The organism is Streptomyces sp. NPDC005566, assembly GCF_040605575.1.
Classification (GTDB): domain Bacteria; phylum Actinomycetota; class Actinomycetes; order Streptomycetales; family Streptomycetaceae; genus Streptomyces.
The window spans coordinates 282,234-375,753 of record NZ_JBEXDB010000007.1; the positions used below are offsets into that span (position 1 = coordinate 282,234).

85 protein-coding genes, 2 pseudogenes and 1 riboswitch (1 of these 88 running past the window's edge) are annotated in these 93,520 nt (G+C 70.2%); of the genes and pseudogenes, 42 read left to right on the top strand and 45 right to left on the bottom strand.

Features of this window, described 5'->3' with window-relative positions; all coding sequences use genetic code 11:
* The 3 genes from ABZS61_RS13885 to ABZS61_RS13895 form a co-directional block, all read left to right on the top strand.
* Positions 1 to 959: the 3' portion of a hypothetical protein gene (locus ABZS61_RS13885; protein ID WP_356419162.1), read on the top strand. The gene continues 34 nt to the left of window position 1, outside the view; only the last 959 of its 993 coding nucleotides appear in the window; its start codon lies off the left edge, out of view; it ends in the stop codon at positions 957 to 959.
* Between the two features lie 81 nt (positions 960 to 1,040).
* On the top strand, positions 1,041 to 1,679 hold the full coding sequence (gene def, locus ABZS61_RS13890) for a peptide deformylase (protein WP_356419165.1): 639 nt from the start codon (positions 1,041 to 1,043) through the stop codon (positions 1,677 to 1,679).
* Between the two features lie 169 nt (positions 1,680 to 1,848).
* Positions 1,849 to 2,586, top strand: a complete 738-nt coding sequence (locus ABZS61_RS13895; RefSeq protein ID WP_356419168.1) for a D-Ala-D-Ala carboxypeptidase family metallohydrolase — start codon at positions 1,849 to 1,851, stop codon at positions 2,584 to 2,586.
* A 72-nt stretch (positions 2,587 to 2,658) separates the two neighbouring features.
* Here the strand turns inward: ABZS61_RS13895 and ABZS61_RS13900 are convergent, their stop codons facing one another.
* Positions 2,659 to 3,633 carry a helix-turn-helix domain-containing protein gene (locus ABZS61_RS13900; RefSeq protein ID WP_356419171.1) on the bottom strand — a complete coding sequence of 325 codons (975 nt, stop codon included), beginning with the start codon at positions 3,631 to 3,633 and terminating at the stop codon, positions 2,659 to 2,661.
* A gap of 81 nt (positions 3,634 to 3,714) precedes the next feature.
* On the opposite strand from ABZS61_RS13900, the gene ABZS61_RS13905 reads away from it, so the two are divergent.
* A complete protein-coding gene (locus tag ABZS61_RS13905) occupies positions 3,715 to 3,927 on the top strand; it encodes a hypothetical protein (protein WP_356419174.1) in 213 nt (70 codons plus the stop codon).
* Positions 3,928 to 3,943: 16 nt separating this feature from the next.
* Here the strand turns inward: ABZS61_RS13905 and ABZS61_RS13910 are convergent, their stop codons facing one another.
* The 6 genes from ABZS61_RS13910 to ABZS61_RS13935 all read right to left on the bottom strand — a co-directional run bounded on the left by ABZS61_RS13910 (position 3,944) and on the right by ABZS61_RS13935 (position 11,268).
* Positions 3,944 to 4,960 (bottom strand): ribonucleotide-diphosphate reductase subunit beta, encoded by a 1,017-nt coding sequence (locus ABZS61_RS13910; protein WP_356419178.1) that lies wholly within the window; start codon positions 4,958 to 4,960, stop codon positions 3,944 to 3,946.
* Complete coding sequence (locus ABZS61_RS13915; RefSeq protein ID WP_356419181.1) at positions 4,960 to 7,365, bottom strand: ribonucleoside-diphosphate reductase subunit alpha; 2,406 nt, start codon at positions 7,363 to 7,365, stop codon at positions 4,960 to 4,962. The genes ABZS61_RS13910 and ABZS61_RS13915 overlap by 1 nt, the downstream gene beginning before the upstream one ends.
* A gap of 137 nt (positions 7,366 to 7,502) precedes the next feature.
* Positions 7,503 to 7,634, bottom strand: a riboswitch (cobalamin riboswitch).
* 45 nt (positions 7,635 to 7,679) lie between these two features.
* Positions 7,680 to 8,180 (bottom strand): GNAT family N-acetyltransferase, encoded by a 501-nt coding sequence (locus ABZS61_RS13920; protein WP_356419184.1) that lies wholly within the window; start codon positions 8,178 to 8,180, stop codon positions 7,680 to 7,682.
* A gap of 184 nt (positions 8,181 to 8,364) precedes the next feature.
* Positions 8,365 to 10,071, bottom strand: coding sequence for a monocarboxylate uptake permease MctP (gene mctP / locus ABZS61_RS13925; RefSeq protein ID WP_356419187.1), 1,707 nt, complete (start codon positions 10,069 to 10,071; stop codon positions 8,365 to 8,367).
* Entirely contained in the window at positions 10,068 to 10,322 is a 255-nt protein-coding gene (locus ABZS61_RS13930; RefSeq protein WP_356419190.1) for a DUF3311 domain-containing protein, read from the bottom strand. The genes mctP and ABZS61_RS13930 overlap by 4 nt, the downstream gene beginning before the upstream one ends.
* 181 nt (positions 10,323 to 10,503) lie before the next feature.
* Positions 10,504 to 11,268, bottom strand: a complete 765-nt coding sequence (locus ABZS61_RS13935; protein WP_356419418.1) for a GntR family transcriptional regulator — start codon at positions 11,266 to 11,268, stop codon at positions 10,504 to 10,506.
* Positions 11,269 to 11,553: 285 nt separating this feature from the next.
* On the opposite strand from ABZS61_RS13935, the gene ABZS61_RS13940 reads away from it, so the two are divergent.
* The 4 genes from ABZS61_RS13940 to ABZS61_RS13955 all read left to right on the top strand — a co-directional run bounded on the left by ABZS61_RS13940 (position 11,554) and on the right by ABZS61_RS13955 (position 16,397).
* The gene (locus tag ABZS61_RS13940; protein WP_356419192.1) at positions 11,554 to 12,852 is read left to right on the top strand and encodes a sugar ABC transporter substrate-binding protein; all 1,299 of its coding nucleotides are present in this window, start codon (positions 11,554 to 11,556) and stop codon (positions 12,850 to 12,852) included.
* A 127-nt stretch (positions 12,853 to 12,979) separates the two neighbouring features.
* Complete coding sequence (locus ABZS61_RS13945; protein ID WP_356419195.1) at positions 12,980 to 13,996, top strand: sugar ABC transporter permease; 1,017 nt, start codon at positions 12,980 to 12,982, stop codon at positions 13,994 to 13,996.
* Positions 13,993 to 14,865 (top strand): carbohydrate ABC transporter permease, encoded by an 873-nt coding sequence (locus tag ABZS61_RS13950; protein WP_356419198.1) that lies wholly within the window; start codon positions 13,993 to 13,995, stop codon positions 14,863 to 14,865. The genes ABZS61_RS13945 and ABZS61_RS13950 overlap by 4 nt, the downstream gene beginning before the upstream one ends.
* Before the next feature lie 8 nt (positions 14,866 to 14,873).
* Entirely contained in the window at positions 14,874 to 16,397 is a 1,524-nt protein-coding gene (locus tag ABZS61_RS13955) for a glycoside hydrolase family 3 protein (protein ID WP_356419201.1), read from the top strand.
* Positions 16,398 to 16,505: 108 nt separating this feature from the next.
* Here the strand turns inward: ABZS61_RS13955 and nagB are convergent, their stop codons facing one another.
* Positions 16,506 to 17,291: a glucosamine-6-phosphate deaminase gene (nagB, locus tag ABZS61_RS13960; RefSeq protein ID WP_356419203.1), complete on the bottom strand. Its 786-nt coding sequence runs from the start codon at positions 17,289 to 17,291 to the stop codon at positions 16,506 to 16,508.
* 184 nt (positions 17,292 to 17,475) lie between these two features.
* Here nagB and ABZS61_RS13965 point away from each other — a divergent pair, with 184 nt between their 5' ends.
* Positions 17,476 to 18,525 (top strand): SIS domain-containing protein, encoded by a 1,050-nt coding sequence (locus ABZS61_RS13965; protein ID WP_356419206.1) that lies wholly within the window; start codon positions 17,476 to 17,478, stop codon positions 18,523 to 18,525.
* Between the two features lie 416 nt (positions 18,526 to 18,941).
* Positions 18,942 to 20,408, top strand: a complete 1,467-nt coding sequence (locus tag ABZS61_RS13970; protein WP_356419421.1) for a PAS domain-containing sensor histidine kinase — start codon at positions 18,942 to 18,944, stop codon at positions 20,406 to 20,408.
* A gap of 173 nt (positions 20,409 to 20,581) precedes the next feature.
* Here ABZS61_RS13970 and ABZS61_RS13975 read toward each other — a convergent pair whose 3' ends face one another.
* The gene (locus ABZS61_RS13975; RefSeq protein WP_003953983.1) at positions 20,582 to 20,839 is read right to left on the bottom strand and encodes a WhiB family transcriptional regulator; all 258 of its coding nucleotides are present in this window, start codon (positions 20,837 to 20,839) and stop codon (positions 20,582 to 20,584) included.
* 320 nt (positions 20,840 to 21,159) lie between these two features.
* Positions 21,160 to 22,128 carry a diacylglycerol kinase family protein gene (locus tag ABZS61_RS13980; RefSeq protein WP_356419209.1) on the bottom strand — a complete coding sequence of 323 codons (969 nt, stop codon included), beginning with the start codon at positions 22,126 to 22,128 and terminating at the stop codon, positions 21,160 to 21,162.
* A 194-nt stretch (positions 22,129 to 22,322) separates the two neighbouring features.
* On the opposite strand from ABZS61_RS13980, the gene ABZS61_RS13985 reads away from it, so the two are divergent.
* Positions 22,323 to 22,772: a hypothetical protein gene (locus ABZS61_RS13985; RefSeq protein WP_329207528.1), complete on the top strand. Its 450-nt coding sequence runs from the start codon at positions 22,323 to 22,325 to the stop codon at positions 22,770 to 22,772.
* Positions 22,773 to 22,851: 79 nt separating this feature from the next.
* On the opposite strand, the gene ABZS61_RS13990 is transcribed toward ABZS61_RS13985, so the two are convergent.
* From ABZS61_RS13990 to ABZS61_RS14000, 3 genes are all read right to left on the bottom strand, one after another.
* Entirely contained in the window at positions 22,852 to 23,778 is a 927-nt protein-coding gene (locus tag ABZS61_RS13990; protein WP_356419424.1) for an RNA polymerase sigma factor SigF, read from the bottom strand.
* A 23-nt stretch (positions 23,779 to 23,801) separates the two neighbouring features.
* A complete protein-coding gene (locus ABZS61_RS13995) occupies positions 23,802 to 24,215 on the bottom strand; it encodes an anti-sigma regulatory factor (RefSeq protein ID WP_003966375.1) in 414 nt (137 codons plus the stop codon).
* 231 nt (positions 24,216 to 24,446) lie between these two features.
* A complete protein-coding gene (locus tag ABZS61_RS14000; RefSeq protein WP_356419213.1) occupies positions 24,447 to 24,707 on the bottom strand; it encodes a UBP-type zinc finger domain-containing protein in 261 nt (86 codons plus the stop codon).
* A 35-nt stretch (positions 24,708 to 24,742) separates the two neighbouring features.
* On the opposite strand from ABZS61_RS14000, the gene ABZS61_RS14005 reads away from it, so the two are divergent.
* The gene (locus tag ABZS61_RS14005) at positions 24,743 to 26,344 is read left to right on the top strand and encodes a Na+/H+ antiporter (protein WP_356419216.1); all 1,602 of its coding nucleotides are present in this window, start codon (positions 24,743 to 24,745) and stop codon (positions 26,342 to 26,344) included.
* A gap of 39 nt (positions 26,345 to 26,383) precedes the next feature.
* Here ABZS61_RS14005 and ABZS61_RS14010 read toward each other — a convergent pair whose 3' ends face one another.
* The 4 genes from ABZS61_RS14010 to ABZS61_RS14025 all read right to left on the bottom strand — a co-directional run bounded on the left by ABZS61_RS14010 (position 26,384) and on the right by ABZS61_RS14025 (position 29,817).
* Positions 26,384 to 27,280: a pyridoxal-phosphate dependent enzyme gene (locus ABZS61_RS14010; protein WP_356419219.1), complete on the bottom strand. Its 897-nt coding sequence runs from the start codon at positions 27,278 to 27,280 to the stop codon at positions 26,384 to 26,386.
* A gap of 44 nt (positions 27,281 to 27,324) precedes the next feature.
* Positions 27,325 to 27,915 carry an N-acetylmuramoyl-L-alanine amidase gene (locus ABZS61_RS14015; protein WP_356419222.1) on the bottom strand — a complete coding sequence of 197 codons (591 nt, stop codon included), beginning with the start codon at positions 27,913 to 27,915 and terminating at the stop codon, positions 27,325 to 27,327.
* A 138-nt stretch (positions 27,916 to 28,053) separates the two neighbouring features.
* Positions 28,054 to 29,250, bottom strand: a complete 1,197-nt coding sequence (locus ABZS61_RS14020) for a globin domain-containing protein (RefSeq protein WP_356419225.1) — start codon at positions 29,248 to 29,250, stop codon at positions 28,054 to 28,056.
* Between the two features lie 114 nt (positions 29,251 to 29,364).
* Positions 29,365 to 29,817, bottom strand: coding sequence for an Rrf2 family transcriptional regulator (locus ABZS61_RS14025; RefSeq protein WP_356419228.1), 453 nt, complete (start codon positions 29,815 to 29,817; stop codon positions 29,365 to 29,367).
* Positions 29,818 to 29,994: 177 nt separating this feature from the next.
* Between ABZS61_RS14025 and ABZS61_RS14030 the strand changes: the two genes are divergently transcribed.
* From ABZS61_RS14030 to ABZS61_RS14045, 4 genes are all read left to right on the top strand, one after another.
* Complete coding sequence (locus ABZS61_RS14030) at positions 29,995 to 31,401, top strand: family 2B encapsulin nanocompartment shell protein (RefSeq protein ID WP_356419231.1); 1,407 nt, start codon at positions 29,995 to 29,997, stop codon at positions 31,399 to 31,401.
* 95 nt (positions 31,402 to 31,496) lie between these two features.
* On the top strand, positions 31,497 to 32,540 hold the full coding sequence (locus ABZS61_RS14035) for a family 2 encapsulin nanocompartment cargo protein polyprenyl transferase (RefSeq protein WP_356419234.1): 1,044 nt from the start codon (positions 31,497 to 31,499) through the stop codon (positions 32,538 to 32,540).
* Positions 32,541 to 32,634: 94 nt separating this feature from the next.
* On the top strand, positions 32,635 to 33,231 hold the full coding sequence (locus ABZS61_RS14040; protein WP_356419237.1) for a GNAT family N-acetyltransferase: 597 nt from the start codon (positions 32,635 to 32,637) through the stop codon (positions 33,229 to 33,231).
* A gap of 78 nt (positions 33,232 to 33,309) precedes the next feature.
* Positions 33,310 to 33,978 (top strand): DUF6304 family protein, encoded by a 669-nt coding sequence (locus ABZS61_RS14045; protein ID WP_356419239.1) that lies wholly within the window; start codon positions 33,310 to 33,312, stop codon positions 33,976 to 33,978.
* Between the two features lie 68 nt (positions 33,979 to 34,046).
* Here the strand turns inward: ABZS61_RS14045 and snpA are convergent, their stop codons facing one another.
* Positions 34,047 to 34,727 carry a snapalysin gene (snpA, locus tag ABZS61_RS14050; protein ID WP_356419242.1) on the bottom strand — a complete coding sequence of 227 codons (681 nt, stop codon included), beginning with the start codon at positions 34,725 to 34,727 and terminating at the stop codon, positions 34,047 to 34,049.
* A gap of 256 nt (positions 34,728 to 34,983) precedes the next feature.
* Here snpA and ABZS61_RS14055 point away from each other — a divergent pair, with 256 nt between their 5' ends.
* The 4 genes and pseudogenes from ABZS61_RS14055 to ABZS61_RS14070 all read left to right on the top strand — a co-directional run bounded on the left by ABZS61_RS14055 (position 34,984) and on the right by ABZS61_RS14070 (position 38,257).
* Entirely contained in the window at positions 34,984 to 35,937 is a 954-nt protein-coding gene (locus ABZS61_RS14055; RefSeq protein ID WP_356419244.1) for a LysR family transcriptional regulator, read from the top strand.
* Positions 35,938 to 36,012: 75 nt separating this feature from the next.
* Positions 36,013 to 37,017: an NAD-dependent epimerase/dehydratase family protein gene (locus tag ABZS61_RS14060; RefSeq protein ID WP_356419247.1), complete on the top strand. Its 1,005-nt coding sequence runs from the start codon at positions 36,013 to 36,015 to the stop codon at positions 37,015 to 37,017.
* A gap of 9 nt (positions 37,018 to 37,026) precedes the next feature.
* A pseudogene (locus tag ABZS61_RS14065) lies at positions 37,027 to 37,379 on the top strand (DUF952 domain-containing protein).
* Positions 37,376 to 38,257: an NAD(P)H-binding protein gene (locus ABZS61_RS14070; protein WP_356419250.1), complete on the top strand. Its 882-nt coding sequence runs from the start codon at positions 37,376 to 37,378 to the stop codon at positions 38,255 to 38,257. Before ABZS61_RS14065 ends, ABZS61_RS14070 begins: the two are co-directional and overlap by 4 nt.
* A gap of 315 nt (positions 38,258 to 38,572) precedes the next feature.
* Here ABZS61_RS14070 and sodN read toward each other — a convergent pair whose 3' ends face one another.
* Positions 38,573 to 38,968, bottom strand: a complete 396-nt coding sequence (sodN, locus tag ABZS61_RS14075; protein WP_356419252.1) for a superoxide dismutase, Ni — start codon at positions 38,966 to 38,968, stop codon at positions 38,573 to 38,575.
* Between the two features lie 177 nt (positions 38,969 to 39,145).
* Here sodN and sodX point away from each other — a divergent pair, with 177 nt between their 5' ends.
* On the top strand, positions 39,146 to 39,583 hold the full coding sequence (gene sodX / locus ABZS61_RS14080; RefSeq protein ID WP_356419255.1) for a nickel-type superoxide dismutase maturation protease: 438 nt from the start codon (positions 39,146 to 39,148) through the stop codon (positions 39,581 to 39,583).
* On the opposite strand, the gene ABZS61_RS14085 is transcribed toward sodX, so the two are convergent.
* Positions 39,487 to 40,116 (bottom strand): CGNR zinc finger domain-containing protein, encoded by a 630-nt coding sequence (locus ABZS61_RS14085; protein ID WP_356419258.1) that lies wholly within the window; start codon positions 40,114 to 40,116, stop codon positions 39,487 to 39,489. The two genes, sodX and ABZS61_RS14085, sit on opposite strands and share 97 nt — an antisense overlap.
* 88 nt (positions 40,117 to 40,204) lie before the next feature.
* Here ABZS61_RS14085 and ABZS61_RS14090 point away from each other — a divergent pair, with 88 nt between their 5' ends.
* Complete coding sequence (locus ABZS61_RS14090) at positions 40,205 to 40,966, top strand: class I SAM-dependent methyltransferase (protein WP_356419261.1); 762 nt, start codon at positions 40,205 to 40,207, stop codon at positions 40,964 to 40,966.
* Between the two features lie 82 nt (positions 40,967 to 41,048).
* Here ABZS61_RS14090 and ABZS61_RS14095 read toward each other — a convergent pair whose 3' ends face one another.
* The 3 genes from ABZS61_RS14095 to ABZS61_RS14105 are packed head-to-tail and all read right to left on the bottom strand — an operon-like array spanning position 41,049 to position 43,736.
* Positions 41,049 to 41,810: an amino acid ABC transporter ATP-binding protein gene (locus ABZS61_RS14095; RefSeq protein WP_356419264.1), complete on the bottom strand. Its 762-nt coding sequence runs from the start codon at positions 41,808 to 41,810 to the stop codon at positions 41,049 to 41,051.
* Positions 41,807 to 42,748: an amino acid ABC transporter permease gene (locus tag ABZS61_RS14100; RefSeq protein WP_356419267.1), complete on the bottom strand. Its 942-nt coding sequence runs from the start codon at positions 42,746 to 42,748 to the stop codon at positions 41,807 to 41,809. Before ABZS61_RS14100 ends, ABZS61_RS14095 begins: the two co-directional genes overlap by 4 nt.
* Positions 42,749 to 42,776: 28 nt before the next feature.
* Positions 42,777 to 43,736: an ABC transporter substrate-binding protein gene (locus ABZS61_RS14105; protein ID WP_356419270.1), complete on the bottom strand. Its 960-nt coding sequence runs from the start codon at positions 43,734 to 43,736 to the stop codon at positions 42,777 to 42,779.
* A 524-nt stretch (positions 43,737 to 44,260) separates the two neighbouring features.
* On the opposite strand from ABZS61_RS14105, the gene ABZS61_RS14110 reads away from it, so the two are divergent.
* From ABZS61_RS14110 to ABZS61_RS14130, 5 genes and pseudogenes are all read left to right on the top strand, one after another.
* Positions 44,261 to 45,496 carry an NADP-dependent malic enzyme gene (locus ABZS61_RS14110; RefSeq protein WP_356419273.1) on the top strand — a complete coding sequence of 412 codons (1,236 nt, stop codon included), beginning with the start codon at positions 44,261 to 44,263 and terminating at the stop codon, positions 45,494 to 45,496.
* A 155-nt stretch (positions 45,497 to 45,651) separates the two neighbouring features.
* The gene (locus ABZS61_RS14115; RefSeq protein ID WP_356419276.1) at positions 45,652 to 46,617 is read left to right on the top strand and encodes a zinc-binding dehydrogenase; all 966 of its coding nucleotides are present in this window, start codon (positions 45,652 to 45,654) and stop codon (positions 46,615 to 46,617) included.
* Positions 46,614 to 47,164, top strand: a pseudogene (locus ABZS61_RS14120) (GNAT family protein). The gene ABZS61_RS14115 and the pseudogene ABZS61_RS14120 overlap by 4 nt, the downstream one beginning before the upstream one ends.
* A gap of 31 nt (positions 47,165 to 47,195) precedes the next feature.
* The gene (locus ABZS61_RS14125; protein WP_356419279.1) at positions 47,196 to 47,405 is read left to right on the top strand and encodes a helix-turn-helix domain-containing protein; all 210 of its coding nucleotides are present in this window, start codon (positions 47,196 to 47,198) and stop codon (positions 47,403 to 47,405) included.
* Positions 47,405 to 47,980, top strand: coding sequence for a Clp protease N-terminal domain-containing protein (locus ABZS61_RS14130; RefSeq protein WP_356419282.1), 576 nt, complete (start codon positions 47,405 to 47,407; stop codon positions 47,978 to 47,980). The genes ABZS61_RS14125 and ABZS61_RS14130 overlap by 1 nt, the downstream gene beginning before the upstream one ends.
* Before the next feature lie 151 nt (positions 47,981 to 48,131).
* On the opposite strand, the gene ABZS61_RS14135 is transcribed toward ABZS61_RS14130, so the two are convergent.
* Both ABZS61_RS14135 and ABZS61_RS14140 read right to left on the bottom strand, forming a co-directional pair.
* Positions 48,132 to 49,109, bottom strand: coding sequence for a helix-turn-helix transcriptional regulator (locus tag ABZS61_RS14135; RefSeq protein ID WP_356419285.1), 978 nt, complete (start codon positions 49,107 to 49,109; stop codon positions 48,132 to 48,134).
* Position 49,110: 1 nt separating this feature from the next.
* On the bottom strand, positions 49,111 to 49,968 hold the full coding sequence (locus tag ABZS61_RS14140; protein WP_356419288.1) for a DUF4097 family beta strand repeat-containing protein: 858 nt from the start codon (positions 49,966 to 49,968) through the stop codon (positions 49,111 to 49,113).
* Between the two features lie 155 nt (positions 49,969 to 50,123).
* On the opposite strand from ABZS61_RS14140, the gene ABZS61_RS14145 reads away from it, so the two are divergent.
* Entirely contained in the window at positions 50,124 to 50,957 is an 834-nt protein-coding gene (locus ABZS61_RS14145) for a hypothetical protein (RefSeq protein ID WP_356419291.1), read from the top strand.
* On the opposite strand, the gene ABZS61_RS14150 is transcribed toward ABZS61_RS14145, so the two are convergent.
* The 5 genes from ABZS61_RS14150 to ABZS61_RS14170 form a co-directional block, all read right to left on the bottom strand.
* Entirely contained in the window at positions 50,958 to 51,140 is a 183-nt protein-coding gene (locus tag ABZS61_RS14150) for a DUF6104 family protein (protein WP_003961784.1), read from the bottom strand.
* Positions 51,141 to 51,230: 90 nt separating this feature from the next.
* A complete protein-coding gene (locus ABZS61_RS14155) occupies positions 51,231 to 55,043 on the bottom strand; it encodes a multifunctional oxoglutarate decarboxylase/oxoglutarate dehydrogenase thiamine pyrophosphate-binding subunit/dihydrolipoyllysine-residue succinyltransferase subunit (protein WP_356419294.1) in 3,813 nt (1,270 codons plus the stop codon).
* A gap of 259 nt (positions 55,044 to 55,302) precedes the next feature.
* Positions 55,303 to 56,379: a HAMP domain-containing sensor histidine kinase gene (locus ABZS61_RS14160; protein WP_356419297.1), complete on the bottom strand. Its 1,077-nt coding sequence runs from the start codon at positions 56,377 to 56,379 to the stop codon at positions 55,303 to 55,305.
* Entirely contained in the window at positions 56,376 to 57,113 is a 738-nt protein-coding gene (locus tag ABZS61_RS14165) for a response regulator transcription factor (protein WP_014154105.1), read from the bottom strand. The genes ABZS61_RS14160 and ABZS61_RS14165 overlap by 4 nt, the downstream gene beginning before the upstream one ends.
* Before the next feature lie 231 nt (positions 57,114 to 57,344).
* The gene (locus tag ABZS61_RS14170) at positions 57,345 to 58,028 is read right to left on the bottom strand and encodes a spermidine synthase (protein ID WP_356419299.1); all 684 of its coding nucleotides are present in this window, start codon (positions 58,026 to 58,028) and stop codon (positions 57,345 to 57,347) included.
* Positions 58,029 to 58,353: 325 nt separating this feature from the next.
* Here ABZS61_RS14170 and lon point away from each other — a divergent pair, with 325 nt between their 5' ends.
* Positions 58,354 to 60,780 carry an endopeptidase La gene (gene lon / locus ABZS61_RS14175; protein ID WP_356419302.1) on the top strand — a complete coding sequence of 809 codons (2,427 nt, stop codon included), beginning with the start codon at positions 58,354 to 58,356 and terminating at the stop codon, positions 60,778 to 60,780.
* A gap of 120 nt (positions 60,781 to 60,900) precedes the next feature.
* Here the strand turns inward: lon and ABZS61_RS14180 are convergent, their stop codons facing one another.
* Positions 60,901 to 61,653: a polysaccharide deacetylase family protein gene (locus ABZS61_RS14180; protein ID WP_356419427.1), complete on the bottom strand. Its 753-nt coding sequence runs from the start codon at positions 61,651 to 61,653 to the stop codon at positions 60,901 to 60,903.
* Positions 61,654 to 61,840: 187 nt separating this feature from the next.
* The gene (locus ABZS61_RS14185) at positions 61,841 to 62,674 is read right to left on the bottom strand and encodes a lysozyme (protein WP_356419305.1); all 834 of its coding nucleotides are present in this window, start codon (positions 62,672 to 62,674) and stop codon (positions 61,841 to 61,843) included.
* A gap of 254 nt (positions 62,675 to 62,928) precedes the next feature.
* On the opposite strand from ABZS61_RS14185, the gene ABZS61_RS14190 reads away from it, so the two are divergent.
* On the top strand, positions 62,929 to 63,411 hold the full coding sequence (locus tag ABZS61_RS14190) for a MarR family transcriptional regulator (protein WP_356419308.1): 483 nt from the start codon (positions 62,929 to 62,931) through the stop codon (positions 63,409 to 63,411).
* 65 nt (positions 63,412 to 63,476) lie between these two features.
* Here ABZS61_RS14190 and ABZS61_RS14195 read toward each other — a convergent pair whose 3' ends face one another.
* The gene (locus tag ABZS61_RS14195) at positions 63,477 to 64,262 is read right to left on the bottom strand and encodes a hypothetical protein (RefSeq protein ID WP_356419311.1); all 786 of its coding nucleotides are present in this window, start codon (positions 64,260 to 64,262) and stop codon (positions 63,477 to 63,479) included.
* Between the two features lie 363 nt (positions 64,263 to 64,625).
* On the opposite strand from ABZS61_RS14195, the gene ABZS61_RS14200 reads away from it, so the two are divergent.
* The 5 genes from ABZS61_RS14200 to ABZS61_RS14220 are packed head-to-tail and all read left to right on the top strand — an operon-like array spanning position 64,626 to position 70,393.
* Positions 64,626 to 67,595 (top strand): nitrate- and nitrite sensing domain-containing protein, encoded by a 2,970-nt coding sequence (locus tag ABZS61_RS14200; protein ID WP_356419429.1) that lies wholly within the window; start codon positions 64,626 to 64,628, stop codon positions 67,593 to 67,595.
* Positions 67,592 to 68,071 (top strand): roadblock/LC7 domain-containing protein, encoded by a 480-nt coding sequence (locus ABZS61_RS14205; protein ID WP_356419313.1) that lies wholly within the window; start codon positions 67,592 to 67,594, stop codon positions 68,069 to 68,071. The genes ABZS61_RS14200 and ABZS61_RS14205 overlap by 4 nt, the downstream gene beginning before the upstream one ends.
* A complete protein-coding gene (locus ABZS61_RS14210; protein ID WP_356419316.1) occupies positions 68,068 to 68,481 on the top strand; it encodes a DUF742 domain-containing protein in 414 nt (137 codons plus the stop codon). Before ABZS61_RS14205 ends, ABZS61_RS14210 begins: the two co-directional genes overlap by 4 nt.
* The gene (locus ABZS61_RS14215) at positions 68,462 to 69,112 is read left to right on the top strand and encodes an ATP/GTP-binding protein (RefSeq protein ID WP_356419319.1); all 651 of its coding nucleotides are present in this window, start codon (positions 68,462 to 68,464) and stop codon (positions 69,110 to 69,112) included. The genes ABZS61_RS14210 and ABZS61_RS14215 overlap by 20 nt, the downstream gene beginning before the upstream one ends.
* A gap of 39 nt (positions 69,113 to 69,151) precedes the next feature.
* Complete coding sequence (locus ABZS61_RS14220) at positions 69,152 to 70,393, top strand: styrene monooxygenase/indole monooxygenase family protein (protein WP_356419322.1); 1,242 nt, start codon at positions 69,152 to 69,154, stop codon at positions 70,391 to 70,393.
* A 62-nt stretch (positions 70,394 to 70,455) separates the two neighbouring features.
* On the opposite strand, the gene ABZS61_RS14225 is transcribed toward ABZS61_RS14220, so the two are convergent.
* The 5 genes from ABZS61_RS14225 to ABZS61_RS14245 form a co-directional block, all read right to left on the bottom strand.
* The gene (locus ABZS61_RS14225; RefSeq protein WP_356419324.1) at positions 70,456 to 71,649 is read right to left on the bottom strand and encodes an NlpC/P60 family protein; all 1,194 of its coding nucleotides are present in this window, start codon (positions 71,647 to 71,649) and stop codon (positions 70,456 to 70,458) included.
* Between the two features lie 153 nt (positions 71,650 to 71,802).
* Positions 71,803 to 74,676 carry a PQQ-binding-like beta-propeller repeat protein gene (locus tag ABZS61_RS14230; RefSeq protein WP_356419327.1) on the bottom strand — a complete coding sequence of 958 codons (2,874 nt, stop codon included), beginning with the start codon at positions 74,674 to 74,676 and terminating at the stop codon, positions 71,803 to 71,805.
* Positions 74,677 to 74,748: 72 nt separating this feature from the next.
* Positions 74,749 to 75,024 (bottom strand): hypothetical protein, encoded by a 276-nt coding sequence (locus tag ABZS61_RS14235; protein ID WP_356419330.1) that lies wholly within the window; start codon positions 75,022 to 75,024, stop codon positions 74,749 to 74,751.
* A 94-nt stretch (positions 75,025 to 75,118) separates the two neighbouring features.
* Positions 75,119 to 75,898, bottom strand: coding sequence for a TetR/AcrR family transcriptional regulator (locus tag ABZS61_RS14240; protein WP_356419333.1), 780 nt, complete (start codon positions 75,896 to 75,898; stop codon positions 75,119 to 75,121).
* A gap of 202 nt (positions 75,899 to 76,100) precedes the next feature.
* Entirely contained in the window at positions 76,101 to 77,036 is a 936-nt protein-coding gene (locus ABZS61_RS14245) for a diiron oxygenase (RefSeq protein WP_356419336.1), read from the bottom strand.
* A gap of 177 nt (positions 77,037 to 77,213) precedes the next feature.
* Between ABZS61_RS14245 and ABZS61_RS14250 the strand changes: the two genes are divergently transcribed.
* On the top strand, positions 77,214 to 78,326 hold the full coding sequence (locus tag ABZS61_RS14250) for a ferritin-like domain-containing protein (RefSeq protein ID WP_356419339.1): 1,113 nt from the start codon (positions 77,214 to 77,216) through the stop codon (positions 78,324 to 78,326).
* Positions 78,327 to 78,419: 93 nt separating this feature from the next.
* Positions 78,420 to 79,340: a hypothetical protein gene (locus ABZS61_RS14255; protein WP_356419342.1), complete on the top strand. Its 921-nt coding sequence runs from the start codon at positions 78,420 to 78,422 to the stop codon at positions 79,338 to 79,340.
* Here ABZS61_RS14255 and ABZS61_RS14260 read toward each other — a convergent pair.
* From ABZS61_RS14260 to ligD, 6 genes are all read right to left on the bottom strand, one after another.
* Positions 79,333 to 80,406, bottom strand: coding sequence for an amidase (locus ABZS61_RS14260; RefSeq protein WP_356419344.1), 1,074 nt, complete (start codon positions 80,404 to 80,406; stop codon positions 79,333 to 79,335). The two genes, ABZS61_RS14255 and ABZS61_RS14260, sit on opposite strands and share 8 nt — an antisense overlap.
* Before the next feature lie 4 nt (positions 80,407 to 80,410).
* The gene (locus ABZS61_RS14265) at positions 80,411 to 81,874 is read right to left on the bottom strand and encodes a penicillin-binding protein 2 (RefSeq protein WP_356419347.1); all 1,464 of its coding nucleotides are present in this window, start codon (positions 81,872 to 81,874) and stop codon (positions 80,411 to 80,413) included.
* Complete coding sequence (locus ABZS61_RS14270; RefSeq protein ID WP_356419350.1) at positions 81,871 to 83,250, bottom strand: FtsW/RodA/SpoVE family cell cycle protein; 1,380 nt, start codon at positions 83,248 to 83,250, stop codon at positions 81,871 to 81,873. Before ABZS61_RS14270 ends, ABZS61_RS14265 begins: the two co-directional genes overlap by 4 nt.
* Before the next feature lie 62 nt (positions 83,251 to 83,312).
* A complete protein-coding gene (locus ABZS61_RS14275) occupies positions 83,313 to 83,630 on the bottom strand; it encodes a zinc-ribbon domain-containing protein (protein ID WP_356419353.1) in 318 nt (105 codons plus the stop codon).
* The gene (locus tag ABZS61_RS14280) at positions 83,627 to 85,747 is read right to left on the bottom strand and encodes a PBS lyase (RefSeq protein WP_356419356.1); all 2,121 of its coding nucleotides are present in this window, start codon (positions 85,745 to 85,747) and stop codon (positions 83,627 to 83,629) included. The genes ABZS61_RS14275 and ABZS61_RS14280 overlap by 4 nt, the downstream gene beginning before the upstream one ends.
* 183 nt (positions 85,748 to 85,930) lie before the next feature.
* A complete protein-coding gene (gene ligD / locus ABZS61_RS14285) occupies positions 85,931 to 86,824 on the bottom strand; it encodes a non-homologous end-joining DNA ligase (protein ID WP_356419358.1) in 894 nt (297 codons plus the stop codon).
* 59 nt (positions 86,825 to 86,883) lie between these two features.
* Between ligD and ABZS61_RS14290 the strand changes: the two genes are divergently transcribed.
* A complete protein-coding gene (locus ABZS61_RS14290) occupies positions 86,884 to 87,978 on the top strand; it encodes a Ku protein (protein WP_356419361.1) in 1,095 nt (364 codons plus the stop codon).
* A 90-nt stretch (positions 87,979 to 88,068) separates the two neighbouring features.
* On the opposite strand, the gene ABZS61_RS14295 is transcribed toward ABZS61_RS14290, so the two are convergent.
* A complete protein-coding gene (locus ABZS61_RS14295; RefSeq protein WP_356419364.1) occupies positions 88,069 to 88,860 on the bottom strand; it encodes an SGNH/GDSL hydrolase family protein in 792 nt (263 codons plus the stop codon).
* 294 nt (positions 88,861 to 89,154) lie between these two features.
* Between ABZS61_RS14295 and glyA the strand changes: the two genes are divergently transcribed.
* The 4 genes from glyA (at position 89,155) to ABZS61_RS14315 (ending at position 93,404) form a co-directional block, all read left to right on the top strand.
* On the top strand, positions 89,155 to 90,435 hold the full coding sequence (glyA, locus tag ABZS61_RS14300) for a serine hydroxymethyltransferase (RefSeq protein ID WP_356419367.1): 1,281 nt from the start codon (positions 89,155 to 89,157) through the stop codon (positions 90,433 to 90,435).
* A 151-nt stretch (positions 90,436 to 90,586) separates the two neighbouring features.
* A complete protein-coding gene (locus tag ABZS61_RS14305) occupies positions 90,587 to 91,816 on the top strand; it encodes an NERD domain-containing protein (RefSeq protein WP_356419370.1) in 1,230 nt (409 codons plus the stop codon).
* Positions 91,817 to 91,868: 52 nt separating this feature from the next.
* Positions 91,869 to 92,828 (top strand): D-2-hydroxyacid dehydrogenase family protein, encoded by a 960-nt coding sequence (locus ABZS61_RS14310; RefSeq protein ID WP_356419372.1) that lies wholly within the window; start codon positions 91,869 to 91,871, stop codon positions 92,826 to 92,828.
* A 117-nt stretch (positions 92,829 to 92,945) separates the two neighbouring features.
* A complete protein-coding gene (locus ABZS61_RS14315) occupies positions 92,946 to 93,404 on the top strand; it encodes a nuclear transport factor 2 family protein (RefSeq protein WP_329207431.1) in 459 nt (152 codons plus the stop codon).
* Positions 93,405 to 93,520: the final 116 nt, after the last annotated feature.

Here is a 93,520-nt window from a genome sequence, read left to right on the forward strand (position 1 = left end):
CCGCCTCTTGGCGGCAGGCCACGGACCGCGCGTTCACGCTGATCGGCGACGGCCGGTACGAGGACGCGGGGGCGCTGCTGACGCGCGCGGCGGATCTGGAGCCCTGGCTCTCGGAGTCCTGGTTCAATCTGGCGCTGCTGCACAAGTTCCGCCACGACTGGGAACAGGCCAGAGCGGCGGGCCTGCGTGCCGTCGCCCTGCTCGACAGGGAGTCCGGTGCCCCCGACTGGTGGAACGTCGGGATCGCGGCCACCGCGCTGCAGGACTGGCCCCTGGCACGCCGGGCCTGGCAGGCGTACGGCCTGAAGGTGCCGGGCAGCGGCCAGTACAACGCGGCGGCCAACACCGAGCCGACGGGCATGGAGCTGGGCAGCGCGGCGGTACGGCTTTCGCCCGAGGGCGAGGCCGAGGTCGTCTGGGGCCGCAGGCTCGATCCCGCGCGGATGGAAGTGCTGTCGATCCCGCTGCCGTCCTCGGGCCGGCGCTGGGGCGAGGTCGTCCTGCACGACGGGGTCCCGCACGGCGAGCGGATCACGGCGGCAGGCCCGTCCTACCCCGTGTTCGACGAGATCGAGCTGTGGGCGCCCTCTCCCGTACCCACCTGGGTGGTGCTCCTGGAAGCCGCCGAGGAGGCCGACCGCGACGCGCTGGAGCAGCTCGCGTCCGATGCCGGGTTCGCGGCGGAGGACTGGTCGTCCTCCGTTCGGCTCCTGTGCCGGGCCTGTTCGGAGAGCCCGATGGAGAGCGACGAGGGCGACGGGGAGCACCTGGACCCGCACGACCACAGCGAACCGGGCCACCCGGGCCCACTGGGTCACCGTACGGCGGGCGACCTCTGGGTTCCGGAGCGTGAGTGCGGGATAGCGGCGCCGGCCGGGCTCGTGCGCGGGCTGCTGGACAGCTGGGTCGCGGACAGTCCGGACAGCCGTGAGTGGCGCGATCTGGAAGAAGTCTGCTGACCGGTGCCCGTAGGCTGTACGGGCACCGATTCCGGTGCGGTTCTCACTGGTTTCAGGTTTGCAGGAAGGCGTACGGCGGACATGTCGCAGCAGGAGACGGACGAGCAGGTCGGCGTGGACGACGAGGGATTCCTCGTGGACACCGAGGACTGTGAGGCGCGCGAGGCGGCGTACCGCGAGCGCGGCACCTCCCGTCCGATCACGGTCGTGGGCAATCCGGTGCTCCACAAGGAGTGCAGAGACGTCACGGAGTTCGGCGACGAGCTCGCACAGCTGATCGACGACATGTTCGCCAGCCAGCGGACGGCCGAGGGCGTGGGCCTGGCCGCCAACCAGATCGGTGTGGACCTCAAGGTCTTCGTCTACGACTGCCCGGACGACGACGGCGTGCGGCACGTCGGTGCGATCTGCAACCCGGTGCTCGAGGAGCTGGCGCCGGAGGAGCGCATCCTCGACGACTCCAACGAGGGCTGCCTCTCGGTCCCGACGGCGTACGCCGCACTGGCCCGCCCGGACTACGCGGTGGTGCGCGGCCAGGATGCCCAGGGCAACGCGGTGAAGGTGCGGGGCAGCGGGTACTTCGCACGCTGCCTCCAGCACGAGACGGACCACCTGTACGGGTACCTGTACATCGACCGGCTCTCGAAGCGGGACCGCAAGGACGCGCTTCGACAGATGGAAGAGGGCACGCCGCGCTACGAGGTCGTCGCGAACGGCTGAGCCGTCCCCCGGGTCGTGGCCCTGCTGCCGGTGAGCCGGCGGCAGGGCCTTCTTCTTTGCCCGGCAGCTGGTGTTCAACTGTCAACCAGTGTTTCTCCAGGGGTAGTTGACGCGCGTCGACTCGTCCGACAGGCTCACCCCTACACCTCACCGTGGTTGGGAGAACCCCATGATCAGACGTACCGCACATCTACTGCTCGGACTTGTCATGACCATGGCCTTCGCTGTGGGCGGGGCCATCGTCACCGCAGGCCCCGCGCAGGCCGACGGCTGTTACACGTGGACCCGCACACTGTCGTCCGGAGCCTCCGGAGCCGACGTCACCCAGCTCCAGATCCGGGTGTCCGGCTACCCGGGATACAACTCCGTACTCGCCATCGACGGCTCGTACGGCCCCGCGACCACGGCCGCCGTCAAGCGCTTCCAGTCGGCCTACGGCCTCGCCGCGGACGGCATCGCGGGACCGGCCACGCAGTCCAAGCTCTACGCGCTCCAGGACGACGACTGCACCCCGATCCACTTCACCTACCCCGAGCTCAACAAGTGCAACAGCACCTGGGCCGGCGGGGCGGTGGCCGCCGGCACCGCCAAGGCCAACGCGCTGAGCTCCATGTGGAAGCTGGAGGCACTGCGGCACGCACTCGGTGACCAGTCCATCCGTGTCACCAGCGGCTTCCGGTCGACCTCCTGCAACTCCGCGGTCGGCGGGGCGACGAACAGCCGTCATCTGTACGGTGACGCGGTCGACCTCGGCTCCGGACCGCACTCGCTGTGCACCATCGCCCAGCAGGCCCGCAACCACGGGTTCAACGGGATCCTCGGCCCGGGCTACGCCGGGCACAGCGACCACATCCACGTGAACCAGGGGCCGAGCCACTTCTGGTCGGCCTCCCAGTGCGGCATCTGATCGCACACGCACCGCTGCCGTGCCCCGTCCGGGAACGAGTCATCTCCCGGGCGGGGCACCGCCGTTCGCGGCTCAGGCCGCGTCGATCACGGCCGCGGGACCCCGGAAGGTGCGGCGGTAGGCGTTCGGCGTCGTTCCCAGCGAGCGCACGAACTGATGACGCAGCGCCGCAGCGTTCCCGAAGCCGGTCCGCCCGGCGATCGTGTCCATGGTCTCGTCCGAAGTCTCCAGTAGGTGCTGCGCCAGCAGCACGCGCTGCCGCAGCAGCCAGCGGTACGGGGTGGTGCCCGTCTCCTGCTGGAAGCGGCGCGCGAACGTGCGGGGCGACATGTGCGACTGCGCGGCCAGCTGCTCGACGGTCATCTCCTGGTCGAGGTGGGCCTCCATCCAGGCGAGCGTGTCCCCGACCGTGTCGCACCGGGTGCGGGGCAGCGGGCGCTTGATGTACTGGGCCTGGCCGCCGTCCCGGTGCGGCGGCACCACCATGCGGCGGGCGATGGCGTTGGCGACGGCCGGCCCGTGCGCCTGGCGGACCAGGTGCAGACAGGCGTCGATCCCCGCCGCCGTGCCCGCCGACGAGATGACCGGGCCCTCGTCCACATAGAGAACGTCCGGCTCCACGATCGCCTTCGGGAAGCGACGGGCCAGTTCCGCCGCATGGCGCCAGTGGGTGGTGCAGCGGCGGCCGTCCAGCAGTCCGGCCGCACCGAGGACGTACGCGCCGGAGCAGACGCTCAGCACCCGCGCTCCCCGCTCGACGGCCCGGCGCAGGGCGTCCAGGACCTCCTCGGGGTACTCCCGCTCCATGAAGTGGCTGCCCGCCGGCACGGCGATGAGGTCGGCCTCCTCCAGCCGGTCCAGCCCGTACGGCGTGCTGATGGTGAACCCGGCGTGCGTCCGCAGGACCGGGCCCTCGGCGGAGACGACCGCGAAGTCGTGGACCGGCAGCCCCTCGTCGGAGCGGTCGAGTCCGAACACCTCGCACAGCACGCCGAGTTCGAACGGGTGGACCTCGTCGAGCAGCAGAGCGGCGACATTCTTCAGCATGCCGACAGTGTGGCAGTAATTCGATGCTCTATGACAGTCCTGCCACTGACCGAATCCGCTCTCACGGACGACAGTGGAGCCATGAACACATTCCTGAGCTACCTGGCCACAGCCGCACTCCTCGCCTTCGTCCTGCTGCCCGCGCTCGCCGGGCTCGCACGGGAGCGCCGGATCGACCGCGAGCTGCGGGACGCGCAACGGCGGCGGACCGCGCAGCCCCCGGAAACGGCAGGCGCCGCGCAGCCGGTCACGGCCACGCGGCGCCCGTTCGCCGGAAGTCCGGCGACGACCTGAGGTCTTGCGTCGGACCCTAGAAGTCGTCGTCGAAGCCGACCGAGCCCTCCACCGCCACCTGGTACGCGGAGGGCCGGCGCTCGAAGAAGTTCGTCAGCTCCTGGACGCCCTGCAGTTCCATGAACGAGAAGGGGTTCTCGGAGCCGTAGAGCGGCGGGAAACCGAGCCGGGTGAGCCGCTGGTCGGCGACACACTCCAGGTACTGGCGCATCGACTCCGTGTTCATGCCGGGCAGGCCCTCGCCGCACAGGTCGCGGCCGAACTGCAGCTCCGCCTCGACGGCCTCCTTCAGCATGTCGGTGACCTGCTGCCGGAGGGCGTCGTCGAAGAGCTCCGGCTCCTCCTTGCGGACGGTGTCCACGACCTCGAAGGCGAAGTTCATGTGCATCGTCTCGTCACGGAACACCCAGTTGGTGCCCGTGGCCAGGCCGTGCAGCAGGCCGCGTGAGCGGAACCAGTAGACGTACGCGAACGCGCCGTAGAAGAACAGCCCCTCGATGCACGCCGCGAAGCAGATCAGATTCAGCAGGAAGCGGCGGCGGTCGGCCTGCGTCTCCAGGCGGTCGAGCTTCTCGACCTCGTTGATCCACTTGAAGCAGAACTGGGCCTTCTCGCGGATGGAGGGGATCTCCTCGACCGCGTCGAACGCTGCGGCACGGTCCTCCGGATCGGGCAGATACGTGTCGAGCAGCGTCAGATAGAACTGGACGTGCACCGCCTCCTCGAACAGCTGACGCGACAGGTACAGCCGCGCCTCCGGGGAGTTGATGTGCTTGTACAGCGTCAGCACCAGGTTGTTGGAGACGATCGAGTCACCGGTCGCGAAGAACGCGACGAGCCGGCCGATCATGTGCTGCTCGCCGGGGGAGAGCTTGGCCAGATCGGAGACGTCGGAGTGGAGGTCGACCTCCTCCACCGTCCAGGTGTTCTTGATCGCGTCCCGGTAGCGCTCGTAGAAGTCCGGGTAGCGCATGGGGCGCAGAGTCAGCTCGAAGCCCGGGTCGAGCAGGTTCTTGGTGGTGTCGGAGCTCATTACTGGCAGGCCTCGCAGGACTCGGGGTTTTCGAGCGAGCAGGCGATGGCGTCCGCGTCGGGCGCCGAAGCCTGCTGTACGGGAATGGGCGCGGCGGCAGCAGCGGTCCCGGACGCCGCACGGGCGATCCGGGTCGCCGGACGCGAGCGCAGGTAGTACGTCGTCTTCAGCCCCTGCTTCCAGGCGTACGCGTACATCGAGGAGAGCTTGCCGATCGTCGGCGTCTCCAGGAACAGGTTCAGCGACTGGCTCTGGTCGAGGAACGGCGTACGGGCCGCCGCCATGTCGATCAGACCGCGCTGCGGGATCTCCCACGCCGTGCGGTACAGCGCACGCACCTCCTCGGGAATCCAGGCGAAGCCCTGCACCGAGCCGCTCGCCTCGCGCAGTGCCTCCCGGGTCCGCGCGTCCCACACGCCGAGCTTCTTCAGCTCGTCCACCAGGTAGGCGTTGACCTGGAGGAACTCCCCGCTGAGCGTCTCGCGCTTGAAGAGGTTGGAGACCTGCGGCTCGATGCACTCGTACACACCGGCGATCGAGGCGATCGTCGCCGTCGGCGCGATGGCGAGCAGCAGCGAGTTGCGCATCCCGGTCTTCGCGATCCGGCCACGCAGTGCGTCCCAGCGCTCGGGCCAGTTCAGCTCGGTGTCGTAGTGGTCGGGGTGCAGTACACCGCGGGCGGCGCGCGTCTCGGACCAGGCGGGCAGCGGGCCCGAGCGCTCCGCGAGGTCGCACGACGCCTCGTAGGCGGCCAGCATGATCCGCTCGGAGATCCTCGTGGAGAGCGCGCGGGCCTCGGGGGAGTCGAAGGGCAGCCGCAGCTGGAAGAAGACGTCCTGCAGGCCCATCGCGCCCAGGCCCACCGGGCGCCAGCGGGCGTTGGAGCGCCCGGCCTGCTCGGTCGGGTAGAAGTTGATGTCCACCACGCGGTCGAGGAAGGTCACGGCGGTACGGACCGTGGCGTCCAGCCGCTCCCAGTCCATCTCCCCGCCGACGACGAACGCGCCGAGGTTGACCGAACCCAGATTGCAGACGGCCGTCTCGCCGTCGTCGGTGACCTCGAGGATCTCCGTGCACAGGTTCGACGAGTGCACGACTCTCCCCGGCTCGGCGGTCTGGTTCGCGGTCCGGTTGGAGGCGTCCTTGAACGTCATCCAGCCCTGACCGGTCTGTGCGAGCGTCCGCATCATCCGCCCGTACAGCTCACGGGCGGGCATCGTCCTGCGGGCCAGGCCCTTGGCCTCCGCCGCACGGTACGCGGCATCGAACTCGTCGCCCCACAGGTCGACCAGCTCGGGGGTGTCGGCAGGGGAGAACAGCGACCACTCGGTGTCCGCGTCGACGCGGCGCATGAACTCGTCGGGGATCCAGTGCGCCAGATTCAGGTTGTGCGTGCGGCGCTGGTCCTCACCCGTGTTGTCCCGCAGCTCCAGGAACTCCTCGATGTCCGCGTGCCAGGTCTCCAGGTAGACGGCGGCGGCGCCCTTGCGGCGGCCCCCCTGGTTGACCGCGGCGACGGAGGCGTCGAGCGTCTTCAGGAACGGAACGATGCCGTTGGAGTGCCCGTTGGTGCCACGGATCAGCGAACCCCGGGCGCGGATCCGGGAGTACGAGAGACCGATGCCCCCGGCGTGCTTGGACAGCCGTGCCACCTGGTGGTAGCGGTCGTAGATCGAGTCGAGCTCGTCCAGCGGGGAGTCCAGCAGATAGCAGGAGGACATCTGCGGGTGCCGGGTACCGGAGTTGAACAGGGTGGGCGAGGAGGGAAGGTAGTCGAGCCGGCTCATCAGCCCGTACAGCGAGGCGACTTCGTCCAGGGCGCGCTCGGAGGTGTCCTCGGCGAGGCCCGCGGCCACCCGGAGCATGAAGTGCTGCGGGGTCTCGATGACCTGGCGGGTGAGCGGATGGCGCAGCAGGTAGCGGCTGAACAGCGTCCGGAGCCCGAAGTAGCCGAAGCGGTCGTCGGCGCCGTCGGTGAGCGCCTGCCCGGCCAGCGCGTCGAGGGCGTCCGCGTGCAGCGTGACGAACTCCGCCGTACGGTCGGCGATCAGGCCCTCGCGGTGGCCGACGGCAACCGAGGCGGAGAACGACACGGCGCCCTGGCCGGCGGCCTCGTCCGCGATGGTGCGGGTGAGGAGCCGTGCGGCGAGCCGGGAGTAGGCGGGGTCCTCGGAGATCAGGCCCGCGGCGGCCTCGGTGGCCAGCGAGCGCAGCTCGGCCTCGTCCGACCGGGCGTTGCGGCCGCGCAGCGCGGCGGCGGCGACCCGTCCCGGGTCGGTGTCGGGCAGATCGACGGTGAGGTCGGTCAGGGTCCGCAGCAGTGCGGTCCCGGGCCCGTCGGGCGTGGCGTGCGCGGACTCGGCTGAATCGACCGCTGAAACCGGATCGGCTGGCGCGATGGTCACTGGGGCTATCCCTCGCTCGGCTCGGGGCCGGCGGGAGCGGGGGCAGCCGGGCAGGACGATGCCCGGGAGAGGGGCAGCACTGCGCACGGCGTCCACCGGCCCTCCGCGAGGCCCGGACGTCGGGCGTCCGGTTCGGTCGAGCCGGACGCGCTGTCGGCAGGTCTTCGGACTTCCCGGTGCGCAGAAGCACACCGATCACACCGTTGCGGGACAGTTCCGGATTCGCACCGGATTCCCCTGCGGAGACAGCGAGCATGAGCATACATGTGGGGGCCGTCGGACATGGCAGCCCCCACATGTTGTGTCGCGCTCGGTCAGAGCTCCAGGCGGAATGTCAGGAGCGAGATGTGTTCGACGGGCTTCCAGTCCCGTTCCGGAGTGCGTACGAAGCCCAGCCGCCGGTAGATCCGATGGGCGCCGTGCATGGCCTGCTGCGTCGACAGGACGAGACCGGAGACGCCCTCCGTGGCCCGTGCCCGGTCGATGCAGGCCCGTACGAGCGCCTCGCCCGCCCCGCGTCCACGGGCCTCGCCGGAAACGGCCAGCATCCGGAACTCGGCCTCGTCCACCCCGGCGATGTCCGCCCACGGGCTGCCGGGTGCCGCGTAGGTCACACCGCCGAGCAGCGTGCCGTCACCGCCCACCGCGACGAGTACCTCCGCCTCGGCGGCCCGGCGGCCGACCGCGCGCAGTTCCGCCAGATAGGGGTCGTCGGCGCCGAAGTCCAGCAGCTCGTCGGCGAGATACGCCTCGGCGGTGATGCCGGCCAGTGCCTCGTGCTCCTGGAGGCCGACGGGCCTGATCGAGATGTCCATGGCGGGAGTCTGCATCAGGCGGAAGTGAGGGTCGAACTCCTTTACGGAGATCTGGACTCCTTCACGGCAGAACGGACTCCCCGTACGGCGAGCCGGACACCCCTCCGGCGGCCCCGAACGGAGCGGGCCGCCGCGCCCCTGGGGATGCGGCGGCCCGTTGAGGAACCGGCTTCGGAGGGTGCGGTCAGTGACCGCTGCCCGGGGCACCCACGGTGGGACCGTCGCCCGCCGTGGGATCGCCGCCCTGGGCGCCCACGGTGGCGCTGCCCGGGGCACCCACGGTGGCCGGCGGCAGCGCCGTCTTGACACCCGGGTCGCCCGCGTCCGCGGTGTAGTCGGACGGGGAGGTCTCGTCGATCCCGGCCGGTGCCTTCAGCGCGTTCAGGACGAAGGTCAGTACGACCACCACGACGACGTTCAGCACGAACGCCGTCAGACCGATGTAGCCGATCTCGCCGATGCCGGGGATCTCCTTGGAGGACCCGCCGAAGTGCTTCTGGGTCGGGCTCGCGACGCCGTACGCGGCGGCCGTGCCGTAGACCATTCCGACCGCCCAGCCCGCCAGCAGGGCCCAGCGGTGGAACCACCGGGTGAAGAGGCCGCCCACCAGGGCGGGCATCGTCTGGAGGATCCAGATCCCGCCGAGCAGCTGGAAGTTGATCGCGACCGTCTTGTCCATCGTGAGGACGAAGGCGAGCGCGCCGACCTTGACCAGGAGCGAGACCAGCTTGGAGACCTTGGTCTCCTGGGCCGGGGTCGCGTCGGGCTTGATGAAGTCCTTGTAGATATTGCGGGTGAAGAGGTTCGCCGCGGCGATCGACATGATCGCTGCGGGTACCAGTGCGCCGATCCCGATCGCGGCGAAGGCCACACCGGCGAACCAGTCGGGGAACATGTTCTCGAACAGCTGCGGAATGGCCAGCTGACCGTTGTCCACCTTCACTCCGGCGGCGATCGCCATGAAGCCGAGCAGGGCCAGCAGGCCGAGCATCAGCGAATACAACGGCAGGATCGTGGTGTTGCGCCGGATCACGTCACGGCTGCGGCTGGAGAGCGTCGCCGTGATCGAGTGCGGGTACATGAAGAGCGCCAGCGCCGAGCCCAGGGCCAGCGTGGCATAACCCCATTGGCCCATGTCGCCGGGCACGAGAGCACCGCGTGGCTTGCCCGTCGCCTCGTTCGTCTGCGCGAAGGCCTCGCCCGCCTTGGCGAAGATGTCGTCGAATCCGCCGAGTTTGATGGGGATGTAGATGATGGCCACCGCGATGACCAGATAGATCAGGCCGTCCTTGACGAACGCGATCAGCGCGGGCGCGCGCAGCCCCGAGGAGTAGGTGTACGCGGCGAGTACGGCGAACGCGATCAGCAGCGGCAGGTCCTTGATGAACCAGTGGGTGGTCTCGCCGCCGCCGACGCCCATGACGTCCAGCACGGCCTGGATGCCGACGAGCTGGAGGGCGATGTACGGCATCGTGGCGAGGATGCCGGTGACGGCGACCGCCAGCGACAGCCCCTTCGAGCCGAAGCGTCCGCGGACGAAGTCCGAGGTGGTGACGTAGCCGTGCTTGTGGGAGACCGACCAGAGCCGCGGCAGGAAGGTGAAGATCAGCGGGTAGACGAGGATCGTGTACGGGACGGCGAAGAAGCCGGCCGCGCCCGCCGCGTAGATCGCTGCGGGGACCGCGACGAAGGTGTACGCCGTGTAGAGGTCGCCGCCGAGCAGGAACCAGGTGACCCAGGTGCCGAACGACCGTCCGCCCAGGCCCCATTCGTCGAGGCTTGCCTCGTTCTCGGCCTTGCGCCAGCGCGAGGCCATGAATCCGATGACCGTGACGGCCAGGAAGAAGAAGATGAATACGGCGAGTGCGACGCCGTTCACGCCGTCCTTCATGCTGACGCACCTCCCTTGCGGGAGCGCTGGTCACGCTGCCACAGCTTGTACGCGACCATCGTGAGAGCGGTCGAGACGAACACCCAGAGCATCTGGTACCAGTAGAAGAACGGGATGCCGATAAAGGTCGGATCGACCTTCGCGTACGAACTCACCCAGAGCATCGCCACGAAGGGCGCGATAAGACAGAGGGCGATAATCACCCTTGTGGGTGTAACTGTTGGTCGTTTCGCGTCTGTATTTTCCGGCATATGGCGACTCCGTCCCCTCGCTGATCACCTGTTGTAATGCGCACGAAATCTAGGCGAGGGTTCCGGCAACCGTCACCCCCCGTCCGCATTGCGGTCCTGCAACGGTCCGGCGTCGCCCGAAATGACTGATCCCCCTGCGTCTGCAGGGGGATCAGTCATATTTCCGCATTCCGGACTGCTCTCAGTCGGTGGGCCGCTTCAGGCGGGCAACGAACTTGTAGCGGTCGCCGCGGTACACCGAGCGGACCCACTCCACCGGCTCGCCGTGTCCGTCGATCGAATGCCGGGACAGCATGAGCATCGGCAGGCCGACGTCCGTACCGAGCAGCCCTGCCTCGCGCGGGGTGGCGAGAGAGGTCTCGATGGTCTCCTCGGCCTCGGCGAGCCGGACGTCGTACACCTCCGCCAGCGCGGTGTAGAGAGAGGTGTACTTCACCAGTGAACGGCGCAGCGCGGGAAAGCGTTTGGCCGAAAGGTGGGTGGTCTCGATGGCCATGGGTTCACCGCTCGCGAGACGGAGCCGTTCGATGCGCAGCACCCGTCCGCCCGCCGTGATGTCGAGCAGCCCGGCGAGCGTGTCGTCCGCTGTGACGTAACCGATGTCCAGCAGTTGGGACGTGGGCTCCAGGCCCTGGGCGCGCATGTCCTCGGTGTACGAGGTGAGCTGCAGCGCCTGGGACACCTTCGGCTTCGCGACGAACGTGCCCTTCCCTTGGATGCGCTCCAGTCGGCCCTCGACGACCAGTTCCTGGAGGGCCTGGCGCACGGTGGTGCGCGAGGTGTCGAACTCGGCCGCCAGGGTCCGCTCGGGCGGCACCGGCGTGCCGGGTGGCAAGGTGTCGGTCATGTCGAGGAGGTGGCGCTTGAGCCGGTAATACTTCGGGACGCGCGCCGTTCGCGTACCCGCGCCGGTCTCGCTCGTACTGCTGGCCCCGTCGGCACCCATGGCCCGCCTTCCCGACTGCTGCGTTGCTGCCGTCACCGGCTCCTCCGTCTGTCGCGGCTCACATGGTGGCACGGTCCGGTCACGGGTCGTCGCCCTCCCTTAGATGTCGGTCCTATAACGGACGCGAGTGCACTTCTTATACACCCTTGACACCCCTAAAGGTCTAGGCCAAGCTCCCGGTACTGGTCTAAACCATTAAAGACCAGGTCCCAGACCCACAGGCAGTACTGGTCGTACATTCCGCGGTGGGCGGGGGGTTGCTGGTATCCCTGAGGAGGGTGTGGCATGAAGCGCAAGCTCATAGCGGCAGTAGGCGTCGCAGCGATGATGACCGGTATCGCGGCGTGTGGTGGGGACAGTGGTGACAACGCTTCGAAGGACCCCAAGGACCGTACCGAGAACCTGACGGTCTGGCTCATGGTTGACGCGCAGAGCACCTGGCCGGAGCTGGTCAAGGATGTCAACGCGCAGTTCAAGGCGAAGTATCCCAAGGTCAAGGTCAACGTCCAGTACCAGCAGTGGGCCGACAAGGCCAAGAAGCTCGACACCGCCCTCGGTGGCGACAAGTTCCCGGATGTCGTCGAGCTCGGCAACACCGAGACGATGCAGTACATCCTGAACGGCGCACTGGCCGAGATCGACCCCAAGAAATACGACAACTCGGACACCTGGATCAAGGGTCTGAAGGACACCTGCACCTTTGAGGGCAAGCAGTTCTGCGTGCCTTACTACGCCGGCGCCCGTGTCGCCATCTACAACAAGGACATGCTCAAGAAGGGCACCGGCAGCGACGTGCTGCCGCAGACCGAGGACGAGCTGCTCGCGGCCCTGGACAAGGTCCAGGCCGAGTACGGCAAGAAGGACAAGCGCTTCTCGTCCCTCTACCTGCCGGGCCGTTACTGGTACGCGGCCGCCTCCTACGTCGCGGCGTACGGCGGCTCCATCGCCGAGTACGACGAGGGTGCGAAGGAGTGGAAGGGCAACCTTTCCTCCGCCGAGTCCCAGAAGGGCATCGAGCACTTCATCAACCTGGTCAAGAAGTACAACAAGGCCGACCAGACGAAGGACGAGCAGGACCACGCCAACGTCATGGCCAACGAGAAGGCGGCCCTGCTGTACGGCAACGGCTGGGAGGCCGGGTCCGTCGTCGACGGTGCGAACAACGGCAACCCGAAGCTCAAGGACAAGATCGGAACGGCCGGCATGCCCGGCCCGAACGGCAAGGCGCTCCCGTCCTTCATCGGTGGTTCCGACCTCGCGGTGACCGCCAAGTCGAAGGTCACCGACCTGGGCCAGGAGTGGATCTCCCTCTTCACCAGTGAGAAGTCCCAGGAGGTGCTCGCCTCCAAGAACATCCTCCCGAACAACGAGAAGCAGCTCGAGCCGCTGAAGGCCAAGCCGGAGACCGCCGCCGTCGCCAACGCGGTGCCGGACGCCTGGTTCACGCCGATCGCGCCGGGCTGGACCTCGATCGAGAAGGAGGAGGTCCTGGAGAACATGCTCCTGGAGATCCTCAAGGGAGCCTCGGTCGCCGACGCCGCCAAGAAGGCCGACGGCAAGATCAACGAGCTGATCAACAAGTAGTCCCTGAGCCTTCGGCTCTCCAGGCGGGGGCCCGCGACACCGGGTCCCCGCCCCCTTTCTTTCGTAGGTAGAGAACGCCGTGATTTCCGGGTGCGCACCCCCGGAATCCCGATGGAAGGTCAGCCACGTGACTGCTGCCGACACCCAGGCCGCCGGTCCACCGGTATCCGTACCGAGTGCTCCGGAGGAGATCGGGACCTCACCCTCCAAGCAGGATGCTGCCGGGCCGCGCCCGAAGAAGCGGCGCAAGAAGGGCGAGCTCCTCCCGTACTTCCTGATCCTGCCGGCGATCCTGGCGATCGCCGCCGTCTACGTCTACCCCCTGATCAAGACCGTGATCATGTCCTTCCAGGACCTGGGGCGCGCGGCTCTGTGGGGCAACGGCGAGACGCCGTGGGTCGGCTTCGAGCAGTTCACCAACATCCTCGGCGACCCCGAGTTCTGGTCGGTCACCGGCCGGACCGTCGTCTTCATGACCATCTGTGTGGTCCTGACGATGGGCATCGGTCTGCTGATCGCCCTGATGATGCTGCGCGTGTCCACCTGGGTGCGGCTCGTCCTGACGGTGGCACTGATCGCCGCCTGGTCCATGCCGCTGATGGTCGCCGCGTCCGTCTTCCGCTGGCTCGCCGACTCCGACTACGGCCTCATCAACACGCTGCTCGCCGACCTCACCGGCGACGAGGACAGATGGCTCGGCCACAACTGGTTCCTCGATCCCTGGCAGGGCTTCGGCATCATCACGCTGCTGGTCGTCTGGGGCGCCATCCCGTTCGTCGTCATCACGATGTACGCGGCCCTCACCCAGGTCCCCAAGGAACTGGAGGAGGCGGCAGCCCTCGACGGAGCCTCCGCGTTCGGTGTCTACCGGTTCGTGACCTGGCCGGTCATCAGGCCGGTCTTCACGATGGTCGCCACCCTGTCGGTCATCTGGGACTTCAACGTCTTCGGCCAGATCTGGCTGCTGCGCGGCAACAAGCCGGAGCCGGACTACGAGACCCTCGGCCTCTACTCCTTCTCCAAGGCGTTCGAGTCCACATCCTTCAGCCAGGGCAGTGCGATCGCTCTGATCACCGTCCTGATGCTCTCCGGTGTCGCCGTGTACTACCTGCGCCAGCTGATCAAGACGGGAGAGGTCGAATGAGCACCTCCGCACCCTCGAACGCTCCTGCCCAGGTCCTGCGGCCCGACCGCAAGAGGAACCGCCTCGGCTACAACATCCTGGCGCTGGTCACGGCCGGCCTCATGGCCTTCCCGGTCTACTGGCTGATCGTCAGCTCCCTGCGCCCCAACCACGAGATCCGGTCGTACGACCAGACGCTGTGGCCCTCGTCCCTCACCTTCGACAACTTCGCGCGCGCGGTGAAGCAGGACAACTTCGCCACGGCGATCCAGTCGAGCCTGATCGTCTCGGTCACCGCTGTGCTCGGCGGCATGATCATCGCGACCCTCGCGGCGCTCGCCATCGGACGCTTCCGCTTCTTCGGGCGGAAGGCGCTGATGATGATCATGATTCTGGTCCAGATGCTGCCGCCGACCGCGATGCTGATCCCGATCTACCTCCAGCTCAACGCGCTGGGCGGCATCGACGAGTACTGGGGACTCATCGTCGTCTACCTGGTGTCCACGCTGCCCTTCGCGACCATCATGATCCGCGGCTTCGTGATCAACATCCCGGTGGAGCTCGAGGAGTCGGCGATGGTCGACGGCTGTACCCGGATGGGGGCCTTCCGCCGGGTCATCTTCCCGCTGCTGGCCCCGGGGCTCGCGGCCGCGTCCATCTTCGCTCTGGTCAACGCGTGGAACGAGTACCTCTTCGCGTACATCCTGATCAACGACAACTCCAAGTACACGCTCAACGTGTGGCTGATGACCTTCACCACCGAACGGGGCACGGACTACGGCGCGCTGATGGCGGCCTCCACGCTCATCTCCATCCCGGTCGTCATCTTCTTCATGATCATTCAGGGGAAGATGGCCACGGGGCTCACGTCCGGCGCAGTGAAGGGATGACGCGCGCGATGACCACCCTCGTATCCACCACGGACACCGTCACGCGCGACGCCCTCGCCGTGCTGCAGCCCGGGTTCACCGGCACCACCGCCCCCGACTGGCTGCGGCGCAGGGTCGGCGAAGGCCTGGCCTCGGTCGGCCTGTTCGGCCGGAACATCGAATCGCCCGAACAGCTCGCCGCGCTCACCGCGCAGCTGCGGGCGGAGCGGGACGACGTCCTCGTCGCGATCGACGAGGAGGGCGGCGACGTCACCCGCCTCGAGGTCCGCACCGGATCGTCCTTCCCGGGCAACAACGCCCTCGGCTCCGTCGACGACGTGGACCTGACCCGGGCGGTGGCCCGGGAGCTCGGCCGCCGGCTGGCCGAGTGCGGTGTCAACCTCAACTGGGCGCCGTCCGCGGACGTCAACTCCAATCCCGGCAATCCGGTCATCGGCGTCCGGTCCTTCGGCGCCGACACCGCCCTGGTCGCCCGGCACACCGCGGCGTACGTCGAGGGCCTCCAGGCCGCCGGCGTGGCCGCCTGCACCAAGCACTTCCCCGGACACGGCGACACGGCGGTCGACTCGCACCACGCGATGCCCCGTATCGACGTGGATCTGGACACGTTGCACGCCCGTGAGCTGGTGCCTTTCAGGGCGGCCATCGCAGCGGGTTCCAAATCAGTGATGAGTGCACATATCCTGCTTCCCGCGCTCGACCCGAACCGCCCGGCGACACTGAGCCCCCAGATCCTCACCGGTCTGCTGCGCCAGGAGCTGGGCTACGACGGGCTGATCGTCACCGACGGCATGGAGATGGACGCCATCGCCGGTACGTACGGCATCGAGCGCGGCTCCGTCCTCGCCATCGCCGCCGGCGCCGACGCCATCTGTGTCGGAGGCGGGCTGGCGGACGAGGAGACCGTGCTGCGGCTGCGCGACGCCCTGGTGGCGGCGGTACGGAGCGGTGAACTCCCCGAGGAGCGGCTGGCCGACGCCGCCGCACGGGTACGGGCCCTCGCGTCCTGGACGCAGCGGGCCAGGGGGGCTGCCTCGGAGCCGGGCGCGGACATGCAGGAGGGGACCGCGCCCGGAGCCGACAGCGGCATCGGGCTCGTCGCGGCCCGCCGCGCCGTGAAGGTCACCGGCAGCGCCGGCCCGCTGACCGGGCCCGCGTACGTTGCCGCGTTCACCCCCGTCGCCAACATCGCGGTCGGCGACGAGACCCCGTGGGGCGTTGCGGAAGAGCTGGCCCGGCTGGTGCCCGGCACCGGGACGGACACGTACGACGGTACGGAAGCGTCCACGGACCAGGTGCTCAAGGCGGCCGGGGAGCGGCGCATCGTGGCGGTCGTCCGTGACGCGCACCGCCATGCCTGGATGGGGGAGGCCCTCGACGCCCTGGTGGCGGCGCGTCCCGACACCATCGTGGTCGAGATGGGCCTGCCGAAGGCGCCGCCGAGGGGGGCACTGCACATCGCCACCCACGGGGCGGCGCGGGTGTGCGGGGTCGCGGCGGCCGAGGCGATCACGGGCGTCGGGGACGTGTGAGGCGGGCCCGGCCGACGGGCGGACGTCCGTCGGCCGAGGACACCGCATGTCGCGACGGGAGAGGGCCGGACACCCAGTGGGTGTCCGGCCCTCTCCCGTCGGGGTGTCTCAGATCCCCTGCCACGTGGGCTTCGCCGCATACGTGGCCCTGAAGTAGTCGGCGAGCTTCAGCTTCGACGCCGCCGCCTCGTCGACGACCACCGTGGCGTGCGGATGCAGCTGCAGCGCGGACGCGGGCACGATCGAGGCGACCGGCCCCTCCACGGTCTGGGCCACCGCGTCGGCCTTGCCCTCGCCCGTGGCCAGGAGGATGGGGTGGCGGGACTCCAGGATCGTGCCGATGCCCTGGGTGATGACGTGGCGCGGCACCTGTTCGATGTCGTTGTCGAAGAAGCGTGCGTTGTCGACGCGGGTCTGCTCGGTCAGGGTCTTGATCCGGGTACGGGAGGCGAGCGAGGAGCACGGCTCGTTGAAGCCGATGTGTCCGTCGGTGCCGATGCCGAGCAGCTGGAGGTCGACTCCGCCCGCCTCGGCGAGCGCCTTGTCGTATGCCTCGCAGGCGGCCTGGACGTCCTCGGCGGAGCCGTCCGGGCCCATGAAGGACGCCTCGGACAGGCCGAGCGGTTCGACGACCTCGCGCAGCACCACGGAACGGTAGGACTCGGGGTGGCCTACAGGCAGCCCGACGTACTCGTCGAGCTGGCAGATGCGGGCGCGCGAGGCGTCCACCGCGCCGGAGCGGACCCTGGCCGCCAGGGCCTGGTAAACGGGCAGCGGGGTCGAGCCGGTGGCAACGCCGAGCAGGGCGTCGGGCTTGCGGCTCAGCAGGGCGCCGATGGCCCCCGCGATGAGTTCGCCGCCTGCCGTGGCGTCCGGGACGATGACAACTTCCACGCTGTGCCTGCCGATCTGGAGAGTGGCGTCATGTGGTATAGACCAATCGAAGTCCAATCTAGCAGAAGCGGGTAGTCCGGAGGTGAACTGTCCGCGCACGGAGTGCCCTGCGTCGCCCCGCTGGCGGAGGTCCGGTTTGTCGTGTTCGACTCGTGCGAGCCAGCACCGACCGGGAGGTACCGCCATGTCCGATCGTCCGGGTGTGATCATGTCCGCAGAGATGGCCGAGCAGCCCGAGGTGCTCCGGCGCATCCTGCGTCGGGGGGCCGGTCCGATCGGCGACGTGGCAGCCGAGATCGCGGCGAGGAAGCCGCGCTTCGTCCTGCTCACCGCGCGAGGCACCTCCGACAACGCGGCGCTCTACGCGAAGTACCTCCTGGAGATCCGGCTCGGCCTGCCGTGCGGGCTGGCCTCGATGTCCACCACGACGGCGTACGGCGCGAAGCCGGATCTGACGGACGTCCTGGTGATCACCATCAGCCAGTCGGGGGGCTCGCCGGACCTGGTCGCCTCCACGAGGGCCGCGAGGGAGGCCGGTGCGGTCACCCTCGCGGTCACGAACAATCCTGACTCGGGGCTGGCCGCTGTCTCCGAGCACCACATCGACGTCCTGGCGGGCCCGGAGCGGGCCCTGCCCGCCACGAAGACCTATACCGCCTCCCTGCTGGCGCTGTACCTCTTCGTGGAGGCCCTGGGTGGTGGCGACGGTGCTGCCGCGGCAGGGGTGCTGCCGGACCTGGCCGACGGGATCCTGGGCCGCAGGGCCGAGGTGGCGGCACTGGCCTCGCGCTACCGCTTCGCCGAGCGCATGGTCATCACCTCGCGCGGTTACGGCTATCCCACGGCCAAGGAGGCCGCCCTCAAGCTGATGGAGACCAGCTACATCCCCGCGCTGTCCTACTCGGGCGCGGATCTGCTGCACGGTCCGCTGGCCATGGTCGACAACATCTCCCCGGTGATCGCCGTGGTCACGGACGGCCGGGGCGGAAAGGCCCTGCAGCCCGTCCTGGACCGGCTCCGTGGCCGCGGCGCCGACCTCTTCGTCGTCGGCCCCCAGGCGCAGGTGGATGCGGCGTCCGCGGGCTTCGCGCTGCCGACGGCGGGGGTGGCGGAGGAACTGCAGCCGGTTCTGGAGATCCTGCCGCTGCAGATGCTGGCGTACGAGGTGACCATCGCCCGGGGGCAGGATCCGGACGCGCCGCGCGCCCTCGCCAAGGTCACCGAGACGAGCTGACGTCCGGGGGCGGCTCCCGGACGGATCCGGGTCCGGTGGGCCGGGCCCCGGAGACACCCGCGGGCCGCGGCGCCGGGACGGGACCCTCAGCCCGTCCGGCACCGCAGCCCGGAGCTACCTGGCCGGCGGTGTGCGGTGCCTCCGGCCATGGGAGACACCGGCGCAGTCAGGGCAGAGAGCGCCGGGTGCCTCGATCCGCTCTCCTGTGCGGGGAGAGCGGAGGTCTGTCTCGTACATGATGCTCTTGTTTCATCATGTACATACCTGGTGCATTGTGGACTAGACCAATAGTCCGTGTCCATCCGTGGGCGCGGACACATTTCCGTGCGCGGCCCCACTGCACAGTGTCACGCATCGGCGGGCGGATCGGTTCGGAACCTGTCGGTATCCACAGGTACGCTCGCCCTGTGCCCTCCATGAACGACCTTGTCCGCCAGCACACAGCCCTGAGTGACACCGACCTCGAGTGGCTCCATCTGCTGGTCTCGGAGTGGCAACTGCTCTCCGATCTGTCCTTCGCCGACCTCGTCCTGTGGGTGCCCACCCGCGACGGGACCCGCTATGTGTCCGTGGCACAGATGCGGCCCAACACCGGCCCCACCTCCTACCAGGACGACATGGTCGGCCATCTGGTGCCGCGGGGCCGTCGTCCCCTGCTGGACGCGGCCCTGGACGAGGGGCGGATCGTGCGTGAGGGCGACCCCGAATGGCGCGAGGAGGTTCCCGTGCGGGTCGAGTCGATCCCCGTACGCCGTGAGGGCCGGGTCCTCGGGGTCATCGCCCGCAATACGAACCTCCTCACCGTGCGTACGCCGTCCCGACTGGAACTCACCTACCTCCAGTCCGCCTCCGACCTGGCCCAGATGATCGCCGCAGGGTCCTTCCCGTTCCCGGGGCAGCAGGTCGACATGGACGCCTCGCCGCGCGTCGGCGACGGGCTGATCAGGCTCGACGCCGACGGCGTCGTCCAGTACGCCAGCCCCAACGGCCTCTCCGCCTACCACCGTCTCGGTCTCGCCTCCGATCTCGTCGGTCACCACCTCGGTGCGACGACGGCCGAGCTCGCGCCCTCGCGCGGCCCGGTCGACGAGGCCCTGGTCAAGGTGGCGAGCGGGTACGCGCCCAGGGAGTTCGAGGTCGAGGGCGAAGGCGGCGTGATCCAGCTACGAGCGATTCCGCTCAAGCCCAAGGGTGTCCGCATCGGTTCGCTGGTCCTGCTCCGTGACGTCACGGAACTGCGGCGTCGTGAGCGGGAGTTGATCACCAAGGACGCCACCATCCGGGAGATCCACCACCGGGTGAAGAACAACCTCCAGACGGTGGCCGCCCTGTTGCGTCTCCAGGCCCGCCGCATGGACTCCGCGCAGGGCCGCGAGGCACTCAACGAGGCGGTACGGCGCGTCGGTTCGATCGCCATCGTGCATGAGACGCTGTCCCAGAATCTGGACGAGCGGGTCGAGTTCGACGAGATCGCCGACCGGGTCATCGCGATGGTCTCCGAGATCTCGCCCGGCAAGGTCACCTGCCGCCGCACCGGCCGCTTCGGCGTTCTCGATGCGGAAGTAGCCACTCCGCTCTCGATGGTGCTCACCGAGGTGCTGCAGAACGCACTGGAGCACGCCTTCACCCCGGCCGAATCCGGCACGGTGGAGGTGTCCGCGGTACGGGGCGGCTCCCCCTCGGAAGGGCGGCTGCTGATCACGGTGACGGACGACGGGTGCGGCCTGCCCGAGGGATTCGACCCCCAGCGGGCCGGCAATCTGGGGCTTCAGATCGTGCGGACGCTGGTGGAGGGCGAGTTGGGCGGCACCTTCGGCATGGTCCCGGCGCCCGGGCGCGGCACGCAGGTCATCCTCGACATCCCGGTCACCAACGACAAATAGAGCGGCACCGCACAGAGCAGTGGGCCCGGACCGTGGTAACGGTCCGGGCCCACTGCGTGGTGCTCACGGTGCGATGCGCTTCGGGGGTACTGCGCGCTGCGACTCGAAGGCGGGGCTGTGCGTACGCTCTGTACGCGCCGCCTGGCTGAGGCTCGTCGTGCGGGGGGCGTCGGTCAGGCGCTGGCGTTACGCGCCCGGTTGCGAGCGGCGCGGCGCTTCATTGCGCGGCGCTCGTCCTCGCTGAGGCCACCCCAGACGCCGGAGTCCTGGCCGGACTCGAGCGCCCACTGCAGGCACTGCTCCATGACGGGGCAGCGACGGCAGACGGCCTTGGCTTCCTCGATCTGCAGCAGCGCAGGACCGGTGTTGCCGATGGGGAAGAACAGCTCCGGGTCTTCCTCACGACAAACGGCGTTGTGACGCCAGTCCATGGCTGCTACCTCTCCTTGGTATTACATGCGGATGCTTGTGAATGTGAACGCTTTCACGAATCCCCCCGCAGACGAAGGTCCGACTCCCAGATGAACTGGTTGTGGTCCTGTTGTGGTGAGGAGGGGTTCTGGCTCTCAGTGGAGGCCGATGTTGCGGGCCGTCCCGATCGCCATGTAGAGATTCGCAAACCTCGGCGGCGGATACAACCCCTTCTGGAAAGTTTTTTTTGATTCCTCGGTGTCGACTAGGTCACAGCCGTACTTCTAAGGGGTGGGGGCCAGCCCAAACGTTCGAGTTAAAGGACTTTGAGCCCTTCCACTCACACAATCACACGCAGTGCACGGCGTACGCCTGTGAACGTCACGCTCGTACGCAGTCCCAGGTGGTCACCGTCCATCTGGAAGGGCAGTGGAGCCTTTGAATGCAAGGTGAAGTCTGTGAGGTCATGGAGGGAGACTGCGTGCTTACCGTGCGGACCCTTCTCGGGGCTCGACGTGAGCAGCTGGGTGGCGTACCTCGCCACTGCGGGTGTGGTGAGGCGCTTCAGGCCGAGGATGTCCAGGCCGGTGTCGAAGGATGCCTTCGGGGAGGCGTACATCGGACGATTCCCCAGGTAGGTCCAGGGTGCGGTGTTGCAGATTATGGACAGCGCCAGCTCCGTGACCGGGTCCCGGCCGGGTACGTCCAGGGTGATCAGGCCCTTGCGCCGGTGCGGCTCCTCAAGGAACTGCCGGATCACCTGGCGCACGTACAGGGGGTGGGTCGAACGCTTGCCGCGCTCGCGCTTCTGTTCGACCCGGCCGAGGACGCCCGCGTCGAATCCGAGTCCGGCACAGAAAGTGAACCAGCGCTCCGGAACGGCTTCGTCCGCCGTACCCGGGGTGCCGGCCGCCAGACCGAGGCCCACCGTGCGCTCGCTGCGGTCGGCGAGGGCGTCCAAAATGGCGCCGGTCGCTTCCACGGCGTCGTTCGGAATGCCCAGGGCGCGTGCGAACACGTTGGTGGAACCGCCCGGAACCACGGCGAGGCTCGGCAGGCTGTCCACATCGGGCCCCTTGTGCAGCAGGCCGTTCACCACTTCGTTGACCGTGCCGTCGCCGCCGAGGGCGACCACGAGGTCGATGTCGTCGGAGTCGGCTGCCCGTCTTCCCAGGTCACGGGCGTGGCCGCGGTACTCCGTGGTCACGGCCTCGAGTTTCATCTCGCTCGCGAGGGCGTGGATGAGGACATCACGGGTCCGCGCACTGGTAGTGGTGGCAGCTGGGTTGACCACGAGGAGTGCGCGCATGCCCGCCAGAGTACCTACCGCGCGGTACCGGCCTGAAGTCCTGATCCGCTCGGTCCGCCGACCGTCACGGAAAGTAATGGCACCCCGGGAGCGGGGTCGGCTCCCGTCCGGCTCGACCGCGCCCCGAGGTCCGGCTTCCCTCCGTCTCCACCCCGGCTTCGCGTTCGGCGTCCCGGGATGCCAACCTGAATGACGTGAGTACTCAGCAGAATGCACCCTCCCCGTCGCCCTCGGCCGGCCCGGAGAGGCAGGGCCGGATCGCCGTCGTGGCCGCACTCAGCGCCCTGGAAGGGGCGGCGCTCGCCATCGGCGGGATCTACATGCTGGTCATGGGGCTGCTCGGGCGGCCCGAGAGCCCCCAGCAGGCCGAGATGGGCGGACTCACGCTGCTGGCGCTCGGGCTGATTCCGCTGTTCGCCGCCCGCGGGCTGCTGCTGCGGCGCAGCTGGAGCCGTGGCCCCGCGCTCATCACCCAGCTCATGGCGCTGCCGGTCGCCTGGACGCTGCTGCGTGCGCAGGGCGCCCTGATCCCGGCCGGGATCGTTCTTGCCGCCGTCGCCGTGACGGCGCTCGTGCTGCTGCTCAACCCGGCGACCACCCGGGCGCTGGGCATCCGGGGGCCGCGGGCGACCCCCGAGGCCTGAGCCTCCGGACGCCCACGCGTCCGAGCCCCGTACGACCCCGGGTCTCCGTTGCCCCCGGACCCGCTCCTGCCTACCCGGCCTACTCCTCGACGAGCAGCCGCTCGCGCAGCTGTGCGAGCGTGCGCGCCAGCAGTCGGGAGACGTGCATCTGGGAGATGCCGACCTCCTGGGCGATCTGCGACTGGGTCATGTTGCCGAAGAAGCGGAGCAGAAGAATCCGCTTCTCCCGCGGCGGGAGGTCCTCGAGCAGCGGCTTGAGCGACTCCCGGTACTCGACGCCCTCCAGCGCCTCGTCCTCGGAGCCGAGCGTGTCCGCGACCGCGGGGGACTCGTCGTCCGTGTCCGGGACGTCCAGCGAGAGCGTGCTGTAGGCATTGGCCGATTCCAGGCCCTCCAGGACCTCCTCCTCGGAGATGCCCAGCCGCTCCGCGAGCTCGTGCACCGTCGGGGAGCGGCCGTGCTGCTGGGAGAGCTCCGCGGTTGCCGTGGTCAGCGACAGCCGGAGTTCCTGGAGGCGGCGGGGCACCCGCACCGCCCAGCCCTTGTCCCGGAAGTGGCGCTTGATCTCGCCGACGACCGTAGGAGTCGCGTACGTCGAGAACTCGACCCCGCGGTCCGGGTCGAACCGGTCCACGGACTTGATCAGTCCGATCGTCGCGACCTGGGTCAGGTCGTCCAACGGCTCGCCCCGGTTGCGGAATCTGCGGGCCAGGTGCTCGACGAGCGGGAGGTGCATGCGCACCAGCCGGTTGCGCAGCTCCGCCTTCTCCGGCGAGCCGTCGGCAAGCTCGCGCAGCTCGATGAAGAGTGCCCGCGCCCCGCTGCGGTCGTGTGGATCGTGGTGCCTGTGCTCGCTCATCTGGCCCGCCCGCTCTGCCTGCGACTGCTTCACCGCGACCGTGCGGCCTTGGGTCCCGTCCGCACCGTCCACCGGGTGCGGCAGGGCCTGTTGCTCCGGGACGGCTGCTGGGCGCGCCGCCCCGGGTCGGATCGTCTCGTCCCGCACAGGACCGTCCCCGTTCCCGTTGCTCACGCCGGCCCGGGTCCCGCGCCGCGCTGTTTGTAGAGGCTGATGCTGACCGTGCGGTCGTCGGCGACCGTGGAGTCGACCTTGCCGGCCAGTGCGGAGAGCACCGTCCAGGCGAAGGTGTCGCGCTCGGGAGCGCGGCCGTCCGTGGTCGGCGCCGACACGGTCACCTCGAGGGAGTCGTCGACGAGGCGGAAGACGCAGCTGAGGACGGAACCCGGCACGGCCTGCTGGAGCAGGATCGCGCAGGCCTCGTCGACCGCGATGCGAAGATCCTCGATCTCGTCGAGAGTGAAGTCCAAACGCGCTGCGAGACCGGCCGTGGCCGTACGCAGCACCGACAGGTAGGCACCCGCAGCGGGCAGCCGGACCTCTACGAAGTCCTGATTCCCGGGCTCGCCTGCGATCTGGGACACCCTCACCTCCAAGGTGGCACAAACTCATTCGAGGCTCCGGGACGAGTGCCCGGAGCCATGCGGTCTTCGTCGGTTCTGTGGTTCGGCGACGCTATCGCGATCCATGATGCCGTGTCGCCGAGACCCCATCCCCTGACCGTCACTCATGGTAAGCCCATGAGTACGCACAGTGGCTAGAGGTCTGCGGCGGTCAATTGCGAAGAACCGGCGCCGGTTTGACGTACCCAGACGTCAGACGATCGAACCGTCCTCGAAGCACCAGCGCCAGTTGTCGCCGCATTCGTAACTTCGCATGACCGGATGACCTGTCTCCTGGAAGTGCGCCGTAGCGTGCTTCAGTGGCGACGAGTCGCAGCAGCCGACGTGGCCGCAGGTGAGGCAGAGCCGCAACTGAACGGGATGGCTGCCCGCGGCCAGACACTCGAGGCAGGTTTCGCTGAGCGGGGCGGGCTCGGGGCGCGGCACTTCGAGAACATGCAGGCACTCACTCATGATGGCCACGTTACGACGGATGCGAGGACGGTGAGATGGACGCGTTGCCGCTGGTGGCACTCGTAGCGGCCAGCGCGGCGGTCGCGGGGGCCGCGCGGCGTACCCCGGTGCCGGCCCCGCTGCTGTTGGTGGCCGTGGGGCTGCTGGCGGCATATCTGCCGGGCGTACCGGATTACACGCTGGACGCGCACGTCGTGCTGCCGCTTCTGCTGCCCCCGCTGCTGTACACGGCCGCGGTCGACAGCTCGTACCTCGATCTGCGGGCCAACCTGCGGCCGGTCGCGCTGCTCTCCGTGGGGTACGTGCTCTTCGCCACCCTCGCGGTGGGCTGGCTGGCGTACCTGGTCGTGCCCGACCTGCCGCTGACCGCCGCGCTCGTGCTCGGAGCGGTGGTCGCCCCGCCGGACGCCGTCACGGCCGCCGCGATCGCGCGCCGGGTCGGGCTGCCCGCCCGGGTCACGACCATCCTCCAGGGCGAGTCCCTGGTGAACGACGCCACCGCGATCACCGCCTTCAGGGTGGCCCTCGCCGCCGCGGTCGGGGAGGGCGTGAGCTGGGCCGAGGGAATCGGCGAGTTCCTGCTGGCGGCGGTCGGCGGAGTCGCTGTCGGCCTGGTCCTGATGGTGCCGCTGCACTGGCTGCGCACGCACCTCAAGGAGGCGCTGCTGCAGAACACCCTGTCCCTGCTGATTCCCTTCGTGGCGTACGCGGCCGCTGAGCGGGTGCACGCCTCCGGGGTGCTGGCCGTGGTCGTCGTCGCGCTCTACCTGGGGCACCGCTCCTGGCAGGTCGACTTCGCGACACGGCTCCAGGAGGCGGCGGTCTGGAAGATGGTCGCGTTCATCCTGGAGTCCGCGGTCTTCGCACTCATCGGGCTGCAGCTGCCCTTCGTGCTGCGAGAACTCGGCACCTACAGCGTCATCGAGGCCCTCTGGTACGCGGCCGCCGTCTTCATCGCAGTGGTCGTGGTGCGCTTCGTCTGGGTCTACCCGGCGATCTATCTGCCCCTGTGGCTCTCCCGGCGCATCAGAGAGCGCGAACCCGACCTGCCGTGGACCTCGCCGCTGATCGTGAGCTGGGCGGGGATGCGGGGCGTCGTCTCGCTCGCCATCGCGTTCTCCATCCCGCTGGTCACGCACGACGGGGAGGACTTCCCGGCTCGCAACCTGGTGCTCTTCCTGACCTTCACGACCGTCATCGCGACCCTGGTCATCCAGGGTCTCACCCTGCCGCTCCTCGTGCGTGTGCTGAAACTGCCGGGACGTGACGTGCGGACCGAGACACTGGCCGAGGCGCAGGCGCAGAGCGAGGCTTCGACGGCTGCGGAGACGCGTCTGGAGGAGTTGCTGTCCGATCCGCGCAACTCGCTGCCGGAACCGCTCACCGAACGTCTGCGGACCGTCATGGAACGGCGCCGCAACGCGGTGTGGGAGCGGCTGGGCGCGGCCAATCCGGTCACCGGGGAGTCGGCGGACGAGACCTACCGGCGGCTCGCACGGGAGATGATCGGAGCCGAGCGCGAGGTGTTCGTCCAGCTCAGGGACGAGCGGCGGATCGACGACGAGATGCTGCGCGCCCTGCTGCGCCGGCTCGACCTCGAAGAGGCAGCGGCCTACCGGGAGTCGGACGGAACCTGAGGGCCCGAGCCCTGGGGGCCTGTCGGTCCAGGTGCTCAGTCAGTCCGGCCGCCCGGTGATCACGGCGGTCACCGTGGATCCCGGGGCGAAGGCGCCCTCTTCGGCCAGTGCGGTCAGGGCGTACAGCAGTTTGGCCACGTAGAGCCGCTCGACCGGCAGACCGTGGCGGTCCTCGAAGTCGTCGGCGAACGCGTGCAGCCCCGGGGTCGTACGTGCGTAGCCGCCGAAGTGGAAGCGCTCGTCCAGGGACCACTGGCCGGTCCGTGCGCCGAAGGCCTCGTGCTGCAGGTTCAGCACCACGTCCTCCAGGAAGCCGCCGCGCAGCACAGGAATGCCCAGGGCGCGTTGCCCCGGAGCGAGTCCGGCAGCCAGCCCGGCCAGGGTGCCACCGGTCCCGCAGGCCACCGCGACCGTGTCGCCCTGCCCGCGCAGCTCCTGGCCGAGCGCTGTGCAGCCCTGTGCGGCGAGAGCGTTGCTGCCTCCCTCCGGGAGGACGGTGCACGCCCCGAAGAGGCTCAGCAGCCCGTCCAGGACCTCGGGAGCGGTCTTCGAGCGGTACGTCGCCCGGTCCACGAAGTGCAGACGCATGCCGTCGGCCGCGCACCGGGCGAGGGAGGGGTTGAGGGGGCGGCCGGCCAGTTCGTCGCCGCGCACGACCCCGACCGTGGGGAAGCCGAGCAGGCGTCCGGCGGCGGCCGTGGCGCGCAGGTGATTGGAGTAGGCCCCGCCGAAGGTCAGAACGGTGTGTCCGGCGGCCGCCCGCAGATTGGGGGCGAGCTTCCGCCACTTGTTGCCGGGCAGGTCGGGGTGGATCAGGTCGTCGCGCTTGAGGAGCAGGGTCACGCCGTGACGGGCGAAGCGCTCGTCCTCGGCCGCCTGCAGGGGCGAGGGGAGAGCCGGCTGCAGCCGGGAGAGGTCGAGCGCTTCGTGGTGCATGCACTCATTGTGCCGCCGGTGCGGCCTGCGCGGATCGCCCGCCGCTACTTGAGCCGGTCGTGGATGCGGGTGCGCATGCCTGCCATCGAGAAGCCGCGCGGGTCGACCTTGCCCGGCTGCCATTCCAGGTGACCGATGACCGAGGGTGCGTCCCAGTGGTGGAAGCGGCAGACCGCTGCGGCGGCCTTCTCCACGGCTTCGAGCTGGACGGCGGGCCAGGGGTCCTCTCCGTCGCCGAGGTTCTCGCACTCGAACCCGTAGAAGTGCCGGTTTCCGTCGGTGTTGGCCTCGTTGTCCGTCGGCAGTCCCTTCTCCGCGATGACTGCGCGCAGGACGTCGTCGTCGCCGAGGCCGGCGTGATTGGCGCGGCCGTAGCCGACCAGATGGACCCGGCCGTCCTTGGCGATCACGCCGTGGCAGAGCGGGCCGGGCAGGCCCGAGTAGCCGTCACGACAGATCTCGACGGTACGGGCGGTGCCCTTGGTGACGGTGTGATGGATCATCACGCCGTGCACCGGCCCCCAGGGGCCTTGGTGATTGCGGTTGTGCGTGCGCCAGTCGCCGACCTGGACGACGGTGAGCCCTTCGTCCTTGAGGGCTTTGAGGAAGTTGCTCGCGGACATGGGTGAGGACATGGCCGACTCCTTTGGTACGGGGGGAGTGTGTCCGTACAGCGCTTCTACCGGAACGCAGGCCTCCGGGCCACCTGTTCGGGCAACTCGCGAGTCGTTCCGGACAGTTCCGCGAGCTGTGGGCGCCGTGTCCGGGAGTGGTCAGCCCCGGGCGAGCCAGAGGTCGGGGCCGAACACCTCGTAGTGGATGTCGGCCGCGCGCACATTCCTGGCGAGCAGTTGGGAGCGGACGGCGCGCATGAACGGCAGCGGGCCGCAGAGGTAGGCGCGGGTTCCGGAAGCGATCGGAAGGCTGGTCAGGTCGACCGTACCGGTGCGCTCCCGGGGGTGGCCCGGCTCCGGGTGCTCGTACCAGAAGTGTGCGGTGGCGTCGTGGAGCTTGCCGGTGAGCAGGGCGTGGTCCGTGCGCAGGGCGTGGTCGGCGGCCGAACGGTCGCCGTGCACCACGGTCACTGGGGAGCGGTGGTCCTTCGCCGCCAGGTGTTCCAGCATCGACAGCATGGGGGTGCAGCCGATGCCCGCCGAGGCGAGGAACAGCGGGGCGTCGCTGTCGTCGAGCACCAGATCACCGTACGGGGCCGAGACGCGCAGCCGGTCGCCCTCCCGCACATGGGCGTGCAGGTACTGCGAGACCTCGCCGTCGGGAGTGCCTCGGCCCCGCACCCGCTTGACGGTGAGGGAACGCAGGGCGGAGCCCGGCGCGCAGGAGAGGCTGTACTGGCGTATCTGGTGTGCGCCGTCGGGGAGTCCGACCTGCACGGAGACGTACTGGCCCGGGTTGAAGCCGGGAGCCGGAGCGCCGTCGGAGGGGGTGATCCAGAACGTGGCGACGTCCTGCGTCTCATCGGTCCGTGAGGTCACCGTCCACTCGCGCCACACGTCACCTGCGACAACGCCCTGCTGGGCGTACAGGCGGCTCTCGATGGCGATCAGGGCGTTCGCCATCAGCCAGTAGACCTCGTCCCAGGCGGCGGCGACCTCCGGCGTGACCGCCTCACCGAGTACCTCGGCGATGGCCGCGAAGAGATGGGTGTGCACGACCTCGTACTGCGGGGGTGTGATGCCGAGCGACGCGTGCTTGTTGGCGATGCGGATCAGCATCGCGTCGGGGCGGGTCTCCGGGTGTTCGACCAGATGGGCGGCGAAGGAGGCGATGGAGCCTGCGAGGGCCTGGCGTTGTGTGCCGGACGCCTGGTTGCCGCGGTTGAACAGGTCGCGGAGCAACTCGGGCCGGGCGTCGAACAGCTTCCGGTAGAAGAGGTCCGCGATGTCGCCCATGCCTGCCCCGACGGCGGGCAGGGTGGCACGGACGGTGGCGGTCGACGTCTCGGAGAGCATCGGGTGACTCCTCGGGTGTGGAGTGGGGCAGGACGGACGGGCAGAACGTTGAACTGGTATTTCAGATGCATATTTTGGGGCGACGAAATCGATGGACGATGGACAGGGCTCCGATCAGTCCGGTGCGGGACGGCTGCCGCTGATGCCGATCAGCAGGGGGCCGGTGGGGGAGGCGACGAGATCGGTGACGGCGATGGGGTCGAGCGAGGCGTAGAAGGCCTCTTCCGCCGCCCGGAGGGCGGAGCGCAGCCGGCAGGCGGAGCGTAGGGGGCAGGGAGTGGTGCCCTCGCACTCGACCACCTCGTCGGGCCCTTCCAGCTGGCGCACGAGGGCGCCGACCGATGCGGACCGGCCGGCTCCGGTGAGGGTGAGGCCACCGCCGCGGCCGCGGCGTGCGTCGACGAGGCCGAGGTGCTGGAGTCGGGCGACGACCTTGGCGGCGTGGGTGTACGGCACTTGCATGGTGGCCGCCACCTCCCGGGTGGTCGGCGGGTCCTCGTCCCCCGTCGCGACAGCCAGGCGCATGAGTACGCGCAGTGCCACGTCGGTGAATCTCGTCAGGCGCATGGGCTCAGGATAGATATGTTGCATGCTTGATGCAAATTAACGAGGACGCGCGGCGACGCAGAGTAACGTGCCCCGACGTGAGCCCGATTAGTCACACTCTTTTGTGTAATAGCGCACCCTGTCCCTGTGCTGAAAGGCTTCTTCTCGCAGGTCAGTCCATGATCGAGAGGATGTCGGATGTCCGTTGGTGAAGAGGTTCGCGACACGCAACCGCCGCCGCAGCAGAGTCTCGGCACAGCGGCTGCGCGGAACCTCGCGACAACGACCAAGTCCGCCCCGCAGATGCAGGAGATCACCTCGCGGTGGCTGCTGCGCATGCTGCCGTGGGTGCAGGTGCAGGGCGGGACGTACAGGGTGAACCGCCGGCTCAGCTATTCGGTCGGTGACGGCCGGTTGACCTTCGTCCAGACCGGCGACCGGGTCGCGGTCATCCCCGCCGAGCTCGGCGAACTGCCCGCCCTGCGGGACTTCGGGGACGAAGAGGTGCTGGGTGAGCTGGCGCGCAGGTGCGAGCAGCGTGACGTGGCGGCCGGCGAGGTGCTCGCCGCTTCGGGGGACGCGGCGGACCGCGTCTTCCTGCTGGCCCACGGAAAGGTCGAGAAGGTCGGCACCGGCCCGTACGGCGACGAGACGGTGCTCGGAGTCCTCGCCGACGGCGCCTACTTCGGTGACCAGGCGCTGATCGACGGCGACGCGGCCTGGGAGTACACGGCCCGGGCCGTCACCGCCTGCACGCTGCTGACCCTGCGCCGTTCGGACGTGCTCAACCTCGCGGCCCGCGCCGACTCGCTGCGCGACCACCTCGCCGGACTGCTCTCCATCCCGCACCAGCGCACCAACCGCTACGGCGAGGCGGAGATCGACCTGTCCGCCGGTCATGTGGGGGAGAGCGTCGTCCCGCACACGTTCGTCGACTACGAGTCGGCTCCACGTGAATACGAGCTGAGCGTCGCCCAGACCGTACTGAAGGTCCACAGCAGGGTCGCCGATCTCTACAACCAGCCGATGAACCAGACCGAGCAGCAGCTGCGGCTCACCGTCGAGGCGCTGAGGGAGCGCCAGGAGCACGAACTGATCAACAATCGCGAGTTCGGACTGCTCAACAACTGCGACTACGGGCAGCGGCTCCAGCCCCACGACGGGGCCCCCGGCCCCGACGACATGGACGAGCTGCTGTCGCGCCGACGCGGGTCGAACCTGTTCCTGGCCCACCCGCGGGCCATCGCCGCCTTCGGCCGCGAGTGCAACAAGCGCGGTCTGCTGCCGGAGAGCGTGGAGGTCGGCGGGCACCATGTGCCTGCCTGGCGCGGGGTTCCGATCTTCCCGTGCAACAAGATCCCCGTCACCGAAGCCCGCACGACATCGATCATCTGCATGAGGACCGGTGAAGCGGACCAGGGCGTCGTCGGACTTCAGCAGAGCGGCATCCCGGACGAGATCGAGCCGAGCCTGTCGGTCCGCTTCATGGGCATCGACGAGCAGGCGATCATCTCGTACCTGGTAACGGCTTACTACTCCGCCGCCATTTTGGTGCCGGATGCCCTGGGTGTCCTGGAGAACGTCGAGGTCAGCCGCTGGCGGTGATCCGCCCGGGGCCCGGGGGACGCCCGCCCGGGCCCCGTACGCGCAGGGCCGCGACAGAGGTGCCTCCGGGGCACCCGGAAGGAGTGACCGTGACCATGACGAGTACGGATGCCGCGACGGAAGGGCATGAGGCCGCCGCGCTCCTGGAGCGCACCCGCGGTGTCGTCGACCCGCATCTGCGAGCTGCCGTGGAATCGCTGCCCGGAGGCATACGCCAGGTCGCGATGTACCACTTCGGCTGGCAGAACGCGGACGGAAGCCCGGCTTCGGGACTGGCCGGCAAGGCCATCAGGCCCGCACTGGTCCTGGCCGCCGCACGTGCGCTGGGCGGCGATCCCGACCACGCGGTACGGGCCGCAGTGGCCGTGGAGCTGGCGCACAACTTCACCCTGCTCCACGACGACGTGATCGATGAGGACGCCACCCGCAGGCACCGCCCCACGGCGTGGGCCGTGTTCGGTGTGCCGGACGCCGTCATCACCGGGGACGCCATGCTCGCCCTCGCACAGCGACTGCTGTCCGACGACCCGCACCCGGCGTCCGCACGGGCTTCGGCCCGGCTGTCCACCTGCGTCATCGAACTGTGCGCGGGGCAACAGGCCGACTGCGCCCTGGAGAAGCGCGGCCCCGAGGACGTCACGCTGGACGAGTGCCTCACCATGGCCACGGCCAAGACGGGTGCGCTGCTCGGCTGTGCCTGTGCCGTCGGTGCCCTGTACGCGGGGGCCGGGGAGCGAGCGGTGGGGGCCATGGACGGCTTCGGGAGGGAGGCGGGTCTGGCCTTCCAGCTCATCGACGACCTGATCGGGATCTGGGGGGACACGGACCGTACGGGCAAGCCGGTCGGGGCGGATCTGTCGGCCCACAAGAAGTCCCTGCCGGTGGTGGCCGCTCTCACCTCCGGCACGCCCGCTGCCGCCGAACTGGCCGCGCTCTACCGGGGACCCATGAACACTCCGGACGAGGTGAGCAGGGCAGCCGGCGCCGTGGACCGGGCGGGCGGCAGGGACTGGGCGCAGATGTGCGCAGCGGACCGGATGGCCCGGGCGGTCCACCATCTGTCCCGGGCGGTGCCCGAGCCGGCCGCTGCCGGGGACCTGCTCGCACTGGCCGAGTTCGTCACCCGCAGGACGCACTGAGCCCATGCCTCCGTGACCAGCGCCCCGAATCAACTCTAGGATCCCGAAAGTCGGTTGGGACCATCACATCGGGGACGAAGGGGCGGGGCCGGTCATGGGTGTACGCATACGGCAGGCGGACGAGCGGGACAGGGACCAGGTCGTACGGATCCTGGACGAGGCGTTCCACAACGACCCGGTGAGCAGCTGGGTCTTTCCGGACGAGGAGCACCGGCGCGCGGTGCACGGGAAGTTCCTCGGCGTCTTCGCGGACATCACGCTCGCGGGCGGGCGGATCGACATCCTGGAGGACGGCACGGCCGCGGCCCTCTGGCTCCCGGTGCCGGCGGGGGCGCCCGAGGGGGACGGCGGCACACCCGCGCTCATGAGGGAGACAGCGGATCCCGGCAACGAACGGGCCGAACTGATCGGGAGGCTGACGGGCGCCGTCCATCCGCACGACCGCGCCCACGAGTACCTGTTGATGATCGGTGTCTCGCCGGAGCGCCAGGGGGAGGGGATCGGGGAAGCGCTCATCACCGAGGTGCTGGAGCAGTGCGACCGCGATGGTGTGCCGGCCTATCTGGAGGCGAGCAGCGAGCGCAGCCGGGGTCTCTACGAGCGGCTCGGGTTCACCTTCATGGGGCGGACCGTGGACCTCCCGGACGGGCCCTCCATGTGGCCCATGTGGCGTGAACCGCACCCGGTCTGAACGACGGTCAGGCCGCTGCGCGGGAGAAGGGGAGGGTGCCACCGGGGCGGCGCCGGGCACGGGCTACAGTCCCTGCACATGACAGATGAGTCGTGGGCAGGCTGGTACCGGGACCGTCACGGTTCCGAGCCGGTCATCCTCACCACGGACGGGCAGCAGCTCCGGATCCGCGTCAGGGGTGCCGCATTCGAGGGCGAGAGCTTCGACAGCCTGAGCCCCGTGGCCGCGGTGCCGCCCGAAGGAGGGGCGTTCGACCTGGTGGACGGCTCGCTCAGCGACTGCGTCCTCGAGTGGGACCTGCCGCTCCCGGTCCTCGTCTCCGGCACGGTCCGCCAGGTCACGCTCAGTTGCCTGCTGTCGCTGCGCCGTGCCGAGCCGGATCTGTACCTCGCCCTCCATCTGGACGGTGCGGCGTACGAATCGAACCGGGCCGAGAGCGACTTCGCGTCCGCCCTGGCGACGATCCAGCGCATCCTGCCGCCCGGAATCCGTCTCCAGACGTGCATCGCCTGCGCCTTCTCGGACTACTTCCCCGTACCGGTCCGCGGGCTCTCCGGCGGACTCGCCTGCTTCCGCGGGGCGAAGGACGCCTACCGCGACGCGGCAGGCGGCGGAGATGTCGCCGACCTGTGGGACAGGCGTACGGGACTGGTCCAGGAGATCTGGAGCTGCCCGGAGTTCGAGCCGCGTCCGGCCCAGGGGGCGGGGACCGGGCACCGTGGCGCCTTCCCGCTGGAGCTCGCCTGAGCCCCGGCGTCCGGACATGCGCGTAGGGGCCGCCCCGGAGCGGCCCCTACGGCACTGGTTCGACGGTGTCAGGAAGCGGTACGTGCGAGCGCCGCTGCGAGGCCGTTCCGCCACAGGGTGTTCACCCGCGAGCGCTCGTTCGCGTTCGGGTAGGCGTTCGTGCAGGACGTGCCGGGGCCACCACCGGACATGAGCTCACTGCACGGGCCGGTGTAGTGGTCCGGCAGCCCGAGCACGTGCCCGGTCTCGTGAGCGGTGACACGGGTCGAGTTGTACTGCCGGTTCTGGGCGTAGTCGAGGAAGATGTAGCCGCTGCCGTGCCCGTTGGTGCTCGCGTACGAGCCCCGCGAGTCGTTGCCCTCGTAGTAGCTGAAGTCGGCGTTGGAGCCCGCCTGCAGCTTGACGTTGCTGACCGAGCTGTTCCAGATGCTGGCGCTGCTCGCTATCTGGCTGCGGAAGGTGGGAGCGTTGGCGGCGTTGTAGACGACGGTGACCGCCTGGGCGCCCGGGTTGGCGGCGCGCTTCTCGGCGACCGACTTCATGACGGCGTCGAAGAAGGCCTTGTTCGCTGCGGCGTTCTCACTGGATCCGGCGTACGCGGCGTAGCCGGCCTGGGCGGCCGTCACGGAGGTGGAGGGTGCGACAGGGGACGGAGCCGCGGCGACGGCGGGCGTGGTGCCCAGCGCGGCGGCAAGGGTGAGGCCGAGACCGGCCACTGCCGACATGACGGCTGTCCTGGGGTGTCTCATGCGGGGATCTCCTACCTGTCCGATGAACCCTGTCCGGCGAGCCGGACAGGGAACGGGTGGGGGGTACGGAGAGAGTGTGTTGCGCAGCCGGGCCGCAGCGGATGATGTCAACCAGCGATAACGCCGCCCTATCGCCCCCACAGCACCAGCACAGCAATCGCACATACACAGAGTCCCAACACTCCCTGAATTACCGTTGTTTAGTGGGGTTGAGCCGTCTGGTGCACCGCATACGGACAGCCATACGCTCCTGCCCATGGAGCTCGAGGTGAGACACCTCAAGGCGCTCTGCGCCATCGCCGACACGGGCAGCCTGCACCAAGCGGCCCGGCGACTCGGCGTGAGCCAGCCCTCCTTGACCACCCAGCTGCAGCGGATCGAGAAATCCCTGGGGGCGGAGCTCTTCCGGCGCGAACGGACCGGCTGCCGACCGACCTTGCTCGGACGCGCCGTCCTCAGCAGGGCCCGCCCCCTGGTCGACGGCATGACGGCCCTGGTCGGAGCCGCCCTGGCGGAGGCCGAGGCGGCCCGCGCGGAAGGCCCGCGGCTCCGCATCGGATCCACCGCGAGCCGGGTCATCGGCGGCTGGCTGCGCCGGCTTCGGGTGAGGCTGCCCGAAACGGACATCTCCCTGCGCGTCGACGTCTCCGCCCGGACCCTGCTGCGCACGGTCGCGGCGGGTCGCCTCGACGTCGCGTTCGTGCACGAGGTGGAGGGCTTCCCGCTGGACATTCCGGACGGCCTGGACCGGCGCGTACTTCTCGACCGGGAACCGCAGTTCATCTCCCTGTCCCGCGACCACCCCGCGGCGGGCAGCCCCGTGGTGGACCTCGGCGACCTGGCCGCCGACCGCTGGATGGTCGACCCGTCGGTGGACGGCGAATGGGACGGCGTACGACGGGTGCTCGGCGCCGCCGGCCTCGACCCGCCCGTCCTGCACGGCGACTACCTCACGGCGGCCTCCCTGGTCGTACTCGGCGAAGCGGTCGCTCCCTGCCAGCCCACCTCGGGCCCGCGCGACGACATGGCGATCCGCCCGCTGCGCGGCGACCCGCTCGCGGTGCGGCTCATGCTGGTCTCCCGGACGGGTGCCGACTCGGACGTGGTGTACGGGGAGCTGGAAGCGGCGTACCGCGAAGCGGCCCGGCGGGCGGCGGGCTACCACCAGTGGCTGCTGCGCAACCGCAGCCCGCTCGCGCATACGCTCTGAACCGCGGAGAGTTCCCCGTTCTGCCGACAGCGAGGCACCGTTTCCCGCAGAGGCCACGACGGGCAAGGTCATCCCATGAAGATCCTGATGCTGGGCGGCACCGAATTCGTCGGCCGTGCCGTCACCGACGCGGCGCTCGCCCGCGGCTGGCAGGTCACGGTGTTCCACCGCGGCCGCCACGCGGCACCGCCGGGTGTGCGGGTACTGACCGGCGACCGTACGACCGGCGGTGACGGCCTCGCCACACTGGCCGAAGGCACCTGGGACCTGACCGTCGACACCTGGAGCGGCGCCCCCTCCGCCGTACGGGACGCGGCCCGTCTGCTGGCCGGCCGGACCGGGCACTACACCTATGTCTCCAGCCGTTCCGTCTACGCGTACCCCACCCCGGCCGGGCTGCCCGAGGATGGCCAACTGGTCGCCGGGGCGTCTCCCGACGCGGGCGCGGACGTCCCGTACGCCCTGGCCAAGCGCGGCGGTGAACTGGCGGCGCTCGACGCCTTCGGCGACCGGGCACTGCTGGCCCGGGCCGGCCTCATCCTCGGGCCCGGGGAAAACGTGGGCCGGCTGCCGTGGTGGCTCGAGCGGACGGCCCGCGGCGGCCCTGTCATCGCCCCGGGGCCACGGGACGCCGCTCTCCAGTACATCGACGCCCGCGACCTGGCGAGCTGGATCCTGGACGCCGCGACGACCGGTCTGGGCGGCGCGTACAACACGGTCAGCCGCCCCGGTCACACCACCATGGGGGAGCTGCTCGACACCTGTGTGCGGGTCACCGGCTCGCGAGCCGACCTTCGCTGGACCGACCCGGAGGTGCTCCTCGCCGCAGGGGTCGAACCCTGGAGCGACCTACCGGTCTGGCTGCCCGCCGGAGAGCTCTACGACTCCTTGCACCGGGGTGACGTCGCCAAGGCTTATGCCGCCGGGCTGCGGTGCAGACCCGTGGCCGACACGGTGGCCGACACCTGGGAGTGGATGCGCGGGCGGGGCGGCAAGGCCCCGCAGCGGCCGGACAGGCCCCCGGTCGGCCTCGACGCGCGGACGGAGGCGAAGCTTCTGGCGGCAACCGACAGCCCTTAACGTGGCCCGATGACCGAACAGTTGCTGCACCTCGCCGAAGAGCCCCTGTGGCAAGCGGCCCGCGGGACGGGGACGTACGAGATGTCCACCCGTGGCCGCACCTGCGCGAAGAGGGTTTCATCCACTGCTCACTGCCGCACCAGCTCCCCGGTGTCGCGCGGATGCTGTACGGCTCCGACGACCAGGACCTGGTGGTGCTGGTCATCGACCCGGACCGGCTCCAAGTCCCCGTGCGCTACGAGGCCATGGGGCCCGGCGGCGAGGAGTTCCCGCACATCTACGGCCCGCTCCCGGTGACCGCGGTCGTGGAGGTACGCCCGTGGACCCGAGCCACGGCGCAGAAGGAGGGGGAGGCGCTGTGATCGGCCCTCTCATCGCGGTGACCGGGGCGAGCGGGGCGGTGGGTGGCCGGGTCGCCGAACGGCTCGCCCGTACCGGCGGCCCCGTACGGCTCCTCGGACGCGATCCGGCCCGGCTGCCCAGGCTGCCCGGTGCGGACCTCGCGCCGCCCGCACCGTACGGCGACGGGGAGGCCATGCGCCGCGCGCTGGACGGTGCGCACACCCTGTTCCTCGTCTCCGCCCACGAGAGCCCTGACCGGGTCGGCCAGCACATCACGGCCGTCGACGCGGCCGTGGCCGTAGGGGTCGAGCGCATCGTGTACGTGTCCTTCCTCGCCGCCGCACCTGCCGCGACGTTCACCTTCGGGCGCGACCACTGGCACACCGAGGCGCACATCCGGATGACCGGAGTGCGGTACACCTTCCTGCGTGACAGCTGGTACCTGGCGGCACTCCCCGCGATGACGGGCACCGACGGGATCCTGCGCGGTCCGGCCGGAGAGGGCCGGGTGTCGGCCGTGGCGCACGAGGACATCGCGGACGCCGCGTCAGCCGTCCTGCTGGACGAGGGCGTCGGCCACGACGGCGCGACGTACGACCTCACAGGTCCGGAGGCCTTCACCCTCGCCGAGGCGGCCCAGGAGCTGAGCCGCTGCACCGGCCGAACTGTCCGCTACATCCCCGAGACCAGGGAGGAGGCCTACGCCTCCCGTGCCCACTACGGGGCCGAGGACTGGGAAGTGGCCGGCTGGGTCACCTCGTACGAGGCCATCGCGGCCGGTGAAATGGCCGCGCTCTCGGATGCCGTCCCCACCCTCACGGGCCACCCGGCCAAGAACCTGGCCACCTACCTGCGGGAGAACCCCGACAGCTACCGCCACCTCCTTCCCGGAGCCTGACGGACGGACAGGCAGGCAGGCAGGCAGGCGCAGGCAGGACAGGACAGGACAGAACAGAACAGAACAGGGCTGGCGGACAGGACGGGACGGGTTCCTGCGTACCGCCGAGGAATGAGAGGGGCAGCGGCTCACCGACGGCAGATCCGACGCGTCGTGGACGGCTCCGCACTGCACCCGGGCACGGACCCTCCACCATGGCGCCTGCGCAAGCCGAAGCCCCCGGAAACGCCCGCACCCGGTCCGCAGGACCTCCCGTCGGGAAGCCGCGCGTACCGGGTGCGGACAGATCGGCCCTGCGGATCCGAAGACCGCAGATCAAGCCTTCTTGGTCTCCCAGAAGATCTTGTCGATCTGGGCGATCAGGTCCAGAGCCTTCTGGCCCGTGGCCGGGTCGTTCGAGCCCTTGGCCGCGGAGAGCGCCTTCAGGGTGTCGTTGACCAGCTGGTGCAGCTCCGGGTACTTCTCGAAGTGCGGGGGCTTGAAGTAGTCGCTCCAGAGCACCGAGACGTGGTGCTTCGCGAGCTCGGCGCGCTGTTCCTTGATCAGAACGGAGCGCGTGCGGAAGTCCGCGTCCTCATTGGCCTGGTACTTCTCCTGGACGGCCTTGACGGACTCCGCCTCGATGCGGGCCTGGGCCGGGTCGTACACGCCGCAGGGCAGGTCGCAGTGGGCGCTGACCTTCACCTTGGGGGCAAACAGGCGGGAAAGCATGGAGCTGTCCTTCCTCGTGATCGTCTTCTCAGGTGGGACATTACTCCGTGGGGGGCGGCTTTTTGCGGCTGCCCCCGTGGGCTTAGGTCAAAAGTCCAGGGTGACGATGGGACCAGTGGCCGAATGTACGGAGCGGTGCGCGGCGGTGTACTGGAGGACGGACGGGAGGTGCCACAGATGCCGGAACTGACGCAGGATCCGGGAAACGGGCGGGCGGCGCGGGGCTCGTTCCAGGTGGTGGAGGTGACGGGGCCCTCGATGGTGCCCACCCTCTACCACGGGGACCGGCTGCTCGTGCAGCACGGGGCGCCGGTGCGCCCCGGGGACGTGGTGATCCTGCGTCACCCGTTCCAGCAGGACCTGCTGGTCGTGAAGCGCGCGGCCGAGCGCCGCGGCAAAGGCTGGTGGGTGCTGGGTGACAACTCGTACGCGGGCGGGGACAGCACGGACTACGGAACGGTGCCCGAGGAGCTCGTCCTTGCCCGGGTGCGGGCCCGGTACCGGCCGCTGAAGAAGGATCAGCGGTCCGTGTTCGGTGTGCTGGGCTGGGTGGTGTCCGCGCTGCGGCCCGTCTCCTCGGACCGTTCCGTCTCCAGGCGCTTGCGGGCCCGGTAGGCCGCCACGTTGGCCCGGGTCGCACAGCGGTCGGAGCAGTAGCGCCGCGAACGGTTGGTGGACGTGTCGAGGTAGGCGTTGCGGCACGGCGCTGCCTCGCACAGGCCGAGCCGGTCCACGCCGTGCGAGGTGAGGTGGAAGGCGAGACCCATCGCCGCGATGGCGGCGAAGCCGGCCGTCGCGTTCGACGGATGGTCGGCCAGGTGCATGTGCCAGTCCGGCTTGTCGTCCTCGTCGCGGATGTCGTGGCCGGAGATCTGCGGACTCACCGGGAACTCCAGCAGCAGTGAGTTGAGCAGGTCCACCGCGAGGGTCTCGTCGCCGCCGTCGGCCGACTCGAAGACCGCGCGCAGTCGTGCCCGTACGGACCGGAAGCGGGTCACGTCCGCGTCGGTGGCGCGGCGGGCGGCCTGGGCGTTGGCGCCGAACAGGTCGCGGACGGACTCGACGGTGGTGAGGGAGTCCTTGTTGCGGGCCGGCTCCTCGGTGTTGACCAGACGCACGGCGTAGTCCGAGTAATAGGCCAGTTCCACTTGTAGTCCTTACGGCGTCGGTCTATGGTCGGTGTGTCGGCCAGTGTAATGGGTGGACACGATTATTGGGTATTACGTGGAGGTTCGTGTGACGGAGACGGCGACGGGCACCGACTGGCAGTCCTGGCAGGAGAGCTGGGACCGGCAGCAGGAGTGGTACATGCCGGACCGCGAGGAGCGGTTCCGGGTCATGCTGGACATGGTCGAGGCCGTGGTGGGGCCCGAACCGAGAGTGCTCGACCTGGCGTGCGGTACGGGAAGTATTACGGACCGGCTCCTCAAGCGGTTCCCGAAGGCCACCAGCACCGGTGTCGACCTCGACCCCGCGCTGCTCGCCATCGCCCGCGGCACCTTCGACGGCGACGACCGGGTCACTCTCGTCACGGCCGACCTGAAGGATCCCCGCTGGACCGAGCGGCTCCCGCACACCTCGTACGACGCCGTCCTCACGGCCACGGCCCTGCACTGGCTGCACAGCGAGCCGCTCGCAGCGCTGTACGGACAGGTCGGGCAACTGGTGCGGGACGGGGGTGTGTTCATGAACGCCGACCACATGATCGATACCCGCACCCCCCGGATCAACGCCGCCGAGCGCGCCCACCGGCACGCCGCCATGGACCGCGCCCGGGCCGCCGGAGCGCTCGACTGGGCCGAATGGTGGGCCCTCGCCGCCAAGGACCCGGTCCTCGCGGGACCGACCGCGGAGCGCTTCGCGATCTACGGTGAGCACGCCGACGGCGACATGCCCTCTGTCCAGTGGCACGCCCGCACGCTGCGTGAAGCCGGCTTCGGGGAGGCGCGCGCGGTCTGGTCCTCACCGTCGGACGCCTTGGTGCTCGCGGTGAAGTAGGGCCGGCGGAGCAGGGGCGCAGACATGCGGAAGGGCGGTACGGGCCGAAGCCCGTACCGCCCTTCCTTCGCAGAGCGAGGCTCTACAGAACCTTCGACAGGAACGACTTCGTGCGGTCGTGCTGCGGGTTCGTGAGTACGTCACGAGGGTGGCCCGTCTCGACGACCACGCCGTCGTCCATGAAGACCAGGGCGTCACCGACCTCGCGGGCGAAGCCCATCTCGTGGGTGACGACGATCATCGTCATGCCGTCCTCGGCGAGACCGCGCATCACGTCCAGGACGTCACCGACCAGCTCCGGGTCGAGCGCCGACGTCGGCTCGTCGAAGAGCATCAGTTTCGGTTCCATGGCCAGCGCACGGGCGATGGCCACCCGCTGCTGCTGTCCGCCGGAGAGCTGGGAGGGGTAGTTCTTGGCCTTGTCCGACAGGCCGACCCGGTCCAGGAGCCGTTCGGCGCGTGCCCGCGCGACGGCCCTGGTCTCGCCCTTGACCTGGATCGGCGCTTCCATGACGTTCTCGATGGCCGTCATGTGCGGGAACAGGTTGAAGCGCTGGAAGACCATGCCGATGTCCCGGCGCTTCAGGGCTACGTCGCTGTCCTTGAGCTCGTAGAGCTTGTCGCCCTTCTGGCGGTATCCCACCAGCTCGCCGTCGACGTAGAGACGACCGGCGTTGACCTTCTCCAGGTGGTTGATGCACCGGAGGAAGGTCGACTTGCCGGAACCGGACGGGCCGATCAGGCAGAAGACCTCGCGAGGCGCTACCTCGAGGTCGATGCCCTTGAGGATGTGCGCGGAACCGAAGGACTTGTGTACACCCTCGGCCTTCACCATGGCGGTCATGCGGCGCCTCCCTTCGGGCGGCCCAGCGACAGCATGTTGGCCCTGATTCTCTGGAACGGGGTGTCCGGCAGACTGCGGCTGGAACCGCGTGCGTAGTACCGCTCCAGGTAGTACTGGCCGATGCTGAGCAGCGACGTGAGGATCATGTACCAGGCCGCGGCCAGGAACAGCATCTCCACGGTTGCACCCGAGGTCTGCGAGACGTTCTGGGTGGACCGCAGCAGTTCGGTGTACTGGACGGCGACCGCCAGCGACGAGGTCTTGAGCATGTTGATGACCTCGTTGCCCGTCGGCGGCACGATCACGCGCATCGCCTGCGGTACGACGATCCGGCGAAGCGTCTTGCCGTGGCTCATGCCCAGCGCGTGTGCCGCCTCGGTCTGCCCCTCGTCGACCGACTGGAGGCCGGCCCGGCAGATCTCCGCCATGTACGCGGCCTCGTTGAGACCGAGCCCCAGCAGCGCGCAGAGGAACGGAGTCATGAAGGACGACCACTCGTCCTTGTAGATCGGCCCGAGGTTGATGTACTCGAAGACGATGCCGAGGTTGAACCAGACGAGCAGCTGCACGTAGACGGGGGTGCCGCGGAAGAACCAGATGTAGCCCCACGCGATGGCGGACGTCACCGGATTCTTGGACAGTCGCATCACCGCGAGCACGATGCCGAGCACCACACCGATGATCATCGCCAGGACGGTGATGATGACGGTGTTCTTGACGCCCTCGAGGATCTGGTCGTCGAAGAAGTAGTCCGGGATCGCTTTCCAGTTGATGTCGGCCTGGGCGAACGCGTAGACGAGCGAGGCCAGCAGGCCGAGGGTGACGACCGCCGAGACGTACCGTCCGTAGTGGCGAACCGGAATTGCTGTGATCGCTTCCGGTCCTGCCGACGGGACGGGCGGGGTGTCCGCCGGCTCCGTCTTCTTTATGTCAGTCACAGGTGATGCCTTTCAGCGCCGGTCCCGGTCAGGACCCGCCGTTGGTCTTGGCCTCGGTGACCGCTCCGGCCTCGACACCCCACTTGGCGATGATCTTGCCGTACTCGCCGTTCTTGATGATCGCGTCCAGTGCCGCCTGGATGGCCTTGGTGAGCTCGTCGTTGCCCTTGGCGACGGCGATGCCGTACGGGGCGGCCTCGACCTGCTCGCCGACCAGCTGGAAGTCCTTGCCGCCACCCGAGGTCTTCACCGCGTACGCGGCGACCGGGAAGTCGGAGGACCCGGCGTCGGCGCCACCGCCGCGCAGGCGGGTCTGGGCCTCGAGGTCGTTGTCGAAGGGCTCGATGGTGATCTTGCCCTTGCTGCCGCACTTCTTGTTCTCGGCCTTGGCGAGGTCGTGGGAGACGGTGCCGCGCTGGACGACGATCTTCTTGCCGCAGAGGTCCGACCAGGTCTTGATACCCTTGTCGTCACCCTTCTTGGTGTAGATCGAGACGCCGGCGGTGAAGTAGTCGATGAAGTCGACGCCCTCGCCGACCTTCTTCTTGGTCTCGGAGTCGACACCGTCCTGGCGGTCCTTGGTGTCGGTCATCGCCGACATCGCCAGGTCGTAGCGCTTCGAGCGCAGACCCGTGAGCAGCGTGTCGAAGGTGCCGTTCTCGAAGACGAACTCCACACCGAGCTGCTTGCCGAGCGCGGCGCCGAGGTCGGGGTCGATGCCGACGGTCTTGCCCGACTCGTCCTTGAACTCGACCGGCGGGTACGCGATGTCCGAACCGACCTTGATGACGCCCTTGTCCTTGATCGCCTGCGGGAGGAGATCGGCGAGCGGGGCGCTCTTCGTGGTGGTCTTGTCGGCACTCTTCTTGGTGCCGCTGTCGGTCTGGTCGCCGCAGGCGGTCAGCAGCATGGTGCCGGCGACCGCGATAGCGCAGACCGCAGCAATACGGGACTTTGCGGGCCTACGGCGCATGGTACTTGCGGTCATGGTCGAGATCCTCCGGCAGGTGGGAGAGCTGGCGACGAGGTGGGTTCGCACACACCGTCGCGTGTCGCCATCTTGTGTGATTACGGCATCTTGCCATTCGGACTAGCCCATTCAGGGGACCCGGCATGTCAAAATCGGGTAACGGGCGACCCCCGAACCCCAACGGGCCGGTACTGCAAGGCCGGACCATCTGTTGGAAACCGAGCATTCTTCCGGAGAATCTCCGGTGCGTCTCGACCGGCGGACGACCTTTGTGGCCCTTAGTGGACTTGTCCAGATATTCGACTATGAGTCATGTCACCGAGACGGTATGGACTCGTCCGGGGCCCCGTCCGTCCGGTAAGAAAGACCTTTACACCCCTCATCCGGGGCTCAGGGCGCGTGTGCGGCGCGCCCGCGCGTACGAACCTCCCCAGCCGGAGCGGGCCAACCGCTCAGTGCCGGGCGCGTACGCGGTGCCCGCCCACCCCTCCTCAACCAGGAGTGGCCACCCTCAAACGATGAAGACTTAAGGGGTCAACACAATGGCAGCGGAGATCGTCAATCCTCGCAGCGACAGCAAGACGCACGGTGCGGCCAGTGCGGACGACATCAGCAGTGCGGACGAGCCCTTCGATCCGGCTTTCGCCCTCCACCGCGGCGGGAAGATGGCCGTGCAGGCCACCGTGCCCATCCGCGACAAGGACGACCTGTCCCTCGCGTACACGCCCGGCGTGGCCAAGGTGTGCAGCGCCATCGCCGAGAACCCCGAGCTCGTCCACGACTACACCTGGAAGTCGCAGGTCGTGGCCGTCGTGACGGACGGCACCGCCGTGCTCGGCCTCGGCGACATCGGCCCCGAGGCATCCCTCCCGGTGATGGAGGGCAAGGCGATCCTGTTCAAGCAGTTCGGCGGCGTCGACGCGGTTCCGATCGCGCTCGCGACCACCGACACGGACGAGATCATCGAGACCGTGGTGCGCCTCGCGCCGTCCTTCGGCGGGGTCAACCTGGAGGACATCTCGGCCCCCAGGTGCTTCGAGATCGAGCGCAAGCTCCAGGAGCGCCTGGACATTCCGGTCTTCCACGACGACCAGCACGGCACGGCCGTCGTGACGCTCGCAGCCCTGCGCAACGCCGCGAAGCTCTCGGGGCGGACCCTCGGTGATCTGCGCGGCGTCATCTCCGGCGCCGGTGCGGCCGGAGTGGCGATCGCGAAGTTCCTGCTGGAGGCGGGCATCGGTGACGTTGCCGTCGCCGACCGCAAGGGCATCGTCAGCCGTGACCGCGACGACCTCACGGACGTCAAGCGCGAGCTGGCGGAACTGACGAACAGGGCGGGCCTCTCCGGTCCGCTGGAGACGGCCCTCGCGGGCGCGGACGTCTTCATCGGAGTCTCCGGCGGTACGGTCCCCGAGCCGGCCGTCGCCTCGATGGCGCCCGGCGCGTTCGTCTTCGCCATGGCGAACCCGAACCCCGAGGTCCACCCCGACGTCGCGCACAAGTACGCGGCTGTGGTGGCGACCGGGCGCTCGGACTACCCGAACCAGATCAACAACGTGCTGGCGTTCCCCGGCATCTTCGCCGGCGCGCTCCAGGTCCGGGCCTCCCGGATCACCGAGGGCATGAAGATCGCCGCGGCGAACGCCCTGGCGGACGTCGTCGGCGACGAACTGGCGGCGGACTACGTGATCCCGTCGCCGTTCGACGAGCGGGTCGCTCCGGCGGTCACGGCCGCGGTGGCCGCGGCCGCGCGGGCCGAGGGTGTGGCACGCCGCTGATGCGGTGAGGCGGGGGCGGGTGGAGGAACGGGTCCGCTGCGCGGGTCTGTTCCCCCACCCGCCCCTGCTACCCCGACCGCCCCTGTTCCTGTTGGGGCGAGCGTCACACCATCGAGCAGTTACGTCACGGCGCGTCACCGCCTATCGTCGGGCCCATGTTCGCCGCCTACGCCGCACGCATCGACCGGGACCAGCCCCTCAACGGACTTGAGCTGGGCGAACGCCCCGCTCCCGAGGCGCGACCCGGCTGGACCACCGTCTCCGTGAGGGCCGCCTCCCTCAACCACCACGACCTCTGGTCCCTGCGGGGCGTCGGCCTCGCCGAGGACAAACTGCCCATGATCCTCGGCTGCGACGCAGCCGGGATCGACCAGGACGGCAACGAGGTCGTCCTGCACTCGGTGATCGGCCAGACCGGACACGGTGTCGGTCCCCGGGAGCCCCGCTCCATCCTCACCGAGCGCTACCAGGGGACGTTCGCCGAGCAGGTCACGGTCCCGAGCTGGAACGTGCTGCCCAAGCCGAAGGAACTCACCTTCGAGCAGGCCGCCTGCCTGCCGACCGCGTGGCTCACCGCGTACCGGATGCTGTTCACCAACGCGGGCGTACGGCCCGGCGACTCCGTCCTCGTCCAAGGGGCCGGTGGTGGTGTCGCCACTGCGGCGATCGTCCTCGGCAAGGCCGCCGGGCTCAGGGTGTACGCCACGAGCCGTGACGAAGCCAGGCGCAAGCGGGCCGTCGAGCTGGGTGCGACCGAGGCGTACGAGCCCGGCGCACGGCTGCCGCAGCGCGTCGACGCCGTCATCGAGACCGTGGGCGCCGCGACCTGGTCCCACTCGGTGAAGTCCCTCCGCCCCGGCGGCACCCTTGTCATCTCGGGTGCGACCAGCGGAGACCGTCCCGCGCACGCGGAGCTGACCCGGATCTTCTTCCTGGAGCTCAAGGTGGTCGGTTCGACGATGGGTTCCAAGGACGAGCTGGAGGATCTGCTGTCGTTCTGCGCGGCCACCGGCGTACGTCCCGTCATCGATGAGGTCCTTCCGCTGGACCGGGCCCGTGAGGGCTTCGAGCGACTCGCTGCCGGAGATCAGTTCGGAAAGATCGTGCTGACCGCCACATGACCACCGGGAGTGCGCCGGGCGCCGGCCAGAGGTTGTCGCTGCGCCTCTGGCGGCCGTACGACGCCCCGGCCGTCCTCCGTGCTTTCGCCCCGGCGGAGATGTCGCGTCAGTCCGGCCGGTCACGTCCCCGGCCGAGGCTCTGGACTGGATCGCCGACCGGGAGGAGGAGCGAGCGGCCGGTACCGGATACGCGTGGGCCGTCGTCCGGGAGAACGTGGAGAACGTGGTGCTCGGGTCCGTCGCCGTGACCGCGGTGAACCACGTCCACGACACCGGCTGGGTCTCCTACTGGACGGTCGAGGGGGCGCGTGGCGGGGGTGTTGCCGCCGCGGGCCTACGGGCGCTCGCCCGCTGGGCCTTCGACGATCTGGGGCTCCACCGGCTGGAACTCGGACACCGTACGAACAACCCGGCCTCCTGCAGGGTGGCCGAGCGGGCCGGCTTCGCGGTGGAGGGCCTCGAACGGGGGAAGCTGCGCTACGGCGACGTCCGGTACGACGTGGAGCGTCACGCTCGGCTTGCCACCGATCCTGTCAATTTTGGTTGACACTCCTCGGTTGTCAATGTAGGTTGACATCATGACCGAAGCAACGGATCTCGCCGCACGTGCCGGTGATCACGACCCGCGCGTGGGGTTGCGGGCCGTCGCCGCGCTGCGGCGGCTGCTCGAACAACTCGAAGCCGTGCAAGTGAGAAGCGCCCGCGCCCAGGGCTGGTCGTGGCAGGAAGTCGCTGCCGAACTGGGTGTCAGCCGGCAGGCCGTGCACAAGAAGTACGGGAGGCATTGATGTTCGAGCGATTCACCAAGGGTGCCCGGGCCACGGTGACCGGCGCCGTGGTTCATGCCGAGCGGACCGGCTCGGACTCGGTCACCGAGGAGCATCTGCTGCTCTCGCTGCTGGATCGGACCGGCAGTCGGGCGGCCTTCGCCGTGGCCTCCCTCGGTCTCGTCGACCGACGCTCCTCCCTGGAGTCGGCTCTTGCCGAGGCCAGGCGCCTCGGAGGCCTGACCAAGGCGGATACGGAGGCGCTGGCCGGTCTCGGTATCGACGTCACCGAGATCGTGGCCAGGGTCGAGGGGGCCCATGGCGAGGGAGCCCTGGAGGGCGACCGCAGGAGCCGCCGGTGGTGGTCGGCGCAGCGCCCGTTCACCGGGGGCGCGAAGGGCATCCTGGAGAAGTCCCTGCGCATCGCCCTCGGGCGTGGCGACAAATTCATCGGCGAGGAGCACGTCCTGCTGGCACTGACGGCCTGCCCCGGAGTGGTCGCCGACGTGCTCACGGAACACGGCGCCACGTACGCCACGGTGGAGCGGGCGCTGTACGGGGAGGACGAGGGGGAAGGCCGGGCCAAGGCGGGCTGACACCCACCGGGCCTCCCCCGGCCCGCCGGGTGACGGGCCGAAGGGGCCCGCCGGGCCGAGGGGCCGAAGGGGCCGAAGGGGCCGAAGAGGGCCCGCCGGGCCGAGGGGCCGACCGGACGCGGTCGGTCGGCCCCTCGGCCCGGACCCCCGGTCAGCCCTTCTTGGTGTTCTCGGCCTTGCCGTCGGCGGTGCCCCGGAGCAGTGTGCCGATGTGTGCCGCAGCCGCCGCGAGGTGGCGGCGGGCCTCGGTCAGCTGGTCCTCGGTCACCCCTTGGTCCCGTGCCGCGTCCCGGATGTCGTCGCGGAAGCGGTCCAGCAGACGGTCCAGGTCACGGGACGGGTCGCCCGTGGCCGTCGTGTCGGCGGCCCACTCGATGTCTGGGGCGGCGGGGTCGGGCCTCGTGTACGAGGGCCGGCTGCCGGTCTTGGCGAAGTTGCCGAGCTGGCCGGTGATCTCTGCCAGGCCTTCCCGTACGCCCGTGGGCCAGTCGCCCCGAGCGAAATGCTCCTGCACCTGGCGTGCGGCGTTCTGCATCTGCTCGCGCGCCTTCTCGTGGGCCTCCCGCGCCTGCCGACGGGCCTGATCGGCGTCCTCGCGGGCGCGGCGGGACTCGTCCTTCGCCTTGCGGGCCTGTTCCTTCCACTCCTGCTTCGCCTTGCGGAGCTCTTCCTTCGCCGTGCGCCACGTCTCGCTGTCCCCGAAGTCGGAGTCCCAGCCGCTCCGGGCACCGCCCGTCGCCTGCCGTGACTCGGACGCCGCCGCCCGCATCTCGCTGCGCACCTTGCCCGCCGCGCCGCGTACGTCGTCGCGGATCTCCGCGGCCAGCTCGGAGACCGATTCACGGATCTCCAGCTCCAGGTCGGCCAGCTCGCCACCGCGGCCCGCCAGTTCGGCGCGCCCGGCGTCGGTGATCGAGTAGACCTTGCGGCCGCCTTCGGTGGCATGAGTGACCAGGCCTTCGGCCTCCAGCTTCGCCAGGCGCGGGTACACGGTGCCGGCCGACGGTGCGTACAGCCCCTGGAAGCGTTCCTCCAGCAGACGGATCACCTCGTAGCCGTGCCGTGGAGCCTCGTCCAGGAGCTTCAGGAGGTACAGGCGCAGGCGGCCGTGGGCGAATACGGGGGGCATGTCAGAGCACCTTTCCGGTCGGCTCGGCGTCGTACGGGTCGTCCTCGGCCGGCGGGCGGCGCAGCAGGGCGATCGAGCCGGAGACGGTCGTCGCCTTCAGCTTCCCCGTCCCGGCGCCGAGCGTGCCGGTGATCTTCTTCGCTCCCCACTGGCCGCCGACCCGCAGGTCCTCGAAGGCGTTGGAGACCGCGCCGCTCGCGGTGTTGGCCTCGACCTTCGCGTCCGCCGGGTGCGGCAGCCGGATGGCGATCTCGCCGGAGACGGTGGTCAGCCTGATGTCCGTGGGCTTCGGGGACGTATCGACATCCAGGACCATGTGGCCGCTGACCGATTCCGCCCGTACGGACGTCCCGGCGCCCTCGACGACCGTCAGGTCTCCCGATACGGACTGGAAGCGGAGGTCGCCGGTGACGGCCTGGGCCTCCAGGCTGCCGGAGACGGTCTCCGCGCGGACCATGCCTGAGAGGCCCACCAGGGTCGTGTCACCGGTGACACCCCGCAGCTCCGTGCGGCCCCGGATCCCGGAGACGACCGCTCCGGCGCCGACCACGCCGACCTCCACCGCCGAGCCCGAGGGCACGGCGAGCGAGACGACGGCGTGACGCCGCGGGGTCTTCCGGTCGAGCCAGCTGAGGAACCCCTTCCACGGCAGATCCTCGTAGGTCACGGTCAGGGTTCCGTCCCGTTGGGTCACGATCAGCGGGGGCCCCTCGATGCCGGAGACCTCCAGGCGCGCGGTGGCCTCCTCGGTGCCGACGACATTGACCGCCCCGTTGACGATGCGCACACTCAGCGCCGCCACGGGGGCGTCGAACGTGAGCTTCTGGGGCTCGGCGACGGACCACGTCGACTCAGGCATGGATCGGACCTCCCGGAGAGCATGTCGTGACGCAACATATCGCGTCTCTTGGGAACACGATATATCGCGGATTGTGGAAGTCAAGGGGTTACCGACGGATCGAGAAAGCGAACAAATAGAGTCAAATCCGGGTGAATTGCCCTAGCGTAGAGGCCATGACCGCGACATCCGTGGGCGCCCTTCTGCTGTGCCGGGCCGACCTCGAGACCGTACGGCCCCTTGCGCATCTCCTGCGCGAGCCGATGCTGCTCACCCCGGCCGGCGACGGGTGGAGCGCCGTCGTTCCCGAAGGGAAGCCGTGGCGCAGTGAGGGCGGTGAGCCGGTCGACCGGGTCCTCGGCGGCTGGGCCACCGCGCTCGCGGTGGGTTCGGCCTGGCCGGTGCTCGCCCTGTGGTGGGACGGCGACCGCTCCGGCTACACCCTCGCCTCGGGCTTCCGCCGCCCGGTCGGCTACATCTGGCTGGCCGACGGCACCCCGGCGGGCGAGGACGAGGCCATGCGGACGTTCGCGGCACGGCTGGGCCTCGATCCGGTCCTGGACGTCCAGGACCTGGAAGCGCTGACCCGCCCGGACCCGGAGGCGGACGCCGACGCCCGGCTGCGCGGACTTCTCTCCGTCCTCACCCGCACCGGCCTCTCCCTCCCGGCCGGCCTCGCCCCCGGCGAACCGGCCGACCGGCTGCGCGGCGTGGCCGGGGCGCACCCGCAAGCGGAACAGATCGAGTGGGCCGGCTGGCGCGATGCCGTACGGGTGGAGCTCGACGCGGTCGAGAGCGGGAGCCTCGGGCCGTGGGTGCTCGGCCCCCGGGCCCGCGCGGCGGCCGCGGCGCAGGTCGCGGTAGGAGTGCCGCTCACCCTCTGGGGTGCCCGCCGACGTAGCGGGGGCTGGGTCGCGGCGGGTCTGATCCTGCTGGTGCAGGGCGCCCTGGGGCTCGCCTACAACCGGTTCAGACGCGAAGCGGAGCCCGCGGGAACGCCCCGGCGGTGACTACTCGTCCTCGTCCTCGTCGTCCAGCCGGGCCAGCCAGGTCGCCAGGCGCTCGACGGGAACCTCGAAGTCGGGGTTGAGGTCGACGAACGTGCGCAGCTGCTCGGCGAGCCACTCGAAGGTGACTTCCTCCTCGCCGCGCCGCTTCTCAAGTTCCTCGATGCCACGGTCCGTGAAGTACATGCGACCAGAATAACGAGGCCGAAAAGCCGTGGTGCCCGGCCCCGCGATGATCTCGCGGGACCGGGCACCGACGGTGCGTACAACAGCCGATCAGGCCTCGAAGACCTCGTTGACCAGCTGGGCCTGCTCGGCCTGGTGACGCTTGGCCGAACCGACCGCCGGGGACGAACCGTGCCGGCGGGAGATGCGGCGCAGGCGCTCACCGTGCGGCACATCGGCTCCGACGGCCAGGTCCAGGTGGTCGATCAGGTTGAGCGCGATGAACGGCCACGCACCCTGGTTGGCCGGCTCCTCCTGGGCCCAGAGGTACTTCTCCGCGTTCGGGTACTTGGCGATCTCGGCCTGGATCTCCGAACCCGGCAGCGGGTACAGGCGCTCCAGACGGATGATCGCCGTTTCCGTGTCGCCACGCTTCTCGCGCTCGGCGTCCAGGTCGTAGTAGAGCTTGCCGGCGCAGAAGACGACCTTGCGGACCGCTTCCGCCTTGACCGACTCGTCGCCGATCACCGGACGGAAGCCGCCGGTGGTGAACTCCTCCGCCTTCGACGCCGCCGCCTTGAGGCGGAGCATCGACTTCGGCGTGAAGACGATCAGCGGCTTGTGGTGCGGGTTGTGCACCTGCCACCGCAGAAGGTGGAAGTAGTTCGACGGCAGGGTCGGCATCGCCACCGTCATGTTGTCCTGCGCGCACATCTGCAGGAAGCGCTCCGGGCGTGCGGACGAGTGGTCCGGGCCCTGGCCCTCGTAGCCGTGGGGCAGCAGCAGCGTGACGCCGGACGTCTGGCCCCACTTCTGCTCGGCCGAGGAGATGAACTCGTCCACGACCGTCTGCGCGCCGTTGACGAAGTCACCGAACTGGGCCTCCCAGATGACCAGCGACTCCGGGCGGGCCAGCGAGTAGCCGTACTCGAAGCCCATCGCCGCGTACTCGCTGAGCAGCGAGTCGTAGACGTTGTAGCGGGCCTGGTCGTCGGAGAGGTAGAGCAGCGGGGTGTAGTCCTCGCCGGTCTTCTGGTCCACGAGGACCGCGTGGCGCTGGCCGAACGTGCCGCGGCGGGTGTCCTGGCCGGCGAGCCGGACCGGAGTGCCCTCCATCAGCAGCGATCCGATGGCGAGGGTCTCGCCCATGCCCCAGTCGATCGTGCCGTTGTCCACCGAGGCCGCGCGACGCTGCATCTGCGGCATCAGACGCGGGTGGACGGTGATCCCGTCGGGGATGTTGACCTGGGACTCGGCGATCAGCTTCACGACCTCCGAGGAGACCGCGGTGTTCACCGCCACCGGGAACTCGGCCTGAACGTCCGGGACATGCGGCTGGGACGGCGCGGAGGTGGCTTCGCGGACCTCCGCGAAGACCTTCTCCAACTGGCCCTGGAAGTCCTGGAGTGCCTGCTCGGCCTCTTCCAGCGTGATGTCGCCGCGACCGATGAGGGACTCGGTGTAGAGCTTGCGCACCGAGCGCTTCTTGTCGATCAGGGTGTACATCTGCGGGTTGGTGAACTCCGGGTTGTCGCCCTCGTTGTGACCGCGGCGGCGGTAGCAGATGAGGTCGATGACGACGTCCTTGTTGAACGTCTGCCGGTACTCGAAGGCGAGGCGCGCGACGCGGACCACGGCCTCCGGGTCGTCACCGTTGACGTGGATGATCGGCGCCTCGATCATGCGCGCGACATCGGTGGCGTACATCGAGGAACGCGACGCCTCCGGGGCGGCGGTGAAGCCGACCTGGTTGTTGATGACGACGTGGACCGTGCCGCCGGTGCGGTAGCCGCGCAGCTGCGACATGTTGAGCGTCTCGGCGACGACGCCCTGGCCCGCGAAGGCCGCGTCGCCGTGGAGCGCGACGGGCAGGACCGTGAAGTCCGTGCCGGCCTTGTTGATGATGTCCTGCTTGGCGCGGGCGATGCCCTCGAGAACCGGGTCGACCGCCTCCAGGTGCGAGGGGTTGGCGGCCAGCGAGACCTTGATCTGCTCGCCGTCCAGACCGGTGAAGGTGCCCTCCGCGCCCAGGTGGTACTTGACGTCGCCGGAGCCGTGCATCGACCGCGGGTCGAGGTTGCCCTCGAACTCCCGGAAGATCTGCGCGTACGACTTGCCGACGATGTTCGCCAGGACGTTCAGACGGCCGCGGTGGGCCATACCGATGACGACCTCGTCGAGGCGCGCCTCGGCGGCGGAGTCGATGACCGCGTCGAGCAGCGGGATGACGGACTCGCCGCCCTCCAGCGAGAACCGCTTCTGGCCGACGTACTTGGTCTGCAGGAACGTCTCGAAGGCCTCCGCGGCGTTCAGACGGCGCAGGATCCGCAGCTGCTCCTCGCGCTCCGGCGCGGGGCGCGGACGCTCCACCCGGTCCTGGAGCCACTTGCGCTCCTTCGGGTCCTGGATGTGCATGAACTCGATGCCGGTGGTGCGGCAGTACGACTCACGCAGCACACCGAGGATGTCGCGGAGCTTCATCAGCGTCTGCCCGGCGAAACCGCCGACCGCGAAGTCCCGCTCCAGGTCCCACAGGGTGAGGCCGTGCTCGTTGATGTCCAGGTCGGGGTGCTTGCGCTGTCGGTACTCCAGCGGGTCGGTGTCGGCCATGACGTGGCCGCGGACCCGGTAGGAGTGGATCAGCTCGAAGACCCGTGCGGCCTTGGTGACGTCGTCGTCGTGCGAGGCGTCGATGTCCTTGAGCCAGCGGACCGGCTCGTAGGGGATGCGCAGCGCCTTGAAGATCTCGTCGTAGAAGTCGTTCTCGCCGAGCAGGAGCTGGGACAGGACACGCAGGAACTCGCCGGACGCGGCGCCCTGGATGACCCGGTGGTCGTACGTCGAGGTCAGCGTCATGACCTTCGAGATGCCCAGCTTGTTCAGGGTGTCCTGCGAGGTGCCCTGGAACTCCGCCGGGTAGTCCATCGCGCCGACGCCCATGATGAGGCCCTGTCCGGGCATCAGGCGGGGCACCGAGTGAACGGTGCCGATGCCGCCGGGGTTGGTCAGCGAGGCGGTGACCCCGGAGAAGTCGTCCATGCCGAGCTTGCCGACACGGGCACGGCGGACGATGTCCTCGTACGCCTGCCAGAACTCGAAGAAGTTGAGCGTCTCGGCCTTCTTGATGGCCGCGACGACCAGCTGGCGGTCGCCGTTCGGCTTCACCAGGTCGATGGCCAGGCCGAGGTTGACGTGCTCCGGCTTGACCAGGGTCGGCTTGCCGTCCTTGACCGCGAAGGAGTTGTTCATCGACGGCATGGCCTTGAGGGCCTGCACCATCGCGTAGCCGATGAGGTGGGTGAAGGAGATCTTCCCGCCGCGGGCCCGCTTGAGGTGGTTGTTGATGACGATGCGGTTGTCGAAGAGCAGCTTCACCGGAACGGCGCGGACGGATGTGGCCGTCGGCAGCTCCAGCGAGGCGTTCATGTTCTTCGCGACGGCGGCCGAGGGCCCGCGCAGCGTCACGTACTCCGGGCCGGCCGGAGCCTCGGACGCATCAGCGGCCTCGGCGGGCGCGGGTGCGGCCTTCGCGGGTGCGGCCTTCGCCGGGGCGGGCGCTGCCGGAGCAGGGGCCGCCGCCTTCGGCGCCGGGGCGGCGGGTGCGGGCACGGCGGCCTTCACCGGGGCCTTCGCCGCGGGCTCGGCCGGAACGGCGTTGTCGACGGTGGTCGCGGCGGGAGCCGGGGTCACCGCAGCCCCCGCGGCTGCGGGGCCGGGCTTGTCCGCCGTGCCGGACGTGCCCGGCTTGTAGTCGGCGAAGAAGTCCCACCAGGCGCGATCGACCGAGCTGGGGTCCTGGAGGTACTGCTGGTAGATCTCGTCGACAAGCCACTCATTGGGGCCGAATGCGGCCGCCGGGTTGGACCCGGAGCCTGCTTCTTGATCGGTCGAGATGCTCGAGTTACTGGGGGACTGAGACGACACGGCGGCAACCGCCCTCTTCCGCTTCACAAGGTGATGGACAGCGGAAATCAAGGCTACGCCTCCCCAGCCGTTACGTGCAGGCCGGGCCGGTCTTCGTCGTGCACATCACATCGGAAGCCGGGTTTCGGCGCATGAAATGGCGGGAAACAAGCGGGGTTCCGCTGCACTTCGGGTACGCGAGGCCGTGGACACGGCCCCTTGGACCGTATCTCTTTCGGGGCCGCAGCGTAGAACCCCGCCTTCCGGTTCGAACTCTATGTCAACCGCGAAACTGAGAGGTCCCCGGAAGAGTGACCTGGATCCGGCATCCGCGAGCTGATTCGGCCACGCCGATACGACCGCCGTGCAGATCCACCGCCCAGCGGGCGATCGCCAGCCCCAGCCCCGTACCGCCGTCGTTACCGGACCCGTGCGGGTAGGGCGCCTTGCCGCGGTTGAAGCGTTCGAAGACCCTGTGGCGCTCCGCCTCCGGAATGCCCGGGCCCTCGTCGACGACCTCCAGTTCGAGCGACTCGGGGTAGTCACCGCGCCGCGCCAGCACGGTGACCCGGCCGTGCGGCGGGCTGTGCTTGACCGCGTTGTCGATGAGATTGGCGACCACCTGGTGCAACCGCTCCGCGTCCGCGTGCGCTGTCAGCTCGGGCGGCGACACATCGAGGTGCAGATGGACGTCCGTACGGGAGTGGTTGCCGGAGCCCGAGGAGAGCCTGCGGTGCGAGGCCGCGAGGTTCGCCTCCTTCAGGACCCCCGACAGATAGGGCCACACCTCGAAGCGGCGGGCCTTCAGCGTCACCACGCCGTTGTCCAGCCGTGAGAGGTCCAGGAGCGTCTCCACCAGCCTGCCGAGGCGCTCGGTCTGCTTCAGGGCCGTGCGCATCGTCTCGGGATCGGCGGCGGACACCCCGTCCACCACGTTCTCCAGTACGGCTCTCAGCGCCGCGATGGGTGTGCGCAGCTCGTGCGAGACATTGGCCACCAGCTCCTTGCGGTGCAGGTCCTCCGCCTCCAGGTCGTCCGCCATGCGGTTGATCGTCTGGGCCAGGTCGCCGAGCTCGTCGCGGCGTCCGGCGCCGCTCACCCGTCTCGTGTAGTCGCCGTGCGAGATCGATCTGGCGACGGCTCGCATCTCGTCCAGGGGTGCGGTCAGGCCGTGGGCCACGAACTGGGTGATCAGCAGCGTGGCGATCACCGAGAAGACCGTGATGAACCTGAATTCGGTCCTGGTGCGCAGCGCGACGATCAGCAGACCGGTCGTGATGAACACCGAGACCACGACGAGCGTGCCCAGCTTGGCCTTGATCGAGAAGGGCCGCAGTCCGGAGCCGGGCCGCGTCATGGCGCGGGAGTCTCCAGGGCGTAACCGACGCCGTGCACCGTCCGGATCCGTTCGGCGCCGATCTTCCGGCGCAGCGCCTTGATGTGGCTGTCGACCGTGCGGGTGCCCGAGGCGTCCGCCCAGTCCCACACCTCTGCCAGCAGCTGCTCCCGGGACAGCACCGCGCGCGGTGTGTTGGCCAGGCAGACCAGCAGGTCGAACTCGGTCGGCGTCAGGTGGACGTCGTCGGCGCGAACCCGGACCCGGCGCTGCGCGTGGTCGATCTCCAGTTCGCCGAGGCGCAGGATGCCGCTGCGCGGGGTGACGGCGGCCAGCGCGGCCCGCTCCACCCGCCGCAGCAGGACGTGCACCCGGGCCGCCAGCTCACGCATGGAGAACGGCTTCGTCATGTAGTCGTCCGCGCCGACCCCGAGCCCGACCAGCATGTCGGTCTCGTCGTCGCGTGCCGTGAGCATCAGCACCGGCACGGGGCGCTGGGCCTGCACACGGCGGCAGACCTCCAGGCCGTCGAAGCCGGGAAGCATGATGTCGAGCACCATCAGGTCGGGCTGCCAGGCCTCGGCCGCATCCACGGCCGCCGGCCCGTCCAGTGCGGTCTGCACCAGAAAGCCCTCGGCCCGCAGACGGGCGGAAATGGCGTCGACGATCGTCGCGTCGTCCTCGACCACCAGGACCCGGCGCTGAGCCCCGGGGGTGGCCGCGACGCCGTTGTGGGTGGTGTGTGTCTGTTCCATCGCCCCGCCCCTGCCCGTTCTCGCGGAGGCCATTCCCCCGGAGGCACGGTTATCGCTTGTGGATTTCGTGGGTGATCCCTTGTGCCGGTCAGAGCGTAAAGGCAGAAGACGGCTCACGGCTACGCAGGGTGTTGACCGAGGTGAAGGTGTTACCTCGGCGGGGGAGGCGGATCGTCGGCCTTGTGCCGCTTGGCCCGTGGGATACCGGGGCTGTGGATACCGGGTGGGGGTTCAGGTGCTCCGGAGTGCGAGATGGACCACGTCGGGCACACCTCGGGCAACGGCTACTTCTTCGGTCCGTACCGCGTGGAATCCGGCATTCCGCAAGGCTTTCCCGAAGTCCGCGGACGGCTCCGCGGACCACACGGCAAGGACTCCGCCGGGCGTCAGGCGTGCCAGGCAGGCCGTGAGACCGGCCGGTGAATAGAGGCTTCCGTTGTCCTCCGTGACGGTCCAGCCCGGGCCGTTGTCGATGTCCAGGCACAAGGCGTCGTAACGCTCCGTGGTCGTACGGAGGTGCTCGACGAGGTCCGTACAAAGGATCTCGGTCCGCGGATCGGCGAGGGCGGCCCCGGAGATCCGGTCGAGCGGCCCCTCCAGGTGCCAGTCCACGATCGCCTGTTCCCGCTCGACGACCACGATCCGGCCCCACCGCTCGCCGGCCGCGGCGCGAACCAGCGAGAAGCCGACGCCGAGGCCGCCGACGAGCACGGCCGGGTCCTGCCGCCCCTCGGGCAGTGCGTCGAGCGCCGCGTCGATCAGCAGCCGTTCCGAGCGACCGTCGGAGGTGTCCATGAGGAAGCAGCCGTTGGCGATGATCTCGAAGTCGTCGCCGCGCTGCCGCAGGACGACCTCGCCGTGCGGCCCTTCGCGCCGGTCGAGCGTGACGGGGCGGTGGGCGTCTGTGACGGACATGTGGGCGGTCTCCGGTCTCCGGACGGCGGTCGGAAGGGCCGGTCCATCATCCCGAGGCGTCGCCGCCGGGGCCAGAAGATTTCCGCAGTGTCACCCTCCGGCCCGAGCGGCCGCGGCGTTCGATTTCGCCGTTCGCGGACGGCCCGTCGGGAATGGCCGTGCCACGCGGAACGCTGCCGTAGAGGCAGCCGCCGCGCGGCTGCAGGTCTCGGGGGCGGGGCAGCGGCCGAGGGCGATCGCTGAGAGCGAACGCACGCTGGGGAACATTCGGTAGCTCAGGAGCATTGAGTCCACATAACTCAACTTGCCTGCCGAAGGGGAGATCATGACTGCTGAGTCCACGTCCCAGGCGCCCACCCGGGTCGACCTGCCCGTGCTGCCGCTCGACGACGAGGTCGTGCTTCCCGGAATGGTGGTGCCGCTCGATCTGTCGGATGCGGAAGTACGTGCCGCCGTGGAGGCGGCCCAGGCCGTCGCACGGCCCGGCGGTGGCAAGCCCGAGGTGCTGCTCGTCCCCCGTATCGACGGGAACTACACGGGGACCGGTGTCCTCGGGACCGTCGAGCAGGTGGGGCGGCTCTCGGACGGGGACCCGGGCGCGCTCATCCGCGCCCGTGACCGGGTACGGATCGGTGCCGGGACCAGCGGGCCCGGCGGGGCACTGTGGGTGGAGGGCACGCGGATCGACGTGTCCCTGCCCGATCCCCTGCCCGGTTCCGCCGCCGAACTCGCCAAGGAGTACAAGGCGCTCGCCACCAGCTGGCTGAAGAAGCGCGGCGCCTGGCAGGTCGTGGACCGGGTGCAGCAGATCGAGGACATCTCGGCGCTCGCCGACAACTCCGGGTACTCGCCCTTCCTCACCACCGCCCAGAAGGTCCAGCTGCTGGAGACCGTGGACGCGGTCGCCCGGCTCAAGCTCGCCGTCCAGTGGCTCGGTGAGCACCTCGCCGAGCAGGACGTCGCCGAATCCATCGCCAAGGACGTCCAGGAGGGCGTCGACAAGCAGCAGCGCGAATTCCTGCTGCGGCGCCAGCTCGACGCCGTACGCAAGGAGCTCTCCGAGCTCAACGGTGATCCGGAGGACGAGTCCGACGACTACCGGGCGCGCGTCGAGGCCGCCGAGCTTCCCGGGAACGTCCGTGAGGCCGCCCTCAAGGAGGTCGAGAAGCTGGAGCGCGCGTCCGACCAGAGCCCCGAGGGCTCCTGGATCCGCACCTGGCTGGACACCGTCCTGGAGCTGCCGTGGACCGAGCGGACCGAGGACGCGTACGACATCAGGGGGGCCCAGGCGGTCCTGGACGCGGAGCACGCGGGCCTGCAGGACGTGAAGGAGCGCATCACCGAGTACCTCGCGGTGCGCAAGCGGCGTGCCGACCGAGGGCTCGGGGTGGTCGGCGGGCGGCGCGGCGGTGCCGTGCTGGCGCTCGTCGGTCCGCCCGGGGTCGGCAAGACCTCGCTCGGTGAGTCCGTGGCGCACGCCATGGGCCGCAAGTTCGTCCGCGTCGCACTCGGCGGCGTCCGGGACGAGGCGGAGATCCGCGGCCACCGGCGTACGTACGTCGGCGCGCTCCCGGGACGCATCGTCCGCGCCATCAAGGAGGCCGGCTCGATGAACCCGGTCGTCCTGCTCGACGAGATCGACAAGGTCGGCTCGGACTTCCGGGGCGACCCCGCCGCCGCCCTGCTCGAGGTGCTCGACCCGGCGCAGAACCACACCTTCCGCGACCACTACCTGGAGGTCGAACTCGACCTCAGCGACGTGGTGTTCCTGGCCACGGCGAATGTGCTCGAGGCCATCCCGGAAGCCCTGCTCGACCGCATGGAGCTGGTCAGGCTGGACGGCTACACCGAGGACGAGAAGGTCGTCATCGCCCGTGACCACCTGCTCCCGCGCCAGCTGGAGCGGGCCGGTCTGGAGAAGGACGAGGTGAGCCTCGACGAGTCGGCGCTGCGCAAGCTGGCCGGCGAGTACACGAGGGAGGCCGGGGTGCGGAATCTGGAGCGGGCGGTCGCCCGGCTCCTCCGCAAGGTCGCGGCCCAGCACGAACTGGGCGACCGGGAGCTCCCGTTCACGGTGACCGACGAGGACCTGCGGGGCCTGATCGGACGCCCCCACCACGTGCCCGAGTCCGCCCAGGTCCCGGCCGAGCGCCGTACCGCGGTGCCGGGCGTGGCCACCGGGCTCGCGGTGACCGGGGCGGGCGGCGACGTGCTGTTCGTCGAGGCGTCGCTCGCCGACCCGGAGACCGGGGCGTCCGGACTGACCCTCACCGGTCAGCTCGGCGACGTGATGAAGGAGTCCGCCCAGATCGCGCTGAGCTTCCTGCGGTCGCACGGCGCGGAGCTGGAACTGCCGGTCGCGGACCTGAAGGACCGGGGCGCGCACATCCACTTCCCGGCGGGTGCCGTTCCCAAGGACGGCCCGAGTGCCGGCATCACGATGACGACGGCGCTGGCCTCGCTGCTCTCCGGGCGGCTCGTCCGTACGGATGTGGCGATGACCGGTGAGGTGTCGCTCACCGGACGGGTGCTGCCGATCGGCGGGCTGAAGCAGAAGCTGCTGGCCGCGCACCGGGCGGGCATCACCACGGTGGTGATCCCCAAGCGGAACGAGGCCGACCTGGACGACGTCCCGGCCGAGGTCCTCGACACTCTGGAGGTCCACCCGGTCACCGATGTCCGCCAGGTGCTGGAGATCGCGCTCGCCCCGGCGTCGGTCGGGGCCGAGGAGAGGATCCCGGCTGCGGCGTAGGTGTCACGCAGTGACGGGCGTGGCACCACGGACACGGCCGGTACGGACGGCCCGCTCCTCCCGCGAGGGAGGAGCGGGCCGTTCCGCGTTCCGCGTTCCGGGTGCAGGGGCGCGGGCGGCTCAGGGGCGGTAGACCGTGCCCGGATCGGGCTCCGCGGGGGCCATCAGCTGGGGGACGGTCACGAAGGTGTAGCCGCGGTCCTTCAGGGTGTCGATGATGCCCGGCACCGCGGGAACCGTCCCCCGGTAGATGTCGTGCAGCAGGATGATCCCGTCCCTGCCGGCCTGGTCGAGTATCCGCTTCCTGATCAGCGCGGAGTCGTTCGTGGAGTAGTCCTTGGCGGTCGCGCTCCACAGGATCTGGGAGAGTCCGAGCTCCTCGCAGATCCCGGAGACCGTGTCGTCGGTGCGGCCCTGGGGCGGGCGCATCAGCCGCGGCTTCTTCCCGGTGATCCTCTCGATCGCGAGCTGGGTCTTCTCCAGCTCGGCCCGTATCTCGCCCGGTTTCCTGTCCGTCAGGATCTCGTGCGTCCACGTGTGGTTGGCGACCTCGTGCCCCTCGGCCTCGATGCGCCGCACGGTGCCGGGGTGCTTCAGGACGTGGTCCCTGCCCAGGAGGAAGAACGTGGCCGGCACCTTCTTCTCCTTGAGGACGTCCAGGAGGTGCGGGGTGTCCTTCGCCGGACCCGCGTCGAACGTCAGCGCGATGCACTTCGCCTTGCGGCAGTCGACCTGGCCGAACGAACCCTTCGCGTCGGACGAGGCGTCCTGGCGTGCGGACCCCGGGGCGGTGGTCTGCATCGAGCAGCCGCCGAGCGTCAGCGTGAGCGCGGCGACGAGGGCAGCGGCCAGTCCCGTACCGGACGGCGACATCTTTCCGGGCGCGTTTTTGGGCACGGCAGGGTCACTCCTTCGTGGCTGAGCCGCACGCCGGTGGTGCGGCACGCCGCGACTATACATAGTGCGTATACGCACTATGTATAGTGAGTCCCCGGACGGTGCGGAGCCCCGGTGACGTGGTGCTTGTCACCGGGGCCCGGTCGTACGGGGTGGGGCCTGATCAGCCGTTCGCGAGTGCCTGTACGCGGTCGAGGGCGCCGTTGAAGTGGTTGTGGTCGCCGACCGTGGGGCCGGACGACGTGTACTGCCACATCGTGTAGATGCCCCAGCCGGCGGGGAGTTCACCGACCGTGGTGTTGTAGCGGGCCACCCAGAGCGGGTTGGTGGCACCGAAGCTCGCGTTGTTGCCCGTGCAGTCCTTCCACCAGCTGGTGGCGGTGTAGATCACCGGGTCGCGCCCGGTACGTGCCCTGTAGGTGTTCGTGAAGTCGCGGATCCAGGAGACCATCCCGGCCTGGGTCTTCCCGTAGCACTGCGCGCCGTACGGATTCCACTCGATGTCGAGCACGCCGGGCAGCGTCCTGCCGTCCCTGGACCAGCCGCCGCCGTTGTCCACGAAGTAGTTGGCCTGGGCCGCACCGCTCGTCGTGTCGGGGGTGGCGAAGTGGTAGGTACCGCGGATCATGCCGACGTTGTACGAGCCGTTGTACTGCTGCGTGAAGTACGTGTTCTTGTAGTACGTGCCCTCGGTGGCCTTGACGTAGGCCCACTTCACGCCGCTGTTCCACAGGGTCTGCCAGGCGACGTTGCCCTGGTGGCCGCTGACGTCCACGCCTTCGGTCTGGACGGCGGCAGGGCCGGTGGGGCTGCCGCCCCGCTGTCCGTCGTGGGCGATGACGCCCTGGCCCATCCTGGCCGTACCGCGCTGGGGAATGTCGGCGGCGCCGGCCGCGCCGGGCAGTGCGAGCAGGAGGGCGAGGGCGGCGAGGAGGGATCCCGCTGCGGCGAGGCGCGAGCGGCGGGTCGTTCCGGATCCGGATCTGTGCACGGGCATCTGCGTGCCTCCGAGGACTCGGTGGGGGGATCTGCTGGCCCAGGAGCGGGTGCGGGACACTCCTGCAGTACCTGCCGTCATGGTGTGGACATGCCACCTGTGACACTCATGAAGCTACGCACGTAGACCCGCCCGACGGAAGGGGGACCGGCTGCTGCCGATGGTCTACGCCTACGAAATACTGGCCCAGCTGCGGCGATGGCCGGGGCTGAAAGAAACTTTCATCGGCGGGAAAGCGTATGAAGGGTGCTGACGTGCACGGGAGTGGAAGCGCAGGTGAACCCGGTGCCGCGGCCGGGAGTGGTGTGGACCACGAATTCCTTGCGCTGGAGCGCGAGTTGGCGGTGTTCCTGCGCCGGGCGCGGGCCAGCTCGGGGGAGATGGCGCGTGAGGTCCACCCGGACCTGGAGTCGGCGGCCTACGGCCTCTTCGTACGGCTGGAGTCGGCCGGCCGGCAGCGCGCCACGGAGCTCGCCGCCTACTTCGGAGTCGGCAAGGCGACCATGAGCCGCCAGTTGCGCGCGCTGGAGGCCCTCGGGCTGGTGGCGCGCGAGAGCGACCCGGCGGACGGCCGTGCCTCGCTCGTCCGGCTCACCGAGGAGGGTCTCGCCCGCTTCCGGAGTGTCCGGGATGCCCGCCGAGGACGTTATGCCCGCAAGCTGGCGGACTGGGACCGCGCCGAGGTCGCGGAACTGGCGCGGCTGCTGCACCACTTGAACGAGCGCGCCGAGGGCTGAGGGCGTCGCCGGCGAGGGCGGATGCCGGCGGGGAAGCACCGGACGAGGCCCCGGCTCGATGCGGCCTACAGCTCGACCAGGACGGCTGTCGCGTCGTCGTGCGTCTTGCCGCGGCGCAGGTACGTGCGGTCCGTGTCGGCCCGCTCCAGCTCCCGGACCCGGTCGATCAGCCCCTGCGGCCCCGCCTTGCGCAGCAGCCCCAGTGTGGCCGTCCAGTCGCCCTCACGGAACGTCTCCGTCCAGCGGCTCGCCCCGTCGGTCAGCGCCGCCAGCGCCCTGACCTCCGTGCGCGGGGTGCGGCCGGTCACTGCGCGTGATGCCACCGCGGGGTCGGCGGCGGCGGTGAAGAAGCCGCCCTCCTTGTTCCGTACGCGCGCGTCGGCGATCGCCTCGGAGGCGAGAGAGCCCGGTGGCAGCCGGTCGAGACGGTCGTCGAGGACCGCCCGAACCGTGCCGTCGGGCGCTTCGAGGATCAGTGCGGAGTCGGAAAGCACCAGGTGCTCGATCTCCTGTTCGTCCCAACGCGCCATGACCACCGTTGCCTGCGGTGTCCGTACGTGAGAAAGGTCACACAGGGAACGGTGCGTGTCGGCGGTGCGCCGAATGGACATCGCGAGGATCTCGGTCAGCATCAGATCCCGCCGCGAAGCGGACAGTTCGGCCAACGAGCCACCCAGTCCCGCGGTGAACCAGGGCACCGAGTGCACACATCCGTCATCGCCCCTGGGTGGCGTGACGCCGTCGAGCAGTACGAGGGCCCCGCCCAGGCCGGATGCCGGGAGGGTGGTGGATACCCAGTCCTCGTTGGGGCGTTCGGGGCTGCCCGGCTCACTGGCGAGTTCGATGCGCATGCGATCAGTCTGCACGAGGTCTTCACGAGGGCAGCACGAACCGGAGGTTGGACCGTACCGGCAGGTCAGAGCGGCCCCCACGGGTGGAGGGGAAGGCTCCGTGCATATGCGGGCGGGCATCTTGCCAAAGCCTGAGCCGAAGTTCCACCCAGGGGCCCGCGCATGGCCGGGAGCGCCCTCGGGGAGACTTGTTCGCCAACTCCGGAGTGATGTTCACTCGTTCGAGTGGCGGAGCGGTTGATGCGCGCCCCCCTCTCAAAAGCACTGGAATGGTCAGAAGCCGTACCAGGGCGGGGGCGCCTCTGCACGTGACCGTGTGTCACCTCTGCTTCAAGGGTGGACGAGTCAAGATTGCGAGCACCGGTGCAGAAGAAGCGGCCTCGGAGCAAGGACAGCACGCGCGACGGTTCCGGGGCTACGCCTCCGGCAGCGGGTGCTGACAAGCGGACCGTACGGGTGCGCAGTCGGCTCGTCGCCGGCGTTGCCGTCGTCGGGATCACCGTCATCGCCGCGGGCGCCCCCGCGGCTCTCAGCGCGTCCTCCGATCTCAACGAGTCCCAGCGACTGGTCACGCTCGCCGAGCTGAACCAGCAGGCCATCACCCTCGCCCACTCACTCGCCGACGAACGCGACGACGTCACCGCCCACATCGCCGCCGGCCGTGACGAGGACGACGCCAAGGACGCGGGGCGCGTCCCCGCAGCCCGAGTCGACCAGCAGGTGGACGAGATCAGGGCGGCCGCGCCCGTGTCCCTGCGACGCGACCTCTCCACCATCCCCTCCCTGCGCCGCGACGCCCTCACGGGCAAGGGCTCGGCGCTGGAGGCCCACCAGGCGTACTCCGAGGTCATCTCCAAGCTTCACAGCCTCGCCGCCGAACTGGCCGAGAACACCCCGCCCCGCGCCGCCGACGCCACCCGTGCACCGCTCGCCCTCGGTGGCGCCGTCGAGCAGGCCTCCGCCACCCGGGGGCTGCTCCTGGCCGCGCTCTCCGTTCCGGGCACCGAGCCGGCGGAACCGCAGATCGACCCCTTCACCGGGCTCCCCGTCCAGACCCAGGACGAGGGCGACAGCGAGAACGACCGCAACCGCGACGAGTTGAGCGCCGCCGCCCAGCAGGCCCGGGTGCGCGAACTCGCCTCGCTTGCCGATTTCGACCAGGCCGCCGGCCCGGCCGCCAGGGACAAGCTCGCGTCCACCGTGACCGGCCCCGAGGTCAACAGCGCGGAGAAGTACCTCACCCGGCTCACCGACCGCCCCGAGCTGTCCGAGGCGGACCGCCGGACCGACATCAAGAAGGCCCGCTCCGCGCTCTCCGCCCGCATCGACCGGATGCGGGGCGTCGAGTCCGCGCTGGGCACCGCCCGGATCAAGAGCCTGGAACAACTGCGCGACGACGACGTCACCGCGCTCGAACTGCGCATCGCACTGCTCGGCGGCTGCCTGCTGATCGCGATCGGAGTCTCCACCGCGGTCGCACGCACCCTCACCCAGCCGCTCGCCGTCCTGCGGATCGGCGCAGCCCGCCTCGCCACAGAACCCGAGACGGCCGAGCCGGTCCGCTACACCGGGCGCAACGACGAGTTCGCCCAGGTCGTGCGGTCCATCAACACCCTGCACGGCAAGCTGCACGGGCTGCACCACGAGACGGCCGGCCGCTTCGAGAGCCTGAAGAGCGAGCGCGGCGGACTGATCGCGAGCCGCGAGGCCCTCGCTGTCCAGCGGGGCGAACTCCAGGCCCAGGTCACCGAGCTCACCACCGCGCTGACGCAACTGAAGAACACGGTCCACCACACCTTCGTCAACCTCTCCCTGCGCACGCTCGGTCTCGTCGAGCGTCAGCTCGGTGTCATCGAGGGACTCGAGGAGCGCGAGCAGGACCCGGAGCGCCTCGCCACGCTCTTCAAGCTGGACCACATGGCCACCGTCATGCGTCGTCACAGCGAGAACATGCTGGTCCTCGCCGGTACCGACCACGGGCACGGGCACGGCGGGCCGATCCCGCTGGTCGACGTGCTGCGTGCGGCCGTCAGCGAGATCGAGCGGTACGAGCGGGTCACCATCCAGTCCCTGCCCCCGCACTCCCAGATCGCCGGTTTCGCCGCCGACGACCTGAGCCACCTGGTCGCCGAACTCCTGGAGAACGCGACGTCCTTCTCGCCTCCCGACTCCCATGTCGAGCTGTCCGGCTGGCTGCTGGAGTCCGGTGAGGTGATGCTCTCCGTGCAGGACGAGGGCATCGGCATGTCGGCGGTCCGGATGGGCGAGCTCAATGCCAGGCTGGCCGACCCGGCATCGTTCGAGGCCGGTGAACAGGCCGCGGACGGGGCCGGACTCGGACTTCAGGTGACGTCGATGCTGGCCGCACGCCACGGTGTACGGGTGCAGCTGCGCGAGCAGAAGGGGGGCGGAGTGACAGCTGTCGTCGTGCTTCCGCAGGCCCTGCTGCCGAAGGCGCCGCCCGCCTCGTCGCCGCCACCCGTGCAGATGCCCGGGGACGCGCCCACGCTGAACCTGCCGGGTTCCGTCGCGGAGGCCAACTCCAACGCACTGCCGCCGCGTTCGGCGCCCGTGTCCGGGGACCCGCTGATCGCCGCCGCCGAGCGGACGGTCCTCGAAGCGGGCGCGGAGAGCGCCCCGGCAGCCCCCACCGCGCCCGAAGAGACTGCGCCCGAAGACACTGCGGACGCCGTATCCGCGGACGAGGCACCTGCGGACGCCGAACCCGCTGACGCGGAACCCGCGCAGGCAGTGCTCCCGGCCGACGTACCCGCGCCCGCCGGATCCGAGAGCCGCAGCCCCGGAAGTGACAGGCCCGAAGCGGACGCCTCCGGGCACGCCGAGTCCGAGGCCGAGGCCGAGACCACGATGCAGGTCCGGCTGCCGGTGCCGCAGGACGCGCCCGGCCCGTACGCCATCGGACCCGACAGCCACGAGCGCGCCGCCGACACGAGCCCCGCGGCATCCCCGGCCGAGCCCGCAGCCGACCCCGTTTCCGCCGACGGCATCCTCCCGGGCCCGCGGCAGCCGATCACGGAGCCGCTCACCGACAAGGGGCTTCCCAAGCGCACCCCCAAGGTCGTCACCCCCACGGCGGCGCCCGTCAAGGAGCGCAAGGGCGGCCTGGACAGGGACGCCCTGCGCCGCAGGCTCGGCGGCTTCCAGCAAGGTGCGAAGGACGGCCGGCGCGACGTCGAGGCCGAGATCGCCGGGAGCACCGACGGGAACGAAGGCGCCGACAGCGCCCCACAGACCGACCACACTGAGCTGGACGACCGTACCGATGGTCGATTCGATGAGACGGGGGACACAGTCGAGGAGGCACGCAGTTGACTGCGCCCAGCACGTTCGGGCTGAGTACCGAGGCCCGGAACCTTCACTGGTTGCTGAGCAATCTCGTGGAGGAGGTGCCAGGGGTCCACTCGGTCACCGTCGTCTCGTCCGACGGACTGATGCTGCTCTCCTCCGACCCCGGTCTCGCGACGGCCAAGCCGGCCGAACGGCAGACGGGCCCCAAGGGCTCGAGTGCCGACCTCGCCACCATCGTCTCCGGCATCGGCTCCCTCACCGTCGGCGCCGCGAAGCTGATGGACGCCGGCGGCGTCAAACAGACGATGGTCGCCATGGACGAGGGAAGCGTCTTCGTCATGTCGATCAGTGACGGCTCCCTGCTGGGTGTGCACGCCACCCCCGACTGCGACATGAGCGTCGTCGCCTACCACATGGCGCTCTTCGTCGGCCGCGCCGGACACGTACTCACCCCCGAACTCCGCAGTGAACTGCGCAAATCGATGGAGAGCGCCCAGTGACCTCTGCTGCTGAACCCGTACGCAAGCTCCCCGTCCGGGGGTCCGACCGCAGGCCCGCGCGGGTCCGCCCGTACTCCCTCACCGGCGGCCGTACCCGCTTCGGCCACGTCCTGCTCGTCGAGACGTTCGTCGCAGCGCTGGACGCCCCCGAGGAGCGCCGCGAACTCACGAACGGCAACCTCGCCTCGCGGGTCATGCCGGAACTCCGCGCCATCGTCGAACTCTGCCGCCGTATGCGTACGGTCGCGGAGATCTCGGCCCTGTTGAAGATGCCGCTCGGTGTGGTCCGGGTGCTGCTCAGTGACCTGGCCGACCAGGGAAAGATCCGCGTGTACGGAACCGGTCACGGAACCGGTCAGCCCGACCGCGCACTGCTCGAAAGGGTGCTCAATGGACTCCGCCGTCTCTGAGGCTCCGCTCTTCACCCCGCGTCAGCCGGGGCCTCGGGACCAGCCCGACGAGTCGGTGCAGGCCTGGCAGCTGGACCACACGCGGGCGCCGATCGCCACCAAGATCGTGGTCGCGGGCGGCTTCGGTGTGGGCAAGACGACCTTCGTGGGTTCGGTCTCGGAGATAACCCCTCTGCAGACCGAAGCGATGATGACGCAGGCCAGTGAGGAGACCGACGACCTCACCTCGACGCCCGACAAGGTCACCACGACCGTCGCGATGGACTTCGGCCGTCTCACGCTCGACGACGACCTCGTGCTGTACGTGTTCGGCACACCGGGTCAGCAGCGCTTCTGGTTCATGTGGGACGACCTCGTGCGTGGCGCGATCGGTGCGGTCGTGCTCGCCGACACCCGGCGTCTCGCCGACTGCTTCCCGGCACTCGACTACTTCGAGAGCTGCGGACTTCCGTACATCGTCGCCGTCAACCACTTCGAGGGATCGCCCGGTTACGAGGAGGTCGACGTCAGGGAGGCCCTGACCGTACCGCCGCACGTGCCTGTTGTGATCATGGATGCGCGTAAGAGGATCACGGTCGTCGAATCGCTGCTCGCCCTGGTGGGGCACGCGCTCGACGTCACTCCCGCGTAACTGCCAGACGCACCCACGTACACGTAACGGAGAACCGCGATGCGGAAGATTCTGATAGTCGGAGCCGGCCAGTCCGGACTCCAGCTCGCCCTTGGACTGCAGTCCAACGGGTACGAAGTCACCCTCATGTCCAACCGCACCGCGGACGAGATCCGGTCCGGCCGGGTCATGTCGACGCAGTGCATGTTCCACACGGCTCTCCAGCACGAGCGCGACCTCCAGCTCAACTTCTGGGAGTCGCAGGCGCCGCGGATCGAGGGCCTCGGTGTCTCGGTCGCCGCTCCCGACTCCTCGCGTCCCATCGACTGGGTGGGCAAGCTGGACGGCTACGCGCAGTCCGTCGACCAGCGCGTGAAGATGGCCGGCTGGATGGAGACCTTCGCCCAGCGCGGCGGTCAGCTCGTCATCCACGGTGCGGCCGTCTCCGACCTGGACTACTTCTCCCGCACCTACGACCTGGTGATGGTCTCCGCGGGCAAGGGCGAGCTCGTCTCCATGTTCGGGCGGGACGCGTCCCGTTCGCCGTACGACGCCCCGCAGCGTGCGCTGGCCGTCTCGTACGTCCACGGCATGGGCCCGCGCCCGGAGCACCCGGACTTCGACGCGGTCCGCTGCAACCTGGTCCCCGGTGTCGGCGAGCTCTTCGTGATGCCGACGCTGACCACGTCGGGCCGCGCGGACATCCTGTTCTGGGAGGGCATCCCGGGCGGTCCCCTCGACGCCTTCCAGGGCATCAAGGACCCTTCCGAGCACCTCGCCAAGACCCTGGAGCTCATGGAGAAGTTCACCCCGTGGGAGTACGCGCGCGCCACCAAGGTCGAACTGACCGATGCCAACGGCACGCTGGCGGGCCGTTACGCCCCGACCGTCCGCAAGCCGATCGGCCGGCTCCCCGGCGGCGGGCTGGTGCTCGGTGTGGCGGACGTGGTCGTGGCCAACGACCCGATCACCGGCCAGGGTTCCAACTCGGCGTCCAAGTGTGCGAAGGCCTACCTGGACTCGATCATCGAGCACGGCGACCGCGCGTTCGACGCGGACTGGATGCAGTCCACGTTCGACCGGTACTGGGACACCGCCCAGCACGTGACGAAGTGGACGAACGCGATGCTCGGCGTTCCGCCGGAGCACGTGCTGAACCTGATCGGTGCCGCCGGTCAGTTCCAGCCGGTCGCCGACCGCTTCGCCAACGGGTTCAACGACCCGGCGGACTTCGACAACTTCTTCTTCGAGCCGGACCGTACGAACGCGTACCTCGCCGAGGTCTCGGGCGCGCAGGCCTGACCCTCGCGCGCAGGACGGCGGCCGGGCCGCCCCGCCGGTCACGACGGCGGGGCGCGCCCGGCTCACTCGTCCGGGGCGTCGTAGCCCGTGTCGGACCCCGAGGAGGCGTCTTCGGGCAGCTCCGGCAGCGTGTACGTGGACAGCGGCTCGTCGCCGGGGTCCGGACGGACCGCGCCCAGCAGCGGGTTCGACGCCAGGGGTGAGACCTTGACCGTGGCGCCGGGCCGGGGTGCCTGCACGACGAGTCCGTCGCCGATGTACAGCGCCACATGCGTCGCCCGGGGGAAGTAGATCACCAGATCGCCGGGACGCAGCGATTCGACCGGTACCTTAGGCAGCTGCCGCCACTGCTCCTGCGAGGTACGCGGAATGTTCCGCCCCGCTGCCGCCCAGGCCTGCGAGGTGAGGCCGGAGCAGTCGAACGACTCGGGTCCCTCCGCCCCCCAGACATACGGTTTGCCGATCTGCTCGATCGCATACCGCACGGCGTCACCGCCCTGCTCGGACGGTGGACGGGTCGAGCTCAGTGCCCCCGAGGCGACCAGCTCCTCCTGGGCCTCGTCGATGTTCTTCCGCTCCAGCTGCGCCAGTGCGGCGATCTGCTCGTCGGACAGGGAGGCGAGGAGCCCTTCGACCTCCTTCAGCCGTGAGCGCACGGTGTCGCGCTGCCGCTTCTGCTTCCTGGCCAGCGTCTGCTGCCGGTCCAGCGCCGCACGGGACCTGGTCGCCAGGCCGTCGGCACGCTTCTCGGCGCCGGTGAGCCTGCCGACGGTGGCGGACCGGCCGGCCTGGGCCCGCTCGATCACATGGCTCTGCGTCAGGGCGTGCTCGGGGTCGTCGGACAGCAGCAGCCGTACGTACACGGAGAAGTCGGTGCGGCCCTGGTACTGGGCGCGGGCCAGGCGCCCCGCATCCCGGCGGCTCGAATCCAGCACCGTCCGTGCCTCGGCGAGGGCGGTGTCCAGCTTCCTGGCCTCGGCGGTCCGCTTCCTGAGCTCCTCGGCCGTGCCGTTGTAGATCTCGCCGGCCTCCTCGGCCTCCTGGTAGAGCGTCTGCAGCCGCTTCAGCAGCCCGGCGACGCTCTGCGGGGCGCCGGGGGCCGGTGCGGGTTCAGGGCTCTTCGTTCGGATCATGCCGGACTCAGGCTGATCCGAACGAACGACCCCGGGCCCGGCCGGTTCCGCGGTGGCGGGGGAGGCGGCCACGACCGCGGCCAGCACCGCCGTGCAGAGCGGGCGTGCGACTCTGCCTGACACGACATCACCTCCGGTGACGGGGGCGCCGCCCATAAATCGGACTACCCCACAAGTGCTCGGATCTCATCAATCCGGTCACCCGGTGTCAGGCGAAGCAAGGACCGCGGGGCGTGGCGCCCGGAAGAGCGCCCGGACGGAGGGCGCCCGGACGCCTCACTCCACCGGGAACGCGTAGAAGACCCCGCCCCGCTGGACGACGGCGGTCTTCCCGGCGGCCAGCACCCGGTACGGCGCGCTGACGGTGGCGCCCTCGGGGTCCTGTGCCCCGATGTCCTGGAACTTCCACAGCCGGCGCCCGTCGGCCGCCGCGAACGCGGTCACCTGTGACACGTCCGCCGCGAGCAGGGTCTTGGCGCCGCCGCTGAGAGTGAGGGCGGGGGCGTTGCCGCCGAGGGGTACCTCCGTGGAGCGCCGCCAGAGCAGCTTCCCGGTCGCCCGGTCGACCGCGCCGACCTCCTGGTTGCGATTCGTGGTGTGGAGCAGCTTCCCGGCCGGGACGGGCGTGCCGAACACGGACGCCGCCGTGCCGTTCAGGGTCCACACCGGCTTGGCGGTGGCCGTCTCGAAGGCCTGCAGGTCGTCGCCCACCCCTCCGTACAGCCGGCCCTCCTCGTCGCCGACCACCGCACCGGCCGGTGTGAGCGCGCCGAACTGCCGGGCCCACAGGAGCTTTCCTGTCTTCCGGTCGAAGCAGCGGAAGAACGCCCTGCCCTTTCCTGCCGTCACATCGGCCGGGGTCAGCGTCGCCGCGTTCTGGCGGACGACGAGGTCGGCGGCCCGGACCGCGGTCAGCCGGTAGGCGGGAGTGCCGGGGGCCCGGCCCGCAGGGACGGCGACCCGCCAGAGTTCCTTGCGCAGCACGACGTCGTACGCGAAGAAGTAGGCCTTGACGACCTGCGTGTCCTTGCCGGGCTTCTGGCCCTTCTTCGGCTTGAGGGCCTTCACGAGAACGGTGTGGGAGCCGGTGAACCAGACGACGGAGCCGGACTGGCCGGTGAGGGGGGCCACCTTCATGTTCGGCACGCCAGTGAACTGGTCCACGAACCGGACCCGGTGCTTGACCTGCCCGTCCTTCGGGGACAGCCAGAGGAACTCGGTGGGGCTCGCCAGGAAGCAGAGGTCCTTGCCGGCGGGCAGTACCGCCTGGGCGCCGGCGGCGTCCGCACGCTGCCAGATCTTCCGCCCGGTCCGCAGATCGACGCCGGTCGCCCCGGTCGTACCGGTCAGCACCAGCAGCTTGTCCTCCCAGACCCCGGCGGTGAGGGCGGGCTCGGCGGCCGGATGCGTGTAGATCCAACTGGGCTCCGGCGCCTGCCCGGGAAGGGTGCGGCGGGGCTTCGGCGCGGGCTTGTCGTCGGCGGCCGACGCGTCGTCACCGGACCCGAGCGCGGCCACCGCGCCCCCGCCGACGATCAGGCCTGCAGCCCCGGCGGCGACCACGGTGAGGAGGGCACGCCGGCTCGTGGCGGACGCTGCGGCAGCCGTCGATGCCGCGGGCGCGGGAGGAGCCTGGGCGGGCAGGGGGAGCGGGGCGGGGGCGCCCTGCGGTGCGGCGGCAGGGTACGTGTACGGGTAGGGCTGAGCGGCGGGTGCGGAGGGCGGGAAAGGGGCTGTGGGAGGGGCGGCGGGACGGACGGGCTCCGGTGACTGCGGCTGCTGACCTGCGGCAAGCTCGCGCGGGACGGCGAGCTGGGTCGTCGCCCGGTCGGTCCGCGGGGCGGGCGCAACGGTCCCCAGGAAACGCGTGGTCCTGCTGTCGGCGATGTCCCCCTCGGCGGAGGTGGGGACGGGCAGTCCTCCCTCTTGCCGGCCGGCGTCAGGGATGCCCGCGAGCGGGGCGCCGGGGGACGATGCCGCGGGGATCCCGCTCTCCCGGACAGCACCGCCCGGTGCTCCGGCAGGCCGCGCGTCCTCCGGGCCGGCGGGGGTTCCGTCGGCACTTCCGGAAACAGGCCGGACGTCCTCGGGCGCGGAGCCGTCCCGGACGTCCTCGGGCGCGGAACCGTCCCGGACGTCCTCAGGTGCGGAACTGTCCCGGACGTCCCCGGGTGCCGCGGGACCGGACGCCGGGGCCGGTGCGCCGTCGACAGGTCCGGGTGCTGCCGGGCCTGCTGCCGCGTCCGGACCCGCTTCCTCCTGCGGCGCCTGCAGCGCCCGTACCCGCGCGGCCTGGTCCGCCACCGACGCCACCAGCCGCTCGGGGAGCCAGCCGCCCTTGGCGAGGCCCGCCGCGCCCTCCAGCGCCAGCTCCGCCGCGACCGAACCCGCGCTCGGCCGGTCGGCGGGGTCCTTCGCGAGGCAGCCCGCGATCAGGTCACGCAACTCGTCCGGTACGGCGTCGAGTTCCGCGGAGGCGTGTGCGATCCGCTCGGCGGCCTCGGTGGCGGGTCCGTCGGCGAGCGGGGTCGTCCCCGTCGCCGCGTACGCCAGCAGGAGCCCGAGCACGAAGAGGTCGGAGGCCGGCCCCACGTCCTTGCCGTCGACCTGCTCGGGGGTGAGGTAACCGAGCCGCACGGACAGTTGCCCGCTCGCGTTCGCCTCGGCTGCGGCAGCCGCGCCCAGCGGGCCGAACGCGGTCAGCCGGGGCCCGTCCTCCGCCAGCAGCACCGTCCCCGGCGCAAGCCCCTGGAGGACCGCCCCGGTGGCGTGCACCCGGGAGAGGGTCTCGGCCAGGCCCGCGCCCAGTATCCGCACGGCACGCTCGGGCAGCGGTCCGGCGAGGTCGATCGCCTCGGCGAGCGTCAGGGCGGGCACGTACGCAGCCGTGGTCCACAGGGCGTCCGCCGGTGCGGCGAGCGGCGGTTGCACCCAGCCGCCTGCCAGCCGTTCGGCCGTGCGGGCCTCGGACTGGAAGCGGCGACGGAAGGCGGGCACCGCGGCCAGGGCGGGCCGGGCGGCGGTCACGACGGCGATGTCGCCGTCGGCGCCTCCGGCCAGATAGTGCACCGCACTCGCGGTCTCACGGAAGCGTGCCAGCACGGTGTACGGCCCGAAGTGGCGTGGATCGTCCTGACGCAGCGCCTCCATGGCGCACCCCCCTTGTCACCGTGCCCTCGGCACCTGACCGTCGATCTTAGTTGGTACGGTCCCCGCACCGGCTCAGGCGCCACTGCCGGGCTTGTTCCAGGGCCACTTGGGGGTGCGGCGCTCGCGGCCCCCGGGCACGTACTCGTACACCCAGCCGCGCTGCAGCCGGAGCCGCTTCGTATAGCCGGCCGGGGCGCGCCGGTAGGCGTACACCGTGTCCGGTCCGCCGTCGGCGTCCGGCACGGGAACCTCGTACCACTTGGGCGGATGTCCGGTGGGGCCGAGCAGGACGGGCAGGACCCGGCCGTCCAGGGGGCCGCCGGTGAAGGGGGTGTTCTCGCTTTTCACGGTGCCAGTGTGACCCAGGAGACCGGGCGCGGCCCCCGGCCCGTGCAGCGGGCAGGTCCGCCAGGGATCCGCGGGGGGAACGGTTCGTCGGCCCTCAGCCGGATGCTGCCTGTCCCGGGGGCAGCAGGTGCGTCGCCGCCTCGCCGGCCACCGGGATCACCAGTGCCGCCAGCCGTCCGACCGGTCCGTCGGCGGTCTCCTGGCCCAGCAGGTCCGCGACCACGGACGCGGTCTCCGCGTCCGTGGCGGCCGTCACCGCCATCAGGCCGATCAGATGGTCGACCAGCCAGCCGCGCAGCTCGGGCGCCGCGGGCTGCTTCTCCTCGTCGAGCCAGATGAGGGAGGCCGCCTCGACGGCCGCGATCCAGGTCCGCACCATCATCCGCAACCGGGGCCCGGCGGGCTGCAGACCGGCACCTGAGCCCCTGCCCAGGTGCAGAAGGATCTGCTCAGCCGCCGCACGCCGTACGCCGTCCACGATCGTGGTCGTACGCGAGGTCTCGGCGACACTGCCGCCCCGCAGCAACGCGCTGAACCCGGTGTCGTGTTCGTCGACGAAGCCCAGGTAGCGGTCCAGGACCCGCCCGACCCGCTCGGTGGGTGGTCCGGCGGCGGGCTCCGAGAAGCACAGCGTCAGCTGGTCCGCGGCCGACCCGAGCGCGGCCTCGTACAACTGCTGGCGCCCGCCGGGGAAGTACCGGTAGACGAGTGGCCGGGAGACCCCGGCCACCGCCGCCACCTCGTCGAGCGACACATCGTCCGGGGCCCGGTGGGCGAAGAGGCTGAGCGCCGCGCCGAGGAGCTGGGCGCGCCGTTCCTCCACGCCGAGCCTTCGGTACGCGCGGGTCGGAGGGGCAGCAGCGGCGGGCGTCATGCTCCGAAGCCTAGGGCCTTTCGTCCGGGTCGTGCCGGGCTCGCGGGGTCCGGCACGCACACCTGCCGCGTCGTCGTCGGTCGCCGATGCTCCGCGTCGACTCCTTCCTCCGCCGTTCAGTCCCCATGCACCGGACCCCGCTCCCTGTTCCGGACCGACCCGGACGAAGGGCCCAACGGGCGTCCCGCCCACAGGATTTCGCTCAGGCCAGCAGGCCCGAGCTCCTCCACAGCCTGCGCCCGACACCGTTCAGCAGGCCGATGTCGTCGAAGAAGTCCGTCAGTCGCCTGGCGCCCGTCTGCATGACCTCCGTGCGGTGGCCGCTCGCCTTCACCTGGGCGACGGCCTCGCGGCGGTCCAGGCCGACGTTCTCGTACACCTGGGGGTTGACGAAGCAGACCGAGAAGACCCGTGCCGCCTCCCCGCAGCTGACCCGGGTGAACTCCCGTTCCCAGCGGGGCGCGGTGACCATCTGGCGGCGCAGCTCCTCGCGGGCATACCGGACGTGCCTGGCCTCCTCGACGACGTGGATGCGGGTCACTCCCCGCACCAGCGTCTGGACGCGCTCGTCCGGGAAGGTCAGCCGCTGCATCCAGTCGAGGATCTCCTCGCCGAGCAGGGTCGCGGCGAACGAACCGGGGGTGGTGGAGACGGTCTTCAGTACGCGGGCCAGATTGTGGTAGCGCGGAGGTACCGGATAGCTGGGCCCCTTGCCCCACTGGATCATGCGGGCGAACATCATCGAGTGCCGGCACTCGTCGGCTATCTCGGTGAGCGCGTAACGGACGTGGTTGCTGGTCACGGACTTGTCGTAGATGTGCCGGACGAGCAGCTGCATGAGGATGATCTCGAACCAGATGCCGAGGGAGGCGAGCGACGCCGCCTCGTGCCTGGCGAGGTCCATCCGCTGCTCCTCGGACATCTTCCGCCACAGCGGGGTGTCGTAGAGGGAGACCAGCTCGGGCGGCCAGAACCACTTGCCGTCCTCGACGGGAGAGTCCCAGTCGAGCTCGGTGTCGGGGTCGAAGGAGTGCTTGGCGGAGGCTTCGAGCAGGCGGGCGGCGAGCTGTTCGCGGTCCTTGAGAGGGCCGAGCGCATCACGAAGCGCCTGAACGTCCTTCTCGGTCACGGTCGTCATGGCTGAGGGCACCTCGCACGTGGGTTACCGGCGGTCAACTCTTATGAGACTGCTCGTCAGCAAGGCAGTCAATCCCTTGCGCACGACTTGTTGACCCGGCGTCTACCAACGTGTGAACCTGCCAACTGCACCCAGCACCACGGAACGTACGATCCTCGCCAGGCGAAGGAGCTGTCCGTGTCGACACACGACCTCTACATCAACGCCCCCCAAGCCCCGTCATGGCAGGTTCCCGCCACGGGCGCGGCCCGGTTCAGCTGGGACTACGACGACGGCCGCGAACGCCTCCTCGCCCTGTACCAGAAGGGCAAGGACAAGCAGTGGGACGGCAACAAGCGCATCGACTGGAGCCTGGAGGTCGACCCCACCGACCCGTTGGGCACCCCGGACGAGGCCCTCACGCTCTACGGCACCCCGCACTGGGCGAAGATGACCGAGCGGGACCGGGGCGAACTGCGCAAGCACTACACCTCCTGGCAGTTCAGCCAGTTCCTGCACGGCGAGCAGGGCGCGATGGTCTGCGCGGCGCGGATCGTCGAATCGGTCCCCGACCTGGACGCGAAGTTCTACTCCGCGACCCAGACGATGGACGAGGCCAGGCACGCGGAGATCTACGGCCGGTTCCTGCACGAGAAGATCGGGATGCTCTACCCGATCAACGACAACCTCCAGGGCCTGCTCGGCGACACCCTGCGCGACTCCCGCTGGGACATGCCCTACCTCGGCATGCAGGTCCTCATCGAGGGCCTCGCGCTCGCCGCGTTCGGCATGATCCGCGACACGACGACCAAGCCGTTGCCGAAGCAGATCCTCGCCTACGTCATGCAGGACGAGGCCCGGCACGTCGCCTTCGGGCGGATGGCGCTGCGCGACTACTACAAGCAGCTCAGCGACGCGGAACTGCGCGAGCGCGAGGACTTCGTCATCGAGGGCTGCTATCTGATGCGCGACCGGCTCAGCGGCGTCGAGGTGCTGGAGAACTTCGGGATCGGCAAGCAGGAAGCCAAGGAACTCTCCGAGCACTCGGAGTACCTGCAGCTCTTCCGCAAGCTGCTGTTCAGCCGGATCGTCCCCTGCGTCAAGGACATCGGCCTGTGGGGTGAACGGCTCCAGAAGGCGTACGTCGACATGGGCGTCTTCGAGCTCGGGGACTCCAGCCTGGACCTGCTGATGGCCGAGGACGAGGAGATAGCCGAGCAACTGGACCGGGACCGCTTCGCGGTGGAGGAGCAGGCGCGGGTGGCGGAGGTCGCGGACGCGATAGCGGAGGGCGGTGCCTCACCGGCGTGACGGCGACGTCCGGCCGGCGGGGCGAATCCTGCGACTCGATACCGACGCCCGCACGTCGAATATCTGTTCCCGGTGGTGACGTAACGTGAGCGCATGACCTTGCCGCCGCAGCCGCCCCAGGGCCCGTACGGGCCGCCTCAGCCTCAGCAGAATCCGTACGGGCAGCAGCCCCCGGGGCCCGCGTTTCCCCAGCAGCCGGGCTACGGGAACCCGCCCCAGCAGCCGGGTTACGGCTACCCGCCCCAACAGCCGGGCTACGGGTACCCGCAGCAGCAACCGGCCTACGGCCACCCGCCGCAGCAGCCGCAGGGCGCACCCGGGCCCTGGGGGCAGCCGCAGCCCGTGACGCACCCCGGCATGCCCGGCTGGCAGCCGCAGCCGCCGCGCAGGAAGCGGACCGGGCTGATCGTCGGCATCGTCGCCGGTTCGCTCGCCGGCGTCCTCGCCATCGTCTTCGGTGTCTACAAGCTGGTCGGCGAGGGCGCGGACGCCGTGTTCCCCGAGGCCACGCACAAGCTCGTCGTGGAGAAGTCGGTCCTGGAGGGTGAGTTCACCCTGAACAAGGACATGTCGGATACCGAGGGCAAGGAGATCGAGGACACCCCCGACCCGAGCATCCGGGACGGCGAGGCCGTCGTCGCGCAGTACGGCTCCGACGAGAACGGCATGCTCGTGCTCTCCGGCATGTACGGGCGGCTCGCCAGCCCCGCGCTCATGCGGAGCAAGATCATGGAAGGGGCGGCCGAGGCGGACAACGCGAAGGTGGTCGTTCCCCCCAAGGAGTTCACGCCCGACGGGTACGACATCACGGTGGAGTGCCAGGTCGTGCAGTCCAAGGAAATCGGCCTGACCACCAACATGCCGATGTGCGCGTGGGGTGACGAGAACACCGCCGCCATGGTCGCCGTGCTCCGGCCGGCCGAGCTCAACGAGGACGCGAAGTCGCTCGACCTGGCGAAGATCGCCGAGGACACCGCGAAGGTCCGCTCCGAGATCCGCAAGCCGATCAGCTGAACCGGGGCGGACGCGACGGCGGCAGGGCGCGCTCCATCGCGCACGCCATGCCCAGCAGCTCCGCGTCCGTTCCCCGGTCGGTCACCAGCTGGAGGCCGACCGGGCAGCCGTCCGGGGTGAATCCGGCCGGCATGCTCGCCGCCGGATGGCCGCTGAGGTTGAACGCCCAGGTGAGGGCCGTGGAGTAGACGTCACCCGGCCCGTCGTGACCGTGCGGCACGTTGGGTGTGACCGGGGTGAGCAGCAGGGGAGTGCGGGCGAAGAAGGCGTCGAGGGCGCGGGCGTTGGCGGCACGGAGCCCCCGGGTGGCGTGGGTCGGTGATTCCCCGCGTACCGCCGCCCACGCCTCCGCAGGGTCGAGCAGCGTGACGGGGTCCTCGACGAGGCGGACGACTCCGGCCGCGGCCAGCCGCTCCACCGCTGCTCGCGTCACCTCCGCGACGTCCGGGTCCACGGACGCGAAGCCCAGGTCCGGGCTGTAGGCGGCGCGGACCGGGAGTCGCGGTGGCCGGGGCCCGTACCCGTCCAGCACGTGGCGCAGGTACGTCCGGGCCCGCGCCGCCGAGCTCGCGAGCACACCGGGGGAGGCGAGGCCCGTGCGGTCGGGGGAGGGCAGCAGTCCTGCGGTCGTCTTCAGGCCGAACACCCCGCACCACGCCGCCGGGATCCGTACCGACCCCGCCCCGTCGCTGCCCGTGGCCAGGTCCACCATGCCCGTCGCGACCGCCACCGCCGAGCCCGCCGACGAGCCGCCAGGAGTCCGGTCGGAGCGCCAGGGGTTGGCCGTACGGCCGTGCGCGCCCTGCCCCCAGGTCTGCCAGTGCGTGCCCGGGCCGGGGACCGAGGTCGCCCCCACCGGGACGGCACCCGCGGCGGTCAGGCGCCGGGCCGCGTACGAGCGGATGCCGGCGCGGCCCTTCACCGCGAACGGCAGTCCGGCCAGCGGAAGGTCCCGGGCGGTCCGTTCGCGGGCCAGGGCGTCCTCGTGCCACACCTCGGTGAACGCGCCGAGCTCCGGGTCCAGTTCGTCGATCCGGGCCAGCGCTCTCGCCACTGCTGAACTCATGCCGTCAGTCTCCGTCCTCGAGCGCCGCCTCCATCACCGCCCGGGCGATCGGGGCCGCGTTGCCGCCGCCGCTGATGTCGGCACGGTTCGCCGAGGCGTCCTCCACGACCACGGCCACGGCGACGGCCGGACGGCCGGAGCCCGGTGCCTGCGCCCAGGAGATGAACCAGGCGTACGGCGTACCGGAGTTGTCGATGCCGTGCTGGGCCGTGCCGGTCTTGCCGCCGACCGTCACTCCGTCGATCGCCGCGTTCGTCCCCGTACCGTTCTCCACGACGTCGACCATCATCCGCTGCAACTGCATGGCCGTTGCCGGGTTCATCGCCTGCCGGTACGAGTCCGAGCCCGGCCGGCCGACCGTGGCGCCGTCGTCGTCCGTCGTGCGGTCCACCAGGTGGGGGCGCCTGAGGTCGCCGCCGTTCGCCACCGCCGAGGCGACCATCGCCATCTGCAACGGTGTAGCCGTCGTGTCGAACTGCCCGATCGAGGACAGGGCGAGCTGGTCGTCGCTCATGTCCGAGTCGAAGTTGCTGCGGGCCACTCTGGAGGGGATCTTCAGGTCGTTGTCGTTGAAGCCGAACCTGCCGACCGCCTCCAGCATTCCGTCCAGCCCCACCTCCACCCCCAGGTGTGCCATCACCGTGTTGCAGGAGACCCGGATCGCCTCCGCCAGGGAGGCCTTCTCGCAGCCGCGCGCCTCGTTCGGCAGCGTGGTCGAGGTGCCGGGCAGGACGTACGGCGACGGGGTGTCCGTCTCCTCGTCCGGATCGGTCACCACCCCGTCGTCCAGGGCAGCGGCAGCCGTCACGATCTTGAAGGACGAGCCCGGCGGGTAGGTCTGCCGGATGGCCCTGTTGAGCATCGGCTGGCTCGCGGACCGGTTGAGCCGCGCCCATGCGTCCGTGACGGAGGATCCCGTACCGGAGAGCAGCTCGGGGTCGTACGACGGGGAGGAGACCAGCGCCAGGATCCGGCCGGTGGCCGGGTCGAGGGCGGCGACCGCGCCGCGGCGGCCGTCGAGGCCCTCGTACGCGGCGCGCTGCATCGAGTCCTTGATGGTGGTGACGACATCGCCGCCGGGCTGCCTGCTGCGCGTGATGTCGCCCCAGAGGGGGAGCGGCGCCAGGATCGAGGCCGTGCCGGACAGGATGTCGTCCTCGGCGTTCTCCAGGAGCGTGGTGCCGTACGTCTGCGAGGCGTAGCCGGTCACCGGGGCGTACAGCGGGCCGTGCCGGTAGGTGCGCTCGTACGCGAGTTGCTCGCCGGTGTCCTCGGAGCCGGTGACGGGCTCGTCGCCGACCAGGATGTTGCCGCGCGGCTGGTCGTAGCGGTCGATCGTGGTGCGGCGGTTGGCGGCGTTGCTGTTCAGTTCGTCGGCCTCGAAGAGCTGGATGCGGGCGGCGTTCGCCAGGAGCGCCACGAGCAGCAGCAGACAGAACGCGGCGGCCCGCCGGATGTAGCGGATCACCGCTCGTCCTCGGTGGCCTGTACGACGGCCCCGGTCTCCGCCCGGCCCGGATCCGGGGTGCGGGACACGTCGCTGACCCGGATCAGCAGCGCGATGATGATCCAGTTGGTGACGACGGAGGAGCCGCCCTGGGCGAGGAACGGCATGGCCATGCCGGTCAGCGGGATCAGCCCCATCACCCCGCCCGCGATCACGAAGACCTGGAGCGCCATGATCGAGGCGAGTCCGATCGCCAGCAGCCGGCCGAACAGGTCGCGCAGGGCGAGGCCCGCCCGGTAGCCGCGGGCCACCAGCAGGGCGTACAGCAGGAAGATCGCGGTGAGTCCGGCCAGGCCGAGCTCCTCGCCCGCGGTCGCGAGGATGAAGTCGGACTTGGCGGCGAAGCCGATGAGGATGGAGTGGCCGAGTCCGAGGCCGGTTCCGAGCATGCCGCCCGCCGCGAACGCGAAGAGGGACTGGGCGAGCTGGCTCGGCCCCTGACCGGCATTGATCGTCGCGAACGGGTCCAGCCAGTCCTCGACCCGGCTGTGCACATGGGGTTCGAACGAGCCGACGACGAAGGCGCCCGCAGCGGCGAGCAGCAGCCCGACCGCGATCCAGCCGGTCCGGCCGGTGGCCACGTACAGGAGGATCACGAAGAGGCCGAAGAAGAGCAGCGAGGTGCCGAGGTCCCGTTCGAGGACGAGGACACCGACGCTGATCAGCCAGATCGCCACGATGGGTCCCAGAACCCGGCCGGTGGGGAACTGGAGCTTCCAGATCCTGCGGCCGGTGTACGCGAGCGCGTTGTGGTTCGCCGCGAGGTACGCGGCGAAGAAGACGGCGAGCAGGATCTTGGCGAACTCGCCCGGCTGGAAGGACAGTCCGCCGACCCTGATCCAGATCTTGGCCCCGTTCACCGCCGGGAAGAAGATCGGCACGATCATCAGAACCAGCGCGGCGGCGACCGAGAGGTACGCGTAACGCTGGAGCACCCGGTGGTCGCGCAGCAGGACGACGACGGCGATGAAGAACGCGACCCCGAGGGTGGACCAGACGAGCTGCGTGGTCGCCGCCTGGTCCCTCGGGGTCTCCAGATCGAGCCGGTAGATCAGCACCAGGCCCAGCCCGTTGAGGAGGACGGCGATGGGCAGCAGGAGCGGATCGGCGTACGGGGCGCGGAAGCGGACCGCGAGGTGGGCGAGCAGGGCGAGGAGGCCGAGGCCGGCACCGTACCCGGCGACGTCCGGGGGTACGGCGTTGCTCCTGGCGAGGCCGACGGCCGCGTAGCCGTAGACGGAGATGAGCACGGCCCCGATCAGGAGCGAGAGCTCGACCCCGCGCCGCTTGGGCAGGCGTAGCTCGGGAGGGCGCGCGTCCGCCGTCGTTGCGGTCATGCCCCGCAACGTAGCAAGACGCAGGTGTTATTTCCCTTATGTCGGCTTCGTGGCACTCGTCCTTAGCTCTGGTACGGGTTCTGGCCGGGAGGCGCGTAGCCCGGCTGCTGCTGCGCGGTGCCGTGCTGCAGGCCGTCCTGCCCCGCGCCGTGCTGCGCGAGCAGCTGGTCGGCCTGCTCCTTCGGTATCTGGCGCTCGCCGCCGCAGAAGGTGCACTGCGTCGCGTACTTCGTCGAGAACGGGAACAGCGGCACGAAGAACAGCGTGAACTTCGTGACCCGCTTGCGCAGCGTGTGTGCGGCGGGATTGCCGCACCAGCCGCACACCATCGTGAGAATGGCCAGCTGGTAGAGGTAGCCCCGCGTGCCGAAAATGATCATGATGTCGTTCCTTCTCCCGTGTTCCCCAGAAGGGCCCGCCGGCACAGCGCCAGCAGTTTCTCGTCCTCATAAGTGTCGTGACTGCCGTATCCGCCGTCCATCGCGTTGTGGCGGCGTACGGAGAGGAGTTCGGCACGCAGCACCTGCGCCGCGTCCGGCCCCGCCCCCGCCACACCCATCCGGGCCAGGCATTCAGCCACCCGGACCCTGACGTGACGGTTCTTCTCCCATGCTGCCAGGAGTACCGGCACCGACTCACCGGTCCGCCCCGTGACCTCCCACAGGGCGATCGCGGCGTCGACCCGGAGCCACAGCTCGTCGTGCGTCAGCAGGGCGCGCAGCCGGGGCGCGGCCACCGCCGCGAGCCTCCCCAGCCCGCCCAGCGCGCTCGCCGCAGCCCGGCAGTCGTGCACCTGGTCCGCTCCGAGACCCTCGATCAGCACCGGAAGCACCGCGCCGGCGTCCCCGTCGACCGCCCAGAGGGCCTCCGCCGCCTCCGTCGCCGCCGCGGTACCCGGACGCCTGATCAGCATCCGCAGCTCCGGTACGGCACACCCAGCCGCGGGCCCGAACGAGCTCAGCGCCCGCAGCGCCGCCGTACGCAGCCACTCGCCCCGGTACTCGGGTGCCCCCCGCAGCACCCGCAGCACCTCCGGCGCGGCCTCGCCCGCCCGCAGCGCCGTCAGCCCGCCGAGCAGCGGACTCGCCCGGTCGTACGCGCCCTCGTCCAGGCCGACCTCGCCGAGCCTGCGTCTGAGCACCCCGGCGAGCGGGGCCGCGGTGTCACCCAGGTATCCGATCGCGAACCCCACGTCGTGCGGCACCTCCGGCCGCTCCAGGGCAGCCGCCAGTGCGGGCAGCACCCGGGCGTCGCCCAGCCTGGCCAGCGCCTTCACCGCGGAACCCAGTCCGGGCGGCCCGCTCGCCCACTCCTTCACCCAGCCGCCGGGATCCCCGGCCACCCGCTCCGCCAGGGCGTCGGCGGCGGGCGCGGCCAGACAGAACAGCTCCTCCAGCACGTGCGAGGCCGCCTCGGCGAGCCGCGGCTCCGGATCGGCCAGCTGAACGCCGACGAGCCGGACCAGCCCCTCGTACGAACCGCGCCAGGCCCTGATCAGCCCGCTGCTCATCCGTACGGCATCGATCCGCTGCCACGGATCGGGGCTGCACAGCTGGTCGGTCAGCAACGCCGTACGGTCCTCGACGCGGTCGTCGAGGCCGACATGCAGCGTCCGCAGCAGATCGGCGGCCCAAGGGGCGCTGCGCCCCGCCGACTCCTCCGCGGACAGGGCCCGCAGCTGTCCCAGGAGCGTCGGCGCCGAGGTCCGCTCCAGTGACGCGGTGTCACCGCCCACGGCCTCCACAGGGTGCGGATCCGGCCGTCCGGGCCGCGAGCGCAGTTCCCGCAGGAGTCCGGACACCACCCGTACGACATCGCCGGGCAGCGCGTCCGGAGCGCACCGGGCCAGCTGCGCGAGGGCGGCGAGCCGCAGCCCCGGCGCGTACGCCTCCGCGGCGAGCCTGCTCAGCCAGTCCGCCGCCTGCCCGGCCAGCGGGCGGTGGCGCAGGGCGACCCGCCCGGCGGCCTCGACGAGGGCGAGCCGCACCTCGTCGTCGGACTCCACCGGCAGGCGCTCCCGCAGCAGCGCCAGCACCTTGACGGGATGGCTGTGCAGGGTGGCGAGCGCGAGCGGGGCGGCGAGCCGCACCCCCGGGTCCTCGTCGGCTATCAGCTCGAAGAACACCCCCGCTCCGGCGGTGACGGCGGCCGCCGCCATCGCGTAGTTCGCCGCCCCCTCCATCTCGTCCTCGTCCAGATCGTCCTCGTCGTCCTCGTCCAGATCGATGCCGCCGATGCTGGTGAGGAGTTCCACGACGCAGCCCCGGTCCTGGATGCCGGGATCCGCGACCAGTTCGAAGAGGAACGGAATGCAGGCGAGCGTGCACGCGTACACGTCGCCCTGGTGGTGAACCGCGCCGTACATCCCGTCGAGCGCGCTCTCGCGCTCCGCCGGATCGGCGGACGCGAGTCCTTGCAGGAGCCCCGGCACGTCGTCGGCCGGCCCGTAGGCATGCTCCATCGAGGCCCAGTCGACCTCGTCGATCCCCGCGAACACGCCATTCCCTCCCCGTGTCTTGCTCTGCACCCCGAATCCGGCGGACACCGTGTTCAGGAAGCATCTCTGCGCAGAGTGTGCACCACTGCCAGGACAATCCACCCTCCACTTGTGGCCTTTCCTCGCCAGGTGGCGTGGCGGCTGTGGAGGGGCTGTGCCCCGCCTGTCCGCCGGTCGTCCGCTTCAGCCGCCGGGGAGCGGGCGCGCCTGGCCGGGATCGGTCAGCGGGGCGAGCAGATCCCCGTGCCGGTCGAGCCGTGCGGCCATGTCCCCGGCGAGGAAGACCAGCTCGGCGGGGGCCGCGCACGCCTCGATCTCGTCCCAGGTGACGGGTGCGGAGACGGTCGGGCTGTCCTTCGCGCGCAGGGTGTAGGGGGCTGCGGTCGTCTTGGCCGCGGCGTTCTGGCTGAAATCGACGAAGACCTTCCCCGGGCGCAGGGCACGGGTCATCCGGTGCACGGCCAGTTCGGGCAGTTCGCTCCGGGCCTCGACGGCCAGCGCCTTCGCGTAGGCCGTCACTTCTTCACTGGGAGTGGGCTCCAGGGGGACGAGCAGATGCAGCCCCTTGGAGCCCGAGGTCTTCCCGTACGCGGACAGCCCGTCGGCCGCCAGCCGCTCCCGCAGCCAGAGCGCCACCGTGCAGCATTCGACGATGCTCGCGGGCGCCCCCGGATCCAGGTCGAACACCATCCGGTCGGCGACCCCGGGCGTGTCCCGGCACCACTGGTGCGTATGGAACTCCACCACCAGGTTCGCGGCCCACATCAGCGAGGGCAGGTCCTGCACGAGGATCTGCCGGGCGTCCGGGTCGTCGCTGCGGGGCACCCGGGCCGTGCCTACCCAGTCGGGTGTACCGGGGGGCGGATTCTTGGTGAAGAAGCGCAGTCCCGCCGGGCCGTCCGGGTACCTGAGGAAGGACAGCGGCCGGTCGCGCACATGGGCGATCAGGACGTCCGCCGCCGTGGCCGCGTAGTAGTGCAGCACCTCGCCCTTGGTGGTGCCGGTGGCCGGGTACAGCACCTTGTCGAGATTGCTGAGCGCCAGGCGCCGCCCCTCCACCTCCGTGATCGGCGTCATACGATAAGAATCACACGAAATCGTACCGATGAGGGCTTTGCGGGCGTTAGGGGTGAACGGTGAGGTCCATCTGGAACGGCGCCATCTCCTTCGGGCTGGTCAGCATCCCGGTCAAGCTGATGAACGCCACGGAGAACCATTCGATCTCCTTCCGGCAGATCCACCTCGCCGACGGTGGCCGGATCCGGTACCACAAGGTCTGCGAACTGGACGAGCATGAGGTGACCGGCGCCGAGACCGGCAAGGCGTTCGAGGACGCCGACGGCACCGTGATCCCCGTGACCGACGAGGATCTCGCCTCGCTCCCGCTGCCCACCGCGAAGACGATCGAGATCGAGGGCTTCGTACCCGCCTCCGCGATCGACCCGCTCCAGCTCGACTCGGCGTACTACCTCTCCGCCAACGGGGGCCCCGCGGCCAAGCCGTACGCGCTGCTGCGCGAGGCCCTGAAGCGGAGCGAGAAGGTCGCCGTCGCGAAGTTCGCGCTGCGCGGCCGCGAACGGCTCGGCATGCTGCGCGTGGTCGACGACGTGATCGCGATGCACGGCCTGCTCTGGCCGGACGAGATCCGCACCCCCGAAGGCATCGCTCCGGACGCGGGCATCAAGGTCCGCGATGCCGAACTCGACCTGGCGGACACCCTGATGAACACCCTCGGCGAAGCCGACCTGGACACGCTCCACGACGACTACCGCGAGGCGGTGGAGGAGCTCGTCGCGGCGAAGGCCGCCGGGGAGACCGTGGAGACGGTGGAGGAGGAGGGCGGCGGGGGCCAGGTCATCGACCTCATGGCGGCGCTGGAGAGCAGTGTGCGGGCGGCGAAGGAGTCCCACGGCGGGGACGGGGACGAGGTGGCGGACGTCCACCCCATCAAGGGCCGGAAGAAGACGGGAGCGAAGACCGCCACCGGCGCGAGCGGCGCAGCGAAGAAGACCGCTTCCGGGAAGCCGGCAGCGAAGAGGACCACGGCGAAGAAGACCGCAGCGGAGAAGACCACGCCGAAGAAGGCGACGGCGAAGAAGACTTCGGCGAAGAGGACCACGGCGAAGAAGACGTCCGCGTCGAAGACCGCAGCGAAGAAGACGACGCCGAAGACCACGGGGAAGGCGGCCGGAAAGCGTGCCGCACCGAGCCGGCCCCGCTCCACGGCCTGAAGGGCGGCGCGGCCCCCGCGGCGCACCGCCGGAGCCGCGCGGCGCGGTCCTCCACCGGTGGACGCCGTGGGGGACCGCCCGGCCGGCCCGTCAGCCGGCCGGGACGGCCGCGTCGAGGGCCGGCAGGTAGGCCTTCTCGTGCCCCTCCGCCGTGGGGTGCACGTTCGAGTCGCTGATCCACGGGTCGCTCGTGCAGATCTCGTGGCCCGCGAACGCCGGGCGGCCGTCCGCGAAGGCGAAACCGGCCGCGGCGGCGCGGCCCGCGATCGTCGCGTTCAGGAGATCGGAACCCTCGTTCACCGCGGTGCGCTTGGACGAACTGAGACCGCCGAGGCAGAGCCCGCCCTCCTTGTAGAGGTGGGGGTAGCCCACGACGACGACACGGGCGCCGGGTGCCCGGTCGCGCACCGTCGCGTACAACTGGTCGAGCTCGCCCGGAAGTTCGTCGCGGACGTACTTCGCCGCCGTGTCCAGGGCCCGCTCGCAGGCCGAGAGCGTGGAGTACTTGCAGCTGAGCATCGTCGAGGCGAAGCCGGAGTCGTTGCCGCCGATGCTGAGACTGACCAGGGTCGTACCCGAGCCCAGGTGCCGTACCTGGTCGGCGAGTACATCGGGGATCTTCGCCCCGCCGCAGGCGGCGAAGGTGAAGGAGGCAGGGGCGTTGGCGTCCGCCCAGAGCTGCGGATAGGCGTTCCTGCTCCGGGTACAGGCCGTGTCCGAGTAGTCGCCCGCACCGGTACCGGAGGCGTACGAGTCGCCGAGGGCCACGTACTGCCCGGCCGCCGCGGTGGTGGACGGGGACGTGGCCGCGGACACGGGTACCGAGATGCCCGCCAGCCCGAGGGCCAGCATGGTTGCGGTGAGCACGCGGGGGATGCGCATGGGGGTTCCTCCGGGGGAGCGGACGGGGGCGGGTGCCGTTGCACACCATCGCGCCGCCCGCTCTCCCGGCACATCGGTGAAATCGCCGACCGTGTCCGACAAGCACCCGCCGCGGACGTCCGGGCAGTAAAGTGCGGAACGCCGCGACTGGCGCGCACCCGGCAGGGTGCTCCGTGGAAACGACCACGAGGGAGCGGCACTCCCCGGGCCTGCCCGGGGCGTCATCGCCGGAGGGCCGTCCGCCTGGGCATCCGGGTCCATGTCGCAGCAGTGCGACCGACCCGGGAGGACCCCGTGGCCGTACAGCCGTCCGATGACCGCCGACCCGCCCTGACCGCAGCCGATCCGGAACTCGCCGCCCTGGTGAGCGCCGAGGAGCGGCTCCAGGCGGACACCCTGCGCCTGATCCCCAGCGAGAACTACGTGTCCGCCGCCGTCCTGGAGGCGACCGGCACCGTCCTGCAGAACAAGTACTCCGAGGGCTACCCCGGCAAGCGCTACTACGAGGGCCAGCAGGTCATCGACCAGGTGGAGACGCTGGCCGTCGAGCGGGCCAAGGCGCTGTTCGGGATGGACCACGCCAATGTGCAGCCGTACTCCGGCTCGCCCGCCAACCTCGCCGCCTACCTGGCCTTCCTCGAACCGGGCGACACCGTCCTCGGGATGTCGCTGCCGATGGGCGGACACCTCACGCACGGCTGGGGTGTCTCCGCGACCGGCACGTGGTTCCGGGGCGTGCAGTACGGGGTGCGCCGGGACACCGGGCGCATCGACCTGGACGAGGTGCGTGACCTGGCCCGCGCCGAGCGGCCCAAGCTGATCTTCTGCGGCGGCACCGCGGTGCCCCGGGTGATCGACTTCGCCGGGTTCGCCGACATCGCCCGCGAGGTGGGGGCGGTGCTGGTCGCCGATGTCGCCCACATCGCCGGGCTGATCGCCGGGGGCGCGCACCCCTCGCCCGCTCCGTACGCGGACGTCGTGTCCACCACCACGCACAAGACCCTGCGCGGGCCGCGCGGAGCGATGCTGCTGTCCAGGGCCGAGCACGCCCGCGCCGTCGACCGTGCGGTCTTCCCCGGTCTCCAGGGCGGTCCGCACAACCAGACCACCGCGGCGATCGCGGTCGCGCTGAAGGAGGCGGCCGGGGAGGAGTTCCGTACGTACGCCCATCAGGTCGTCGCCAACGCCCGGACGCTGGGGGAGGAGCTGGCCGCGCGCGGCTTCGACCTGGTGTCCGGCGGTACGGACAACCATCTGCTGCTGGTCGACCTCACGGGCAAGGACGTACCGGGCAAGGTCGCGGCCAAGGCCCTGGACCGGGCCGGGATCGTCGTCAACTACAACACGGTGCCCTACGACCCCCGTAAGCCCTTCGACCCGTCCGGCATCCGCATCGGTACGCCGGCGCTGACGTCCCGGGGCATCCCGGAGTCCGAGATGCGGGCCGTCGCCCAGTGGATCGACCTCGTGGTCGAGGCGGCCCGCACCGGTGACGAGGCCACCGTGTCCAAGGTGCGCGGCGAGGTGAAGGCCCTGATGGACGCCTGGCCGGCGCCCGGTCTGCCGCCCCGCTGAGAGGCGCCCCCGGTCACCCGGGAGGGCGCGGGGCGGCCCGGACCGCCGGGGACTCGACTCCGCGCGCCCGCTCTGCGCCCTGCCCGTTCGTCGAACTGCCGTACAGGCTGGGGGAGTCGGGTGGCGCAAGCGTGAACGCGAGGGGGCACGAATGCAGGATCTGAAGGTCACGTCATGGCAGCTCTTCGGGCACGACCGGCTCTATGTGAACCTGCCGGACGGCACGGCGATCGGATGGGCGGATCTGGCCAGCGGCACGATCACGGTCCTGCACCCGCGCTACCGCGACGCCGTGACCGACGCGCTCGCGCGACAGGTCCCGGACATGCCCGCGCTCTGCGAGGCGCCGCGGCCAGGGCCGCCACCGGCCCCGCGGATCCCGCCGCTCCGGCGGATGCGGAAGCCCGACGCTCCCCGCCCGGCCCCGCCGGACGGGGAGTCGGGCTGGGAATCGGGTTGGGAGCCCGACGAAAGGCGGGACGGCGCACGCGTGCCGGAGCAGGGGCGGGCCCGGGAGACCGCGCCCGCCCCCGAGCAGCAGGTACCGGCGGGGCAGCCCGAGCCGCAGGGACCGGGACGGAAGCCCGAGGCGCAGGTACCGGCGGGGCAGTCCGAGCCGCAGGGACCGGGACGGAAGCCCGAGGCGCAGGTACCGGCGGGGCAGTCCGAGCCGCAAGGACGGGCGGGGCAGTCCGAGCGGCGGGTACCGGCCGGGCAGCCCGAGCCGCAGGTGCCTGGGCGGCGGCCTGTGCTGCCCGCGCTCACCGCCGTGAACGACCTGGCGACCCGGCGGCCCGGTGCCGCGCTCCGGTCGCAGCTCGCCGAGAACGGCCCCGGACTGCTCGTACGGGCCACCACCGGGGCGCTGCGGCGGAGCAAGGAGGCGGATCCGCGCCGGGGCGCCCTCGCCGGGGAGCGGCGGGTCGGGGCCGAGCTGAGGCGGCTGACCCGGCACGGCTGGCGGGTCCTGCACTCGCTGCCCCTGCCGGGCGGTGCGGAGATCGGGCATCTGCTGATCGGTCCCGGAGGGGTGTTCGCCGTGCGCACCGAGCACCGGCCGGGTGCCTCGGTGCGGATCGGGGACGGGACGCTGCGGATCGATGAAGGCGCCCCGCAGACGTACGTACTCGAACCCGGTCCAGGGACCCGGCACGCCCGGACGGTGCTGGAGACGCACTGCGCCTTCGCCGTGCCGGTCCAGTCCGTGCTGGTGTTCGTCGGAGTCGCCGCCCTCGATGTGCTCGCCACTCCGCCGGACGTCCGCGTCTGCCGGGACCGCCACCTGTCCGCCCTCGCTCCGTTGAAGGACGTCCTCACCCCCACCCAGGTCGAAAGGGTCTACGACGTCGCCCGGAACCGGGACGCCTGGCCGGACGAGTGAGCCCGGAACGCGGCCGGTAGATTCCTCGGGAGCCGCCGAGGGAGAAGACACCGTGAGACTTCGCTGTGCCGTGCTGGACGACTTCCAGTCCGTCGCCACCACCGCCGCGGACTGGTCGCCCGTCGCCGACGACGTCGATGTCGTCGGCTTCGCCGAGCACTTCGACACCGAGGACGAACTGGCCCACGCACTCGCCGGTTTCGACATCGTCGTCACCCTGCGCGAGCGCGTGCCCTTCCCCGCCTCACTGATCGAACGGCTGCCCCGGCTGCGGCTGCTCGTCGCGTCCGGCATGCGCAACTCCGTCATCGACTACGCCGCCGCCGAACGGCACGGGGTCACCGTCTGCGGCACCGCGAGCACCACCACCCCGCCCGTCGAGCTCACCTGGGCACTCCTGCTCGGCCTGGCGCGCGGAATCGTGCCCGAGGCCAACGCCCTGCGCGACGGGGGCCCCTGGCAGTCGACCGTCGGGGCGGATCTGCACGGGCGCAGGCTGGGGCTCCTCGGACTGGGGAAGATCGGCAGCAGGGTCGCCCGGGTCGGCCTCGCCTTCGGCATGGACGTAGCGGCCTGGAGCCGCAATCTGACGGCGGAACGGGCGGCGGATGCAGGTGTCGTGCTCGCCGCGTCCAAGGAAGAGCTCCTGGAGACCAGCGACTTCGTCTCCGTGCACCTGGTGCTGAGCGAGCGCACCCGCGGACTGCTCGGGGCGAAGGAGCTCGGCCTGATGCGGCCCGGCAGCTATCTGATCAACACCTCGCGGGCGGCGATCGTCGATCAGGACGCGCTGCTCGACGTGCTGCACAAGGGGACCATCGCGGGAGCCGGAGTCGACGTGTTCGACGTCGAGCCGCTTCCGGCGGGGCACCCGATGCGTACCGCCCCGCGCCTGCTGGCGACTCCGCACCTGGGCTACGTGTCCCAAGCCAACTACGCGACGTACTACACGCATGCGGTCGAGGACATCCGCGCGTTCCTGGACGGGGAGCCGCTCCGCCTGCTCGGTTGACGCCGCGGGCCGTCCCGGAGCGGGGAGCGAGTCCGTCTCCAGCGGCGCTGCAGCCGCGCCCGGCAGCCTGGTGGTGACGGCGCAGCCATGAGGGCGGCCGTCGCGAAGGGAGTTGCCATGTCTCAGCCCGTCGGGACCCTCCGCCAGCAGGTCACGGGTGACCTGTACGCCGAGGTGCAGACCTTCTACGCCCAGCAGATGCGACGGGTCGACGCCCTCGACATCGAGGGCTTCGCCGACACGTTCACGGACGACGGCGAGGTCGTGCACGCGGGTGGCCAGCGGCAGAGCGGCCGGGTGGAGATGATCGCCGGGATGCGGGCCAACCTGCCCCGCTACCAGGACATCGCCGTGCGGCACTGGTTCGGTCATCTGCTCATCGAGGCCGACCCGGCGGACGAGGACACGCTGCGCGTCTCGTACTACACGCTGGTCACCCAGACCGATCGTGAAGGCAAGGTCTCCTTCCAGCCGACCTTCACCGTGGACGACGTGCTGGTCCGCCGCGACGGCCGCCTGCTGACCCGCTCCCGTGTCATCCACCGCGACAGCCCGGTCGCTCCGGCCGCCTCCTGAACACGGTGTCCGGCGCATGGACGAGGGGCCCAACGCGTTGGGCCCCTCGTCCATGCGCCGGACGCGGGTGACGGAGATAAGAAGAGCGTCGGGGAGGGAACGAAGGGACGCCACGG

Excerpts from the sequence above, each read along its gene's own strand:
- def (WP_356419165.1), top strand. The coding sequence starts at position 1,041 with ATGTCGCAGCAGGAGACGGACGAGCAGGTCGGCGTGGACGACGAGGGA.
- ABZS61_RS13895 (WP_356419168.1), top strand. The coding sequence starts at position 1,849 with ATGATCAGACGTACCGCACATCTACTGCTCGGACTTGTCATGACCATG.
- ABZS61_RS13900 (WP_356419171.1), bottom strand. The coding sequence starts at position 3,633 with ATGCTGAAGAATGTCGCCGCTCTGCTGCTCGACGAGGTCCACCCGTTC.
- ABZS61_RS13905 (WP_356419174.1), top strand. The coding sequence starts at position 3,715 with ATGAACACATTCCTGAGCTACCTGGCCACAGCCGCACTCCTCGCCTTC.
- ABZS61_RS13910 (WP_356419178.1), bottom strand. The coding sequence starts at position 4,960 with ATGAGCTCCGACACCACCAAGAACCTGCTCGACCCGGGCTTCGAGCTG.
- ABZS61_RS13920 (WP_356419184.1), bottom strand. The coding sequence starts at position 8,180 with ATGGACATCTCGATCAGGCCCGTCGGCCTCCAGGAGCACGAGGCACTG.
- mctP (WP_356419187.1), bottom strand. The coding sequence starts at position 10,071 with ATGAAGGACGGCGTGAACGGCGTCGCACTCGCCGTATTCATCTTCTTC.
- ABZS61_RS13930 (WP_356419190.1), bottom strand. The coding sequence starts at position 10,322 with ATGCCGGAAAATACAGACGCGAAACGACCAACAGTTACACCCACAAGG.
- ABZS61_RS13935 (WP_356419418.1), bottom strand. The coding sequence starts at position 11,268 with ATGGGTGCCGACGGGGCCAGCAGTACGAGCGAGACCGGCGCGGGTACG.
- ABZS61_RS13940 (WP_356419192.1), top strand. The coding sequence starts at position 11,554 with ATGAAGCGCAAGCTCATAGCGGCAGTAGGCGTCGCAGCGATGATGACC.
- ABZS61_RS13950 (WP_356419198.1), top strand. The coding sequence starts at position 13,993 with ATGAGCACCTCCGCACCCTCGAACGCTCCTGCCCAGGTCCTGCGGCCC.
- ABZS61_RS13955 (WP_356419201.1), top strand. The coding sequence starts at position 14,874 with ATGACCACCCTCGTATCCACCACGGACACCGTCACGCGCGACGCCCTC.
- ABZS61_RS13965 (WP_356419206.1), top strand. The coding sequence starts at position 17,476 with ATGTCCGATCGTCCGGGTGTGATCATGTCCGCAGAGATGGCCGAGCAG.
- ABZS61_RS13970 (WP_356419421.1), top strand. The coding sequence starts at position 18,942 with ATGAACGACCTTGTCCGCCAGCACACAGCCCTGAGTGACACCGACCTC.
- ABZS61_RS13975 (WP_003953983.1), bottom strand. The coding sequence starts at position 20,839 with ATGGACTGGCGTCACAACGCCGTTTGTCGTGAGGAAGACCCGGAGCTG.
- ABZS61_RS13980 (WP_356419209.1), bottom strand. The coding sequence starts at position 22,128 with ATGCGCGCACTCCTCGTGGTCAACCCAGCTGCCACCACTACCAGTGCG.
- ABZS61_RS14000 (WP_356419213.1), bottom strand. The coding sequence starts at position 24,707 with ATGAGTGAGTGCCTGCATGTTCTCGAAGTGCCGCGCCCCGAGCCCGCC.
- ABZS61_RS14005 (WP_356419216.1), top strand. The coding sequence starts at position 24,743 with ATGGACGCGTTGCCGCTGGTGGCACTCGTAGCGGCCAGCGCGGCGGTC.
- ABZS61_RS14010 (WP_356419219.1), bottom strand. The coding sequence starts at position 27,280 with ATGCACCACGAAGCGCTCGACCTCTCCCGGCTGCAGCCGGCTCTCCCC.
- ABZS61_RS14015 (WP_356419222.1), bottom strand. The coding sequence starts at position 27,915 with ATGTCCTCACCCATGTCCGCGAGCAACTTCCTCAAAGCCCTCAAGGAC.
- ABZS61_RS14020 (WP_356419225.1), bottom strand. The coding sequence starts at position 29,250 with ATGCTCTCCGAGACGTCGACCGCCACCGTCCGTGCCACCCTGCCCGCC.
- ABZS61_RS14025 (WP_356419228.1), bottom strand. The coding sequence starts at position 29,817 with ATGCGCCTGACGAGATTCACCGACGTGGCACTGCGCGTACTCATGCGC.
- ABZS61_RS14030 (WP_356419231.1), top strand. The coding sequence starts at position 29,995 with ATGTCCGTTGGTGAAGAGGTTCGCGACACGCAACCGCCGCCGCAGCAG.
- ABZS61_RS14035 (WP_356419234.1), top strand. The coding sequence starts at position 31,497 with ATGACGAGTACGGATGCCGCGACGGAAGGGCATGAGGCCGCCGCGCTC.
- ABZS61_RS14040 (WP_356419237.1), top strand. The coding sequence starts at position 32,635 with ATGGGTGTACGCATACGGCAGGCGGACGAGCGGGACAGGGACCAGGTC.
- ABZS61_RS14045 (WP_356419239.1), top strand. The coding sequence starts at position 33,310 with ATGACAGATGAGTCGTGGGCAGGCTGGTACCGGGACCGTCACGGTTCC.
- snpA (WP_356419242.1), bottom strand. The coding sequence starts at position 34,727 with ATGAGACACCCCAGGACAGCCGTCATGTCGGCAGTGGCCGGTCTCGGC.
- ABZS61_RS14055 (WP_356419244.1), top strand. The coding sequence starts at position 34,984 with ATGGAGCTCGAGGTGAGACACCTCAAGGCGCTCTGCGCCATCGCCGAC.
- ABZS61_RS14060 (WP_356419247.1), top strand. The coding sequence starts at position 36,013 with ATGAAGATCCTGATGCTGGGCGGCACCGAATTCGTCGGCCGTGCCGTC.
- sodN (WP_356419252.1), bottom strand. The coding sequence starts at position 38,968 with ATGCTTTCCCGCCTGTTTGCCCCCAAGGTGAAGGTCAGCGCCCACTGC.
- sodX (WP_356419255.1), top strand. The coding sequence starts at position 39,146 with ATGCCGGAACTGACGCAGGATCCGGGAAACGGGCGGGCGGCGCGGGGC.
- ABZS61_RS14095 (WP_356419264.1), bottom strand. The coding sequence starts at position 41,810 with ATGACCGCCATGGTGAAGGCCGAGGGTGTACACAAGTCCTTCGGTTCC.
- ABZS61_RS14105 (WP_356419270.1), bottom strand. The coding sequence starts at position 43,736 with ATGACCGCAAGTACCATGCGCCGTAGGCCCGCAAAGTCCCGTATTGCT.
- ABZS61_RS14110 (WP_356419273.1), top strand. The coding sequence starts at position 44,261 with ATGGCAGCGGAGATCGTCAATCCTCGCAGCGACAGCAAGACGCACGGT.
- ABZS61_RS14115 (WP_356419276.1), top strand. The coding sequence starts at position 45,652 with ATGTTCGCCGCCTACGCCGCACGCATCGACCGGGACCAGCCCCTCAAC.
- ABZS61_RS14125 (WP_356419279.1), top strand. The coding sequence starts at position 47,196 with ATGACCGAAGCAACGGATCTCGCCGCACGTGCCGGTGATCACGACCCG.
- ABZS61_RS14130 (WP_356419282.1), top strand. The coding sequence starts at position 47,405 with ATGTTCGAGCGATTCACCAAGGGTGCCCGGGCCACGGTGACCGGCGCC.
- ABZS61_RS14135 (WP_356419285.1), bottom strand. The coding sequence starts at position 49,109 with ATGCCCCCCGTATTCGCCCACGGCCGCCTGCGCCTGTACCTCCTGAAG.
- ABZS61_RS14140 (WP_356419288.1), bottom strand. The coding sequence starts at position 49,968 with ATGCCTGAGTCGACGTGGTCCGTCGCCGAGCCCCAGAAGCTCACGTTC.
- ABZS61_RS14145 (WP_356419291.1), top strand. The coding sequence starts at position 50,124 with ATGACCGCGACATCCGTGGGCGCCCTTCTGCTGTGCCGGGCCGACCTC.
- ABZS61_RS14150 (WP_003961784.1), bottom strand. The coding sequence starts at position 51,140 with ATGTACTTCACGGACCGTGGCATCGAGGAACTTGAGAAGCGGCGCGGC.
- ABZS61_RS14160 (WP_356419297.1), bottom strand. The coding sequence starts at position 56,379 with ATGACGCGGCCCGGCTCCGGACTGCGGCCCTTCTCGATCAAGGCCAAG.
- ABZS61_RS14165 (WP_014154105.1), bottom strand. The coding sequence starts at position 57,113 with ATGGAACAGACACACACCACCCACAACGGCGTCGCGGCCACCCCCGGG.
- ABZS61_RS14170 (WP_356419299.1), bottom strand. The coding sequence starts at position 58,028 with ATGTCCGTCACAGACGCCCACCGCCCCGTCACGCTCGACCGGCGCGAA.
- lon (WP_356419302.1), top strand. The coding sequence starts at position 58,354 with ATGACTGCTGAGTCCACGTCCCAGGCGCCCACCCGGGTCGACCTGCCC.
- ABZS61_RS14180 (WP_356419427.1), bottom strand. The coding sequence starts at position 61,653 with ATGTCGCCGTCCGGTACGGGACTGGCCGCTGCCCTCGTCGCCGCGCTC.
- ABZS61_RS14185 (WP_356419305.1), bottom strand. The coding sequence starts at position 62,674 with ATGCCCGTGCACAGATCCGGATCCGGAACGACCCGCCGCTCGCGCCTC.
- ABZS61_RS14195 (WP_356419311.1), bottom strand. The coding sequence starts at position 64,262 with ATGCGCATCGAACTCGCCAGTGAGCCGGGCAGCCCCGAACGCCCCAAC.
- ABZS61_RS14215 (WP_356419319.1), top strand. The coding sequence starts at position 68,462 with ATGGACTCCGCCGTCTCTGAGGCTCCGCTCTTCACCCCGCGTCAGCCG.
- ABZS61_RS14220 (WP_356419322.1), top strand. The coding sequence starts at position 69,152 with ATGCGGAAGATTCTGATAGTCGGAGCCGGCCAGTCCGGACTCCAGCTC.
- ABZS61_RS14230 (WP_356419327.1), bottom strand. The coding sequence starts at position 74,676 with ATGGAGGCGCTGCGTCAGGACGATCCACGCCACTTCGGGCCGTACACC.
- ABZS61_RS14240 (WP_356419333.1), bottom strand. The coding sequence starts at position 75,898 with ATGACGCCCGCCGCTGCTGCCCCTCCGACCCGCGCGTACCGAAGGCTC.
- ABZS61_RS14245 (WP_356419336.1), bottom strand. The coding sequence starts at position 77,036 with ATGACGACCGTGACCGAGAAGGACGTTCAGGCGCTTCGTGATGCGCTC.
- ABZS61_RS14255 (WP_356419342.1), top strand. The coding sequence starts at position 78,420 with ATGACCTTGCCGCCGCAGCCGCCCCAGGGCCCGTACGGGCCGCCTCAG.
- ABZS61_RS14260 (WP_356419344.1), bottom strand. The coding sequence starts at position 80,406 with ATGAGTTCAGCAGTGGCGAGAGCGCTGGCCCGGATCGACGAACTGGAC.
- ABZS61_RS14270 (WP_356419350.1), bottom strand. The coding sequence starts at position 83,250 with ATGACCGCAACGACGGCGGACGCGCGCCCTCCCGAGCTACGCCTGCCC.
- ABZS61_RS14275 (WP_356419353.1), bottom strand. The coding sequence starts at position 83,630 with ATGATCATTTTCGGCACGCGGGGCTACCTCTACCAGCTGGCCATTCTC.
- ligD (WP_356419358.1), bottom strand. The coding sequence starts at position 86,824 with ATGACGCCGATCACGGAGGTGGAGGGGCGGCGCCTGGCGCTCAGCAAT.
- ABZS61_RS14295 (WP_356419364.1), bottom strand. The coding sequence starts at position 88,860 with ATGCGCATCCCCCGCGTGCTCACCGCAACCATGCTGGCCCTCGGGCTG.
- ABZS61_RS14305 (WP_356419370.1), top strand. The coding sequence starts at position 90,587 with ATGCAGGATCTGAAGGTCACGTCATGGCAGCTCTTCGGGCACGACCGG.
- ABZS61_RS14315 (WP_329207431.1), top strand. The coding sequence starts at position 92,946 with ATGTCTCAGCCCGTCGGGACCCTCCGCCAGCAGGTCACGGGTGACCTG.